116 protein-coding genes, 1 tRNA gene and 1 riboswitch (2 of these 118 running past the window's edge) are annotated in these 111,623 nt (G+C 60.9%); of the genes, 65 read left to right on the forward strand and 52 right to left on the reverse strand.

Annotation, left to right across the window (positions count from 1 at the left end; genetic code table 11):
* Positions 1-992: the 3' portion of an RgsD C-terminal domain-containing protein gene (locus RLCC275e_RS10375; RefSeq protein ID WP_033182719.1), read on the forward strand. Its footprint begins 109 nt before the window's first position; the window shows 992 of its 1,101 coding nt (coding positions 110-1,101); its start codon lies off the left edge, out of view; it ends in the stop codon at positions 990-992.
* Positions 993-1,228: 236 nt separating this feature from the next.
* On the opposite strand, the gene thrS is transcribed toward RLCC275e_RS10375, so the two are convergent.
* From thrS to RLCC275e_RS10395, 4 genes are all read right to left on the reverse strand, one after another.
* Positions 1,229-3,214 (reverse strand): threonine--tRNA ligase, encoded by a 1,986-nt coding sequence (gene thrS / locus RLCC275e_RS10380; protein ID WP_033182720.1) that lies wholly within the window; start codon positions 3,212-3,214, stop codon positions 1,229-1,231.
* A gap of 121 nt (positions 3,215-3,335) precedes the next feature.
* Complete coding sequence (locus RLCC275e_RS10385; protein WP_033182779.1) at positions 3,336-3,863, reverse strand: DUF1697 domain-containing protein; 528 nt, start codon at positions 3,861-3,863, stop codon at positions 3,336-3,338.
* A gap of 5 nt (positions 3,864-3,868) precedes the next feature.
* Complete coding sequence (gene yidD, locus RLCC275e_RS10390) at positions 3,869-4,273, reverse strand: membrane protein insertion efficiency factor YidD (RefSeq protein ID WP_033182721.1); 405 nt, start codon at positions 4,271-4,273, stop codon at positions 3,869-3,871.
* Positions 4,274-4,278: 5 nt separating this feature from the next.
* Positions 4,279-4,725, reverse strand: a complete 447-nt coding sequence (locus tag RLCC275e_RS10395; protein WP_033182722.1) for an iron-sulfur cluster assembly scaffold protein — start codon at positions 4,723-4,725, stop codon at positions 4,279-4,281.
* A 307-nt stretch (positions 4,726-5,032) separates the two neighbouring features.
* Here RLCC275e_RS10395 and folE point away from each other — a divergent pair, with 307 nt between their 5' ends.
* From folE to RLCC275e_RS10410, 3 genes are all read left to right on the forward strand, one after another.
* On the forward strand, positions 5,033-5,647 hold the full coding sequence (gene folE / locus RLCC275e_RS10400) for a GTP cyclohydrolase I FolE (protein ID WP_003559608.1): 615 nt from the start codon (positions 5,033-5,035) through the stop codon (positions 5,645-5,647).
* Positions 5,648-5,672: 25 nt separating this feature from the next.
* Positions 5,673-6,125 (forward strand): phosphoribosyl-AMP cyclohydrolase, encoded by a 453-nt coding sequence (hisI, locus tag RLCC275e_RS10405; RefSeq protein ID WP_003559610.1) that lies wholly within the window; start codon positions 5,673-5,675, stop codon positions 6,123-6,125.
* Between the two features lie 110 nt (positions 6,126-6,235).
* Complete coding sequence (locus tag RLCC275e_RS10410) at positions 6,236-7,198, forward strand: patatin-like phospholipase family protein (protein ID WP_003559613.1); 963 nt, start codon at positions 6,236-6,238, stop codon at positions 7,196-7,198.
* Between the two features lie 69 nt (positions 7,199-7,267).
* Here the strand turns inward: RLCC275e_RS10410 and RLCC275e_RS10415 are convergent, their stop codons facing one another.
* The gene (locus RLCC275e_RS10415; protein WP_033182723.1) at positions 7,268-7,702 is read right to left on the reverse strand and encodes a CBS domain-containing protein; all 435 of its coding nucleotides are present in this window, start codon (positions 7,700-7,702) and stop codon (positions 7,268-7,270) included.
* A 91-nt stretch (positions 7,703-7,793) separates the two neighbouring features.
* Complete coding sequence (locus RLCC275e_RS10420) at positions 7,794-8,585, reverse strand: rhomboid family intramembrane serine protease (protein ID WP_033182724.1); 792 nt, start codon at positions 8,583-8,585, stop codon at positions 7,794-7,796.
* A gap of 264 nt (positions 8,586-8,849) precedes the next feature.
* Here RLCC275e_RS10420 and RLCC275e_RS10425 point away from each other — a divergent pair, with 264 nt between their 5' ends.
* The 7 genes from RLCC275e_RS10425 (at position 8,850) to RLCC275e_RS10455 (ending at position 15,750) form a co-directional block, all read left to right on the forward strand.
* On the forward strand, positions 8,850-9,494 hold the full coding sequence (locus RLCC275e_RS10425) for a PAS domain-containing protein (RefSeq protein ID WP_082229816.1): 645 nt from the start codon (positions 8,850-8,852) through the stop codon (positions 9,492-9,494).
* A gap of 124 nt (positions 9,495-9,618) precedes the next feature.
* Positions 9,619-10,230, forward strand: a complete 612-nt coding sequence (locus RLCC275e_RS10430) for a PilZ domain-containing protein (RefSeq protein WP_003559621.1) — start codon at positions 9,619-9,621, stop codon at positions 10,228-10,230.
* Between the two features lie 377 nt (positions 10,231-10,607).
* Positions 10,608-11,573 (forward strand): prolyl aminopeptidase, encoded by a 966-nt coding sequence (gene pip, locus RLCC275e_RS10435; RefSeq protein WP_033182726.1) that lies wholly within the window; start codon positions 10,608-10,610, stop codon positions 11,571-11,573.
* A 383-nt stretch (positions 11,574-11,956) separates the two neighbouring features.
* On the forward strand, positions 11,957-12,562 hold the full coding sequence (locus tag RLCC275e_RS10440) for a transglutaminase-like cysteine peptidase (protein WP_003559625.1): 606 nt from the start codon (positions 11,957-11,959) through the stop codon (positions 12,560-12,562).
* 303 nt (positions 12,563-12,865) lie between these two features.
* Positions 12,866-13,651: a hypothetical protein gene (locus tag RLCC275e_RS10445; protein ID WP_033182728.1), complete on the forward strand. Its 786-nt coding sequence runs from the start codon at positions 12,866-12,868 to the stop codon at positions 13,649-13,651.
* Positions 13,652-13,785: 134 nt separating this feature from the next.
* Positions 13,786-15,360, forward strand: a complete 1,575-nt coding sequence (locus RLCC275e_RS10450) for a D-alanyl-D-alanine carboxypeptidase (RefSeq protein ID WP_033182729.1) — start codon at positions 13,786-13,788, stop codon at positions 15,358-15,360.
* Between the two features lie 114 nt (positions 15,361-15,474).
* Positions 15,475-15,750 (forward strand): hypothetical protein, encoded by a 276-nt coding sequence (locus RLCC275e_RS10455; RefSeq protein ID WP_033182730.1) that lies wholly within the window; start codon positions 15,475-15,477, stop codon positions 15,748-15,750.
* 86 nt (positions 15,751-15,836) lie between these two features.
* Here the strand turns inward: RLCC275e_RS10455 and RLCC275e_RS10460 are convergent, their stop codons facing one another.
* Positions 15,837-16,274 carry a DUF1489 family protein gene (locus tag RLCC275e_RS10460; protein WP_028733748.1) on the reverse strand — a complete coding sequence of 146 codons (438 nt, stop codon included), beginning with the start codon at positions 16,272-16,274 and terminating at the stop codon, positions 15,837-15,839.
* A 61-nt stretch (positions 16,275-16,335) separates the two neighbouring features.
* Entirely contained in the window at positions 16,336-17,739 is a 1,404-nt protein-coding gene (locus RLCC275e_RS10465; protein ID WP_033182780.1) for an L-serine ammonia-lyase, read from the reverse strand.
* A 341-nt stretch (positions 17,740-18,080) separates the two neighbouring features.
* Between RLCC275e_RS10465 and RLCC275e_RS10470 the strand changes: the two genes are divergently transcribed.
* Positions 18,081-18,518 (forward strand): VOC family protein, encoded by a 438-nt coding sequence (locus RLCC275e_RS10470; protein WP_033182731.1) that lies wholly within the window; start codon positions 18,081-18,083, stop codon positions 18,516-18,518.
* Between the two features lie 3 nt (positions 18,519-18,521).
* On the opposite strand, the gene RLCC275e_RS10475 is transcribed toward RLCC275e_RS10470, so the two are convergent.
* The gene (locus RLCC275e_RS10475) at positions 18,522-19,721 is read right to left on the reverse strand and encodes an acyltransferase family protein (protein ID WP_033182732.1); all 1,200 of its coding nucleotides are present in this window, start codon (positions 19,719-19,721) and stop codon (positions 18,522-18,524) included.
* Positions 19,722-19,950: 229 nt separating this feature from the next.
* On the opposite strand from RLCC275e_RS10475, the gene rpiB reads away from it, so the two are divergent.
* The 3 genes from rpiB (at position 19,951) to RLCC275e_RS10490 (ending at position 22,392) form a co-directional block, all read left to right on the forward strand.
* Complete coding sequence (gene rpiB / locus RLCC275e_RS10480) at positions 19,951-20,400, forward strand: ribose 5-phosphate isomerase B (RefSeq protein WP_033182733.1); 450 nt, start codon at positions 19,951-19,953, stop codon at positions 20,398-20,400.
* A 238-nt stretch (positions 20,401-20,638) separates the two neighbouring features.
* Entirely contained in the window at positions 20,639-21,406 is a 768-nt protein-coding gene (locus RLCC275e_RS10485) for a DUF599 domain-containing protein (protein WP_033182734.1), read from the forward strand.
* Positions 21,403-22,392 (forward strand): heparan-alpha-glucosaminide N-acetyltransferase, encoded by a 990-nt coding sequence (locus tag RLCC275e_RS10490; RefSeq protein ID WP_003559644.1) that lies wholly within the window; start codon positions 21,403-21,405, stop codon positions 22,390-22,392. Before RLCC275e_RS10485 ends, RLCC275e_RS10490 begins: the two co-directional genes overlap by 4 nt.
* Before the next feature lie 24 nt (positions 22,393-22,416).
* Here RLCC275e_RS10490 and RLCC275e_RS10495 read toward each other — a convergent pair whose 3' ends face one another.
* Positions 22,417-22,809: a MerR family transcriptional regulator gene (locus RLCC275e_RS10495; protein ID WP_011652104.1), complete on the reverse strand. Its 393-nt coding sequence runs from the start codon at positions 22,807-22,809 to the stop codon at positions 22,417-22,419.
* A gap of 64 nt (positions 22,810-22,873) precedes the next feature.
* Positions 22,874-24,289, reverse strand: a complete 1,416-nt coding sequence (gene mgtE, locus RLCC275e_RS10500; RefSeq protein WP_033182735.1) for a magnesium transporter — start codon at positions 24,287-24,289, stop codon at positions 22,874-22,876.
* A gap of 242 nt (positions 24,290-24,531) precedes the next feature.
* Here mgtE and RLCC275e_RS10505 point away from each other — a divergent pair, with 242 nt between their 5' ends.
* The 3 genes from RLCC275e_RS10505 (at position 24,532) to RLCC275e_RS10515 (ending at position 26,316) form a co-directional block, all read left to right on the forward strand.
* On the forward strand, positions 24,532-25,026 hold the full coding sequence (locus RLCC275e_RS10505; protein ID WP_033182736.1) for a peptide deformylase: 495 nt from the start codon (positions 24,532-24,534) through the stop codon (positions 25,024-25,026).
* 82 nt (positions 25,027-25,108) lie between these two features.
* Positions 25,109-25,627: a BON domain-containing protein gene (locus tag RLCC275e_RS10510; protein WP_033182737.1), complete on the forward strand. Its 519-nt coding sequence runs from the start codon at positions 25,109-25,111 to the stop codon at positions 25,625-25,627.
* A 323-nt stretch (positions 25,628-25,950) separates the two neighbouring features.
* Complete coding sequence (locus RLCC275e_RS10515; RefSeq protein WP_033182738.1) at positions 25,951-26,316, forward strand: hypothetical protein; 366 nt, start codon at positions 25,951-25,953, stop codon at positions 26,314-26,316.
* A gap of 77 nt (positions 26,317-26,393) precedes the next feature.
* On the opposite strand, the gene RLCC275e_RS10520 is transcribed toward RLCC275e_RS10515, so the two are convergent.
* Together RLCC275e_RS10520 and lipB are read right to left on the reverse strand one after the other, a co-directional pair.
* The gene (locus RLCC275e_RS10520) at positions 26,394-27,038 is read right to left on the reverse strand and encodes a methyltransferase family protein (protein ID WP_033182739.1); all 645 of its coding nucleotides are present in this window, start codon (positions 27,036-27,038) and stop codon (positions 26,394-26,396) included.
* A 172-nt stretch (positions 27,039-27,210) separates the two neighbouring features.
* The gene (gene lipB / locus RLCC275e_RS10525; RefSeq protein WP_033182740.1) at positions 27,211-27,924 is read right to left on the reverse strand and encodes a lipoyl(octanoyl) transferase LipB; all 714 of its coding nucleotides are present in this window, start codon (positions 27,922-27,924) and stop codon (positions 27,211-27,213) included.
* Between the two features lie 182 nt (positions 27,925-28,106).
* Here lipB and RLCC275e_RS10530 point away from each other — a divergent pair.
* The 7 genes from RLCC275e_RS10530 (at position 28,107) to sugE (ending at position 34,036) form a co-directional block, all read left to right on the forward strand.
* Positions 28,107-28,191: transfer RNA gene (locus tag RLCC275e_RS10530), tRNA-Leu, on the forward strand.
* Between the two features lie 97 nt (positions 28,192-28,288).
* Positions 28,289-29,239: a DMT family transporter gene (locus RLCC275e_RS10535; RefSeq protein ID WP_171816959.1), complete on the forward strand. Its 951-nt coding sequence runs from the start codon at positions 28,289-28,291 to the stop codon at positions 29,237-29,239.
* A gap of 97 nt (positions 29,240-29,336) precedes the next feature.
* Positions 29,337-30,041, forward strand: coding sequence for a hypothetical protein (locus RLCC275e_RS10540; RefSeq protein ID WP_017994157.1), 705 nt, complete (start codon positions 29,337-29,339; stop codon positions 30,039-30,041).
* Positions 30,042-30,116: 75 nt separating this feature from the next.
* Positions 30,117-32,126 carry an acetyl-CoA carboxylase biotin carboxylase subunit gene (locus RLCC275e_RS10545; protein ID WP_033182742.1) on the forward strand — a complete coding sequence of 670 codons (2,010 nt, stop codon included), beginning with the start codon at positions 30,117-30,119 and terminating at the stop codon, positions 32,124-32,126.
* 396 nt (positions 32,127-32,522) lie between these two features.
* On the forward strand, positions 32,523-32,885 hold the full coding sequence (locus RLCC275e_RS10550) for a hypothetical protein (protein WP_245485014.1): 363 nt from the start codon (positions 32,523-32,525) through the stop codon (positions 32,883-32,885).
* Positions 32,886-33,041: 156 nt separating this feature from the next.
* On the forward strand, positions 33,042-33,509 hold the full coding sequence (locus tag RLCC275e_RS10555; RefSeq protein ID WP_033182744.1) for a YaiI/YqxD family protein: 468 nt from the start codon (positions 33,042-33,044) through the stop codon (positions 33,507-33,509).
* 212 nt (positions 33,510-33,721) lie between these two features.
* Positions 33,722-34,036 carry a quaternary ammonium compound efflux SMR transporter SugE gene (gene sugE, locus RLCC275e_RS10560; RefSeq protein WP_003559670.1) on the forward strand — a complete coding sequence of 105 codons (315 nt, stop codon included), beginning with the start codon at positions 33,722-33,724 and terminating at the stop codon, positions 34,034-34,036.
* 42 nt (positions 34,037-34,078) lie between these two features.
* Here sugE and RLCC275e_RS10565 read toward each other — a convergent pair whose 3' ends face one another.
* The 7 genes from RLCC275e_RS10565 to crcB form a co-directional block, all read right to left on the reverse strand.
* Entirely contained in the window at positions 34,079-34,471 is a 393-nt protein-coding gene (locus tag RLCC275e_RS10565) for a DoxX family protein (RefSeq protein WP_003559672.1), read from the reverse strand.
* Positions 34,472-34,610: 139 nt separating this feature from the next.
* Positions 34,611-36,143 (reverse strand): acyl-CoA carboxylase subunit beta, encoded by a 1,533-nt coding sequence (locus RLCC275e_RS10570; protein WP_012757578.1) that lies wholly within the window; start codon positions 36,141-36,143, stop codon positions 34,611-34,613.
* 108 nt (positions 36,144-36,251) lie between these two features.
* Positions 36,252-36,710, reverse strand: coding sequence for a calponin homology domain-containing protein (locus RLCC275e_RS10575; protein ID WP_033182781.1), 459 nt, complete (start codon positions 36,708-36,710; stop codon positions 36,252-36,254).
* 67 nt (positions 36,711-36,777) lie between these two features.
* Positions 36,778-37,563, reverse strand: coding sequence for an ATP12 family chaperone protein (locus RLCC275e_RS10580; protein ID WP_033182745.1), 786 nt, complete (start codon positions 37,561-37,563; stop codon positions 36,778-36,780).
* Between the two features lie 9 nt (positions 37,564-37,572).
* Positions 37,573-38,226 carry an HAD-IA family hydrolase gene (locus tag RLCC275e_RS10585; RefSeq protein ID WP_033182746.1) on the reverse strand — a complete coding sequence of 218 codons (654 nt, stop codon included), beginning with the start codon at positions 38,224-38,226 and terminating at the stop codon, positions 37,573-37,575.
* Complete coding sequence (locus RLCC275e_RS10590; protein ID WP_033182747.1) at positions 38,223-39,215, reverse strand: RluA family pseudouridine synthase; 993 nt, start codon at positions 39,213-39,215, stop codon at positions 38,223-38,225. The genes RLCC275e_RS10585 and RLCC275e_RS10590 overlap by 4 nt, the downstream gene beginning before the upstream one ends.
* Before the next feature lie 94 nt (positions 39,216-39,309).
* Positions 39,310-39,687 (reverse strand): fluoride efflux transporter CrcB, encoded by a 378-nt coding sequence (gene crcB, locus RLCC275e_RS10595; RefSeq protein ID WP_033182748.1) that lies wholly within the window; start codon positions 39,685-39,687, stop codon positions 39,310-39,312.
* Between the two features lie 121 nt (positions 39,688-39,808).
* On the opposite strand from crcB, the gene RLCC275e_RS10600 reads away from it, so the two are divergent.
* The gene (locus tag RLCC275e_RS10600) at positions 39,809-40,075 is read left to right on the forward strand and encodes a hypothetical protein (RefSeq protein ID WP_003559684.1); all 267 of its coding nucleotides are present in this window, start codon (positions 39,809-39,811) and stop codon (positions 40,073-40,075) included.
* Positions 40,076-40,148: 73 nt separating this feature from the next.
* Here the strand turns inward: RLCC275e_RS10600 and RLCC275e_RS10605 are convergent, their stop codons facing one another.
* Complete coding sequence (locus tag RLCC275e_RS10605) at positions 40,149-41,150, reverse strand: DUF1775 domain-containing protein (protein WP_033182749.1); 1,002 nt, start codon at positions 41,148-41,150, stop codon at positions 40,149-40,151.
* A 73-nt stretch (positions 41,151-41,223) separates the two neighbouring features.
* The gene (locus tag RLCC275e_RS10610) at positions 41,224-41,604 is read right to left on the reverse strand and encodes a hypothetical protein (protein WP_033182750.1); all 381 of its coding nucleotides are present in this window, start codon (positions 41,602-41,604) and stop codon (positions 41,224-41,226) included.
* Positions 41,605-41,761: 157 nt separating this feature from the next.
* A riboswitch (glycine riboswitch) is annotated at positions 41,762-41,854 on the forward strand.
* Positions 41,855-42,010: 156 nt separating this feature from the next.
* On the opposite strand from RLCC275e_RS10610, the gene gcvT reads away from it, so the two are divergent.
* The 4 genes from gcvT to RLCC275e_RS10630 all read left to right on the forward strand — a co-directional run bounded on the left by gcvT (position 42,011) and on the right by RLCC275e_RS10630 (position 47,120).
* A complete protein-coding gene (gene gcvT / locus RLCC275e_RS10615; protein ID WP_033182752.1) occupies positions 42,011-43,147 on the forward strand; it encodes a glycine cleavage system aminomethyltransferase GcvT in 1,137 nt (378 codons plus the stop codon).
* Positions 43,148-43,170: 23 nt separating this feature from the next.
* Positions 43,171-43,533 carry a glycine cleavage system protein GcvH gene (gcvH, locus tag RLCC275e_RS10620; RefSeq protein ID WP_003539971.1) on the forward strand — a complete coding sequence of 121 codons (363 nt, stop codon included), beginning with the start codon at positions 43,171-43,173 and terminating at the stop codon, positions 43,531-43,533.
* Entirely contained in the window at positions 43,533-46,397 is a 2,865-nt protein-coding gene (gcvP, locus tag RLCC275e_RS10625; RefSeq protein WP_033182753.1) for an aminomethyl-transferring glycine dehydrogenase, read from the forward strand. The genes gcvH and gcvP overlap by 1 nt, the downstream gene beginning before the upstream one ends.
* Positions 46,398-46,724: 327 nt before the next feature.
* A complete protein-coding gene (locus RLCC275e_RS10630; protein ID WP_033184615.1) occupies positions 46,725-47,120 on the forward strand; it encodes a YybH family protein in 396 nt (131 codons plus the stop codon).
* A 58-nt stretch (positions 47,121-47,178) separates the two neighbouring features.
* On the opposite strand, the gene tnpC is transcribed toward RLCC275e_RS10630, so the two are convergent.
* The 4 genes from tnpC to RLCC275e_RS10650 form a co-directional block, all read right to left on the reverse strand.
* Positions 47,179-48,735 carry an IS66 family transposase gene (gene tnpC / locus RLCC275e_RS10635; protein WP_033184616.1) on the reverse strand — a complete coding sequence of 519 codons (1,557 nt, stop codon included), beginning with the start codon at positions 48,733-48,735 and terminating at the stop codon, positions 47,179-47,181.
* Between the two features lie 69 nt (positions 48,736-48,804).
* Positions 48,805-49,158 carry an IS66 family insertion sequence element accessory protein TnpB gene (gene tnpB / locus RLCC275e_RS10640; RefSeq protein WP_033184617.1) on the reverse strand — a complete coding sequence of 118 codons (354 nt, stop codon included), beginning with the start codon at positions 49,156-49,158 and terminating at the stop codon, positions 48,805-48,807.
* Positions 49,155-49,544, reverse strand: a complete 390-nt coding sequence (gene tnpA / locus RLCC275e_RS10645) for an IS66-like element accessory protein TnpA (RefSeq protein WP_033184618.1) — start codon at positions 49,542-49,544, stop codon at positions 49,155-49,157. The genes tnpB and tnpA overlap by 4 nt, the downstream gene beginning before the upstream one ends.
* A gap of 296 nt (positions 49,545-49,840) precedes the next feature.
* Positions 49,841-50,809, reverse strand: coding sequence for an SDR family NAD(P)-dependent oxidoreductase (locus tag RLCC275e_RS10650; RefSeq protein ID WP_033179499.1), 969 nt, complete (start codon positions 50,807-50,809; stop codon positions 49,841-49,843).
* Positions 50,810-50,904: 95 nt separating this feature from the next.
* Here RLCC275e_RS10650 and RLCC275e_RS10655 point away from each other — a divergent pair, with 95 nt between their 5' ends.
* Positions 50,905-51,528 (forward strand): TetR/AcrR family transcriptional regulator, encoded by a 624-nt coding sequence (locus RLCC275e_RS10655; RefSeq protein WP_050516783.1) that lies wholly within the window; start codon positions 50,905-50,907, stop codon positions 51,526-51,528.
* A gap of 186 nt (positions 51,529-51,714) precedes the next feature.
* Entirely contained in the window at positions 51,715-52,761 is a 1,047-nt protein-coding gene (locus RLCC275e_RS10660; protein WP_033179468.1) for a glycoside hydrolase family 25 protein, read from the forward strand.
* A 22-nt stretch (positions 52,762-52,783) separates the two neighbouring features.
* On the opposite strand, the gene RLCC275e_RS10665 is transcribed toward RLCC275e_RS10660, so the two are convergent.
* Positions 52,784-55,069 carry an FdhF/YdeP family oxidoreductase gene (locus RLCC275e_RS10665; RefSeq protein WP_130707629.1) on the reverse strand — a complete coding sequence of 762 codons (2,286 nt, stop codon included), beginning with the start codon at positions 55,067-55,069 and terminating at the stop codon, positions 52,784-52,786.
* A 517-nt stretch (positions 55,070-55,586) separates the two neighbouring features.
* Here RLCC275e_RS10665 and RLCC275e_RS10670 point away from each other — a divergent pair.
* Together RLCC275e_RS10670 and RLCC275e_RS10675 are read left to right on the forward strand one after the other, a co-directional pair.
* Complete coding sequence (locus RLCC275e_RS10670; RefSeq protein WP_033179469.1) at positions 55,587-55,892, forward strand: flagellar basal body rod protein FlgC; 306 nt, start codon at positions 55,587-55,589, stop codon at positions 55,890-55,892.
* Positions 55,893-55,983: 91 nt separating this feature from the next.
* Positions 55,984-56,610 (forward strand): alpha/beta hydrolase, encoded by a 627-nt coding sequence (locus tag RLCC275e_RS10675; protein WP_050516784.1) that lies wholly within the window; start codon positions 55,984-55,986, stop codon positions 56,608-56,610.
* Positions 56,611-56,616: 6 nt separating this feature from the next.
* Here RLCC275e_RS10675 and sufA read toward each other — a convergent pair whose 3' ends face one another.
* The 8 genes from sufA to RLCC275e_RS10715 form a co-directional block, all read right to left on the reverse strand.
* Entirely contained in the window at positions 56,617-57,009 is a 393-nt protein-coding gene (sufA, locus tag RLCC275e_RS10680; protein WP_033179470.1) for a Fe-S cluster assembly scaffold SufA, read from the reverse strand.
* Between the two features lie 93 nt (positions 57,010-57,102).
* Positions 57,103-57,483, reverse strand: coding sequence for an SUF system Fe-S cluster assembly protein (locus RLCC275e_RS10685; RefSeq protein ID WP_003559708.1), 381 nt, complete (start codon positions 57,481-57,483; stop codon positions 57,103-57,105).
* A 12-nt stretch (positions 57,484-57,495) separates the two neighbouring features.
* On the reverse strand, positions 57,496-58,737 hold the full coding sequence (locus tag RLCC275e_RS10690) for a cysteine desulfurase (RefSeq protein ID WP_033179471.1): 1,242 nt from the start codon (positions 58,735-58,737) through the stop codon (positions 57,496-57,498).
* A gap of 12 nt (positions 58,738-58,749) precedes the next feature.
* Positions 58,750-60,024, reverse strand: coding sequence for a Fe-S cluster assembly protein SufD (sufD, locus tag RLCC275e_RS10695; RefSeq protein WP_033179472.1), 1,275 nt, complete (start codon positions 60,022-60,024; stop codon positions 58,750-58,752).
* 24 nt (positions 60,025-60,048) lie between these two features.
* Positions 60,049-60,804 carry a Fe-S cluster assembly ATPase SufC gene (gene sufC, locus RLCC275e_RS10700; protein ID WP_003539985.1) on the reverse strand — a complete coding sequence of 252 codons (756 nt, stop codon included), beginning with the start codon at positions 60,802-60,804 and terminating at the stop codon, positions 60,049-60,051.
* 83 nt (positions 60,805-60,887) lie between these two features.
* Positions 60,888-61,133 (reverse strand): hypothetical protein, encoded by a 246-nt coding sequence (locus RLCC275e_RS10705; RefSeq protein ID WP_033179473.1) that lies wholly within the window; start codon positions 61,131-61,133, stop codon positions 60,888-60,890.
* 1 nt (position 61,134) lies between these two features.
* Positions 61,135-62,604, reverse strand: a complete 1,470-nt coding sequence (gene sufB / locus RLCC275e_RS10710; RefSeq protein ID WP_033179474.1) for a Fe-S cluster assembly protein SufB — start codon at positions 62,602-62,604, stop codon at positions 61,135-61,137.
* A 93-nt stretch (positions 62,605-62,697) separates the two neighbouring features.
* Positions 62,698-63,915 (reverse strand): cysteine desulfurase family protein, encoded by a 1,218-nt coding sequence (locus RLCC275e_RS10715; protein ID WP_033179475.1) that lies wholly within the window; start codon positions 63,913-63,915, stop codon positions 62,698-62,700.
* A gap of 217 nt (positions 63,916-64,132) precedes the next feature.
* Between RLCC275e_RS10715 and RLCC275e_RS10720 the strand changes: the two genes are divergently transcribed.
* Positions 64,133-64,810, forward strand: coding sequence for an alpha/beta hydrolase (locus RLCC275e_RS10720; RefSeq protein WP_003559715.1), 678 nt, complete (start codon positions 64,133-64,135; stop codon positions 64,808-64,810).
* Positions 64,811-64,953: 143 nt separating this feature from the next.
* Positions 64,954-66,129, forward strand: coding sequence for an acyltransferase family protein (locus tag RLCC275e_RS10725; protein ID WP_033179476.1), 1,176 nt, complete (start codon positions 64,954-64,956; stop codon positions 66,127-66,129).
* On the opposite strand, the gene RLCC275e_RS10730 is transcribed toward RLCC275e_RS10725, so the two are convergent.
* Both RLCC275e_RS10730 and RLCC275e_RS10735 read right to left on the reverse strand, forming a co-directional pair.
* A complete protein-coding gene (locus RLCC275e_RS10730) occupies positions 66,126-66,653 on the reverse strand; it encodes a GNAT family N-acetyltransferase (protein ID WP_033179477.1) in 528 nt (175 codons plus the stop codon). The two genes, RLCC275e_RS10725 and RLCC275e_RS10730, sit on opposite strands and share 4 nt — an antisense overlap.
* Entirely contained in the window at positions 66,650-67,768 is a 1,119-nt protein-coding gene (locus RLCC275e_RS10735) for an anhydro-N-acetylmuramic acid kinase (protein ID WP_033179478.1), read from the reverse strand. The genes RLCC275e_RS10730 and RLCC275e_RS10735 overlap by 4 nt, the downstream gene beginning before the upstream one ends.
* A gap of 134 nt (positions 67,769-67,902) precedes the next feature.
* On the opposite strand from RLCC275e_RS10735, the gene tyrS reads away from it, so the two are divergent.
* Entirely contained in the window at positions 67,903-69,159 is a 1,257-nt protein-coding gene (tyrS, locus tag RLCC275e_RS10740; RefSeq protein WP_033179479.1) for a tyrosine--tRNA ligase, read from the forward strand.
* Positions 69,160-69,221: 62 nt separating this feature from the next.
* Here the strand turns inward: tyrS and RLCC275e_RS10745 are convergent, their stop codons facing one another.
* Positions 69,222-69,533, reverse strand: a complete 312-nt coding sequence (locus RLCC275e_RS10745; protein WP_033179480.1) for a hypothetical protein — start codon at positions 69,531-69,533, stop codon at positions 69,222-69,224.
* A gap of 219 nt (positions 69,534-69,752) precedes the next feature.
* Here RLCC275e_RS10745 and RLCC275e_RS10750 point away from each other — a divergent pair, with 219 nt between their 5' ends.
* Positions 69,753-71,414, forward strand: a complete 1,662-nt coding sequence (locus RLCC275e_RS10750) for an alpha-amylase family protein (RefSeq protein WP_033179503.1) — start codon at positions 69,753-69,755, stop codon at positions 71,412-71,414.
* Between the two features lie 40 nt (positions 71,415-71,454).
* Here the strand turns inward: RLCC275e_RS10750 and RLCC275e_RS10755 are convergent, their stop codons facing one another.
* Positions 71,455-74,853, reverse strand: coding sequence for a YhdP family protein (locus RLCC275e_RS10755; RefSeq protein WP_033179481.1), 3,399 nt, complete (start codon positions 74,851-74,853; stop codon positions 71,455-71,457).
* Positions 74,854-74,978: 125 nt separating this feature from the next.
* Here RLCC275e_RS10755 and RLCC275e_RS10760 point away from each other — a divergent pair, with 125 nt between their 5' ends.
* The 5 genes from RLCC275e_RS10760 (at position 74,979) to RLCC275e_RS10780 (ending at position 79,839) form a co-directional block, all read left to right on the forward strand.
* Entirely contained in the window at positions 74,979-75,452 is a 474-nt protein-coding gene (locus tag RLCC275e_RS10760; protein WP_003559722.1) for a peroxiredoxin, read from the forward strand.
* Positions 75,449-76,276: a ferritin-like domain-containing protein gene (locus tag RLCC275e_RS10765; protein ID WP_033179482.1), complete on the forward strand. Its 828-nt coding sequence runs from the start codon at positions 75,449-75,451 to the stop codon at positions 76,274-76,276. The genes RLCC275e_RS10760 and RLCC275e_RS10765 overlap by 4 nt, the downstream gene beginning before the upstream one ends.
* Positions 76,277-76,381: 105 nt before the next feature.
* A complete protein-coding gene (locus RLCC275e_RS10770; protein WP_033179483.1) occupies positions 76,382-77,704 on the forward strand; it encodes a peptidoglycan DD-metalloendopeptidase family protein in 1,323 nt (440 codons plus the stop codon).
* Positions 77,705-77,842: 138 nt separating this feature from the next.
* Positions 77,843-79,408: a DEAD/DEAH box helicase gene (locus tag RLCC275e_RS10775; RefSeq protein WP_017960621.1), complete on the forward strand. Its 1,566-nt coding sequence runs from the start codon at positions 77,843-77,845 to the stop codon at positions 79,406-79,408.
* Positions 79,409-79,416: 8 nt separating this feature from the next.
* Positions 79,417-79,839, forward strand: coding sequence for an NUDIX domain-containing protein (locus RLCC275e_RS10780; RefSeq protein ID WP_033179484.1), 423 nt, complete (start codon positions 79,417-79,419; stop codon positions 79,837-79,839).
* Here the strand turns inward: RLCC275e_RS10780 and RLCC275e_RS10785 are convergent, their stop codons facing one another.
* Both RLCC275e_RS10785 and RLCC275e_RS10790 read right to left on the reverse strand, forming a co-directional pair.
* A complete protein-coding gene (locus RLCC275e_RS10785) occupies positions 79,840-80,157 on the reverse strand; it encodes a TfoX/Sxy family protein (RefSeq protein WP_003540033.1) in 318 nt (105 codons plus the stop codon).
* A 46-nt stretch (positions 80,158-80,203) separates the two neighbouring features.
* On the reverse strand, positions 80,204-80,698 hold the full coding sequence (locus tag RLCC275e_RS10790) for a flavin reductase (protein WP_003559728.1): 495 nt from the start codon (positions 80,696-80,698) through the stop codon (positions 80,204-80,206).
* Between the two features lie 182 nt (positions 80,699-80,880).
* On the opposite strand from RLCC275e_RS10790, the gene RLCC275e_RS10795 reads away from it, so the two are divergent.
* The 5 genes from RLCC275e_RS10795 (at position 80,881) to purB (ending at position 85,394) form a co-directional block, all read left to right on the forward strand.
* The gene (locus RLCC275e_RS10795) at positions 80,881-81,963 is read left to right on the forward strand and encodes a branched-chain amino acid ABC transporter substrate-binding protein (RefSeq protein WP_033179485.1); all 1,083 of its coding nucleotides are present in this window, start codon (positions 80,881-80,883) and stop codon (positions 81,961-81,963) included.
* Between the two features lie 64 nt (positions 81,964-82,027).
* Positions 82,028-82,705: a ribulose-phosphate 3-epimerase gene (gene rpe / locus RLCC275e_RS10800; protein WP_003559730.1), complete on the forward strand. Its 678-nt coding sequence runs from the start codon at positions 82,028-82,030 to the stop codon at positions 82,703-82,705.
* Positions 82,702-83,427, forward strand: a complete 726-nt coding sequence (locus RLCC275e_RS10805) for a DUF2259 domain-containing protein (RefSeq protein WP_033179486.1) — start codon at positions 82,702-82,704, stop codon at positions 83,425-83,427. The genes rpe and RLCC275e_RS10805 overlap by 4 nt, the downstream gene beginning before the upstream one ends.
* Positions 83,428-83,459: 32 nt before the next feature.
* A complete protein-coding gene (locus RLCC275e_RS10810) occupies positions 83,460-83,945 on the forward strand; it encodes a hypothetical protein (RefSeq protein ID WP_130712036.1) in 486 nt (161 codons plus the stop codon).
* Between the two features lie 141 nt (positions 83,946-84,086).
* Positions 84,087-85,394, forward strand: coding sequence for an adenylosuccinate lyase (purB, locus tag RLCC275e_RS10815; protein WP_033179488.1), 1,308 nt, complete (start codon positions 84,087-84,089; stop codon positions 85,392-85,394).
* A 75-nt stretch (positions 85,395-85,469) separates the two neighbouring features.
* On the opposite strand, the gene RLCC275e_RS10820 is transcribed toward purB, so the two are convergent.
* From RLCC275e_RS10820 to RLCC275e_RS10830, 3 genes are all read right to left on the reverse strand, one after another.
* Entirely contained in the window at positions 85,470-85,871 is a 402-nt protein-coding gene (locus RLCC275e_RS10820) for a hypothetical protein (RefSeq protein WP_033179489.1), read from the reverse strand.
* Between the two features lie 58 nt (positions 85,872-85,929).
* Positions 85,930-86,418 (reverse strand): low affinity iron permease family protein, encoded by a 489-nt coding sequence (locus tag RLCC275e_RS10825; RefSeq protein WP_033179490.1) that lies wholly within the window; start codon positions 86,416-86,418, stop codon positions 85,930-85,932.
* 148 nt (positions 86,419-86,566) lie between these two features.
* On the reverse strand, positions 86,567-87,373 hold the full coding sequence (locus tag RLCC275e_RS10830; protein ID WP_033179504.1) for a DUF2189 domain-containing protein: 807 nt from the start codon (positions 87,371-87,373) through the stop codon (positions 86,567-86,569).
* A gap of 175 nt (positions 87,374-87,548) precedes the next feature.
* Between RLCC275e_RS10830 and RLCC275e_RS10835 the strand changes: the two genes are divergently transcribed.
* From RLCC275e_RS10835 to RLCC275e_RS10865, 7 genes are all read left to right on the forward strand, one after another.
* On the forward strand, positions 87,549-88,106 hold the full coding sequence (locus tag RLCC275e_RS10835; protein ID WP_033179491.1) for an RBBP9/YdeN family alpha/beta hydrolase: 558 nt from the start codon (positions 87,549-87,551) through the stop codon (positions 88,104-88,106).
* A 92-nt stretch (positions 88,107-88,198) separates the two neighbouring features.
* The gene (locus tag RLCC275e_RS10840; RefSeq protein ID WP_033179492.1) at positions 88,199-90,490 is read left to right on the forward strand and encodes a putative bifunctional diguanylate cyclase/phosphodiesterase; all 2,292 of its coding nucleotides are present in this window, start codon (positions 88,199-88,201) and stop codon (positions 90,488-90,490) included.
* 249 nt (positions 90,491-90,739) lie between these two features.
* Positions 90,740-91,504, forward strand: a complete 765-nt coding sequence (gene purC / locus RLCC275e_RS10845; RefSeq protein WP_003540062.1) for a phosphoribosylaminoimidazolesuccinocarboxamide synthase — start codon at positions 90,740-90,742, stop codon at positions 91,502-91,504.
* Positions 91,505-91,519: 15 nt separating this feature from the next.
* Positions 91,520-91,762, forward strand: a complete 243-nt coding sequence (purS, locus tag RLCC275e_RS10850) for a phosphoribosylformylglycinamidine synthase subunit PurS (RefSeq protein ID WP_012757626.1) — start codon at positions 91,520-91,522, stop codon at positions 91,760-91,762.
* Positions 91,763-91,806: 44 nt separating this feature from the next.
* Positions 91,807-92,361: an RNA 2'-phosphotransferase gene (locus tag RLCC275e_RS10855; protein WP_033179493.1), complete on the forward strand. Its 555-nt coding sequence runs from the start codon at positions 91,807-91,809 to the stop codon at positions 92,359-92,361.
* Complete coding sequence (gene purQ / locus RLCC275e_RS10860; RefSeq protein WP_033179494.1) at positions 92,358-93,029, forward strand: phosphoribosylformylglycinamidine synthase subunit PurQ; 672 nt, start codon at positions 92,358-92,360, stop codon at positions 93,027-93,029. Before RLCC275e_RS10855 ends, purQ begins: the two co-directional genes overlap by 4 nt.
* Before the next feature lie 45 nt (positions 93,030-93,074).
* Complete coding sequence (locus RLCC275e_RS10865) at positions 93,075-93,467, forward strand: hypothetical protein (RefSeq protein WP_003559746.1); 393 nt, start codon at positions 93,075-93,077, stop codon at positions 93,465-93,467.
* 28 nt (positions 93,468-93,495) lie between these two features.
* Here the strand turns inward: RLCC275e_RS10865 and RLCC275e_RS10870 are convergent, their stop codons facing one another.
* A complete protein-coding gene (locus RLCC275e_RS10870) occupies positions 93,496-93,753 on the reverse strand; it encodes a DUF1127 domain-containing protein (protein WP_003559748.1) in 258 nt (85 codons plus the stop codon).
* Between the two features lie 81 nt (positions 93,754-93,834).
* Between RLCC275e_RS10870 and RLCC275e_RS10875 the strand changes: the two genes are divergently transcribed.
* Positions 93,835-95,253, forward strand: a complete 1,419-nt coding sequence (locus RLCC275e_RS10875) for an aminotransferase-like domain-containing protein (protein ID WP_033179495.1) — start codon at positions 93,835-93,837, stop codon at positions 95,251-95,253.
* Positions 95,254-95,375: 122 nt separating this feature from the next.
* Positions 95,376-95,954, forward strand: a complete 579-nt coding sequence (locus RLCC275e_RS10880; RefSeq protein WP_033179496.1) for an acyloxyacyl hydrolase — start codon at positions 95,376-95,378, stop codon at positions 95,952-95,954.
* 90 nt (positions 95,955-96,044) lie between these two features.
* On the opposite strand, the gene lhpI is transcribed toward RLCC275e_RS10880, so the two are convergent.
* Positions 96,045-97,787, reverse strand: a complete 1,743-nt coding sequence (lhpI, locus tag RLCC275e_RS10885) for a cis-3-hydroxy-L-proline dehydratase (protein WP_033179497.1) — start codon at positions 97,785-97,787, stop codon at positions 96,045-96,047.
* Positions 97,788-98,152: 365 nt separating this feature from the next.
* Here lhpI and purL point away from each other — a divergent pair, with 365 nt between their 5' ends.
* Positions 98,153-100,387: a phosphoribosylformylglycinamidine synthase subunit PurL gene (gene purL, locus RLCC275e_RS10890; protein ID WP_171891361.1), complete on the forward strand. Its 2,235-nt coding sequence runs from the start codon at positions 98,153-98,155 to the stop codon at positions 100,385-100,387.
* A gap of 19 nt (positions 100,388-100,406) precedes the next feature.
* Complete coding sequence (locus tag RLCC275e_RS10895; RefSeq protein ID WP_003540079.1) at positions 100,407-100,640, forward strand: BolA/IbaG family iron-sulfur metabolism protein; 234 nt, start codon at positions 100,407-100,409, stop codon at positions 100,638-100,640.
* A gap of 34 nt (positions 100,641-100,674) precedes the next feature.
* On the opposite strand, the gene RLCC275e_RS10900 is transcribed toward RLCC275e_RS10895, so the two are convergent.
* Positions 100,675-101,856, reverse strand: coding sequence for a hypothetical protein (locus RLCC275e_RS10900; protein WP_033182394.1), 1,182 nt, complete (start codon positions 101,854-101,856; stop codon positions 100,675-100,677).
* 165 nt (positions 101,857-102,021) lie between these two features.
* Between RLCC275e_RS10900 and RLCC275e_RS10905 the strand changes: the two genes are divergently transcribed.
* From RLCC275e_RS10905 to RLCC275e_RS10930, 6 genes are all read left to right on the forward strand, one after another.
* On the forward strand, positions 102,022-102,252 hold the full coding sequence (locus RLCC275e_RS10905; RefSeq protein ID WP_033182393.1) for a hypothetical protein: 231 nt from the start codon (positions 102,022-102,024) through the stop codon (positions 102,250-102,252).
* Positions 102,253-102,309: 57 nt separating this feature from the next.
* A complete protein-coding gene (locus tag RLCC275e_RS10910; protein ID WP_033182392.1) occupies positions 102,310-103,131 on the forward strand; it encodes a c-type cytochrome in 822 nt (273 codons plus the stop codon).
* A 144-nt stretch (positions 103,132-103,275) separates the two neighbouring features.
* Positions 103,276-103,611 carry a Grx4 family monothiol glutaredoxin gene (grxD, locus tag RLCC275e_RS10915; RefSeq protein WP_003559765.1) on the forward strand — a complete coding sequence of 112 codons (336 nt, stop codon included), beginning with the start codon at positions 103,276-103,278 and terminating at the stop codon, positions 103,609-103,611.
* Positions 103,612-103,748: 137 nt separating this feature from the next.
* Entirely contained in the window at positions 103,749-104,954 is a 1,206-nt protein-coding gene (locus tag RLCC275e_RS10920; RefSeq protein WP_033182391.1) for a multidrug effflux MFS transporter, read from the forward strand.
* A gap of 37 nt (positions 104,955-104,991) precedes the next feature.
* A complete protein-coding gene (locus RLCC275e_RS10925; protein ID WP_130748435.1) occupies positions 104,992-106,272 on the forward strand; it encodes a multidrug effflux MFS transporter in 1,281 nt (426 codons plus the stop codon).
* A 102-nt stretch (positions 106,273-106,374) separates the two neighbouring features.
* A complete protein-coding gene (locus RLCC275e_RS10930) occupies positions 106,375-107,214 on the forward strand; it encodes an acyl-CoA thioester hydrolase/BAAT C-terminal domain-containing protein (protein ID WP_033182389.1) in 840 nt (279 codons plus the stop codon).
* A 59-nt stretch (positions 107,215-107,273) separates the two neighbouring features.
* Here the strand turns inward: RLCC275e_RS10930 and RLCC275e_RS10935 are convergent, their stop codons facing one another.
* The 5 genes from RLCC275e_RS10935 to rpsD form a co-directional block, all read right to left on the reverse strand.
* On the reverse strand, positions 107,274-108,098 hold the full coding sequence (locus tag RLCC275e_RS10935; RefSeq protein ID WP_033182388.1) for an inositol monophosphatase family protein: 825 nt from the start codon (positions 108,096-108,098) through the stop codon (positions 107,274-107,276).
* 40 nt (positions 108,099-108,138) lie between these two features.
* Positions 108,139-108,966: an inositol monophosphatase family protein gene (locus RLCC275e_RS10940; RefSeq protein ID WP_033182387.1), complete on the reverse strand. Its 828-nt coding sequence runs from the start codon at positions 108,964-108,966 to the stop codon at positions 108,139-108,141.
* 147 nt (positions 108,967-109,113) lie between these two features.
* Positions 109,114-109,983: a tRNA 2-thiocytidine(32) synthetase TtcA gene (gene ttcA / locus RLCC275e_RS10945; RefSeq protein ID WP_033182462.1), complete on the reverse strand. Its 870-nt coding sequence runs from the start codon at positions 109,981-109,983 to the stop codon at positions 109,114-109,116.
* 60 nt (positions 109,984-110,043) lie between these two features.
* Positions 110,044-110,973 carry a glutaminase gene (locus RLCC275e_RS10950; RefSeq protein WP_033182386.1) on the reverse strand — a complete coding sequence of 310 codons (930 nt, stop codon included), beginning with the start codon at positions 110,971-110,973 and terminating at the stop codon, positions 110,044-110,046.
* A gap of 102 nt (positions 110,974-111,075) precedes the next feature.
* Positions 111,076-111,623: the 3' portion of a 30S ribosomal protein S4 gene (gene rpsD, locus RLCC275e_RS10955; protein WP_003540107.1), read on the reverse strand. The gene runs 70 nt beyond the window's last position; 548 of the gene's 618 nt are visible here — the last part of the coding sequence; its start codon lies beyond the right edge, outside the window; the stop codon is at positions 111,076-111,078.

A 111,623-nucleotide genomic window follows, 5' to 3' on the forward strand; every position in this document is an offset into this window, starting at 1 on the left:
AATCGACACCGAAGATGCCGAAGCTCGATGCCTTCATCGCGCCCGGTACGGCGCCCGAAGGGGTCAAGCTTCGCGACGTCCCGATGGAAGCCAAGCTGACGGCGGACGGCACGCCTGTTGAGGAGGGCCTGTCCTGGTACGTCTTCAGCCCGATCGCCGGAGCCGACGGCAAACTGCCGCTGATCGCCAGCGCCAAGGGCGGGCCTGCCGCCTTTCAGCTTGCCCCCGGCGATTATTTCGTCAACGTCTCCTTCGGCCGGGCCGGCGTCACCAAAAAACTGACTGTGCCCGCTGAAGGCGAGGTCGACAAGCAGGTGATGGTGCTCGATGCCGGCGGTCTGCTGCTCAATGCCGTCTCCGGCACCGACGCCCGCATCCGCCCCGACCAGTTGAGCTTCTCGATCTATTCTTCGGAAGTGCGCGACGATGGCGAGCGCGGCCTCGTCATGGCCGATGTCTCGCCGAATACCGTCGTCCGCCTCAATGCCGGCACGTACCACATCGTTTCCGAATATGGCAGCGTCAATGCCGTGATCCGCGCCGACATCCAGGTCGAGGCCGGCAAGCTGACCGAGGCGACGATCCAGCATCGCGCCGCGCAGATCACCTTCAAGCTGGTCTCCGATGCCGGCGGCGAGGCGATCGCCGATACCGCATGGTCGATCCTGACGGCGGCCGGCGACAGCGTCGGCGAAAGTGTCAGCGCCTTCCCGACCATGGTTCTCGCCGAAGGCGGATATTCCGCCGTCGCCCGCAACAAAGACAAGATCTACCAGCGCGATTTCACTGTCGTCGCCGGCAGGAACACCGATGTCGAGGTTCTGATGAAGGACCAGCAGCCGCAGCCGCCGGTGAGCGACGCGGCCCGCACGGTGCAGCAGGTGCCGGTCGGCACACCGACACCGCCGGGTGTCCAGCCAGCTCCGGTGCAGCCGCTGCCCTCCTACGAACAACTCGTGCCGCAGGGCGGCGACGACACCAGCCTCGATTGATTTTTCCGTGAGCGGTTTCGGCTCAAGACGACGTCGGCGCCACTGAGAAGACGGATCGCCGCCAGAAGCCCCCGACCGTGCAGCTCAGCAGTGCTCAGGCGCGGGCTCCATCATTGGCATAGAGTATTTTTTTGAACCGCACCCCCGGTCTCGGGATGACACGTTCCGATAACATTATGGCGATAGATCAGCTTCCGACAGCGCCGAAGCCCGGCGCTGTCGGTTCCCGGCCGTTTTCAGGCCGCTCTGGCTTTTTTTGCCTCGGCCTTGCGACGAATGTCGGGCGGTGTCGCTTCGAGGGCCAGGCTCTCGACGGCGGCGTCGAGCGCCATCGAAACCTGTTCCTGGCTGCCGAGGCGGCGGATGTTGACCGTGCGCTCCTCGGCTTCCTTCCTGCCGCAGACGATGATGACAGGAACCTTGGTGACCGAATGCTCGCGGACCTTGTAGTTGATCTTCTCGTTGCGGAAGTCGGTCTCGACGTTGAGACCGGCCTCGCGCAGCGCCTCGGCCACTTCAAGCCCGTAGGCATCGGCTTCCGAAGTGATCGTTGCGACCACCGCCTGAAGCGGCGATACCCAGAGCGGCATGTGGCCGGCGAAGTTCTCGATCAGGATGCCGAGGAAGCGCTCCATCGAGCCGCAGATGGCGCGATGGATCATCACCGGCTGCGTCTTTTCGGAGTTGCTGTCGATGTAGAAGGCGCCGAACCGTTCCGGCAGGTTGAAGTCGACCTGCGTCGTGCCGCACTGCCATTCGCGGCCGATGGCATCCTTCAGCGTATATTCGAACTTCGGACCGTAAAAGGCGCCCTCGCCCGGCAGGATGCCGGTCTTGATATTGTTGGACTGCTGCTGGATCGTCTCCAGCACGCCCATCATCACGCTTTCGGCGCGGTCCCAGAGCTCGTCCGAACCGACGCGCTTATCCGGCCGGGTCGACAGCTTGATCGTCACTTCGTCGAAGCCGAAATCCTTATAGACTGAAAGAATCAGGTCGTTGATCTTCAGGCATTCGGCGGCCATCTGCTCGTCGGTGCAGAAGATATGGGCATCGTCCTGCGTGAAGCCGCGCACGCGCATCAGCCCGTGCAGCGCACCCGACGGCTCATAGCGGTGGACATTGCCGAATTCGGCAAGCCGGATCGGCAGCTCGCGGTAGGATTTCAGCCCGTGCTTGAAGATCTGGATATGGCCGGGGCAGTTCATCGGCTTCAGCGCGAAGATGCGGTCGTCATCGGTGTCGTCGCCGGCAACCGTTACCTTGAACATGTTGTCGCGATACCAGCCCCAATGACCGGAAGTTTCCCACAGTGACTTGTCGAGCACTTGTGGTGCGTTGACTTCCTGATAGTCGCCGGCAAGCCGGCGGCGCATGTAGGCAACCAGCGTCTGGAATACGCGCCAGCCCTTGCCGTGCCAGAAGACGACGCCGGGACCCTCTTCCTGGAAATGGAAGAGATCCATCTCGCGGCCGAGGCGGCGATGATCGCGCTTTTCGGCTTCGGCAAGCATATGCAGGTAGTTGTCGAGCTCCGACTGCTCGGCGAAGGCCGTGCCGTAGATGCGGCTCAGCATCGGATTGTTGCTGTCGCCGCGCCAGTAGGCGCCGGCCACCTTCAAGAGCTTGAAGGCGTTGCCGATCTGGCCGGTCGAGGCCATGTGCGGGCCGCGGCAGAGGTCGAACCAGTCGCCCTGGTAATAGATCTTGAGATCCTGCCCTTCGGGGATCGCATCGACGAGCTCGACCTTGTACTGCTCCCCCTTGTCGGCGAAGACCTGTTTCGCCTTCTCGCGCGACCAGACCTGCTTGGTGAAGGCGGCGTTGCGGGCAATGATCTCCTTCATCTTCTTTTCGATCTTCGGCAGATCGTCGAGTGTGAAGGGCTCGTTCTTGGCGAAGTCGTAATAGAAACCGTTTTCGATGACCGGGCCGATCGTCACCTGGGTGCCGGGCCAGATTTCCTGCACCGCTTCGGCCATGACATGCGCCGCGTCGTGGCGGATGAGTTCCAGCGCACGGTCGTCATTGCGGGTGATGATCTCGATTCTGCCCGTCGTCACGGGATCGGAAAGGTCGCGCACGGTGCCGTCGATTGCAACGGCCACTGCCTTCTTGGCGAGCGACTTGGAAATGGATTCAGCGACATCCCGGCCGGTTGCGCCGGCATCGTAGCCGCGCACGGAACCATCGGGAAATGTCAGGGAAATAGCTTGGGACATCGAAATTCTCCTTGTCCAGTCCCGCCAACGAATGCGGGTGGTTGCAACGACAGCGCCTCCGTCCTTGGGTGCGCTGCCGCCTGATACTCAGATTTGCTGCGTGAGTAAAGACGAAGCCCGGCTACATGATCATTTCGGCAAGGCCGCACACCGTGTTCCAGTTGCGCATCGTACCGACGCCGATCCGCTTGGTCGATAGCGCCGAAAGCAGCTTGGATTGGCTCGGCTTGCCGGCGAAATCGATCCAGAGATCGCCGCCGACAACGGCGATGCGCTGTCCCTCCGTCATCAGCGGCTTCAGCGCCTCCACCTTCTTCGGGTCGACGGGCAGCCGCATCACCCGGACGATGACCTGGTCGCCATTGCCGTCCTTGAAGGGATTGGTGCTGCAAAGCGCCATCCAGGTGCAGTCGCTGCGCACGATGATGTCGACATGTTTGCCGAATTTTTCTTCAAAGCCCTCTTCCAGGGTTACTTCGAGTTCGTGCGGCCGCATATCATCGGCCTCGAAGACGAGATTGCCTGTGGAAACCAGCGTGCGCGGCTCGCGATAGCCGAGCTCTTCGGCAAGGGCGCGCAAATCCTGCATGATGACGCGGCGATCGGGCGTCAGGACAATGCTGTGCAGAAGGGCGATGAAGGTGCTCATGGCGCTCACCCTTTCTTGCGTCCAAGGGTGAAATAGCGCCACGGGGTCCACCAGCGGAAGCCGTCGCCGAGTATTTCCGGCACCTGGTCGAGGCCGCTGGTGCCGCCCGGACCGCAGCGACCGACGCGAAACAGCGTCATCCAGCCGCCGGCCCACAGGCCGTGGCGGGCGATCGACTCGTAGCCATATTCGGAGCAGGTCGGGATATGGCGGCAGGAATTGCCGACAAAGCCGGACAGCGTCAGCTGGTAGAGGCGGATCAGACCCATGCCGAGCAGGCGGTCGGGAGTCTTGCGGAAAGGACCGGTATAATTGCGGGAAGTGTGTGCGGCCTTTTCAAGCGGCTTGTCCGATCCGGCGGCGCCACCGTCGTCCTCATCGTCAGCCTGCTGGGCGCAGAACTCGCACATGTCAGTTACGCCTCGACAAATTCCGCCCGTTTCGCCTCGATCTGCCCGATCGCATCGACGACCGCATCGAAGGTCAGCATCGTCGAAGCATGGCGCGCCTTGTAGTCCCGCACCGGCAGCAGATAGCGCATGTCTTCGAAGCGTCCCTGAGGCCCCGCTCCATCCGCCTTCAACATGGCGAGCATGTCCTGGCGTGCCTGGCGCAATTCGCCCGACGTGGCGCCGACCACATGGCGGGCCATGATCGAGGACGAGGCCTGGCCGAGCGCGCAGGCCTTCACGTCATGGGCAAAGCCGGTCACGGTGTCGCCATCCATCTTCAGCCAGATCCGCACCTTCGAGCCGCAGAGCTTGGAATAGGCCTGGGCGCTGGCATCGGCATCGTCAAGCGCGCCGGTCAACGGAATATTGCCGGCGAACTCGAGGATTTTGCTGTTGTAGATATCGTCCATGCTGGATTTCCGCTCCAAAATCACTGCGGATCGGCCTTTATGGGGGCGTTATTGTCATCAAAACAAAAAACACACCGTGTCGTCTGAGGATACTTACATACGATGGCCGTCTTCCTATATGTATGTCGTTCGAAGGCCATTAAAATGCAATGGCCTCGTGTAAGTTTGATTGGGAAACCGTGCCGGACGGGCTGAACTTGCCCTGAAAGCCCCGGAGCCTGCCAAAGGTGCATGAATTCCCGCATGGGATTGACCAGTGGCGATTCCGACAGATCGGTCCGCGGTGCGGACCAGGAGACCATTGTTCATGGACGCCATCGTAAAGAATTTTCCGCAGACGAACCGCGACTCGGATCGCCCCTCCCAGCAGGAGGCGGAGGAAGCCGTTCGCGTCCTGTTACGCTGGGCCGGTGACGACCCGACGCGTGAAGGCCTGCTCGAAACGCCGGCCCGCGTCGTCAAATCGTACCGCGAGCTTTTTTCCGGTTACGACATGGCGGCGGAAGACGTGCTCGGCCGCACCTTCGAGGAAGTCGCCGGTTACGACGACATGGTCCTCGTCAAGGACATTCCGTTCTATTCGCATTGCGAACACCACATGGTGCCGATCATCGGCAAGGCCCACGTCGCCTACATGCCGGACGGGCGTGTGCTCGGCCTGTCGAAGATTGCCCGTGTCGTTGAGATCTATGGCCGCCGCCTGCAGACGCAGGAAACGATGACCGCGCAGATCGCCCGGGCAATCGACGATACGCTGCATCCGCGCGGTGTCGCGGTGTTGATCGAAGCCGAACACATGTGCATGGCGATGCGCGGCGTTCAGAAGCAGGGCTCGACCACGTTGACGACCACCTTTACGGGAACGTTCAAGACCGAGCCGGCCGATCAGGCCCGTTTCATGACTATGGTGCGGAGCCGCTGATACCGGCTCCCTCAGGAGGGCCGCGATGAGTCAACTGATCTTCAATCAACCATCCGAGGACAAGTCGGCGTTGGAAGACGCCGGCGATTTTACGCCGCGTTTCGACGACCGCGGTCTGATCACCGCGATCGTCACCGACGCCGGCGACGGCGAGTTGCTGATGGTGGCGCACATGAATGCCCAGGCGCTGGCGCTGACCATCCAGACTGGCACAGCGCATTATTTCAGCCGTTCGCGCGGCAAGCTTTGGAAGAAGGGCGAAACGTCAGGCAATCTCCAGACGGTGAAGGAAATCCGCACCGATTGCGATCAGGACGCCATCTGGCTGAAGGTCGAGGTCGCCGGCCACGACGCCACCTGTCACACCGGCCGCCGCTCCTGCTTCTACCGGACGATCACCCTTCAGGACGGGAAGCCGATGCTTGAGATCATCGATGACGAGCTTCAATTCGATCCCGCGGACGTCTACGGAAAATAGGGCGACTTCCCCGGCATTTGCCCCTTATTGCGCCAAGAACCGTCTCTATATACCATTTGGAAACTGATCGGGCAGACTATCAGGAACCAAGTGTTGGGAGGGGTATCGCCATGCTGAGCTGGAGTTTGCATCGTCAAAGCTCTGAAGGCGAAGGTGCCGGTTCCGGCATGTCGACCACACTCGAGACGATCCCGCCTCCCCCGCCCGTCAAGAAAATCAAGATCGCGCTGGCGCTCGGCGGCGGCGCTGCCCGCGGCTGGGCTCATATCGGCGTGCTGCGCGCCCTCGATGAGGCAAAGGTCGAGATCGGCATGATTGCCGGCACCTCGATCGGCGCGCTGGTCGGCGGCTGCTATCTCGCCGGCAAACTCGATGAACTCGAAAGCTTCGCGCGCTCGCTGACGATGCGCCGCATCGCAAGTCTCCTCGACCTCACCATCGGCGGCAGCGGCCTGTTTGGTGGCATGCGGCTGACCAAGCGCATGCAGGAACATCTCGAAGGTCTGAACGTCGAGGATCTCGACCGGCCGTTCGTCGCGGTCGCGGCCGAGGTTAATACCGGTCACGAGGTCTGGATCGCCAATGGTTCGCTGATTACGGCGCTGCGCGCCTCCTATGCCCTGCCCGGCATCTTCGAGCCAGTGCGCAGCAATCACCGCACGCTGGTCGACGGGGCGCTGGTCAATCCCGTCCCCGTCTCCGTCTGCCGCGCCTACGAGCAGCCGCTCGTCGTCGCCGTCAATCTCAATTACGATCTCTACGGCCGCTCGGCCGTCGTCCGGCACAATGCCAGCCTCTCTCCGCAGGAAGTGCAGAAGCAGGAAGAGGCGCCCTATGCGCGCCTCGGTATGACCGGCGTCATGGTGCAGGCCTTCAACATTATCCAGGATAGGATCGCCCGCGCCCGCCTTGCCGGCGACCCACCGGATATTTCACTGCAGCCGCGTCTCAGCTATATCGGCCTTTCCGAATTCCACCGGGCTGGCGAAGCGATCGAACGCGGCTACGAGGAAGCCAGAGCCCGGCTCCCCGAGATCAAGCGCATGCAGGAAGTCTACGCCAGCCACCCCTGATGCAGGCCTTCCAAAAGCCTGCAGCGGTTTTGCCGCAAGGACATCGGTCAAGCACGGCCGGCGAAAACCTCAGCCGGCGATATAGGCCTTGATTTCCTCGGCCTCACGCTCGACTTCGGCGATACGCGATTTCACCACGTCACCGATCGAGATGATGCCGGCAAGCTTGCCATTGCTTTCCACCGGAACGTGACGGAAACGGCGGCTGGTCATCAGCTCCATAAGCTCGTTGACGGTCGTATCCTCATTGCAGCGGTAGACCTTCGCGGTCATGACCTGGGCCAGCGACTGGTCGAGGCCTTCCTTGCCGTGTTTGGCGATCGCATGCACGAGATCGCGCTCGGTGAACATGCCCGAAATCCTGTTCTCCATGCCGACGACGACGATGGCGCCGATCTTCTTCTTGCTGAGGATGGTGGCCGCCTGGGCGACGGTGGTGCTCGGCCCGGCAGTGATGACGTCCCTGCCCTTCAGATCGAGAATTGCTTTGACTGAACTGGTCATTCGAACCTCCTATGTCCGTGAAACACTTGTCACAGGCATCCGCGGCGGTTTCTCCCCCCATCGCGGATAGGTAGATCGTGCACTGCCCGGCTCAGGATTGCAACACATCCTTCTCGGTTCCGTCAGGTTCCATCACCGGCGGGTGCGGCGCCCGATCAAACAGCGAAAACAGCAAGAAGCCGAAGACGAAGCCGCCGATATGCGCGTCCCAGGCAATCGCCTGGTCGCTGTCGCCGACGAGCGGGATGCCGACCGCAATCAGCGCGTTGCCGACCAGCCAGAGCAGCATGAAGATGACGACGGTGCGGCTCTTCAACGCCTCGACGATGGAAAGCCGGGGGTTGAGATGCGCAGGCAGCATCGGCCGCCGTTCGGCCGGAAAGGCGAATCGGCAAGCGGCGCCCATCAGCCCGGAGATGACGCCCGACGCACCGATCAGAAGCGTCACGTCCCCCCAGTTCAGGACCGCGTGCAGGGCGGCGGACGCGACAGCGGAAAAAACCCAGAAGAGCACGAAACGCAGCGTCCCGATGCGGCGCACGACTGGCGCGCCGAAGGCCATCAGCCAGAAGGCGTTGAAGAGGATATGCTGGACGCTGCCGTGCAGCAGAGAATAGGTGACGGGCGTCCAGAATAGCTCCGGCCCCTGCTGCGACAGCGGAATCACATAGCGGGCAGGAACGAAGCCGAAAGTGAAGAACAGCCAGTTCAGCGCATCGTCGGAGAGCAGGAGCTCCTGCACCGCATAGATGATGGCTAACAGGCAAAGGCTGAAGAACAGTGCCGGTGGAAGGTTGAAGACCGGTTCGCGCGGTGGCCGTGCCGGCGGCTGGACCTCGGGAGGTTCGGGCGCCTTGTGCGGCTCGGCCGACTGCTCATTCATCTGTGTTTCGCCTCGTTGAGGCCACAGCCATACAGGAGCGACTGTCAAAAAAAAAGCCGTCCGAAGGGTCGGACGGCATACCGGGAGCTCCAGGAAAAGACCTCGGCCCGAGCAGGTTGTGCTGAACTTCGAAAGTCGAAGTGATGGCAGGACAGTCTCACGACAGGCATCGCATCTCAACCGAAACCATCTCTTAACCTTAACCGCCGTGATTTGGCATGAAATCCGCAAGGTAGAGCCTGTAAGGGCAATGACTGCCCGAAAATGCTCCGGAATGGGACAGGTTGGTGTGAAATGCGTGTGCAAACGACCATCGAAATTTTTGATTATTGGAACCGTATCCGCGGCGCTGCCGATGCACCGCTGAAATCACAGGTCGAACCCTCCGCCGTCCCTCACCTGCTCCAGAGTCTGTTCATTCTTGAGAGGCGCGAGGGTGGAGACATCGGTTTCCGACTCGCCGGCACCCGCATCTGCGATCTCTTCGGGCGTGACCTGCGCGGCGAACGCTTTTCGTCTCTCTGGGCAAATGGTCAGCTCGCCGACATCGAACGCACGGCGATGGGCGTCATGGACCATGCCATGCCGGCCCTGTTCAACGCCACCGGCTACAGCACTGTCGGTCATCAGGCCTCCTTCGAGATTATCATGATGCCGCTGCGTTCGCCGGACGGCGCCTGCGACCGGCTGCTCGGCGCGATCGCGCCAGCAGCGGCCGCGAGCTGGCTGGAGATCGTACCGCTCGAATTCCTGGCGCTCGACCGCAGCCGCCTGCTGCCCGGAAAATTCGACAAGCCAGCACCGGCCGAACTGCGCCCCATCAACAGGATCGTCGCTGGCAAAAGCATCCATTTCGGGCAGATCATGCGCCGCATGGTGTCGCAGCTGCTGAGTGTCGAGGCTCGCTGACGGTCCCACTTTAGGACATCGGGCATACTCGTTTTCCGCTATGTCGGGATTGGGTGAAACAACCTTCTGTTAATGGATTGTGGGTAAAGATCGGTCTCTGCGATTTTCATGAAGAAGCCCTTTGATGCACTCGTTCCAGCCAGCTCAGACGCAACGACCTGCGCCGCGCCCTGAACAGGGCGTTTTTCAGCGTGTGCCCATCAATATGCAGGGCCGGCTGATGCTTGCGAACTACGAGGAATTCGAATGCATGGTGATCGACATGTCGCCTGGCGACATGTACGTCACCTGCCCCGGCCGGCCGCGCGCCAACGAACGTGTCGTCGCCTATATCGACCATCTCGGCCGCGTCGAAGGCTATGTCCAGACGATCGATGGCCGCGGTTTCACCATGTCGATCAATGCCACCGACCGGAAGCGCGAGAAACTCGCGGCCCAGCTCACCTGGCTTGCCAACAAGCACGAACTCGGCCTGCCCGAGGATCGCCGCCACGACCGTCTGACGCCACGCGACACGAAGACCGATCTGACGCTTGAGGACGGCACGCGTTATTCCTGCCGCATCATGGACCTTTCGCTGTCGGGCGCTGCCGTCGACGTCGAAATGCGCCCTTCGATCGGAACGGCGGTGCGGCTCGGCAACATGCGTGGTCGCGTCGTGCGCCACTTCGTCGAAGGCGTGGCAATCGAATTCCTGTCGATCCAGTCCCGCGAGACGCTGCGGGAATTCCTTTAACCGCTGCTGAAAATGTTGCTGGCCTGCCGGGGATTCCATGGCGGGTACAATTCTCGACGCACTTCCATCGAACGCGATCGCCAGGTCCTGTGCGCACCCGGTCAGGTCGTGTTGAAAAGCCGACACTTCACGGCAAGAGATTTGCAAGCGGCAACAAATCTGGCTTTGGAAAGCAAGCGCGAAACCCTGTCGCAAGTCGTTCCACCCAGTCGGTAAATAGCATTATGAGTGGAACAAGCTGCGACACCGATCGGCACCCAACCAGGTTGCGCAAAATTGTAGAGTGTTCTTGCGTCCGGGAATGCCTCGCCCTCGCCCGTCTTCCCTTCGTCAAGGATATAACGGATAAGGCCCGCCTCAACTCGAAAGACGCGCCCATGTCAGCTCTCTATCCGGAAATCGAACCTTATGATCATGGTCTGCTCGACACGGGCGACGGCAACCTGATCTACTGGGAGGCCTGCGGCAATCCGGCGGGCCGACCGGCGCTGGTGTTGCATGGCGGCCCTGGCTCCGGCTGTTCGACCGCGGCGCGCCGCTATTTCGATCCCGATGCCTATCGAATCATTCTGTTCGATCAGCGCAATTGCGGCCGCAGCCTGCCGAGTGCTGCCGATCCCGAAACTGATCTCTCCCTCAACACCACCTGGCATCTCGTTGCCGATATCGAACGGCTGCGGGCCTGTCTCGGCATCGACACCTGGCTCCTTTTCGGCAATTCATGGGGTTCGACGCTGGCGCTAGCCTATGCCGAAACCCATCCGGAGCGCATCGCCGCGATCGTCCTGTCAGGCGTGACCACCACTCGGCGCTCGGAAATCGACTGGCTCTATGGCGGCATGGCGCCGCTCTTTCCGGAAGAATGGCACCGTTTCCGCCAGGCGGTTCCTCCAGGCAGTCAGGGACGAGACGAGGACATGGTTGCCGCCTATCATCGTCTCCTCAACGATCCGGACCCGGAAACGCGCCTCAAGGCGGCGCGCGACTGGCATGACTGGGAGGCGGCCTCAATCCTGCTCGCCGATCCCCAAGGCCGGCCGCGCCGCTGGGCCGATCCGGCCTATTTGCTGACGCGGGCCCGCATCATCACCCACTACTGCAGCAAGGGCGCCTGGCTGGAGGACGGCCAGCTTTTGAAGAATGCCGCGCGGCTCACCGGCATTCCCGGTATCCTGCTGCAGGGAAGGTTCGACATCGAGGCGCCGCTCGTCACCGCCTGGGAACTCGCCCGCGCCTGGCCGCGAAGCGAGCTCAGCATCCTTCCGCATGCTGCCCATTCCACCGCAAATCCCGGTATGAGCGCGGCGATTGCCGCCGCGACCGATCGATTCCGCGATATCTAGCAAAAATAATTTTCCCGCCGGAATCGGCGATCTGAGCGATATTCTGCATTTGAGCCGGCCGAATCGGCCCATTCCGGCGGCATCGCCGGCCGGCTGCGCGCCGCTGCAGATCGCCGGCCGGCCGCTGAAATTTATCCGGCTCAACGAAAATTCTTAACATGCGGACGGCAACGCAGCGTTTTCGCGGGCGAAAGCCTTGTTGCGTGGATTACAATTTTAATCGAATTCGCGACAAATCCGCGTCAAATTTTATGCGTATTCGAATCTGTTTTTAGCCAAGCTTTATCGGTATTTGAATCAACTAAGCCTCTAATTCTATTACGTAATTTTGCGTGAGATAAAAACGTCTGTGCCATTGTCACCTCAACTTAGGGGAGACGGCAATGACAACTGCGAATATCCTGAAAGGCGGCCTTCTGGCCGGTGCGATCATGATGGCAATGGCGGGTTCGGGACAGGCGATGCCCGCCAGCATGGTACTGGCAGGCAATGCCAGCCCCCCGATCGGACATTACGAATTCTGCAAGGCGAATCCGACGGAATGTGTCGAAGTCGGCGGCGATGCCGGACCGGCCATCCTCACCGAGGATCGCTGGAAGGAAATTCTCAAGGTCAACTACACCGTCAACTCGACGATCCAGCCGATGACGGATGAGCAGATCTACGGTGTCGAAGAGCGCTGGGCCTATCCGCGCACCGTCGGCGACTGCGAGGATTACGCCCTGCTGAAGCGCAAGATGCTGATCGACGACGGTTTCTCGCCGTCCGACACGCTGATCACCGTCGTGCTGCAGCCGAATGGCGAAGGCCATGCCGTGCTGACGGTTCGTACCGATCACGGCGACTTCATTCTCGACAACATGCGCAACAAGGTGCTGCTGTGGTCGGATACCGAATACACCTATCTGAAGCGCCAGTCCGCCGACGATCCGGCCCGCTGGTCGAAGCTTCAGGACGGCCGCGCTGTCGCGGTCGGTAGCGTCAAGTAAAACAACTTGCCGGCCAATGCCGGCTGCAGCCTGCGGCCCGGTCAGTCCCCGCATCCCGTCCCCGACCGGTGCCCAAGAGCCGTTCCCGCTGTCCCGGGAACGGCTCGCCCCTTTCCTAGACTTCCCTTACGAAAGCGCTTCGCGATCTTAAGCTGCGCTCCTGCGCTTTAAGTCTTTGTTTTTACGCATGTCGTTATCGCAAACCGCTGCATACCTTTGCGCGACGGACTTTAGCATCTTAGTGAATTGTTAACCCTGTCGGTCCGATCATGTCGATGAGAATCATCATCGGACCGGCGGCTCATGTTCTTCCTGCGGCGGACCGAAACGCGAAGAACCGCCATGAGCCATGCCGCACACAGCGCACCCGACGAGCAGCCGCTTCTTTCCATGGGGTTTCTCCTCCGCACGATGGCGGTGATCGCCGTCCTGGCGGTCCTGACCGTTGCCATCAGCATTGGCGGCCGTTGGTTCGGCCGGCATATCTCGCTCGCCGGCAACACCGACAGCACGGTTGAAATCCAGCTGGCTATCGGCCGCGACGCCGTGAAATTCCCCGAGAATGCAATCCGTTTCCCAAGTCAAAGACACGAAGGCTCCGCCGAGCGCGTCGATCTCTACCTCGCGTGGCCGGAGATGCAGGGTTACAGCAAGGAAAATCACCTTCGATTCGACGACATCGCCCAATCCTCCGGGCTTATCTTCCTGCAGATCACCCAGAGCACCATGTCGCGCGACATGTCCGGGCGCCTGGAGCCGATCTATTCGCATCTGCTCGAAGGCCCGGCCGAGCCCTTCCGCGACGGGCTGACGCTGCATCGTCTTCGCGCCGATGCGGGTTACGGCGATGAGGTTCTGCTGACGGCGCCCGTCAAGGGCGGGCCGGATTACGTCGTGCGCTGCATATTGCCGTCAGTCCCGGATAAGGCGGCGGGCGGAGATTGTCAGCGCGATATCAAAGTCGGCAGGGATCTCAGTGTTCTCTATCGTTTTTCGAGCAGCCATCTCGACGACTGGGAACATATTGATGCCGCTATCCGCACCTTTGTAGACGCGCGTCTTGTGAACCGTTCTGCGACAGGTCCCTAAAATGCTCCGCGGACAGCGAAATAAACGATTCATCATAAACGGATTGGTAACGCCCAACCGGTAATTTTAGCAGACGTGCTGCGCGGCGGGAGGTGTGCGGTTCCTGCCAAATTCTGAAATGCCAAATATCTGAAATGCAAGCGAAGAGTGGAATAGTGTCAAGGTCAGTCTCCTCCGTATCATCGTCCCGATCCGGCAGCTTTTTCGCAAGGCTGCTGGCGATCCTTTCGGTGGCCGTCACGATCGTCATGGTCGACTCGGTGAATGCCGACGCGGAAGCGGCAAATCCGAAATATGCGGGCATCGTCGTCGACGCCAAGACCGGCAACGTTCTCTACAGCGAGAATGCCGACCGGCTGCAATACCCCGCCTCCCTGACCAAGATGATGACCCTCTATATGACCTTCGAGGCATTGGAGCAGGGTCGCATCCGTCTCGATACGCCGGTCCCCTTCTCCGCCCATGCGGCAGCCCAGGCGCCGACCAAGCTCGGTGTACGCGCCGGCGGTACGATCACCGTCGAGCAGGGCATTCTCGGTCTCGTCACCCTGTCGGCCAATGATGCGGCGACCGCGCTCGGCGAAATGCTGGGCGGCGGCAGCGAGGATCGCTTCGCCCAGCTGATGACCGCCAAGGCGCATGCGCTCGGCATGACGCGCACCACCTATCGCAATGCCAACGGCCTGCCGAATACGGCGCAGATGACGACGGCGCGCGACCAGGCCCGCCTCGGCATCGCCCTTCGCCAGCATTTCCCGCAATATTACGGCTATTTCTCCACGCGCGCCTTCAAGTTCGGCAGCCGCACGATCCGCAGCCACAACCGCCTGGTCGGTTCGGTGCGCGGCGTCGACGGCATCAAGACCGGCTACACGCGGGCTGCCGGTTTCAATCTGGTGAGCTCGGTGCAGGTCGACGGCAAGTCGATCGTCGGCGTCGTTCTCGGCGGCGCCTCGACGCCTGCTCGCGATGCCCAGATGCGCAATCTGATCGCCAGTTACCTGCCGAAGGCATCGAGCCGCGGCGGATCGTCGGCGCTGATCGCCCAGGCAGCCCCTGCCCCGGCGATGATCGAGACACCCGCTCCGGTTCAGCCGAAGAAGGCCCAGCAGCAGATCGCAAAGACGATCACCGCAGCGCAGCCGCCGGTTTCGGCCGCCGCTGCCGATCTCAGCCTGCCGCACAAAGGCCCGCTGCCGGATGCGCGTTATCAGGTCGCCGAGACCGAGGTCGCCTATGCCGAGACCGCTGCGCCGAAATCCGACAATCCGCTGGTGGCTCAGCCGATGCCGGCGCCGACCAAAGTCAAGACCATGGCCTTCAAGCAGCAGGCATCGGTCGCCGTGCCGACGCCGGCACCCGCCTATATGCCGCCGGAACAGGGCGACACGTCGGTCGATAACGTCACCACCGCCTCGACCACTCCCTCCCCGACTCGTGCCGCTTCAACCAGCAACGGTCCGACCGGCTGGGTGGTGCAGGTCGGCGTCTCGCCGAACCGGCAGATGGCCATGGATCTTCTGGAAAGCGCCAAGAGCAAGGGCGGCAAGGCGCTGGCCTCGGCGAAGCCCTTCGCGGTTGCCTATGCCGCTGGTGGTGACCAGCTTTACCGCGCCCGCTTCGGCGGCTTCGACGATCAGCGCGATGCCGTCAACGCCTGCAAGGCCCTGAAGAAGGCCGGCATCAAGTGCTGGGCGGCTGCCCAATGAGCTATTCGATGCTGCCTGCAAGATGGTTGGCGGCATCGGTGACGGCCGGAATCGGTGTTTGCGTTTCCGGCCACCGTTCTTGAACTCGATCAGTATTGCGTACGGGGAAAAACAATGGCGATCAATGAGAATGTTCCGGGAATGCCTTCAGACCGCCGCATGGCGGCCAAGGGGCGCTCATCTCTGCATCCGCTGCACGAGGCGGCTATGCGCCTCGCCGAGATCGGCCTGCAGCGGCCGAAGGCGAAGTCTCCGAAGACCCGCGATCTCATCAATCTGCTGCTGTGCCATGGTGCCCGCGCCTGGCGCTATTCCCAGCCCGAAGCCCGTGTCCATCTGCACGTGACCTCGCCGGACGGCAGTGCGCCGGTGCAACTGCGCCTGCGCTGAACGCAGAGTACCGCGTGCCCCAAGGGGCACGCTGTCACCTTCAATTCACGCATGAACCTTTCCGGAAATCGCTTCGATTTCGAGGGTTATAGCAGACCGAGGTCCGTAAGCTCGCGGCGAAGATCCGCGGGCATTTCGGCAATGCCGGCACCAAGGCTTGTCAGGTCGCGCGGCACATCGTCCTCAGTGTAATACCGCCAGCCCTGGAAGGGACGCTTCGGCTGCACAACTGTCTCGATGACCTCCGGGCCGAGCATCAGGCGGCAGCGCGAAATCCCCTCGCCGTCGGTGAAGGTCTCGATGTCGAGCAGCTTCTGCCTCGCCTGCACCTGCCCCTTGATCACCCAGTAGAGCGAGCCGCCGTCAAGCAGCTCCTCCATGCGTTTCGGCGCCATGCGCGTCGTATGCACCGAATGCGGCTCGAGGCCGGCGGCGATGGCGCGCAGCGAGCGTTCTGCCACCCATTCGCGCAGATCGTCTATCGAGTCGGCGCCGACACAGAGTTTGATGAGATGCAATGCCATGCTGCCGTTCAAATCCTTTTGGCAGCGAGCGTCAAGCTTCAAGCATCAAGCATCCACAAACTCAGCATTCGACGACGTTGACCGCAAGACCGCCGGTTGAGGTCTCCTTGTATTTTTCGCTCATATCGTGGCCGGTCTGGCGCATCGTCTCGATACAGGCGTCGAGCGGCACGAAATGTTGGCCGTCGCCCTTGATGGCGAGCGAAGCCGCCGTGACTGCCTTGACGGCGCCGAGCGCGTTGCGCTCGATGCAGGGAACCTGCACCAAGCCGGCGATCGGATCGCAGGTCATGCCGAGATGATGTTCGAGCGCGATTTCGGCAGCGTTTTCGATCTGCTCCGGCGTTCCGCCCATGACCGCAGCAAGGCCCGCGGCAGCCATCGCCGCCGCCGAGCCGACCTCGCCCTGACAGCCGACCTCGGCGCCCGAGATCGAGGCATTGTGCTTGATGATGCCGCCGATGGCAGCGGCCGTCAGCAGGTAGTCGCGGATGCCGTTCTGGTCCCAGTCCTCGTGGAAATGCTCGTAGTAGCGGATCGTGGCCGGGATGACGCCGGCAGCACCATTGGTCGGCGCCGTGACGACGCGCCCGCCGGCTGCATTCTCCTCGTTGACCGCCATCGCATAGACGCTCAGCCAGTCATTGGCGAGCAGCGGGTTAACGCGGTTGCTGCGCCACTCCTCCTCCAGCTTGTCGTGAATCCTGCGCGCGCGCCGCTTGACGTTGAGGCCGCCAGGCATGATGCCCTCGACCTTGAGACCACGCTCGATGCAGGAGCGCATTGCCTCCCAGATACGGTCGAGCCCCTGATCGAGCTCCTCTTGGCTGCGCTGGCTCTCCTCGTTCGCCCGCTTCATCTGGGCGATCGACAGCCCGGAGCGCTCAGCCATCTCGAGCATCTGCTTGGCGGTGGAGAAGGGATAGGGCACACGCGTGCCGCCGGCCGCGTTCTTCTTCGCCCGCATCTGCTCCAATTCGGTGTCGGTGACGACGAAGCCGCCGCCGACCGAATAATAGATGCGCTTGACGAGCAGCCGGCCGTCCCTGTCATAGGCGGAAAAGACCATGCCGTTGGCATGCCCCGGCAGCGGCTGTTTCTTGTCGAAGATCAGGTCGGTCTTCGGCTGGAACTGATAGCCGGGGTGGCCCTCCGGCGTGATGCGGCCTGTGCGCTCCACCGTGTCGACGATGCCGTCCATCTTGTCGGGATCGACGCCGTCGGGCGCCTCGCCCATCAGCCCGAGAATGACAGCCCTGCCCGTGCCGTGGCCGATACCGGTATGGGCGAGCGAGCCGTGCAGGCTGACCTTGATGGCTGTGACCTGCGCGCCTGATGACGGCCGCGGCCATTCGTTCGAGAGGATCAGCTCGAGAAACCGTTTGGCCGCCGACATCGGACCCATCGTGTGTGAGCTCGACGGCCCGACACCAATCTTGAAGACATCGAATACCGAGAGAAACATGGGTGCGCCTTCTGAAGATGAGGATGCAAGCTTAAGCGAGGCCGGTTTCGAATCCGTGCGGCGCACCGACATCGCATGGAGCCGGTGCGACATTCGGACTGCACGCTGGAGCGCCACCCGTCCAATAGGACACTCTAGCACTTTGAGCTTGTGCATAATCCTTTCCGAAAATCGAATCCGATTTTCGGGGTCGTGCGCTAAACCAAGCGGCCCGCCTTACCAATCATTGCTGCATTCAATGAAGGCTATTCGGAGGAAGAACTGGTTGCCTTATCTTGACAGCCTGCTCCGACTTCCAATGTCCTGCTAGACGACACCTTGTAGATTGGGAGATTGGACACATGCCGCTCAAACGAATGGACAACGTAGGAATCGTGGTCGATGACCTCGAAGAGACGATTGATTTCTTTCGCGAGCTCGGCCTCGAGCTCGAAGGGCGGGCTGCAATCGAAGGAGAATGGGCGGGGCGTGTCACTGGACTGGGCGATCAGCACGTCGAGATTGCCATGATGCGCACGCCGGACGGCCACAGCCGGCTCGAGCTCTCCCGCTTCCTCAGGCCGCCTGCCGTCGCAGATCACCGCAATGCCCCGGTGAACGCTTTAGGCTACCTCCGCGTCATGTTCACCCTTGATGACATCGACAAGACGCTTGAGAGGCTTCACAAGCGCGGCGCGCAGCTCGTCGGCGAAGTGGTGGACTATCAAGACACGTATCGGCTCTGCTACATCCGCGGGCCTGGAGGGCTTCTCATCGGACTCGCCCAAGAACTCAGCTGAGCGCTATGCGCGAAGCTTCTCGTCGCGATTATCTTGAATGACCGCGCCGTCGGCTCCATCCGAGGGTTCTGCCGTCGCTGAGATTTGCCGTTGATCGGCCATGGCTGACGTTGCGCCGCTCAGCAGGCGCTTTTCGATCTCCTGCAGATCGAGAATTGCGCGGTCCATTTGGTCGGCCGGAGTTTCGCGCGAAACCAGACGCCAGCGATTATCCTGCCATATCAGGACCAACAGCCGCCGGCCTGGAACCTCTATCGTCTCATGGATGAACCATGCCCCGACGACCGCGACGCAAAGCGTCACCACGATGAGCGCTGGTTCAGGCATCAAGGCATCAAAAGTCAGACGCGCCAGGAACATGATGGGGACATGGAAAAGGTAAAGTGAAAAACTGATCTTTCCGAAAAACCGTACTGGTGCAGCTGCCAGGACACGGGCTGCGATGGGAGGCTGTCGAGCGACGAGCCCGACAATGACGGCTGCGGCCACCGCACTTTGCAGGCCCCAAAATTCAGGGGAAAATCCGGGCAAGATATGCCTGTAAGCGAAAAACACAGCCAGAAGGAAAAGCGTTGAAATGCCTGTGAGGGCAGATGGAATCCAGCTGTTCCAGAAGGAATGCATCATTCCGGCAAGTGCGCCGAAAAGAAAATACGGGAGCTTCGAGACGAGCAGGATTCCCGGGCCTGGCAATTCAACCAGGCCATCCACGACGACGACCACGGTGAGGCCCACAATCATGCCGCTATAGCGGTGCGGCTGTGCCAAGCAAAGCCACAGGACGGGAAAGAGCAGATAGAACTGGATTTCGGGTGGTATCGACCAGAAAACACCACTTGAGCCGAGAAGAAAGATATGACGGACAAAATCCGTGCCACTAACGATCGGCTGAACAAAATCCAGACTTTGCATGCTCGACAGTATCGCCACGAGAACGACGGCCACCAGGTAAACCGGATAGATGCGGGCAAAGCGGCTCACAAGAAAATCCAGCACGTTTTCTCTCGTGACCGGCCGTGAGCCGTAGAGATGAGCCATCAGGAAGCCGCTGAGAGCAAAAAACAAACCGACGGCTTCGTCGCCCATCGTCACGAAATGCGGAGCTGTGATCGGAAAGATAAGGCCAATATGGGCTCCAACGACCAGAAGCGCAGCGACACCGCGCAGGCCATCAAGACTCGGGATGTAATCCGGCCGACTCATGGGTCACTTTTGAATTCGGAGTTGAGGTTCAGTCCTGAACAATTGGCCATCACGACTTTACAGGCGGTTAACGCGGCGCCGCCCTGCTCGTGCGCCTCTAGACTGGTGTGGCTCTACACTTTGAATCGACGCATCGTGCTTTCCGAAAATCGATTCCGATTTTCGGGCCGCTGGGCTAGCGTGCATCTTCAAGACGGCAAATTGCTTTGGAAAACGGGACCACTTCTCCATGACAGCCACCGATCGCATCGCCCTCTCCAGCGACCACGCCGCCATTCAGCTCCGACAGGCTATTGCCGGTCATATCGCGGCGCAGGGCTGGATAGCGGTCGATATCGGACCGACAACGCCGGAGAGCACACATTATCCCAAACACGGCGAAGCGGCGGCGCGTCTTGTCACCTCCGGCGATTGCCGGTTTGGCATCATCCTATGCGGCACCGGCCAGGGCATCATGATGGCGGCGAACAAGGTAAAGGGCATCCGTTGCGGCGTCTGCGTCGACACATTCTCAGCCCGCATGATCCGCCAGCACAACGATGCCAACATGCTTTCGATTGGCGTGCGCGTGGTCGGCGAAGGGCTGGCGCTCGATATCGTGGATGCGTTCCTGACCGCCCAGTTCGAGGGCGGCCGGCATGCGATGCGGGTGGGGATGATTGAGGCGCTGGAGGGCTAGCGTCGCCCTTTTCTTCTTCTTTGGGTTACCGTCCCAAATTCCCAAGCCGACGGATGACCGCTGCAGTTAGTTCCTTAAGATGCCGGTCGGCGACCCACCAAGCCTTGTCGTTTCCCGACGCCTCGATTATGCCGGACTGCCGCATGGCCAAAAGCCTGCGCCGAGCCGCCGAACTCGGCCATGCGGCATAATCCGGCTTGCGGCACGATGGCCGCGTTCATGCGGAGACTGAACACTGATGACGACGGCGGACTATATCGCTCTGGCCTTCTTTGCCTGCGTCTGGGTGGGCTATTCCTGGCTGCTACACGGCCGCACCTTCTTCGGACGCACCAGCCTGACCCACGCGATGACCGAACGGCGCCGGGAGTGGATCTACAATTCACTGCGCCGCGACCTGAAGATGATCGACACGCAGATCATGGCCGGCCTGCAGAACGGCACCGCCTTCTTCGCCTCGACCTCGATCTTCGCGCTCGGCAGTTGCTTCGCTTTGCTCGGCGCGACGGAAAAGGTCGACGCGGTCTTCGCCGATCTGCCCTTCGTCCTCCATGGCGGCCATGCCGTTTTCGAGATGAAAGTCGGCGGACTGGCAGTGCTTTTCGGCTACGCCTTCTTCAAATTCGGCTGGTCCTATCGGCTGTTCAACTACTGCACCATTCTCTTCGGCTCGATCCCGATGATGCGCGACACCGAGCGCGACATCATCGCCGCCGAGCGGGCCGCCGAACGCGTCATCCGCATGAACGTCATTGCCGGCAGCAATTTCAACGAAGGCCTCAGAGCGATCTTCCTGTCGATCGGCTATCTCGGCTGGTTCATCAACCCTTATGTCTTCATGCTGACGACGGCGATCGTCATCTTTGTGCTGACACGCCGCCAATTTTTCTCGCAAGCGCGACTGGCGATCATGGATACCGGCCCGCCATCAAATCTCCACCTTTCTGCTATTCGCCGCGATAGGCCGTCGAGCGACGGAAGTGATTTGCCGGAGGAACTTGGATGACATTGCCGGCAAGGGAAACCGACGCAGCGGCAAAACCGCCGCGCATCGGACTATTGGATACGGCGCGCGGCGTCGCGTTGATCGCCATGGCGAGCTACCATTTCAGCTGGGACATGGAGTTCATGGGCTATCTCGCGCCGGGCACGGCCGAGACAGGCTGGCTGAAGATCTATGCCCGGGCGATCGCCACCACCTTTCTCTTCATCGTCGGCGTCAGCCTGGTGCTGTCGAGCACGCCTGAGATTCGCTGGCCATCCTTCTGGAAGCGCTTCGGCATGATTGCCGCGGCAGCCGCGCTGATCTCGATCGCCACGCGCATCGCCATGCCGAACGAGTGGATCTATTTCGGCATCCTGCACTGCATCGCGGTGCTCACGCTCATCGGCGTCGTTTTTTTGAGATTGCCGCTCGCCTTCACGCTCATCGCCACGCTCGCGCTCCTTGCTGCCTGGATAACCGATAATTTCGGACCACCCGGCCTGCTTCGCTCATCCTTCTTCGATCCGCGATATCTCGCCTGGATTGGCCTTGCCGTGACGCCGGAACGGTCCAACGACTACGTGCCGCTTTTTCCCTGGGCAACGCCCTTCTTCGCTGGATTGAGTATCGCCTCGATCGCCATCAGAACCAGGCTGCTGCACCGGCTTGCCGCCGTCGGCACCGGCTCCTGTTGGCCGGCAAGGCTCGGCCGCCACAGCCTTGCTTTTTATCTCATCCACCAGCCGGTATTGATCGCCATCGCCTACGGAATTTCCCTCGTCTTCCCGCCGCAGGCGCCGGATCCGGTCGCGACTTACCTAAGGCAATGCAACGCCTCTTGCGTCATGCAGCAAGGCGAAGCGCTCTGCCATAGCTTCTGCCAATGCACGCTGGGAAAATTGCAGGCGCAAGCCCTGTTCACACCGCTGCAGGCGGGCGCGATCGATATACAAAACGACGAGCGAGTCCAGACGATTGCCGCCGAATGCAGCGCCGAGGCTGAATGAGTTCACCGACAATACGGCGCGTGATCAGGTGGTGACGCCGATTTCGGCGAGGCGGCCGAGGCAGGTCTCTTCGATAGCGTCGAGTTCCGCCAGCGTGTCGTCGATATCCTTGCGCTTCTGGCGCAGGTCGTCGCGCTTCTCGTCGACGCGCTTCATCAGCAGCTTCAGCTGGCCGAGTTCGCCCGGCGGCTCCTTGTAGACCTGGATGATCTCACGGATCTCCGCGATGGTGAAACCAATGCGCCGGCCGCGGAGGATTTCCCCGATGAGGCGACGGTCGGCTTGCCGGAACAGACGGGTACGCCCGCGCCGCTCCGGATGGATCAGTCCCTCGTCTTCGTAGAAGCGGAGCGTGCGCGTCGAGACCCCGAATTCGCGCGTCAGTTCCGTTATGCTATAATATTTGTTCACCGGCATGTGTTCCCCGTCGTCGGACAGACGATAATATTGACTTTTACGTAATAGTCAATTTTGGGGCGGTTCAGATGCCGAACCACCAGGTGGCGATACCAAGAAAGGCGAAGAAGCCGGTACAGTCCGTCACTGTCGTGACGAAGACCGAAGAGGCGATCGCCGGGTCGGCCCCCATCTTGTCGAGCAGCAGCGGCAGGAGGATGCCGGCAAGGGCTGCCGCTATCAGATTGATGATCATCGCCGCCGCAATCACCCCGCCCAGCTGGTAGTTGTGGAACCAGGTCCCGGCGATCGCGCCCATGATCGTCGCGAAGACGATGCCGTTCAGGATGCCGACGCCCGCCTCCCTGCGGATGATGCGGCCGGCATTGTAGATGTCGAGATCGCGGGTGGCGAGCGCGCGCACCGTCACCGTCATCGTCTGCGTGCCGGCATTGCCGCCCATCGAGGCGACGATCGGCATCAGCACCGCAAGCGCGATCATCTTCTCGATCGAGCCGTCAAACAGCCCGATGACGCTTGCCGACAGCATCGCCGTGCCGAGGTTGATCAAAAGCCAAAGGAAGCGCGAACGCACTGTCGAGAGCACATTGTCCGACAGCTCTTCGTCGCCGACGCCGCCGAGGCGCTTGATGTCCTCGTCCGCCTCCTCGTGGATGACGTCGACGACGTCGTCGATGGTCAACACGCCGACCAGCCGGCCGTTTTCGTCGACAACGGCGGCCGAGAGAAGGTCGTACTGCTCGAAGAGCTGAGCAGCCTCCTCCTGGTCCATCTCAGCCGGAACCGGATGGTTGGTCTCGCGCATGATCTGCTCGATCTTCGTCTGCCGCTTGGTGCGCAGGATCTGGTCGAGATCGACGGCGCCGAGCAGCTTGAAGGTCGGATCGATGACGAAGATCTGCGAGAAGGAATAGGGCAGATCCTCTTCGTCGCGCATGTAATCAATCGTCTGACCGACCGTCCAGAATGGCGGCACCGCGACGAATTCCGTCTGCATCCGGCGCCCGGCCGAACTTTCGGGATAGTCCAGCGCCCGGCGCAGCCGCACCCGCTCGGTGAACGGCAGCTGGGCGAGGATCTCTTCCCGGTCCTCCTTGTCGAGGTCTTCGAGAATATAGACGGCATCGTCCGAATCGAGCTCGCCGATCGCCGCGGCGATCTGCGCGTTCGGCATCTGGTCGACGATTTCGCGGCGGATCGCCTCGTCGACCTCGGTCAGCGCGGTCATGTCGAAATCATCGCCGAGCAGGCGCACCAGCGCCAGGCGCTGATCCGGCTGGATCGATTCCAGCAGGTCGCCTATTTCGGATTCATGCAGGCGGGCAACGTTCTGACGCAGGAACAGTGTGTCGCGGTCGGCGATCGCAGCACCCACGAGCGCCAGGAAATCGCTGCGGACATTGCCGTCCTCGTCGTAGATATCGGCTTCCTCGTCATCGGGACGCCTGCGAATGCGGTCTTCCCCGTCGGTCGTCGTCATCTGCCGCCCTCGCATCTGGTTCGAATTTCAACGACTGCCGCGCCGCATTCGCAAATCTCGGCCGAAAACACATTATCAACAAGCGGATAAGCAAATCCCGCGCGAGGCTCCCGCAGCCGGAATTCTTGGCCTCTGCTAGCCCAAAGCACCCGTGTCGTAAAGCGGCAAACCGCCCTTCGTGATGACAATGCCTGCGGCCGGCGATAGTTTCCTCCCCCGTCCATGCAGAGGAAGCCTGCCCCATGCCCATCCGTCCGATTCTGCGCTACCCGCATCCAGGCCTGAAGACTGTCTGCGCGCCTGTGACGGCGTTCGATTCCTCGCTCACAGCCCTTGCCGGCGACCTGCTGGCGACGATGCGCGCAGCCCCCGGCGTCGGCATCACCGCCGCCCATATCGGCGTCTTCAGCCGTGTCACGGTGCTGGAGCTCGACAAGGCCGACGGCGTGCGCCTCTACGTGAACCCTCATATCACCTGGTTTTCGCAGGAGACGATGAGCCATGCCGAAGGCAGCGTCTCGATGCCGGGCGCAACCGACGAAGTCACGCGCCCGCGGGCGATCCGCTTCCGCTATCAGGATGCCGAGGGCGCCGTGCACGAGGACGGTGCCGAAGATTTCCTCGCCATCTGCATCCAGCACGAAGTCGACCAGCTCGACGGCATATTCTGGCTGCAGCGCCTCTCGCGGCTGAAGCGCGACCGTCTCGTGAAAAAATGGGAGAAGACCCAGGACTAACAATCATGGCTGACAAATCGCCGTCCACACCGAACCATTCGCCGCTGCCGGCGTTTCCAGCAGAGAAACAAGGAGCAATGCAATGGCAAGGATCGGTGACAAAACCCAGTTTTCCCCGGAGAAGCCTGAGCTTTCCCGGGAAGAAGATTATCGCGATCTCGAAGAGCGCAATCTCGACGATGGCTGGCCCTATGCCGATGGCAGTGGCGCCGGCACCGGCGGCCCGGATAATCGTCCTTACGGTGAGACAGCAGCCAATTTCGACAGCGATCCCAACAAGGGCTTCCGGATCGACGGAACGGATGAGGACGGCAACGAAAACCGCCTGAGAGATTCGCTACGGGCAGATACGATCGACCGCGATGAAAGTGATGAGATCGAAGCGAGGGTAAACGACAATCTCGAAAACATTCCTGAGGTCGACATCGACAGTATCGAGGTTCATGCGGATGGTCACGTCGTCACCCTGGAAGGCTCGGTGGAGACGATCGGCATCGCCCGCAAGGTCGAACTCAGCGCGCTTTCGGTCGACGGCGTCCGTCACGTCCGCAACAAACTGCAGCTGACCGGTGTCGATGCGCATATCCCGAACGAGGACTGACTTCACGCACAAGGCGTAGATCATCAGCGGGGGGCGGGCTGCCGCCTTCCGCTGATGATCTTTCTCAACATTACTAAAAGTTAACAATTTACGATTGTAGCACCAGCTGTCTTATTCGTGACACCAATCACCCATTTTTTGTTAGGCGGCTTCTGTCACGCGAAGGTCAATTTCGTTGACAACACTGTGATTTCATTTGGACAAAAGGTCGCGGGTGCGTCGCCATATTATCACAAAATTGCCCGAATTGGGGCGCGAACTCGTGTCTGCCGAGGGTTAGTTTTATGTTGTGGAATTCAACAGAAGATTGAGGAGATAGACCCATGTGCATCAAATTTGCCCTTGCCGCGTCCCTGTTCGCCGTCAGCCTTGCAGGCGCTGCCTTCGCCCAGCCGACTTACTCCGACGATTACAACAACGACAGCGACGGCTTCGCCCCAAGCCCCATGTCGAAGCCGGCTCCGGTCCACTACAGCAACCGCAAGGCCCCGGCCTATTCGAGCGACTACACCAATGACAGCGACGGCTTCGCCCCGAGTGCCATGGCGTCTCCTGTCGTCGACAAGACCGCAACGGCCAGCATCAACTCCCTGCCCCCATGCCATAGCATGATTGGCCCGAAGGGCTCCCACACCAAGGGTGCCGACAGCGGCGCCTCTCGCACCGAAGCATGCCGCGCGACGCATTGATCCGATAAAAGACCGGGATCCGATACAAGAAGGGCCGGAAACGGCCCTTCTCTTTTTCAATCGACGTGCTTGTCGTCTCAGAACACGAACGGAGCGAGCCGGTAGCGGGTCGTGGTCATAAAGGCCTCGTAAGCGGGATCCTGCTTCAGCAGGCGCTCCTCCGCCAACAGGCGGAAACACTGTGCGGAAAGGGCCGCCGCATAGATGGCAAAATTCCAAAAGCTCGGATGGGTCAGGAAGAAGCCGATATGCGTCATTAGATAACCCGCATACATCGGATGGCGAATAAACTTGTAGGGTCCGCCGATTTTGACGCCGCGATTGGCCGGCACCAGGCCGAAGCTCCGCCGCAATGTCAGCTTTGCCGATATCTGCAGGACGAAACCAAGTGCCATCACCGTCCCGCAGAATGCGAGCGGCGCCAGCGGCTGTGTCGCGGAGGGTGCGGCGAGCAGCGGGAAGATCGTGCCGATGGCGGTGACCGTCCAGTCGAAGAGGCGCAGAGACGCGTTTTTCGTCGGCCGGCGCGTCAGGATGAGGAAGGCGGCTGCTCCCTCCGAAACGATCAGCAGGCAATCGATGATCGCCCGATTGTCCTGCATCTGCGGCAGGACACGCATGACGATCCCGACAAAAAAATAGCCGATGAGGACTTTCTCGATAAGATCGAGAACGAAATACATATCGAGGAATGACCAGCTTGCCGCTGCATTTTTTTTCATTGTCCTCAGACTTCCACATTCACAGATCTGTAGTGTCGTATATATTTATCATTGCTAATTATAGGTTAAGATGTTCGCTCGCATCTGACGGAGAAGCGATTGCTGAGCCTGACTGCACAATGCGTCAGGCAAGCAATGCATATTGCCCCGTCGCCGTCGGAATCAGTCAGATTTAGCCGGTCGTTTCGCCGAAAACTGCTTCGAAGGCGGTGCGCAGCCGGATGTCGACATCAGCCATCATCACCGGCAAACCAAGATCGACGAGGCTGGTCACGCCATAAGCCGATATCCCGCAAGGCACGATGCCGCCGAAATGATCGAGATCGGGGTCTACGTTGAGCGACAATCCGTGGAAGGTCACCCATTTTCGCAGCCTTATGCCGAGGGCGGCGATCTTGTCCTCGGCCATCGTCCCATCGGCCAGCAATGGCTTTTCCGGCCGGCGCACCCAAACGCCGACGCGATCTTCACGTCGCTCACCGCGCACATTCATCATGTCGAGCGTGCGGATGACGACATCTTCAAGGGCGGCGACAAAGGCGCGCACGTCCTGGCGCCGTCTTTTCAGGTCGAGCATGACATAGGCGACGCGCTGGCCCGGTCCGTGATAGGTGTATTCACCGCCACGCCCGGTCGCAAAGACCGGAAACCGGTTCGGCTGGACAAGGTCCCTCGCATTGGCGCTGGTGCCGGCGGTATAGAGCGGCGGATGTTCGACGAGCCAGACGAGCTCATCACCACCATCTGATATCGCCGCCACCTCGCGCTCCATCGTCTCCACCGCCTCCTCGTAGGGGACGAGGCCGTCGGCGATGCGCCAGCGGACCGGCGGGGTGCCGAGTTGGGGAAGCATGGAGAATTCGAGATCGGTGCGAAGCATGGCCATTCCTTGCCGCTCTCCCCGAAACGCCTGAGAAAAAGGGGCGGCAGGACAGCTATATGGACCCGTTTCGGGGCCAATTCAAATGCTGTGAGCGGTTTTCAAAAAAACTGTCATATCGCCCTTGTGCACCCCAGATGCTTTTGCTACATGCTGCCCCGCCGACGCAAATCGGCACCTACCACGATGCGGTCGTGGCGGAATTGGTAGACGCGCAGCGTTGAGGTCGCTGTGGGGCAACCCGTGGAAGTTCGAGTCTTCTCGACCGCACCATTTCCCTTCAGGGAAACGCTTTCTAAGCGACGATTTCGATTTCACCTCGAAGCTATTTGCGGTTGCTCGGCTTGATTGCCCGGCCTTCTCATGGTTGATGGCGTCATCCTCGCAAGAATCAGCAGCCATGTCAGAGCCCCATCAAAATTCCCTGCAGGGCATGGCCATCATGTCCGGCGCCATGCTCATCCTGCCGATCATGGATGCGATCGCCAAATACATGGCGACCTTCGAAGCGATGTCGCCGGGTCAGGTGACCTTCTACCGATTCTTTTTCCAGATCGCCTGCACCCTGCCGATTCTTTTCGCCCTTTTCGGGTTGAAGGCGCTTTCGGCGCAACGGCCGTGGATGAACCTGCTGCGCGGTGTGCTGCATGGTGCTGCAAGCCTGCTTTTCTTCGTCGCCGTCAAATACATGCCGCTCGCCGATGTCTTCGCCATCTATTTCGTCGAGCCCTTCATGCTGACCGCCCTGTCGGCGCTGTTTCTCGGTGACAAGGTCGGCTGGCGGCGATGGACGGCGATCGTCGTCGGTTTCGGCGGCGCGATGATCGTCATTCAGCCGAGTTACGAAATCTTCGGCCTGAAGGCGCTGCTGCCGGTCGCCTGCGCCTTTCTGTTCTCGCTCTATCTCTTCCTCAACCGCGCCATCGGCGAGGCCGATTCGCCGCTGACCATGCAGACGATGGCCGGCATCGGCGGAACGATCTTCATGGCCGCCGCCCTTCTCGTCGGCAGCAGCTCCGGCAATGCCGATTTTGCGGTCTCCCTGCCCTCCTCCGGTCTCGGCGTTGTCCTGCTTCTCGCCCTCGGCACGATCTCGGGTTATGCGCATATGCTCGTGGTCCGGGCTTTTCGTCTCGCGCCGCTGTCGCTGCTTGCGCCGTTCCAGTACTTCGAGATCATCTCGGCGACCGTTCTCGGCTATGCGTTGTTCAACGATTTCCCGAGCTTTTCCAAATGGATCGGCATCTTCATCATCGTTGCTTCAGGCCTCTTCATCATCTGGCGGGAGCGGCTGCAGGCGCGATCATTAAAATCTTCCTGACCTCGGGAATATCGGGTTAACTCCGCTTCTTGAGGGATCGTCAATTCGCAGGCGCTAAAACTGTCTCCGGTTTCATGATGAAGCCTGGAGTTAAAACATGAGCGAATTTCGTCTCGCTTTTCCGGCCTGTGTCGTGGCCGGCAAGCATCGGCTGACGGCCGAAGATATAGTGCTGTTGCGCAAACATGCTTTCCCGGAGGGCATCCGGACATCCGACGATGTCGTGGCGATGTTGGCGCTCAATAATTCCTGCCCTGAAAAATGTGCCGCGTGGAACGCTTTCTTCGTCGAGCAGCTCGCCGGCTTCATCGTCCATTATACTTATCCGCAGGGCTCGCTGGATGAAATCAACGTCGCCTGGATCATGCGCATGTTCACGACCGACGGTGTCGTCAACTCGGCGCTGGAACTCGAGCTCATTCTCCACGTCATGGAGATTTCGGCCGATGTTCCCGGTGAGTTGAGAGCGCTCGCCCTCGATCAGCTCCGCCTGGCGATCACCGACAATATCGGTGGCTACAAGCTGTCGCGTGCCGTTGATCGCCGAGGCGTCACCCGCCAGGACGTCGACTACGCGATGCGCATTTTCAGAAGCGTCGCCGAAGGTGGTGTCATCCCCGTCTCGTCGGTCGAATACGGCGTTCTCCAGCAGATCGAGCGGGCAACGCTGTCCGGCGCCAATCATCCGCACTGGACGGGGATCATGGCTGCCGTCGAGCTGCGCGATTATGCCGAGCCGCGGCGCAGCCGCTGGCTGCGCATCGTCGACGAGGAGCCCGTCGCAGAAGCTGCCGTCGCCTGACGCGCCGCAAGCCTGATTGTGCGTTCCGGTGTTTTGTGCGTAAAACTCCGGGATGCATTTCTGGGTGGAGTCTCGATGTTCAAGAAAATCCTGATCGCGAATCGCGGCGAAATCGCCTGCCGCGTGATCAAGACTGCGCGCCGCATGGGCATTTTGACCGTCGCGGTCTATTCGGATGCGGATCGGGACGCGCTGCATGTCGAGATGGCCGACGAGGCCGTGCATATCGGCCCGGCTGCGGCGTCCGAGAGTTATCTGGTTGCCGAAAAGATCATTGCCGCCTGCAAGGCAACCGGTGCCGAGGCGGTGCATCCGGGTTACGGCTTCCTGTCCGAACGCGCCTCCTTTTGCGCTGAACTGGAAAAGCAGGGCATCGTCTTCATCGGCCCGAAGCCGAAGGCCATCATGGCGATGGGCGACAAGATCGAATCGAAGAAATTCGCCAACGCCGCCGGTGTCTCCACCGTGCCCGGCCATCTCGGCATCATCGAGGATGCCGCCCATGCGGAAGTGATCGCTGGCGGGATCGGATATCCCGTCATGATCAAGGCGTCGGCCGGTGGCGGTGGCAAGGGCATGCGCATTGCGTGGAACGAGGCTGATGTGCGCGACGGCTTCGAACGCGCCCGCTCGGAGGCGAAAAGCTCCTTCGGCGACGACCGCGTCTTCATCGAGAAGTTCGTCGTCGAGCCGCGCCATATCGAGATCCAGGTGCTCGCCGATGCGCATGGCAACGTCGTCTATCTCGGCGAGCGCGAATGCTCGATCCAGCGGCGGAACCAGAAGGTCGCGGAAGAGGCGCCCTCGCCCTTCCTCGACGAAGCGACCCGCAAGGCCATGGGCGAACAATCGGTGGCGTTGGCGAAGGCCGTCGATTACCAGAGCGCCGGCACCGTCGAATTCATCGTCGACCGCGACCGCAATTTCTATTTCCTGGAAATGAACACCCGCTTGCAGGTCGAGCATCCCGTGACCGAACTCGTCACCGGCATTGATCTCGTCGAGCAGATGATCCGGGTCGCAGCCGGAGAGCCCCTTCCCTTTGTTCAGCAGGATATCAGGCTCGAAGGCTGGGCGATCGAGAGCCGGCTCTATGCCGAAGATCCCTACCGCAACTTCCTGCCCTCGATCGGCCGCCTGACGCGCTACCGCCCGCCGGCGGAAGGCAGGACCGGCAATGTCGTCGTCCGCAACGACACCGGCGTCTTCGAAGGCGCCGAGATCTCGATGTATTACGATCCGATGATCGCCAAGCTCTGCACCTGGGCGCCGACGCGGCTGGAAGCGATCGACGCCATGGGTCAGGCGCTCGACGGCTTCGTTGTCGATGGTATCGAGCACAATGTTCCTTTCCTGTCGGCGCTGATGAAACATCCGCGCTGGCGCGAGGGCCGGCTGTCGACAGGCTTCATCGCCGAGGAATATCCTGACGGCTTCGCACCGATGAAACCGGACCCGGCGGAAGAAGCCGTGCTTGCCGCGATCGCCCTCTCCGCCTCGCTGATCGAAACGAGCCGCCGCGAACGTTTCGCCGATCGTCTGCGCGCCACATCGGGCGCGCTACGCGAGCATTGGGTGGTCAAGATCGGCGACAACCATGTCGCGGCAAGATTGCTTGACGGCCTAGTCACCATCCCCTTCGATATGGACATCGCGATCGAGGGTGAGAACAAGAGCGTTGTCACCGATTGGAGACCGGGTGACCCGGTCTGGAGCGGCAAGGTCGGCGGTCTCGACATCACCGCGCAGATTCGCCCCGTTCTGAACGGGTTGCGTATCGACTGGCAGGGGCTTTCGGTGATTGCCAAGGTCTTTTCGCCGCGTCATGCCGAACTCGACAGGCTGATGCCGGTGAAGCTGCCGCCCGATACCTCCAAACTCCTGCTCTGCCCGATGCCCGGCCTCGTCGTCGCCATCGCCGTTACCGAGGGCCAGGAGGTCAAGGCGGGTGAGACGCTTGCGATCGTCGAAGCGATGAAGATGGAAAACGTGCTGCGCGCCGACCGCGATCTCGTCGTCTCGAAGATCAATGCCGCGGCCGGCGAAAGCCTGGCCGTCGATGCCGTCATCATGGAATTCGACTGAGAGATAAGCCATACGGCCGGCTTCACGTCAGCCCGGCTTGCCGACCATGCCAAGCTCAGCCCGAAGCAGGAAAACCGCTCGAAGTGACGACCGGGCAGCGGGCGTAGCCCGCCATTTCCTCGCTTGAAGTCCGCCGTTCCTTCGTAATATGCGGAGCCTCGAGCTGATGCATTCGGGCAAGGAGCATCCGCAGCGTCGTGTTGTACTAACGCATGATACAAAGACTGCGGGACCTGAAGTAAAGCCGCTCGATACCCCAAAAGTAACGCGCCGGATCTACAAAGAGCTTCACCAAGTATGAAGCCCTTTCATGTTACAGCTTCGGTGCTTGAGCAATCATGCTTCGCCAAGGGGGACCCTATGATTTTTCGGACTGTTATTTCAGCTTGCGCATTTGTGTTACTGCCCGCCGTCGCACATGCGGACCCCACAGGTTCCTACAAGGTTGCCGGCACCAGCGAGGACGGCAGCAAATATAGCGGTACCGTCAAAGTGCTTCGCAACGGCGAGACCTATATCGTCGACTGGATGATCGGTAAGAACGAGTCGATCGGCACCGGCCTCGGCGCAAAATTCAGCGGCGATCGTTTCGAAATGGGTCCGGCCAGCGACGAAGACACGGCGATCTCCGTGGGTTACGTCTCGAAGGAAAATTTCGGCATCGCCATGTATTTCGAGCAGCCGGACGGCAGCTGGCAGGGTGTCTGGACCTATGGCGGCTCGGAAAAGGTTGCGAGCGAAATCTGGACTCGCGAGTAATCCGCGCGTATCAGCCGTCGGCATTAGATCCGGAAGTTTTCAGGTCGGATCGACCTAAAAATTAAACCCGTATCTAAATCAAAGAATTAGAGCATGATGTCTTCCGAAAACCGCTCACACTTTTCGGCATCATGCTCTAGGTGAGGTGAACAGCCCTTGATCTATGTCGACGCAGATGCCTGCCCGGTGAAGCCGGAAATCCTGAAGGTGGCCGAACGCCACGGCCTCGAGGTCACCTTCGTTGCCAATTCCGGCCTGCGTCCCTCGCGCGATCCGATGATCCGCAACGTCATCGTCTCCAACGCCTTCGACGCCGCCGACAACTGGATCGCCGAACGCGCCGGCGCGGGCGATGTCGTCGTCACCGCCGATGTGCCGCTTGCCGTGCGCTGTGTCGCGACCGGCGCCTTCGTCAGCGGCCCCACAGGGCGCGTCTTCGACGAAACCAATATCGGCATGGCGAGCGCCATGCGCGATCTTGGCGCGCACTTGCGCGAAACCGGCGAGAGCAAGGGCTACAACGCCGCCTTCAGCCCGAAGGACCGTTCACGCTTCCTCGAAACCTTTGATCGCCTCTGCCGCCGCGCCAAGAGCCTTGCCTCGGAGGCTGGCGGGCAGCAGTGATGCAGCAACTAAAGCTGCTACAGCGTCCTTGCAGGTCTGAAAGACGCGCGGCGCTGTAGACCGCAAGAAACGGGTGGCATGGCAGCTATGCCGATTCCTATCTTGAAGTCGGCCGTTTCCTCACGCATATAAGCGCTATCGCAGACGACTGCGGCATCCTCTGGGATGCAACTGTCGCGGGGACGGCCTCGCTCTTGAACAAGGAGAGTCGCATGGCCTGGTTTCTGCTTTTTCTCGCCGGTCTTTTCGAATGTGGCTGGGCAATCGGCCTTAAATATACCGAGGGTTTCACACGGCCGCTGCCGACGGCGCTGACCGTCATATCCATGGTGGTGAGCATCGTTCTGCTCGGCCTGGCGGTGAAGCACCTGCCGATCGGCACCGCCTATGCGGTCTGGACCGGCATCGGCACGGTCGGCACCGTATTTCTCGGCATCTGGCTGCTTGGCGATGAGGCAAGTGTCTCCCGTCTTGCCTGCATCACGCTGATCGTCGCCGGCATCGCCGGTCTGAAGCTTACCGCCTGATGTGAAGGTTGAGGGGCGTCGCGACGCCCCTCAGTCTATCGTTCAGGCTGCCTTGCGGTTATCGACGGCAAAAGCGCCGGGACCGGAGAAGAACAGGTAGAGGAAGACGAAGCAGAACAGTATCGCCGCATCGCCCTGGTTGACGGCCGGAAAGAAGCTGTTCGGGGCATGCGCCATGAAATAGGCGACCGCCATTTCGCCGGCCAGCAGGAAGGCAACAGGGCGCGTCAGCAGGCCGACGAGAATGAGGATACCACCGATAAGCTCAAGAAGGGCGGCGAAAAGCATCAGCGGCGGCAACGGGCCAGCCATCTGCGCAGCCGGGAAAGCGAAAAGCTTCATCGTGCCGTGTTCGATGAACAGCAGCGCAGTGATGATTCTGAGAGCGGCCAGCCCATAGGGGCGATAGGCAGAAAGACGCTCGAAAGTTGACATTAAACCTCTCCATTAAAACAATAAGAGCCGAGCGTTAGCCTGTCCCTCGCAAGGATAGAACACACGGATCGCTGACGGCCGTTCACTTTTTCGACAGTGGCTAAACACCTGACCGGACAGTTTTATTCGCCGGCAGCCGTCAAAGCGGGATGTTGTCGTGTTTCTTCCAGGGATTGGCGAGATCCTTGTTGCGCAGCATCTTCAGACCGCGCGCCAGCCGCCTGCGGGTCGAGTGCGGCATGATCACCTCATCGACATAACCGCGCTCGGCGGCGACGAAGGGCGAGAGGAACCGGTCTTCATACATTTTCGTATGCGCGGCGATTTTCTCCGGATCGGCAATATCCTTGCGGAAGATGATCTCGACGGCGCCCCTGGCGCCCATCACGGCGATCTGCGCCGTCGGCCAGGCATAGTTGAGGTCGCCGCGCAGATGCTTCGACGCCATCACGTCATAGGCGCCGCCGAAGGCCTTGCGGGTGATGACGGTGAGCTTCGGCACCGTCGCCTCGGCATAGGCAAAGAGCAGTTTAGCGCCGTGCTTGATGAGGCCGCCATATTCCTGCGCCGTACCCGGCAGGAAGCCCGGCACGTCGACGAAGGTGACGATCGGAATATTGAAGCAGTCGCAGAAGCGCACGAAACGGGCGGCCTTGCGTGAGGCGTCGCTGTCGAGAACACCGGCCAGCACCATCGGCTGGTTGGCGACGAAACCGACGGTGGAGCCTTCGACGCGGCCGAAGCCGCAGACGATGTTTTTGGCAAAGCTCGTCTGGATCTCGAAGAAATCCCCCTCGTCCGCCACCTTCCGGATCAGTTCCTTGATGTCGTAAGGCTTGTTGGAGCTCGCCGGCACCAGCGTATCGAGCGACATGTCGATCTCTGTCACCGACTGGTAACATTCGATCTCCGGCAATGGCGCGGTGTTCGAAAGCGGAAGGAAATCGATCAGCCGTCGCACCTGCAGCAGCGTTTCGACATCGTTGTCATAGGCGCCGTCGGCAATCGACGAGCGCACTGTATGCACGATAGCGCCGCCGAGTTCTTCGGATGTCACCGTCTCGTTGGTCACGGTTTTCACCACATCGGGACCGGTGACGAACATGTAGGAGGTATCACGCACCATGAAGATGAAATCGGTCATCGCAGGCGAATAGACGTCGCCGCCGGCGCAAGGACCCATGATCACCGAGATCTGCGGAATGACACCGGAGGCCAGCACATTGCGCTGGAACACCTCGGCATAACCGCCGAGGGCCGCCACGCCCTCCTGGATGCGGGCGCCGCCCGCATCGTAGATACCGACGATCGGCGCGCGGTTCTTCAGCGCCATGTCCTGCACTTTCATGATCTTCTCGGCATGCGCCTCAGACAGCGAGCCGCCGAAGACGGTGAAGTCCTTGGCGAAGACGAACACGGTGCGGCCATTGACCGTGCCCCAACCGGTGACGACGCCGTCGCCGGCGATACGGCTCTTGTCCATGCCGAAATCGGTGGAGCGGTGTTCGACGAACATGTCGAACTCCTCGAAGGAACCTTCGTCGAGGAAGAGGTCGATGCGCTCGCGCGCCGTCAGCTTGCCGCGCTTGTGCTGGGCGTCGATACGCGCCTCGCCGCCGCCGAGGCGGGCAATGTCGCGGCGCCGTTCCAGTTCTTCGAGAATTTCCTTCATGCGATCTCCCTCACCGCTGCGGGCGGCAATCCGGCGGTTAAAACGTCGCGCTAGAGCATGATGCCGAAAAGTGTGCGCGGTTTTCGGACAACATCATGCTCTAACGATTTAGCGCCCGCGCCCGCTGAGTGAGAAAACCGAGCGTATCCTAGCAGCGGCGTCCTCAGCCAGGATCTCGTCGGCAAGCTTGGGATCGGCAGCGATGCTGGTGACGTCGAAGGCGCTGACGGCGATGACCGAGCCGTCCTCCACCGAGGCCGCGTCGATGCTGATCTTGACGACGTTGCGGTCCTTCTGGAAGCCGAGGCCTTTCTGGATGGAAACCACGCGGATAGTCAGCACCACCCGCGGCAGCACGGTGTCGCGCACGGTGGCATTGATCGCTGCGTTGACGCGGTCGTTGATACCGGAAAGCAGCTCGGCCGGCATGTTCGGACCGGAGAGAACGACGGCACTGCGCACATCATAGACCGGCGCCGCCGGCTTGGTGACCGAGAGGCTGCCGCAGGCTGTGAGCGCGACACAGACGAGTGTCGCCCGGCAAAAACACGACCTCAGCCAATTCATTGCAAAATCCCGCACCACCCCGTTGGAGTCGCAGACTTCGTCATAATGCATTGGAAGGCAATATGTTTCAGGCGCTTAGGGCGAAAAAAACATCCGCTGCGGCTTTGAACTCGGCAAAGCGCTTGGACCGCCGCTGCTCGGCTTCCTCGTCGCTGCCCCAATGCTCGATCGTCCAATCCTCATCGAGATGGGCAAGCGACCATGCCTCCTCAGTCGTTACCCGGCCCTCGGCGAAGGCGAGCGCCAGGATCGCCGAGCCGGTCAGCGTGGTGACTGTGTGGAGGGCGGCCAGCGCCATCGGGCTATCATATCTCGCGAGCGTGACGGCGAAGGCGGCAGTCGCCTCGCGCGGCTGCTCCTGCGGCATCACCCCTTCGACGAGGATGAAGCGGGCGCCGAGATCATTCGCTGCCCAGTCGATCACGGGATCCCAGTGCTCGGCCTGGCGCTCGACCAGCAGTTCCGGCTCCTCGGCGCGGTAGCAGATCAGGTCGCTGGAGGAAAAGCGCAATATATCCTCGAAGATAGCCTGCGCATTGGCGGCAACGCCGTCGAGTGCCGTGTTGACGAGCCGTGTCACCGGCATGCTCACCGGGTTGATCTCTTCGCCCTGCGCCTGCCATTCGGCGGCGACAAGCCGCGCCAGCGCCTCGGTCGGCACGGCGAGAACCAGGCGCGCCGGCGTGCGCACCATCTTTCCGTCGAGGGTGATCGCAAAACCGCCCTCGTGCTGGGCAACGGAAACGTCGGTATAGAAGCGCTTGGGCAGCGGCTTCTTCATCTGGATCTGCGCGCGGCGGATGGGATCGGGATGGCTCAAGCCTTCGGAAAGGTCGTTCAGCAGATCGCGCATGGGCTCACCTCAGGAAAAATGACGCAATATCTCGTTCGGATGGTAGGCGATCGCATCAGCGCCGTTGGCGATCAGTTCATCCACGCTGGCATAGCCCCAGGCAACGCCGATCGCCTTGGCGCCGGCAGCCTTTGCCATCTGCATATCGTAAACCGCATCGCCGATGACAATGGTGTCGGCAGCATTCATGCCGGTTTCATCGCAGCATTCCGTCACCATGGCCGGATGCGGTTTGGAAGGGCAATCGTCGGCGGTGCGTGCGACGATGAAATGCTTGTCGAAGCCATGCGTCTCCATCACGGCCTTGAGCCCGCGCCTGGATTTGCCCGTCACCGCGCCGATCAGCAGGTCATCGCGTCCGCTGATCGCGTCGATCATCTCGCGAATGCCGGGAAACAGAGGCTCCTTATAGTCAAGATCCTGACGCACGATCGAGAACAGCGATTTGTAATGCGCCGTCATGTCGATATCTTGCTGCTCCACATGCGGCCTGCCCTGCATGCGGGCAATCGCAATATCGAGGGACAGGCCGATAATGGCCTTGGTGTCTTCAAATCGCGGTTCCGGCTTGCCGAACTTGTCGAAGGTCCTGCGCATGGTTTCGTGGATCAGACTGGCGCTGTCGACCAGCGTGCCGTCGCAATCGAAAAGCGCCAGTTTCATTCGGCGTCCCTTTCGGCACCGGCAAGGTCGAGACCGAGAAGGTTCCAGGTCTGCACCATATGCGCTGGCAGCGGCGCACTGATGCGCAGGCGGCCGCCGGAGGGATGCGGGATGTCGATGTGACGCGCGTGCAGATGCAGCTTCTTCTGGACGCCGCCTGGAAAATCCCAATTCGGATCGTCGTCGAAATATTTCGGATCGCCGATGATCGGATGGCCGATATGCAGGGCATGGACGCGCAACTGATGCGTACGGCCGGTATAGGGCTCCATCTCCAGCCAGGCGAGGTTCTGTGCCGCCGTCTCCAGCACGCGGTAGAAGGAAATCGCATGGTCGGCGCCGTCCTCGCCGTGCTTGGCGATGCGCATGCGGTCGCCGTCGACCGTCGGTTCCTTCACCAGCCAGGTCGAGATCTTATCCTCGTGCTTGCGCGGCACGCCCTTGACCAGCGCCCAGTAGGTCTTCTTGGTATCGCGCTCGCGGAAGGCAGCCGTCAGCTTCTGCGCCGCACCGCGGGTGCGGGCAATGACGAGAACACCCGAGGTGTCGCGGTCGAGACGGTGAACGAGCCGCGGCTTCTCACCCTTCGGGCTGGTCCAGGCTTCGAGCATCTGGTCGATATGCCTGGCCACACCCGAGCCGCCCTGCACCGCAAGGCCAGGGGGCTTGTTGAGTACGATCACCTTTTCGTCCTCGTGCAGCACCATGCGCGACAAAAGTTGGAAATCCGTCGAATGTTTGAGATCCTTGCCGGCGATCGGTCCGGATTTCAGCTTCGCATCGACATCCATCGGCGGCACGCGCACCGTCTGGCCGGGCTGCACGCGCGCATCCGATTTGACACGCCCACCGTCGACGCGCACCTGGCCGGAGCGCAAGAGCTTCTGCAGCGGACCGAAGCCGAGCCCGGGAAAATGCACCTTGAACCAGCGATCGAGCCGCATGCCGGCTTCGTCGGGTTCAACCTTGATATGTTCTATGCCAGCCATAAACGATCTTTCGGAAATTGCAGCGCAGGCCGAGCCGGCGTTCTTGCCGCAGCCTTTAGAGCATTTTCAAGCAAAACGGAAACCGGAAAAGAAATCAGGCCAAAGCGCGCATGACGGCGAGCCCGGCGATGACGGCCGCCATCGAAAGTCCGACACTTGCAGCGATATAAATACCGCCGGCGACGGCCTCGCCGCGCTCGAACAGCGAGATCGCATCCAGCGAGAAGGCCGAGAAGGTTGTGAAGCCGCCGAGGAAGCCGGTGATCAGCAGCAGGCGCAGCTCCACCGAGGCGTTGAACTTCCGCGCGATCAGCTCGGCGAAGACGCCGATGACGAAGCAGCCGACAATATTGACGGCGAGCGTGCCCCACGGAAATGCCGGCCCCATGAGTCTCAGCGCCCACTGGCCGACATAATATCTGAGAAGAGAACCGATGGCGCCGCCGGCGGCGACGAGAAGAGCCTGGATCATCAGCCGGATTTATCGCAACTCCGCAACGATTCCAATCGAGAAGGTATGAATTCTTACCATCCGGTAAAATGCCGATGATTTTCTTATAATGGCGCCAAGATCGTGCCGATACCGTGACGGCATGACCCAGCTCCTGTCCATATCGGCCAGCACCGCCGCTATTGCGTTCGAGTCGCTCCGAATCCCCCAGCGTGTCGCGACGAGCACCGCCGCCCGCGATGCGCGCCGCGTTGCCGACCGGCAGTTGAAGGCCGAAGGCACCGAGGAAATAGACGAGCCCTCCAGCATCATCCAATCGACCGAAGTGGCCCTCGACCTGATGGCCAAGGGCAATCGCCAGCCGCAGGCCGGCCTGAAACAGGCGCTGCGATCCTACGAAGACTTCTGAGGCCATCGCCTTCCAAACGAAAGCCCGCGACTGCCGTCACAGTCGCGGGCTTTTCTGTTTAATGAGTCTACTTTCATTTGCCCTGGGCGGAGAGCACCTGCAGGACCAGATCGACCTTGCCGGCCTTTTCGAAGATCAGCGTCACCGGCACCGTATCGCCCTGCTTGAACGGCGTCTTCACCTTCTGGAACATCAGATGCAGGTTGCCGGGCTCAAGCTTGACCGTCTCGCCGGCGCCGATGGCGATGCCGTCCTTCAGCTGGCGCATCCGCATGACATTGTCCTTCGTCACCATCTCGTGGATCTGAACCTCGCCGGCTGCGGGCGAGCTAACGGACACCAGTCGATCGTCCGTCTGGCCGTTGTTCTTCACCGTGAAAAAGCCGCCGCCGACCGGCTGGCCGGGCAGCATTGCCTTGGCGAAGCCACCGGAGACTTCGAGATCGCCGGCCTTGACCGTTTCGCCGGCCGGCGCCGCAGCGCCCATGCCCGCCATAGCGGACATGTCCATGCCGGCCATATCGTCATGATCGTGACCATGATCTTCGCCGGCAACGACCTTCAAGAGCGGCGCCGGACTTTTCATCCCATGCGCATCGCCACCTTCTTTCGCCACCTGGTCCCAGGCCTCGACGGTGTCGCCACACATCTGCGTGACGGGAAAGGCGAGCGAGGTGCCGGCCGCGATGCCGGATACCTTACCCTGGATGACGAAAGTGTCGTAGAAATCGTCGGAGAGATTGCCGTTTTTCCAGCGTATCTCGATCGCGCCCTTGTTCACCTTGTCGCCGTGATTGTCGTAGGTCTTCTGGTAGTCGCCCTTGATCACCTCGAGGTCCCAGCCGGCCTTCGGCTGCGGCTTGGCGAAAACGAATCCCTCAGGCAGCTTGACCCGCACTTCCGTGGTCGCCTTGCCGTCGCAGCCATGCGGCACCTGCAGCGTGGCGAGAATGGTGCTGTCTTGCTTCGCCTCTCTGTCGAGGAAGGTCACATGCGCCTCGGCGCTGGCAAAGGCGGTTGCGGAAATTACGGCGGCAAGCCCGAATGTCTTGCCAAATGTCTTGATAGTTTTCATCGGATATCTCCTCGCCGGCCACGGACCTCTCTCGGGCGGACCGGCATGCTGCATCATGGGTTGCGGAAGCAGATCAGGCGAGGACGGGAGGTGCGCGGGAATTCGGCCGGCTGACAGCGCTTGCGCCTGTTATGGCTGATGTTTCGATCGGCGCGTTGATTAGCGCGGCGAGCTTGCGCTCAAGCCAGGAGTCCGTATTCGGAGCCGGCAGGATGACGGAGGCCGACAGCCGGCAGGCTTCGCAATTCGGCTTGAAGGCAACGGTCTTGCCGTCGGTGTCCTTCACGGTCACGCAGAGCGAGGCGAAGGTACCGTCGGGCAGCACATAGGCCGCGGCATCGTAGCCTTCGGAGGCGACAGCCTCTGGTGCCTGATGGGCAAGCCCAAGCAAAAGCAGGCTCAATGCGCAAAGCATGCGCAGGAAGAGCGTCGCTTTCAGTCCGGTCTGCCGCATGAGATCCCCTTCAACAGCATGTCGCGATAGCCGTTTTCCCCACGGAATGCAAAAACAGATTTGTCGCAGATCAGGGCTTGGCCGGGATATGGCGACAAAAAATTGTCCGGTCACGACATTTGGCCTTGCCAAGCGCTGCAGCCGCCGGATAATTGCGCCAACCTTGTTGGGAGAAGCCGGTGCTTTCGCCACCGGTGCCGAAGGAGCAACCGCCCCGGAAACTCTCAGGCAAAAGGACCAGCAAGGGGCAGACGGAACTCTGGAGAGAAGCGTTCTCGAAACGCTCGCCGAAGGGATAACAATCTCAGGCGCAAGGACAGAGGGGGCTCAGGAGAGAAGCGCGCAGCCGCGCCTTCAGATTTGAGCCCGCGCCTTCGCGAGAAGGCGCAAACCCCGGAGGCGTCTTTTGGACGATACTGCTGCCCTGAAGAAAACCCCGCTGCATGCCCTGCATCTTTCGCTCGGCGCCCGCATGGTACCTTTCGCCGGCTACGACATGCCGGTGCAATATCCCGCAGGTGTGATGAAGGAGCATCTTCATACCCGCGCCGAAGCCGGCCTCTTCGATGTCTCCCACATGGGCCAGGTCATCGTGAAAGCGAAGTCGGGCAGCTACGAGGATGCCGCTCTCGCGCTCGAAAGCCTGGTGCCCGTCGATATATTGGGTCTTGCCGAAGGCCGCCAGCGCTATGGCTTCTTCACCGACGATACCGGCTGCATTCTCGACGATCTGATGATCACCCATCTCGACGACCACCTTTTCATCGTCGTCAACGCTTCCTGCAAAGAGGCCGATCTCGCCCATCTGCAGGCTCATATCGGCGACCAATGCGACATCACCGTCCTCGACCGCGCATTGATCGCGCTGCAGGGACCGCGCGCAGTTTCGGTTCTCGCCGAGCTCTGGGCCGACGTCGCGGCGATGAAATTCATGGACGTCCGCCACTGCCGCCTGCACGATGTTTCCTGTCTGGTCTCGCGCTCCGGCTATAGCGGCGAGGACGGCTTCGAGATCTCGATTCCATCAGACAAGGCCGTGGATGTCACCATGCGGTTGCTCGAACATCCCGATGTCCAGGCGATCGGCCTTGGCGCTCGCGATTCGCTGCGCCTCGAAGCTGGCCTCTGCCTCTACGGCAACGATATCGACACGACCACCTCGCCGGTCGAAGCCGCACTCGAATGGGCCATGCAGAAGGCAAGGCGCGGCAACGGCGCGCGCGCCGGCGGCTTCCCGGGCTCTGGCCGCATCCTGTCCGAACTCGAAAACGGCGCTGCGCGCCGCCGCGTCGGCCTGAAGCCGGAAGGCAAGGCGCCGGTGCGCGGCCATGCGAAGCTCTATGCCGATGCCGAGGGCAAGGTCGAAATCGGCGAAGTCACCTCGGGCGGCTTCGGCCCCAGCGTCGAAGGCCCGGTCGCCATGGGGTACGTGCCGCTCTCCCATGCTGCGGCAGGCACGCTCGTCTATGCCGAGGTGCGCGGCAAATATCTGCCGACCACCGTCAGCGCCCTACCCTTCGTCACACCGACCTACAAACGCTAAACCTTTTCCAGAGAGGACGAACAATGCTGAAATTTACCGAAGAACACGAATGGCTGAAGATCGAAGGCGGCGTTGCGACGGTCGGCATCACCACCTATGCCGTCGAACAGCTCGGCGACCTGGTTTTCGTCGAATTGCCGGAAGTCGGCGCGACTTTCTCCAAGAACGGCAATGCCGCGACCGTTGAATCCGTCAAGGCTGCTTCCGACGTCTATTGTCCGCTGGATGGCGAGATCACCGAGGTCAATCCGGCCATCGTTGCAGATCCGTCGCTGGTCAATTCCGATCCTCAGGGCGCTGGCTGGTTCTTCAAGCTTAAGCTTGCAAATGCTGCCGACGCCGACGGCCTGCTCGACGAGGCGGCCTACAAGGAGCTCACTGCGTAATGACGACGCCGACAGAATTCCAGTTCACCGACTATCAGCCCTACGATTTCGCCAATCGCCGCCATATCGGCCCCTCGCCGGCCGAGATGACCGACATGCTGAAGGTGATCGGTTACAACAGCCTCGACGGCCTGATCGACGCGACGCTGCCGCCGTCGATCCGCCAGAAGGCGCCGCTCGTCTGGGGCGCGCCGATGACCGAGCGCGAGGCGCTCGACAAGCTGCGCGAGACCGCCAACAAGAACAAGGTGCTGGTCTCGCTGATCGGCCAGGGTTACTATGGCACGATCACGCCGCCGGTCATCCAGCGCAACATCCTGGAAAACCCGGCCTGGTACACCGCCTATACGCCTTACCAGCCGGAGATCAGCCAGGGCCGCCTGGAAGCGCTGCTGAACTACCAAACGATGATCTGCGACCTCACCGGACTCGACGTCGCCAACGCTTCGCTGCTCGACGAGGCGACTGCTGCCGCCGAAGGCATGGCGATCGCCGAGCGCGTCGCCAAGTCGAAGGCAAAGTCTTTCTTCGTCGATGCCGACTGCCATCCGCAGACCATCGCCCTCATCCGCACCCGCGCCGAGCCGCTCGGCTGGAGCGTCATCGTCGGCAATCCCTTCACCGATCTCGATCCTGTCGACGTCTTTGGCGCGATCTTCCAGTATCCCGGCACACACGGTCACGTGCATGATTATACCGGCCTGATCTCACGCCTGCATCAGACTGGCGCCATAGCGATCGCCGCCGCCGATATCCTGGCGCTGACGCTGCTGAAATCGCCCGGCGAAATGGGTGCCGATATCGCCGTCGGATCCTCGCAGCGCTTCGGCGTCCCGGTCGGCTATGGCGGCCCGCATGCAGCCTATATGTCGGTCAAGGATGCCATCAAGCGCTCCATGCCCGGCCGCCTCGTTGGCGTCTCCGTCGACGCCCGCGGCAACCGCGCCTATCGCCTGTCGCTGCAGACCCGCGAACAGCATATCCGCCGCGAAAAGGCGACGTCGAACATCTGCACCGCGCAGGTGCTGCTTGCCGTCATGGCCTCCATGTACGCCGTCTTCCACGGCCCGAAGGGCATCAAGGCGATCGCCCAGCAGGTGCACCAGAAGGCCGTGCTGATGGCCAAGGGCCTGGAAAAGCTCGGTTATAAGGTCGAGCCCGAGACCTTCTTCGACACGATCACCGTCGATGTCGGCCATATGCAGGGTCTCATCCTGCGTGCCGCCGTCGCCGAAGGCGTCAATCTGCGCAAGGTCGGCGAAACCAAAATCGGCATGAGCCTTGACGAACGCACCCGGCCGGCGACGCTCGAAGCCGTCTGGCGCGCCTTCGGCGGCAATTTCACCATTGCCGATTTCGAGCCTTCCTACCGCCTGCCGAAGGGCCTGCTCCGCACCAGCGATTACCTCACCCATCCGATCTTTCACATGAACCGCGCCGAAAGCGAGATGACGCGTTACATCCGCCGGCTCTCCGACCGGGATCTGGCGCTCGACCGCTCGATGATCCCGCTCGGTTCCTGCACGATGAAGCTCAATGCGACGGCGGAAATGCTGCCGATCACCTGGCCGGAATTTTCCGACATCCATCCCTTCGTGCCGGCCGACCAGGCGCTCGGCTACCGCGAGATGATCGACGACCTGATCGAAAAGCTCTGCGCCGTCACCGGCTACGACGCCTTCTCCATGCAGCCGAATTCCGGCGCGCAGGGCGAATATGCCGGCCTGCTGACGATCCGCAACTATCATATCGCCAATGGCGACGGCCATCGCGACGTCTGCCTGATCCCGACCTCTGCGCATGGCACCAACCCGGCCTCGGCTCAGATGGTCGGCATGAAGGTCGTCGTCGTCAAGGTGCGCGAAAATGGCGATATCGATCTCGACGATTTCCGCGCCAAAGCTGAGCAGCATGCGGCAAACCTTTCGTGCTGCATGATCACCTATCCCTCGACGCACGGCGTCTTTGAGGAGACCGTCAAGGAAATCTGCGATCTGGTGCACGAGCATGGCGGCCAGGTTTATCTCGACGGCGCCAACATGAACGCCATGGTCGGCCTGTCCCGCCCCGGTGACATCGGCTCCGACGTTTCGCATCTCAATCTGCACAAGACCTTCTGCATTCCGCATGGCGGCGGCGGACCCGGCATGGGCCCGATCGGCGTCAAGGCGCATCTGGCCCCCTACCTGCCCGGCCATCCCGAAACCGACGGCCGTCCGGGTGCGGTCTCGGCCGCCGCCTTCGGCTCCGCCTCGATCCTGCCGATCTCCTGGAGCTATTGCCTGATGATGGGCGGCGAAGGCCTGACGCAGGCGACCAAGGTGGCGATCCTGAACGCCAACTATATCGCCACCCGGCTGAAGGGCGCCTATGACGTGCTCTACAAGTCGGCTGCCGGCCGTGTCGCGCATGAATGCATCATCGACACCCGTCCGTTGGTCGACAGCTCAGGCGTCACCGTCGACGACGTCGCCAAGCGGCTGATCGACTGCGGCTTCCATGCGCCGACCATGAGCTGGCCGGTCGCCGGGACGCTGATGATCGAGCCGACGGAAAGCGAGACCAAGGCCGAGCTCGACCGTTTCTGCGAGGCAATGCTGGCGATCCGCGAGGAAGCCCGCGCCATCGAGGATGGCCGCATGGACCAGGTGAACAACCCGCTGAAGAACGCGCCGCACACGGTGGAAGATCTCGTCGGCGAGTGGGATCGCCCCTACTCGCGCGAACAAGCCTGCTTCCCGCCCGGCGCCTTCCGCGTCGACAAATACTGGTCCCCGGTCAACCGCGTCGACAATGTCTATGGCGACCGCAACCTGATCTGCACCTGCCCGCCGGTGGAAAGCTACGCCGAGGCAGCCGAATAGCGGTCAAGCCTGACGCTGTAGCGAAGGGCCGAGCAATCCAAGCCCCTTCCATCATGGGAGGGGCTTTCCTAATTCTGATAGAAATGTGCGTCTAACCGTAAACGGTGTGCCGCTGGCACCTTGACTAGCTTGCTCAAAATTGGACGTGATCATTTGCCAGTCGCTGACGCTGGTGATAAAGATGCACCATGGAATTTGTTCGCGCTTTCACTGTGATTATTATCACCATTCATCGAGTGGTGGGTTAAGCACGTCATATTTCCAGACAAAGCAACCCGCCGCGAGGCGGGTTTTGTTTTTCCGCTCGCGGCCATTTTGGAGTCCAGAATGTCCGACCATCCCTTGAAAGCCCTTATCGAATCTGCAGACCGTTCCATATCGGCCAAAGACTTCGACGGCTTGATGCGATTTTACACCGATGATGCCACCTTAGTGGTCAAGGCAGGCATGTACGCCAAAGGCAAAGACCAGATCAGGAAAGCGTTCGAAGCAATCTCTGCTCATTTCCAAGGTAAATTGAAAGTCCGCCAAGGGCGGATGGAGGTGATCGAGGGCGGAGACACAGCGTTGGTCATCATGGAAACGTGGTTGGATGCCGTCGACGAAAGCGGCATTGCGACGTCGACGGTACGACGTGCCACCTATGTGTTTCGTAGAGACTCGTCTGGCACCTGGTTATGCGCTGTAGACAATTCCTACGGCACGGCTCTCCTCGATAGTTGAGAATGCCCCCGGCCCGGTGCCCACGTTGGGTCGGGGACAGCGTTCCGGTTGGCGCAGATTACGTTGCCGCATACTGCCACGGCAGAAGCTCATCAATCCGGTTCTGCCTGTGGCCGTTGACAATGGCGGTGAGCGTGGCGGTCAGGTAGGCCTGCGGATCAACCGAATTGAGCTTACACGTCTCGATGAGCGAGGCGATGGTCGCCCAGTTCTCAGCACCAGTGTCGTGCCCGGCAAAGAGCGCATTCTTACGATTGAGGGCTATCGGCCGGATGGTCCGCTCGACACTGTTGTTGTCGATCTCGATGCGGCCATCGGTCAGGAAGAGCTTCAGACCATCCCAGTATTTGGCAATGTAGGCCAAGGCCTCGCCGAGTGGGGACTTGGTTGAGACACGGGCACGGTGATGGACAAGCCAGGTTTGCATGTCGGCGACGAGTGGCGCTGACCGCTCCTGCCGTCCAGCGAGACGAACCTGCGGATCACGGCCGCGCAGTTCGGCCTCGATGCGATACAGTTCACCGATCCGTTTGACGCCGTCTTCGGCAATCGGTGCTATTCCGTTGTGGGTGATCTCCACCAACTTGCGACGGGCGTGTGCCCAACAATAGGCAAGCCGAATGTCCGGGCCAACGCGCTCTGGTGCGATCAGCCTGTTGTATCCGGTATAGCCATCGACCTGCAGGATACCGGAGAAGCCCCGCAATATTCGTTCTGCATGAATGCCTCCTCGACCAGGCGCATAGGTGAAGGCCACGCCCGGTGGAGCGCCGCCGCCCCATGGGCGATCATCCCGCGCGAGCGCCCAGAAGTATCCGGTCTTGGTTTTGCGGGAGCCAGGATCAAGCACCGGAGCACGGGTTTCGTCCATGAACAGCTTGGTCGAGCGCTTCAGGTCGGCAATCAGTGCATCGAAGACGGGCCGCAATTCATAGGCTGCCCGACCGACCCAGTCTGCGAGCGTGGAGCGGTCGAGATCGACACCCTGGCGGCTCATGATCTGGGCCTGGCGGTAAAGCGGAAGGTGATCGGCATATTTGGAGACCAGAACATGCGCGACGGTCGCTTCGGTCGGTAGGCCTGCCTGGATCAGCCGTGCTGGAGCTGGGGCCTGAAGGACGCCGTCGGTGCAGGCACGGCACGCATATTTGGGACGACGCGTGACGATGACGCGCAATTGCGCCGGGACCACGTCCAAACGCTCCGAGACATCCTCGCCAATGCAATGCAGGCATCCACCGCAGGCGCAGATTAGGCTTTCCGGCTCGATCACCTCTTCGACACGGGGAAGGTGCTTTGGAAGGGAGCCGCGATTGATCGCGTGTGCCTTGGCAATCCTGTTTCCAGCAGGAACGTCCGCCTCATCCTCGGCATGGATCGCTGCAATGGCCGTTTCCAGGTCTTCCAGTGCCAGATCAAACTGGCAGGGATCGGTCTTCTCAGACTTGCGCCCGAAGGCTGCCTGCTTGAACGCTGCGACCAGCTTCTCAAGCCGTTCGATCCGCTCATCCTTGCGGGCTATCTGGGCGTCTTTGCCTGCCTCGCGTGCCTGGGCTGCGAGCAGCATCGCCTTCAGGGCGGCAACATCATCGGGAAGGTCGGCGGCGTCTAGCATGGCTAGAACCTACCAAAATCCAGCCCGTTTTGCCTTTGGAATTTATAGTCCTGAGTCATCGTGCCGCAGCTATTCGATGACCTCCGGGGTTCTCGTCTGTATGGCATGAACCCGCCGCCAATCGAGGCCCGCAAACAGAGCTTCGAACTGGGCGTGGGTGAGCGTCATCAATCCATCCTTGATGCCTGGCCAAGTGAACGTCTGCTCTTCCAGCCGTTTGTAGGCCATGACGATCCCGGAGCCATCCCAGTAGATCAGCTTCAACCGGTCCGCCTTGCGTGATCGGAACACGAAGACCGTTCCGGTAAACGGGTCCTTGTGCAGCTCATTCTTCACCAGCGCCGCCAAGCCGTCATGACCCTTGCGGAAGTCTACGGGTTTGGTGGCCACCATGATCCTGACGAGGTTTGACGGAAAGATCATGTCGCCGCCGCCAGGGCGCGAGCGATTGCAGCGATCCGGGTCGCAGATGCGCCTTCCTCCAGGCGGATCGTGACCGGACCAACGACGATCTCGGCACGGGAAACGGCTTTGACCTTCGACGGCACAGGCAACGGCGGCTCGACAACCATGGCCGCGAATTCGACGGCGTCTTCTGGCTCTGGCAACACCAGCTTGCCCTGCCGCGCCATCGTCCGCCAGGTGGAAAGGCTGTTGGCTCGCAATCCATAGCGCTGCGCAACTTCATTGACTGTCGTGTCAGGCCTCAAGCTTTCCGAAACAATCTTCGCCTTGACCTCGTCCGGCCAATGTCGGTGAACCTCACGTCCAGGCTTCCTGGTTGTGAGAAACTCCAATGTAGTCTCCATGGAGAAACTCCCGTTCTTCATCCATGGAAAGCCGATCACAGATTAGACGGCAGCGAGCAATGTGGGAGTGGAACAGCGGTTACGTCTAACCTGTGTGGTTAGCAGCCGATCCAGGCTCAATTCCTCGGCAAGGGCACCAGTTCCCCTGCTCTCCATCAGCGTCGAATCGTGCCGGTTTGCGGCCTAGAACAGGATGATTTTAGGCCCGGTCGGCCTAAAATCTGAGTCCTGTTCTACATTATATGATTAGAGCATGATGTCGTCCGAAAACCGCTTACACTTTTCGGCATCATGCTCTAGAAGCGCTCGCCGACCATATCCTCGCTTTTGGCCCACAACGCCCTGGCCGTCTCGGGATCGAGCGCGTAGGTGCGCACGCCTTCGGAAATCGGGCTGATCTCCGCATCCGTCACTTCGGAGACGTGGCAATTCTCGCAATATCTGCCGCCGACCGCGTCTGCCGGGGCGACGAAACCTGCCCAGACGGAGGTAGCCGCACCCTGGGGAATCGTCTTCCACTGGAAGGGCGGCTTGCCCTCGGCGGCGAGTGCTGCGTTGATCTGCGTTATCATGCCTTCAATCATGTCGGGGTCGAGATGACGGTCGAGCTCGGTCTGGATGCCGCCGGGATGCAGTGCCGTTGCACGGATGCCGCGCTCCTTGAGGCGCCGGTCGAGTTCCACGGCGAACAGGATATTGGCGGTTTTCGACTGGGCATAGGCCGCCCAGGGCTCATAGGTCTTGCTCTCGAAATTGAGGTCGTCGAGGCTGAAAGGTGCCATGCGATGGCCCGAGGACGCGACGATCACCACTCGGCCGCCCGATGTGACCAGCGGTGCGATGCGGTTGACCAGCACGAAATGACCGAGATGGTTGGTGCCGAATTGCGTTTCGAAGCCATCGGCGGTGCGGCCGAAGGGAGCGGCCATCACACCGGCATTGGCAATGACGACATCGAAGAGGCGGCCATCCGAAATGAGCGCATCGGCGCAGGCACGCACGCTCGCCAGAGAGGCAAGATCAAGCTCGACGATGTCTAGGCTGCCGCCATTGGCCGCACCGGCACGCACGATTTCCGTTGCCGCCCTCGCCTTTGCAAGGTCGCGTGCCGTACCCGTCACCTGCGCTCCATGGGCTGCCAGCACACGCGCGGTTTCCACGCCGAGGCCGGCAGAAACACCCGTCACCAGAACGCGCTTGCCCTTGAGATCGACGCCGGCGAGCACCTCATCGGTGGTTGATGTCGCGCCAAAAAGTCCACTCATGATTATCTCCTTGATCATGGACGCACCACTCCAGGCAGGTGGACCATTGCCCGCCGGCCCCAAATGAAATAAAAGGAGGGTGCCTCCAGATAAATATGGAGGGCGCCTCCGCTTATCAAGAGGACTGCTCGGAAATGGCCGAAAAAAGTGACGAGCCCACAGTCCGAAAGCCGCGTGCGGATGCCGAACGCAATCGTCTTCTGCTGATGGAAACGGCAAAGACCGTCTTTGCCGACAAGGGTTCCAGCGCCAGCCTGGAGGAAATCGCCCGCATCGCCGGCGTCGGCATCGGCACGCTCTATCGCCATTTCCCGACGCGCGATGCACTGGTTTCCGCCATCTACCGCAACGAGACGGCGCAGCTTGCCGCTGCCGCCAAAAGCCTTGCCGAGACGCATCCGCCTGTCGAAGCGCTTCGCCTGTGGCTGGTGCAGTTCGTGGATTATGTGGTGACGAAACACGGCATGTCCGAGGTGCTGGATTCTTTGGTCGGCGGCACTTCCGAGCTCTATGCCGATTCCGCCGATTTGATCATAGGTGCGGTCAATCTGCTGGTGGATCGCGCAGTCGCCACCGGTGAAATCCGTCTGGCGATGGACCCGGTCGATATCCTGCGCGCCCTGGCGGGCGGCGCTAGCATCAGCAGTGGGCCCGCCTGGCGGGATGCGGCAAGGCAACTCATCGATATTCTGATAGCGGGTATGAGAGCCAATCGCTGAGCTACGCTGAGGCAGCGGAATAGCAGCAGTGCGGCAAAGCTCCTTCCACAGGTTGGGAGGGGCTGCATGCTTTGGCGCTCAAGGATCAAATTTAACCTTTCTTAGCAAGTCTCTGTTAGCAATTCATAAAGGCGGCTTCCATCAACATGGATCACCGTCGATCCCTTGTTTTGCGTGCAGGTTCTTATGCGTCCATCGGCTGTGCCAGCAATCCTCCTCGCCGCCCTGATCCTCTCGGGATGCGCTGCCAGTTCTGGCGCCGAAGATGTGCTGGGCAACGTGCCGTCGCCGGAAACGACCAATGCCATCGCCCAGCCGAGCGGCCCGATTCCTGCCGCCGCCGTTGGCGATCCTGCGCCGCAGGCAAGCCCGCCGCAGCAGGCTTTGCGCTGGGCGGGAGAGGTTCCGGAGCCGCAGGCGCTCGTGCCCGCCGACAGGCCGGTCGGCATGCCGCTGCCGACAGATAAGCCGGTCGCGCTGCTGATGCCATCCAATCCCGCCGGCAATGCAATGCCCGATGTCAGCACGAGATCGCCGACCCGCGGGCAAATTTACGGCCACCGCTTCCGCGATGCCAAGCCGATCAACTTCGGTTCCACTTCACCGAGAAAGCTTGCCGTCCATGGCGTCGACGTGTCGCGCTGGCAGGGCGAGATCGACTGGGAGACGTTGCGGCGGCAAGGCGCGAACTTCGTCTACATCAAGGCGACCGACGGCGGCGATCACCTCGATCCGATGTTCAAGAAGAACTGGCGCCGGGCCAAGGAAGCCGGCCTGAAACACGGCGCCTATCACTTCTTCTATTGGTGCCGGACAGCCGGCGAGCAGGCCGACTGGTTCATCCGCAACGTGCCAAGGGAAGCCAACGCTCTTCCGCCCGTCATCGACGTCGAGTGGAACGGCGAATCGAGCTGCAAGAGGCGCATTTCTCCCGCACGTGTCCGGGAAAAGATGCAGGTCTTCATGGATAAGCTGGAGCGCCATTACGGCCAGCGCCCGATCATCTACACGGCGCCGGACTTCTACCGCGACAATTTGAAGGGCCAACTGCTCGACTACCCCTTCTGGCTGCGCTCCGTGGCCGCTCACCCCTCCAAGGTCTATCCGGGCCGCAAGTGGCTCTTCTGGCAATATTCCGGCTCCGGCCTTTCCGATGGCGTTGACGGCAAGATCGACCTCAACGTGTTCAACGGCAATGAAAGCGATTGGCACGACTGGGTGGCGTCGCGATAGCCGAAGCCTGCTTGCCCCGTCCTCACGCGGACTTCTGCACCTTCACCGGCACGCCTTTGTAGGCAGGCGTTCCCGATTTCCGGTCGTAATCGCCAAGCGCGATGACCCTGTTCATCTCGGGATAATATCCGGCGATGGAGCCAACCGGGATGTCGTAGGCCACTGCGGTAAAGCCTCTAACCGCCCTGCTGCTGGTTTCAGCGACCGACTCGATATCAATCTTATCGCCATCGGCGAGGCCGCGTGCGGAGAGATCCCCGCTGTTCATGAAGATCACGTCACGGCGGCCGAAGACACCTCGATAGCGGTCGTCAAGGCTGTAGATTGTCGTGTTGTACTGGTCGTGACTGCGCAGCGTTGTCAGAACCAGTGTGCCTGCATCTGCAAGCCGCGGATCTTCCTCCAGACCAGGCGCGATGAGGAACTGTGCTTTTCCTGAGGGCGTGCGCCATTGCCGGTCGGAGGCCGCCACCGTCAGCCGGAAACCACCCGGTTTCTTGACACGGCTGTTGAAATCTTGGAAATCGGGAAAGACCACTTCGATCTTTTCCCGAATACGATTGTAATCGCTGATCATCCCGTCCCAGTCGATATCGTATTTAGCGCCGAGCGTTGCCTTGGCGATGCCGGCGATGATCGCCGGTTCGGATCTCAGCTCTTCGCCTGGTGGTTTCAGGAAGCCGCGCGAGGCGTGCACCATCGACATGGAATCCTCGACGGTCACCGATTGTGGTCCCGTCGTCTGAATATCCTGGTCGGTGCGGCCGAGAACGGGAAGGATGATGGAGGTTCGGGCGATCAGCAGGTGCGAGCGGTTGGGTTTTGTCGCCAGATGGACCGCAAGGTCGAGCTTGCGCATGCCTTCGAACGTCACCTCCGGATCGGATATGGCGACGGCGAGATTGCCGCCGAGGCAGATCAGCGCCTTCGACCGGCCTTCGATGATTGCCTCGATGGCCTCGACGGCGTTATGGCCCTTCTCCTCCGGCGGGCGAAAGCCAAAGGCCTTCTCCATGCCGTCGAGAAGCGCCGTGTTGGGGATCTCGGTGATTCCGACGGTCCGGTCGCCCTGAACGTTCGAATGCCCCCGCAGCGGGCAGATACCGGCGCCCTGGCGGCCGATATTTCCCCGCAACATCAGAAAATTGGCAAGCTGCTGGACATTGGCAGTGCCGTGGCTGTGCTGGGTGATGCCCATGCCATAGCAGAGGATGACGTTGCGGGCGTTGAGATAGACATCAACGGCGCTGTCGAGCGCTTCGAGCGTCAATCCTGATCTCTTCAGGATCGACGCCCACTCCGTCTTTGCAATATCGGCCTTGAGAGCCTCCAGTCCGATCGTGTGGGCTTCGATGAATTCCCGGTCGAGAAAGCCTTTGCCGCCTGCCGCGATATCGGCATCGTCGCGCTCGAATATCCGCTTCATCAGGCCCTTAAGGGCAGCGAGATCCCCGCCGGTGCGCAGCTGATGATAAGCCGATGCGATCGGCGTCGAAGACATCGTCGCCATTTCCACCGGGTTCTGCGGTGCCGCAAATTTCTCGAGCGCACGTTCTTTCAGGGGATTGAAGACCACGATCGGGACGCCGCGCCTCGCGGCATCATGCAGAGTGGTCATCATCCGCGGGTGGTTGGTGCCGGGATTGTGGCCGAAGCTGAAGATCGCATCGGCATGATCGAAATCTTCAAGGGTCACCGTGCCCTTCCCGACCCCGATTGACTGTGGCAGGCCGACGCTGGTCGCCTCATGGCACATGTTCGAGCAGTCGGGAAAATTGTTGGTGCCGTAGGCCCTGACGAAAAGCTGGAACAGGAATGCCGCCTCGTTCGAGGCGCGTCCAGATGTGTAGAATTCGGCCATGTCGGGATCGGGCAATTTGCGCAGTTCGGCACCGATCAGCGCGAAGGCTTCCTCCCAGCCGATCGGCAGGTAACGGTCGCTGGCGTGATCATAGACCAGCGGGTGCGTCAGGCGACCCTGGTCTTCCAACTGATGGTCGTTCCATTGCCACAGTTCGGCGACCTTATGCGCCGCAAAAAAGTCGGGCCCGGCCCGTTTCGCCGTGGATTCCCAGGTGATTGCCTTGGCGCCGTTTTCACAGAACTCGAACGAACTCGTATGTTTGGGATCGGGCCAAGCGCAGCCCGGACAATCGAAGCCCTCGGGCTGATTGGCTTTCAACAGCGTCGCAGCCCCCTGCGCAATGACCTGCTGTCTCGCAAGGGTTTCGGCAACGGCTTTGAGTGCACCCCAGCCGCCGGCGGGGGCCGTGTATTTCTCTATGCCTTCCGGACGTTTATTGGTCATCATCTGCTCCATGAATCCGCGCGAGGGCAAGAGCCTGTCGTTCGCCAATCTAAGCGAATGCCATACTCCAGGATAGGTGGCGCAGCGCCCTCTTAAAAAAAGGGCAGGACCGCTCCGGGGGCGGCGGAGCGGTCCTTGGCGGATCGTTGGATCCACGAGACTTCGGCGCGGGAGGGGACATGCCGAAATCTATTGGCACATTCACGGTGCCAGTCTCTGCGCTTCCGAGAGACACTCAGACGCTACGCCCCGGAAGCAGAGCGCGAAACTATAAATAGGTATGGGACATCGAGGGATCGATCCCGGCGGCCGCGGCGTCTATGTCGCCGCTGGAGGCCGCGTCACTCGTCGTTGCCGCCAGCTCCGCCGCCACCCACCCCGGATATCATCCCGTGCCAATCCGGAGCAGATACGCTCGAACGACGTCCGTCCTGTAGCCCTTTGCTAAGGCAACCCCTTTAGCACTCCCTAAATCCTTGCCGGTACAAGGCTACTATCCATTCTGGGGAAACGGCTGATGAGCATATCGGGCATTACCAACACCGCTCTTTCGGGCATGATGGCGCAGACGACGCGGGTCGGCGCGATCGCCAGCAACGTCGCAAACATCAGTACATCAGGCTATAGCAGGCTGAACACCAGCCTCACATCTGTTGAAACACGCAGCGTTCAGGCCACCGTTAAACAGACAGATCAGCCGGTCGATCCCGCCACCGAACTGACCGATCTGATCGAAGCCGAGAAGAGCTACAAGGCGAACGCCGCGGTCTTCGAGACCGGCGCCGACATGTGGGAAATGCTCACGAGCATCAAGCGCGACTGACTGCGAACCGCAATCACCTTCGACGGCATTGTTATCAGATTGCCTCGAATCAGGCTTATGCCGGTCCACATCATTGATGCGGATCGACCCCATGCCGGAATCTCAGGATTTCCTTATCATCACAGGAAGAGCCGAGCTCGATACGGCACCGCTGGTGCTGCTGCATGGCAGCGGTATGCACGAGCGCAATCTCATCGGGCTTGCGGACCGGGTCGGGCCGGCTCGTCCCTATCTGACGCTGAGGGGTGCGGTGGAATGGGAGGAAGGCTTTGCCTTCTTTCGGCGAAAGCCTGATCGGACGCTTGATTATATCGACCTCTTCAACGAGACCCACCATCTCGCCGATTTCCTCGCGAGGGCCTTGGAGAACGGCCTATTGAAACGACCGCCCGTACTTCTCGGTTTTTCGAATGGCGCGATCATGGCCGCGTCGCTCCTGCTGCATCGCCCGGAAATCTCAGCCGGCGCCATCCTGTTGCGGCCGCTGTCACCGGCGCCGGCCGCGGATTTCCCCGATCTCAAAGGTCATCGCATCCTGATTCTCGCCGGTGAACGCGACGAACGGCGCGCGCCCGAGGACGTCGTTCTCATGAGCAGACAGATCGAAAAGAGCGGTGCCGGCGTCACGACGCGACTGTTCCCCACAGGCCACGACCTGGATGAGGACGAACCGGATTTCATCAGGAATTGGCTGGCGGAGAACTTTCCACCAGCCTGAACGGCGTCAGGAGTGCGCCGGTTCGCTCTGGCGCTGTGCGGCAAGGGCTGCGAGATCGGCGGGCTTCAACTCGACGGATTCGCCGCAGCCGCAGGCCGATGTCTGGTTCGGATTGGTGAAGGTAAAGCCGGAGCGGAGCGTCGTCGTCTCGAAGCCCATTTCGGTGCCGAGCAGATAGAGGGCTGCCGACGGCTCGACCCAGACTTTTGCACCGTCGCGCTCGATCAGGTCGTCCTTGGCATTGGGCTCGGTCACCAAGTCGATGGTATATTCCATCCCGGCGCAGCCGCCCTTCTTGATGCCGACGCGGACACCCTTGGCCTCCGGCCCCGAGTTCTCGACGATCGCCTTGACGCGGGCCGCAGCCTCGTCCGTCATGCTCATGATTGCAAAGCCCATCGGCTCATTCTCCTTCCGCAACCGGGGTCAAGATCCGGCGCATCGTGATTCAAATGTAGTACCCTGAAGTAAACGGATCAATAGCGCGGGATGTCAGTACCAGCCGACGGCGACTTGCGCCTCCTCCGACATGCGGTCCGGCGTCCACGGCGGATCGAAAGTCATCGCCACCTCGACACCCGAAACGCCTTCGACGGCGCCGACGGCGTTTTCGACCCAGCCGGGCATCTCGCCGGCAACCGGGCAGCCGGGTGCGGTCAGCGTCATCATGATCTTCACCATCCGGTCGTCTTCGATGTCGATCTTGTAGATCAAACCGAGCTCGAAGATGTCGGCGGGAATTTCCGGATCGTAGACCGTCTTCAGCGCGCTGATGACGTCGTCGCTCAGCCGCGCCAACTCATCGGCCGGAATGCTGGAATGCACGATGCCTTCGCGCACGTCGATCTTCTGTTCGCTTTCGTCCAGGCTCATCACGGACACTCCTCAAGCAAAGAACTTGCGCGCATATTCAAGCGCATCGGCCAGGGCATCGACCTCGGCGCGGGTATTGTACATGCCGAAGGATGCACGGCATGTGGAGGTGACGCCGAAGCGTTTCAAGAGCGGCATGGCGCAATGCGTGCCGGCCCTGACCGCAACACCCTGCCGGTCGATCACCATCGAGACGTCATGGGCATGGATACCGGCAAGCTCGAAGGAGAAGATGCTGCCCTTGTCGGGCGCCGTCCCGAAGACCCGCAACGAATTGACCGATTTCAGCCGCTCGACCGCATAGGCAGAAAGATCGGCCTCGTGACGCGAAATCGCCTCGCGCCCGACCTTCTCCATATAGTCGAGCGCATAACCGAGCCCGATCGCCTGCACGATCGGCGGTGTGCCGGCCTCGAAGCGATGCGGCGGATCATTATATGTAACGACGTCCTCGGCGACTTCGAAGATCATCTCGCCGCCGCCCTGGAACGGACGCATCTCGAAAAGCCGCTCCTTCTTGCCGTAGAGTACGCCGATGCCGGACGGGCCGTAGAGCTTGTGACCGGTCATGACGTACCAGTCGCAATCGATATCCTGCACGTCGACAGGCAGATGCACGGCGCCCTGGCTGCCGTCGATCAGCACCGGGATGCCGCGTTCGTGCGCGATCCGGCAGACTTCCTTGACGGGAACGATCGTGCCGAGCGCATTCGACATATGGGTGATGGCGACGAGCTTGGTGCGCTCCGTCAGGCTTTTCTCGAAATCTTCGATATGGAAAGCGCCCTCGTCGTCGACGGGCACCCAGACAAGTTTGGCCCCTTGCCGCTCGCGGATGAAGTGCCAGGGCACGATATTGGAATGGTGCTCCATGATCGTCAGGACGATCTCGTCGCCTTCGCCAATCCTAGGCATGCCCCAGCCATAGGCGACGGTGTTGATCGCTTCCGTCGAATTCTTGGTGAAGACGATGTCGTTGACCGAAGGCGCATTGAGGAAGCGCCGAACCTTCTCCCGCGCGGCCTCATAGGCATCCGTCGCCGCATTCGAGAGATAGTGCAGGCCGCGATGCACATTGGCATATTCGTGGCTATAGGCATGCGAGATGGCGTCGATCACCACCTGCGGCTTTTGCGCCGACGCGCCATTATCGAGATAGACCAGCGGCTTGCCGTGCACCTTCTCCGCCAGAATCGGAAAATCCCGGCGGATGGCTTCGACGTCGTATGGCTTGGCCGGCACGATCTTGTCCATTGATATATCCGATCAGGCGTGCTTTTCGAGCCAGGCCGAAATCACGCCTTCCAGCGCCTCGACCAGGGCATCGTCTTCCAGTTCTTCGACGATCTCGGCGACGAAGGCGTTCACGAGCATCGCCCGCGCCTTGTTCTCCGGAATGCCGCGCGCCATCATGTAATAGAGATGGTTGGCGTCGATGTCGGTCACCGTGGCGCCGTGGCCGCACTGCACGTCGTCAGCGAAGATTTCGAGCTCGGGCTTGACCGAGAATTCGGCATCGTCGGACATCAACAGCGTGTTGCAGGCCATCTTGGCATCGGTCTTCTGCGCATCCGGTGCCACCCGGATCATGCCCTGGAAGACACCCTTGGCGCGGTCGAAGACGACGTTACGGATCACTTCAGTCGAGCCGGTATTCGGCACGTCGTGGCCGAGCACCATCGTCACGTCGGTATGGGTATCGCCGCCAAGCAGGTTGATGCCGCGCAGCGTCAGATCGGCACCCTCGCCGGTCACCTTGATATGCAGCTCCTGGCGCACCAGCCTGCCGCCGGCATTGATGACAAAAAGCCGGAGCTTGGCGTCTGCGCCGAGATCGATGCGGATCTGGCCGAGATGCGTATCGTCGGCTCCCTGCTGCTGCAGGATGATCCAGGTCAGTTCGGCGCCTTCGCCGACCGTGATGTCGGTGACATGGGACACCAGCGCAGCATCACCGGTCACCGTGCGGTGACGCTCGATGACGGTCGCCTTGACACCGGCGCCGAAGGACACAGGAAGGCGCGTATGTGCCTGCCCACCGGCATGGATGAACTGGACTTCAAGGGGGTTTTCAAGCTCGGTCTCGGCAGGCACGTCGATGACATAGCCGTCGCGCACGAAGCTGCCATTGATCCTGCCGACCGCATCGTCATTATCAAGCGCATCGAGCCCGCCGGCGGCAGAGCCGTCAAGCAGATGTTCGGAATAGGCCGAAACGCCAAGACCGTCGGCCGTAGCCTTCTGGTTGGAATGGCCCTGGATCACCGCCAGCACCGTGGCATCGGCAACGAGCGGCTCCAAAGCCTCCGAGCCGGCATCACCCGCCTGCGGAGGAACGGTGCGCAGCAGGTTCTTGAGGTCGGTATAATGCCAGGCTTCGATGCGGCGCGTCGGCAGGCCGGCCTTCTTCAGGTCGTCGAGAAGCCGGTCGCGCAGGGCCGTCACCGCACCATTGCCCGGCAGCTCGCCGATCTGCTGGTTGAAGGCCTCGATCAGCGCCGTCTCGGCCGCAGTCAGGCGGCTCGTCGTCTGCATGTTCATGGACGTCGTCCTTTCCACCCGAACTCAGGCCGCCGTGCCGATGATATCGGCATAGCCGTTGGCTTCCAGCTCATGTGCCAGCGTCTTGTCGCCCGACTTGATCACCTGGCCCTTATAGAGCACGTGGACGGTATCGGGCACGATATAGTCAAGCAGGCGCTGGTAATGGGTGATGACCACGACGGCGCGGTCCGGCGAACGCAGCGCGTTGACGCCGTCGGCGACGATCTTCAGCGCGTCGATGTCGAGGCCGGAATCGGTTTCATCAAGCACGCAGAGCTTCGGTTCGAGCAGCGCCATCTGCAGGATTTCGGCACGCTTCTTCTCGCCGCCGGAGAAGCCGACATTCAGCGGGCGCTTCAGCATCTCGGTATTGATCTGCAGCTTGCCTGCGGCATCCTTGACCCGGCGCATGAAATCCGGCGTCGTCAGCTCGTCCTCGCCGCGCGCTTTGCGCTGCTCGTTCATCGCCACCTTCAGGAACTGCATGGTGGCAACACCCGGAATTTCGACCGGGTACTGGAAAGCGAGGAAGATACCCTTGGCCGCACGCTCGGCCGGATCCAGCTCGAGAATGCTCTCGCCATTATAGAGAATGTCGCCCTCGGTGACTTCGTAGTCGCTGCGGCCGGAAAGGACGTAGGAGAGCGTCGACTTGCCGGAACCGTTCGGCCCCATGATGGCAGCAACTTCGCCGGCCTTCACCGTCAGGTTCAGGCCACGGATGATCTCGGTGCCGTCTTCGGCGATACGGGCATGAAGGTTCTTAATTTCAAGCATCTTTGGTTCCTGCGTTTTTCTCTGCGCAGCTCACTAAGAGCCTCGCGTAATTTCTAAGGGACATCGACATGTTGCGCTCGGCGCTATCGAGCAAAAAAACGGACGACGCGGAAAACCGCGACCGTTACGAGCCCAACCCATTCGAGAAAATCCGAAACCCCCTGAATGATCTTTCCCGGTTTTTCCATGCGCTGCCGGAGAAACACATAAGGCTGCTCCGGCGGCGTTTCGGTCTCGTTTCTTAGCTCGCGGGGGCGAATTTTCGCCAATATCTCCCCGCGCATATTCGTCAGACGTTCAAGAATGCGCTTCTTGTCCGCTTCGCTCATGTCAGCCCACAGAGCCTTCCAGCGAAATGCTGATCAGCTTCTGCGCCTCGACAGCGAATTCCATCGGCAGTTCCTGCAGCACTTCCTTGACGAAACCGTTGACGATCAGGGCGATCGCCGCTTCGGTCGGGATGCCGCGCTGCAGGCAGTAGAACAGCTGGTCCTCGGAGATCTTAGAGGTTGTCGCCTCATGCTCGAACTGCGCCGTCGAATTCTTCGCCTCGATGTAGGGCACGGTATGGGCGCCGCACTTGTCGCCGATCAGCAGCGAATCGCACTGGGTGAAGTTGCGCGCATTCGACGCCTTGCGGTGAGCTGAGACCTGACCGCGATAGGTGTTGTTGGACACGCCGGCCGCAATGCCCTTGGAGACGATGCGGCTCGACGTGTTCTTGCCGAGATGGATCATCTTGGTACCGCTGTCGATCTGCTGGTGACCGTTGGAGACCGCGATCGAGTAGAACTCGCCGCGGCTGTCGTCGCCGCGCAGGATGCAGGACGGATATTTCCAGGTGATCGCCGAACCGGTTTCGACCTGCGTCCAGGAAATCTTCGACCGGTCACCACGGCAATCGCCACGCTTGGTGACGAAGTTGTAGATGCCGCCCTTGCCGTTCTTGTCGCCCGGATACCAGTTCTGCACCGTCGAATATTTGATCTCGGCATCGTCGAGCGCAACCAGCTCGACCACGGCGGCATGCAATTGGTTTTCATCGCGCTGCGGCGCCGTGCAGCCTTCGAGATAGGAGACGTAGGCGCCCTCTTCCGCAATGATCAACGTGCGCTCGAACTGGCCGGTGCCCTTCTCATTGATGCGGAAATAGGTGGACAGCTCCATCGGGCAACGAACGCCCTTCGGCACGAAGACGAAGGAACCGTCGGTGAAGACAGCCGTATTCAGCGTCGCATAATAATTGTCCGAGGTCGGCACGACCGAGCCGAGATATTTCCGGACGAGATCGGGATATTCGCGGATGGCTTCCGAGATCGACATGAAGATCACGCCGGCCTTCTTCAGCTCCGCCTTGAAGGTGGTGACGACCGAGACGCTGTCGAAAACAGCGTCGACGGCGATCTTCGGCCTCTCGACGCCGGCAAGAATCTCCTGCTCACGCAGCGGAATGCCGAGCTTCTCATAGACCTTCAACAGCTCCGGATCGACCTCATCGAGCGACTTTGGACCCGGCGTGCTTTTCGGCGCGGCGTAATAATAGATGTCGTTGAAATCGATCTTGGGATAGTCAACGCGCGCCCAGGTCGGCTCTTCCAGCGTCAGCCAGCGACGATAGGCCTCGAGACGCCAATCCAGCATCCACTCAGGCTCCTGCTTCTTCGCCGAAATGAAACGAATGATGTCCTCGGACAGGCCTTTCGGCGCCTTGTCCATCTCGATGACGGTCTCGAAACCGTATTTGTACTGGTCCACATCGATCAGGCGGACCTGGTCGATTGTTTCCTGCACGGCAGCCATCTCATTCTCCAATCTCGCCGGATACAAGGTCCGGCAGCTTGTAGTGTTTGGGCAATTGTCTTGCCCTTTATGTAAGAGGCCAAAAGGGACTTTTCAGCCCGATTGGCAAGCAGAAATTTGCGTTTCCGCAAGTTTTGACACAGGGCAAGCCGCCTCCCCAGCCGACCTGCGCCGGTTGGCGATCTTTGCGAAAGCCGCAATCGCCCTGTCGATATCCTCTTCCGTCGTCGAAAAGCCGAGCGAGATGCGCAGCGCTCCGAGCTTGGCGTCACGGCCCATCGCCGTCAGCACATGGCTTTCGCCGAGCCGGCCGGATGAGCAGGCAGAGCCTGCAGAAAGCGCAACGCCCTCGAGATCGAAGGCGATCTGCCCGGTCTCAGCCTTCAGCCCCGGCAGGGTGAAGAAGATCGTATTGGCGACGCGCTCACCGCCCTCGCCGTGGATCATCACATCGGCAGCCGCCTCACGCATGCCGGCTTCCAGCCGCTCGCGCAGCGCGCCGATCGTCGCATTGCGCGCCTCGAGTTCGTCGGACGCGGCTTCTGCCGCCGCGCCGAAGCCGATCAGCGCCAGAGAATTCTGTGTCCCCGAGCGGTGACCTCGCTCCTGCCCACCACCCTGGATCAGCGGCCTGGGCATCAGCGCCTCGCCGCGTGAGATGAGTGCACCGGCCCCCTTCGGTCCGCCGATCTTGTGCGAGGAGACGATCATGAAATCGGCGTCGATCTTTTCGATATCGAGGGCGATGCGACCGGCAGCCTGCACGGCGTCGACGACGAAGAGGCCGCCATGGGCGTGGACGATCTTTGCCGCCGCCGCGACCGGCTGCACGATGCCCGTCTCATTGTTGACGAGCATGATGGCGACCATCGGCAGGCCGGCGGCCTTGTCATGGGCATCGAGCAGCTTGGAGAGTGCGTCGAGATCGACGATACCGGCTTCCGTCACCGGGATCTCGGTCATACTCTCCCTGGCGAAGCGGCCGCCTTCGCGCACAGCCGGATGCTCGATCGCCGAGAAATAAAGATGGCCGAGCCGAAGCTGCGTGCGACCCATACGGAAATCCGGTGTCAGCACCAGGTTGGCGGCTTCAGTCGCACCGCTGGTAAACACCACATTGCCAGGACCGGTGCCGGCAAGTGCCGCCACCTTGCGTCGTGCGCCCTCGATGGCGGCGCGCGCGGCGCGGCCTTCTCCATGCACGCTGTTCGGATTGCCAAACACATCGATGGCGCGCATGATCGCCGCGCGCGCTGCGGGGTGCAGCGGCGCTGTGGCATTCCAGTCGAGATAAAGGCGTGGCGGCGCCATGATCTTCAGTCCTGCGCTTGACGAGCTTGCTTCAGCGGCCGCGGTTCATTTTTCTTGAAATTTCCGCCGGGCTTGCCTTATGACACGTTCCACGATGCGTGGATCGCCATGCAAGTTTCGAATTGTTCTAAACTGCGTTTTAGAAAAGCTGACAACACTAGTCAAGTCATGTTGTCATCCAGCGCAGCGCGAACGCGAAATAAAACCCGGAGTACCAATGCCCGAAGTTATTTTCAACGGCCCAGCCGGCCGTCTTGAAGGCCGCTACCAGCCCTCCAAGGAAAAAAGCGCGCCCATCGCCCTGATTCTGCATCCGCATCCGCAGTTCGGCGGCACGATGAACAATCAGATCGTCTATCAGCTCTTCTACATGTTCCAGAAGCGCGGGTTCACGACGCTGCGCTTCAATTTCCGGGGCATCGGCCGCAGCCAGGGTGAATTCGACCACGGCGCCGGCGAACTCTCGGATGCCGCCTCGGCGCTCGACTGGGTGCAGAGCCTGCATCCCGATTCCAAGACCTGTTGGGTCGCCGGTTATTCCTTCGGCTCCTGGATCGGCATGCAGCTCCTGATGCGCCGGCCGGAGATCGAAGGCTTCATGTCGATCGCGCCGCAGCCGAACACCTACGACTTTTCCTTCCTGGCGCCCTGCCCCTCTTCCGGCCTGATCATCAACGGCGAAGCCGACAAGGTGGCGCCGGAAAAGGATGTCAACGGCCTAGTCGAGAAGCTGAAGACCCAGAAGGGCATCCTCATCACCCACCGCACCGTTGCCAATGCTAACCACTTCTTCAACGGCCAGGTGGAAACGCTGATGGGCGAATGCGAGGATTACCTCGACCGTCGCCTCAACGGCGAACTGGTGCCGGAACCGGCCGCCAAGCGGATTCGCTGACACCACAAATCTCGGCCTCATCAATGCCATGACGGTCCGGAACACAACCGGGCGGGCTGTCCCGGAACAGATCACCTACCGTGTTGCAATCCATGTTGCAGTGCGGTAGGGTCCTCGCGATCCTAACAAAAGCGAGGTCCGCAATGACCAAGTCGTTCGGGGAAGTCCTGGATAAGTATAGGGGAATTGGTCCGGGGTTCGATTTTCTTCGAATAGGGCTCGCCTTTTCCATCGTATTGACCCATTCCTTTTTGTTAACCGACAACAATGACTTCATCAGGGGGTCAGTATTCTGGTTCACCGAATACGCTCTTGTTCCGATGTTCTTCGCTTTGAGCGGATTTCTGATCGCCGGTAGCGCCCAGCGCCTGAGCCTTCGGAATTTTCTGATCAACCGAGGCTTGCGCATCGTCCCGGCCCTTGCCGTCGATATCGTCGTTTGCTCGCTGATCATCGGGCCGATCATTACGGTCGTTTACCACTCAGACTATTTTACCGATCAGCGGTTTTTCAAATACTTCCTGAATATCGTCGGCTGGATTCATTACGAGCTTCCGGGCGTCTTCCAGGATAATCCGAGCCAGCGTGTCAACGGCGCTCTGTGGACGGTTCCCTGGGAAATCTTCTGCTACATCATCATGTCGTTCCTGATGATCACCGCCATCGTCAAGACGCGCTACAAGCTGCTCGCGGTGACGATCGCCTACATCGCCATCGGCCTTATCGTGCAGAAGATGCCCTATCTGCTGCCAGGCTCGATCAAGCCGATCGCTCGCTTCCTGTTCATGAGCCGCGGCTCCCAGTTGATAACGGCCTTCATGATGGGCATCGTCGTCTTTCAGTTCAAAGCGGTCATTCCGCATTCCCGCTGGCTGTTCGCCGCCGCCAGCCTGGTTTGCATCGTCGCCATTCTCACCCTCGACAGCAGTGCGACGGAATCGGTGATGAACCGGCCCTTGGTCATCACCTCTCTTGTTTACATCACCGTCTTCATCGGTCTGTCCGAGGTACCCATCCCGGCCTTTTTCAGGAAAGGTGACTATTCCTACGGCGTCTATCTCTATCACGACCCGTTTTTGCAGATCTGGATCAGCTCGTTCCCGTCGGTTTTCCTCTATCCGAAATATGGTGCACTGGCGCTCTATCTTGTCGGCCTGCCATCGGCTCTCGCCGTTGCGGTGTTGTCCTGGCATTTCATCGAGAAGCCGATCCTCGGCCTTCGCAAGAAATTTTCGTTCATCGCCCAGGTTAGGGGCGTCGAGGATGGCCATCAGGCTGGGCGCGAATCCCATGTCCGGCCGGTCGCCGTAAAGAGTTAGGGCTTTACCGGCCGTTTATCAGCGGTGAGCTCGAAAGCCGTGTCGAGCACTCCATCGATCAGGATCGGCGCGCGTTCGCGCATGCCGATTTTTCTCAGCACACGCTGCGAAGCGATGTTGTCGCGATGTGTGAAGGCGATGAAGCCCGATGCAAACTTCCTTTCGAAGAACCAGTCGGCAATCGCGCTCGCCGCTTCCGTTGCGAGACCCTTGGCCCACGCCTCCTCTCGCAGGGAATAGCCGAGTTCGAATTGCTCCTTCCTGAACTTCGAAATCCCCGCACGGCCGACAAATCGACCGTCCTCAGCGAGGAGCTTGTATTTGGTCGTGCCGTCGCGCGTCTGCTCCTCAAACCAGCCGCGCAGCCGCTCCTCAGCCTTCTCCAAACTCCACGGCGTGTTGCCGGACAGATATCGGGTTGTCGCCATCGTCGAATGCAGCTGCTGCACCAGGGCAGCATCGCCTTCGTCCCACATGACGAAGCTGAGCCGTGGCGTCTTCAGCATGACCCTCTGCTCTCTCATGCCGTTGCCAGCACCCCACCGCTGACAGGAGCGTCGACGCCTGTCGTGCCCGGAAATGTCAGCGGCAGCCCATCCAGCGACCGGACGGCGAGATAGGCCCAGGCCTCCGCTTCCATCGCATCGCCGTCGAAGCCTGCCTCCTCGGCAGCCAACACCTTCGATCCCAGCCGTTCGGCCATGGCCGAGAACTCCGCCATCACGGTGGCGTTCAGCCGCCCGCCGCCGCAGACGATATAGATCGCTGGGGTCTCGGGAAGGAAGTTGGCAGATTTGATAATCGACGCGGCGGCGACATGGGCCAGCGTCCGGGCGCCGTCTTCAAGGCTCGCCTCCTCGGGCCGAAGCGTCGCGAAATCGCCGCGGTCGAGCGAACGGCGAACATTGCCGCGAAAGAACGGGTTGTCCAGGTAGCGCTCCGCGAGGCTGGCAACGACCTTGCCGCGCCCACCGATCTGGCCGCCGGGGTCATAGGTTCTGCCGGTCTGCATCTCCACCCACTGGTCGATCAGCGTATTGCCCGGACCGCTGTCGAAGGCGGATATCCGACCGTCCGTTCCGATAAAGGTGAGATTGGAGATGCCGCCGATATTGACGAAGCACACCGCCTGTCCCTGCTGTTGGAATTTTCCTGCCAGTGCGGCGTGATAGGCCGGCACCAGTGGCGCTCCCTGCCCGCCATGAACCATGTCGTTGGCACGCATGTCGTAGACCACCGATATGCCGGTCCGGCGCGCAAGCTCCGGGCCGTCACCAATCTGGATCGTCAATCCCTCATCAGGGCGATGAAGCACCGTCTGGCCATGGAAGCCGAGAACATCGACGCCATCGGTAGAAAGCTCGAAACGCCCCATGAATGCCGTAACGGCAATTGCATGCCGTAAGGTAAGTTCAAGCTCGATATCGCGAAGCTCAGCGGGTCGTTCGCTCCTGTCGCTAAGTGGAAGCGACAGTTCCAGCGCCCGTTTGAGCTGCCCGCGAAAATCCGCGTCATAGGGCACGCCCATGAACGGCCCGCGCTCGATGAAGCCGCGGCCGTCTGTCCTGATCAACGCGACGTCGATGCCGTCCATCGACGTGCCGCTCATCAAACCGATTGCGGTCCTGATGACATCCATGAGGCTTGCCTCCCATGCGATTCCCGGATGCACTTTTATAAAAACAGTGCTAAACGCGCCGCGACAGATCAACAACAACGAACTTGCGCCAGGCCCCCATTGGGGTGCGGAGCAGACACCAAGAGACGAAACCTATGTCCGAGTTCAAGTCCGATTTCCTCCGCACGCTGAAAGAGCGCGGCTTCATTCATCAGATTTCCGATGAAAGCGGCCTCGACGACCTGTTCGCCAAGGAAACCGTGACGGCCTATATCGGCTACGACCCGACGGCATCCAGTCTTCACGTCGGCCATCTGACACAGATCATGATGCTGCATTGGTTGCAGGCAACGGGCCACCGCCCGATTTCGCTGATGGGCGGCGGCACCGGTATGGTCGGCGATCCCTCTTTCAAGGAGGAAGCGCGTAAGCTGATGACGATCGAGACGATCGAGCAGAATATCGCCTCGATCAAAAACTGCTTCTCGAACTACCTCGATTATGACAGGCCTGCCACCGCCGCGCTGATGATCAACAACGCCGAGTGGCTGCGCTCATTGAATTATCTGGAGTTCCTGCGCGATGTCGGCCGCCACTTCTCGGTCAACCGCATGCTGTCCTTTGACAGTGTGAAGACGCGCCTTGACCGCGAACAGTCGTTGTCCTTCCTGGAATTCAACTACATGATCCTCCAGGCCTACGATTTCGTCGAGCTTGCCAAGCGCTACGATTGCCGCCTGCAGATGGGCGGTTCGGACCAGTGGGGCAATATCGTCAACGGTATCGATCTTGGTCACCGCATGGGGACACAGCAACTCTATGCGCTGACATCGCCGTTGTTGACGACGTCGTCTGGTGCGAAGATGGGGAAATCGGCTTCCGGTGCGGTCTGGCTGAATGCCGATCTGCTGCCTGTCTATGACTTCTGGCAATATTGGCGCAATACCGAGGATGCTGATGTGCCGCGCTTCCTCAAGCTCTTCACCACGTTGCCCATGGATGAAATTGCAAGACTGTCGGCGATCGGTGGTTCGGAGCTGAACGAGGTCAAGAAGCTCCTGGCAACTGAGGTTACCGCGATCCTGCACGGTCGCCCGGCCGCCGAGCAGGCCGCTGAAACCGCGCGCAAGACATTCGAGGAAGGCAGCCTCTCGGAGAACCTGCCTTCGGTCGATATCCCCGCCACCGAACTCGACGGCGGCATCGGCTTGCTCTCGCTGATCGTTCGTGCCGGCCTTGCCTCGTCGAACGGTGAAGCTCGTCGTCACGTCCAGGGCGGCGCGGTCCGCATCAACGACGAGGCGATCAGCGACGAACGCAAGATGATCGGCAGCGGCGAAATCACCGCCGACGGCGTCATCAAGCTCTCGCTCGGCAAGAAGAAACACATCCTGATCCGCCGCGCGGCGTAAGCGGCTTTACATCAGAACAGATGCCAAAGCCGGCGCCCGCGCCGGCTTTTTTCTTTGCCTCACTATTCGGGCCCGCGAGCAAGATCATTCAGCTCCCCGCCGGTATTCCGCGTCACCTCGTTTGATCTCTCGGAGAAGATAGCCGGCGGATCGACGCTTGAAGCGGGCGTCACCCGCGACCACCAGCTGATCGAGAAGATCGGCGGCGTCAACATCGCGTCCAGGGGAACCATGAGGACGTGGATGACCGCCTCTTGCGACTTCAGCCGCACGCTCTTTTCCGCGGAAAGCGAAGGGTCAGCAATTGTGACAGCTATCATGGCCGCCGATGCAAAAGAAACTGTCCGGGCGCACTGCATCGCATCCTCCGACATTGCACCGGCCGTTGCTTGTCGACCGGGACAGTATATTACATCAGATTTCCCTAAAATAGGCAAAGCGTCACGGCCGAATTTGTCAGGCTGGGCTTCAAATCGATTTTGTCGAGGAGGAGCACTCACTTCTTTGCTGCGAAGCGACCCACATAGCAAATGCTTTATCGGAACCTTTTCCGCCTGCCGGGATTTGCGACCAGATTGGATTGGAGTGCCGGCATGATCAACGACCTCTGGTATAAGAACGCTGTCATCTACTGCCTGTCCGTCGAGACTTTCATGGATGCTAACGGTGACGGCGTCGGTGATTTTCAGGGTCTGATGAGGCGCCTCGATTATCTCTCCGGCCTCGGCGTGACGGCGATCTGGCTCATGCCGTTTCAGGCATCGCCCGGTCGCGACGACGGATATGACGTCTCCGATTATTACAATGTCGATCCGCGTTATGGCTCGCTCGGCGATTTCGTCGAATTCACCCACGGCGCTAAGCAGCGCGGTATCCGGGTGTTGATCGATCTGGTAATCAATCATACGTCCAAGGACCATCCCTGGTTCCAAGCCGCCAGGAGCGATCCGCACTCGCCCTATCGCGACTGGTATGTCTGGTCGGAGAAAAAGCCTGATAATGCAGACCAGGGCATGGTCTTCCCAGGTGTCCAGAAGACGACCTGGACCTATGACGACAAGGCCAAAGCCTATTATTTTCACCGTTTTTACGATCACCAGCCCGATCTCAATACGTCGAACCCCGAGGTGCAGGCGGAGATCCTCAAGATCATGGGCTTCTGGATCCAGCTCGGCGTCTCGGGATTCAGGATGGATGCCGCCCCCTTCATCATCGCAACGAAAGGCGCCGACGTTACCAAGCCTGTCGAACAGTTCGATATGCTGAGGAAGTTTCGCGAATTCCTGCAGTGGCGCCTGGGCGATTCCATCATCCTGGCAGAAGCCAATATCCTGCCGAAGGACAATTTCGAATATTTCGGCGATGATGGCGACCGCATGCAGATGATGTTCAATTTCCAGGTCAATCAGGCGCTGTTTTATGCTTTCGCCAGCGCCGATACGCGGCCGCTCAAGAAGGCCATGGAGGCCACCAAACCGCGCCCGGCGACCGCGCAATGGGGCCTCTTCCTCCGCAACCATGATGAACTGGACCTCGGCCGGCTGACGGAAAAACAACGCGGCGCGGTATTTGCCGCCTTCGGGCCTGAAAAGGACATGCAGCTTTATGACAGGGGCATTCGCCGTCGCCTCGCGCCTATCCTCGGCGGCGACCACCGCAGGATCGAAATGGCCTACAGCCTGCTGTTCTCCCTGCCTGGAACGCCCGTCATCCGATACGGCGACGAAATCGGCATGGGCGACGATCTGGGCCTGCCCGAACGCAATTGCGCACGCACGCCGATGCAGTGGTCGACCGAACCGGAAGGCGGGTTTACCAAAAGTGAAAAGCCCATCTCGCCCGTTATCAAGGACGGTCCCTACGGTTTCCAGCATGTCAATGTCGCCGAACAGCGGCGCGATCCCAATTCTTTGCTGAACTGGACCGAGCGGATGATCCGGATGCGCAAGGAAGCCCCTGAGATCGGCTGGGGCGACTTTTCTGTGATCGACACCGGGAATGACGGCGTGCTGGCGCTTCGTTATGACTGGCGCGGCAATTCCGTGTTGATCCTGCACAATCTGCATGCGCGGCCCACGGAAGTATCTTTCGATCCTGACATCGGTGAAGACGGGCGACTATTGATCGATATCGCCGATGGCGCGAGCAGCAAAGCGGACGAGAATGGATTTCATACCGTCGTGCTCGATGCCTACGGCTATCGCTGGTACCGCGTCGGCGGTCTCGACTATCTCCTCAGGCGGACGGAGATTTAGGTACGTCTCGCCACGACCTCTGCCATGACCGCTTCCCGCCTCACTGGAATTCGAAGATCTGCCGGAAAACCCCGGGCGCGATGATAGAAAGCGGGTTGATCTGCAGGTTCGGCTGGTCGAACTTGCCTGTCAGCTTGAAGGTAATGCCGATCAGGCCGCGGTCGCTGCCATTGCCGAGAATGACGCCGATCAGCGGCAGTTCGGCAAAGAGGCGGTTGAGGCCGTAGGCCGGCATGAAGGTGCCGGTCATGTCCATGTTGCCCTTGCGGTCGCGCACGATGCCTTGGAAGGTTGCGCCGATCTGGTCACCGCGCAGCACGCCGTTCTCGATACCGACCATGCCATTGCGCGAGACGACACGGGCAAAGCCGCGCTGGAAGCGCTGCGACGAAGTATCGATGTCGCGCTTGACGGCTTCGTTGAGGCTGCGTTGCTCATTTCCGACCGGTGTCGAAACGATCGAGCGCAGGCGTTGTTCGTTGACGATCGCGAAGCGGCGCACGTCGAGCGAGCCGTCCCAGCCGCCCTCCGCCCCCAGCCGGATCGCCAGATTGAGCAGGCCACCCTGCATGTGCTGGTAGAGATCGGCGAAACGCGATACCGCGCCGGCGTCGCCGCTGGTGATGTTGATGACGCCGCCGTCCTTCATCTGGCTGACCACGGCCTCGCCGCTGTCGGTAACGGCGGAAAAATTGAGCGCCTGCAGCTTGTCGCCGTGCAGTGATATTTGCGCCTGGAAATTGCCGACCTTCTCGTCGTTGAAGCCGATGACGTTTTTCAGCCTCGCGCGCACCGATACGCCGGTGTCGCCGGAATCCCCATCACCATCGCCGTCCGAGCCCGATTTCAACCGCTGGATGACCGGCCGCGCATCGGCGCTGTCGCCGGAGACCGAGACGTCGAAATTGCCCTTGCTACGTTTCACCGACAGGGCGAAATCGTCGAGCGAGGAGAGCTTGACGCTGTCGAAATCAGCCGAGATCAGCCCGCCCTTGCCGATGTTCAGCGATCCGTTGGCGCCGAATCCGTCGCCCTTCAGTCGGAAGTTCTTGATCTGGGTATTGTCGGCCGGGCCTGATGTTTCGAATTCGGCCGTGGCGGCAATGCCGCTGCCCTTCGCCCAGCCGATCCAGGGCAGTTCGAGCAGCGACTTGGTGAGGTCGAGCTGGACGTCCTGCCGATCGTCGTCGATCCGCGTCAGCACCATCTTCACGCTGCCGCCGACGATACCGGAAAGGCCGGGTATCAGCTTGTTGCGCTGGTCCTCGGAAAGGGTCGCGGTGATCACCCGTTGTTTGGACGCCGCGTCGGATGCCTCGACCGGTTCGGTAAGATCGATATCGGCAGGGACACCGTCGATCTGGGCTTTGGCATCAAGTGTGATTCTCTTCGGATTGCCGTTCAGCGTGCCGTCGAGATTGCTGATCATCCTGCCGGAAAACGGCTTGGCAAGATCGATATCGGTGAGCTTCATTGTCGCCGTCCATTCGGCAGGCGGCGGGTTTTGCGAGGAGAGCAGGCCGAAATGGGCCTTCACATTCGCCTCGATCCTGCCCTTGAGATCGTCGGGCGTAAAGCCGGCGCGTTGCAGCACCCGGATCGGCCGGTAGGTCAGAAGCTCGCCGACGGCGTCCGCGGCCCCGGAGACCGCAAGATCGATATCGGCCATCAGCGGTTTATCGTAGGTGGCAGGCAAGATGAACGTCCCCTGCCCGAGACCCACGGACCGGCCGGAGGGGAAATAGGAGGTGCCGCTCTTGATCGCGATCGTCGCAACCGGGCCGGTCAGGTCGAAATGCGCTGACGTGTCGCGGATCGGCGGAATGTCGCCGGCGACGTTCATCCGCGCACCCGTGATGTCGAAGTCGATGCGGATCTGGTTGGCGTCGAGCTTCAATCCCTTGCCGCCGGCTGCCTCGTCCAGCCTGCCGAAGGGAATAAAGACGGAAATGGCGGCGTCGGTGACGGTGCCGCCGAAGAGATTGCCGTGCACCCAGGTGCGCACCTTGGGCGCCATCCAGAACGGCCAGAGCTGCTTGATCGCTATCGTCTGCAGCTGCGCCGATTGGCCGGCAAAGCTGATCTCCGGCGATTTGTCGCCGAGCTTGACATCAAGTGATCCGTAGAGCGCGCCGAGCGGGCTGGAAGCAGTTATGTTGGGAAACCGGAATTCACGGCCGGCAACCATGTAGCGCCCGGTCGCCTGGATGTCGAAGGAGAGCGGCTGCTCGCCGGAACCGCCGGGCGCTGCCGTGCCGCCGCTGACGAGCAGGTCGATGCCGAAGCCTTTGCCCGCCTGCGGGTCGAGCTTATCGAGATCGATCAGCGCGCCGTTGATGGGAAGCGTAGTTGCGCCAAACTGGGCGTTCGATCGGGCGATCTCGATCGTCTGCTTGGCGAAATCATAGACGAGATTGATTTGCCCGCCCGACAGCTGCTGCGGATCGCCATCCGCATAGATCAGGCCGGGATCGATTGAGATCGTCGCCGCAAGCGCCGGCTGCACACCGTCGCGCGCTCTGGTGGCCGACACTGTCAGATCGGCAAAGGCGCTGAGCCCCTGTCGGATCACGCCCTGATCGTTGCGTTTCAGCGCGAAGGGGGTGAGGTCGGCATGTCTGAGCGTCGCCACGACTTTGGACACGTGGCCGTCTTCCTTCTCGGCCAGCACGTCGAGCTCCGCCACTTCGCCATTGAGCGCGACTTCGCCGGTCAATTGCAGCGAGGACGGGCCGGCATGGGCAAAGACGAGATTGTCGATGACGAGCGACATCGGACCGTTGGCGGTATCGGCAAGCTTGATGTCGAGGCCGGAGATGCGCACCGAATTGGTCGAGCCGCGCGTCACGATGCTGTCGAACATGTCGAACTGCGAAAAGATCTTCTCCATCGCCGCCGGCATGGCGTCGATGCGCAGATCGTCGAGCTTGACGGCATTGCCGGAGGGCAGAAGCGCGGTATCGAGCGCAATATCCTCCGCTTCGATGTCCGCGACGGCGATGCGGCCGCGGAAAAGCTGCAGCGGATCGAGCCCCAGGCGCACCGAACCCGTCGTCGACAGGTGCTGGCCGCTCTCCTGGTCGATCATGTTGACGTTGCGTGCTTCAAGCGCCAGCCGAAAATCCGAAGTGAAGCGGATGACAGTGGAGCCGACCTCGGCGCGGTAGCGCGGTCCGGCCAGGCCATTCAGCGCCGCCTGGGCCTGTTGCGACAGCGGCTTGTCGAACATGCCGCTCTCGACGGTGAAGACGATGGCGGCGAGAAGGAGGAGAATCAGCCCGAGGAATCCACAAGCCAGCTTCGCCGTACCGCGCATCGGCGAGCGCGGCGGCGGGCAATGAACGATGATCGGATCCTCTGTCTGAGCCGACGGCAAGCGGTCCAGCGCAACGATGTCCTTCTTGCGAAACGTGACCTTTTCGCCGCGGATGGCTGACATGCGCCCTCGGGCTCTCCCTTTAACTGAAGAATTGAACCCGGCCATGCTGGACGGGTATCCGTCCACTATATAATTCGGGGAGAGAAAGTGTCATCCACAAACCCGGCAAAAGAAAGGTTTTCCTAATGGCGGTTCCTGGCATCGGCGTCTCGGCCCCTGATTTCAACCTTCCCCGCGACGGCGGCGGCCGCGTTTCGCTGGCCGAATTCCACGGCAAGCCGCTCGTATTGTTCTTTTATCCCAAGGACGACACCACGGGCTGCACCGCCGAATCATTGGCTTTCACCGCGTTAGCAAGCGAGTTCGAAGCGGCGGGTGCTGCCGTCATCGGCATGTCGCCCGATTCGGCCGCCTGCCATGACAGGTTCATCAAGAAGCACCGTCTTTCGGTGGCGCTTGCCTCGGACGAGGAAAAGACGACGCTGCAGGCCTATGGCGTCTGGAAGGAAAAGAGTATGTACGGCCGCAATTTCATGGGTGTCGAGCGCACCACCTTCCTGATCCGCCAGGACGGCACGATCGCCACCATCTGGCAGAAGGTGAAGGTGCAAGGCCATGCCGAAACCGTGCTGGAGGCCGTCAGGAACCTGGCAGCGTGATAGGGGATCTGGCGATAACCTCGCTGCGCGGCGGCGCCATCGATGCGATCTCTTCCGCCGATCTCGACCGCAAGACGGCACTTGCGCAGGAAAGCGCCACCCGCTGGTTCGCCCGCCGGGTGTCGCTGCGCTCGCCGCTCGATGCAACCCTGCCCGACAGGCCCGGCCGTCCTGAGAAACCGGTGCTGACGCCGCCGACCCAGGTGGAGAAGCGCTCGCTGCATACGCTCAAAGGGCGGATCGCCCTGCTCCACGCCATCGCTCATATCGAGCTCAACGCCGTCGATCTGGCGCTCGATATCGTCGCGCGATTCGCAACCGAGCAGGTGCCGAATTCCTTTTTCGACGGCTGGATGTTGGTCGCCTTCGAGGAGGCGAAGCATTTCCGCATGGTGCGCGCCAGGCTCAACGATCTCGGTGCTGATTACGGTGATCTACCCGCGCATGACGGGCTCTGGCAGGCCGCCCATTCGACGCGCAACGATCTGACGGCAAGGCTCGCCGTCGTGCCGCTGATTCTGGAAGCCCGTGGCCTCGACGTCACGCCGTCGCTGCAGGCGAAGATGCGCCAGACCGGCGATCTTGAAAGTGCAGCGGTGCTCGACGTCATCTACAATGACGAGAAAGGCCATGTCGCCGTCGGCGCCAAATGGTTCCGCTTCCTCTGCGCCCGGGAGAAGCGCGATCCGGCAAAGGCCTTCCAGGAACTGGTACGCGCCAATTTCCGCGGACCGCTGAAGCCGCCCTTCAACGACCTTGCCCGCGCCGAGGCCGGACTGACGCCGTCCTTTTACCGCGCGCTCGCATCGATCAGCCACGCTTGAAGTCACTGAATTTCATGATGCGACGGCGACAATGAAAGCATTCATTAACCATAACAGTGTCTAATTTTCCGAAAGAGGCGTAGAGCATCAATCGGGAGAGCCTGCGTGAACAGCGGACATCAGCACCGGGTATTCGGCAGGCGGGCACAGGAACATATCCTCATCCTGGCAAGCGGTGACAAGGTCCGCCATATGACGGTCCGACCCTGGATGGCTGCCCTGGCCTTCTGCTTCGTCGGCGTCTTCTCGATCGGCTACCTCTTGGGCACGTCCTATCTCGTGCTGCGCGACGACCTGATCGGCGCCACCATGGCCCGCCAGGCCCGCATGCAGCACGACTATGAAGACCGCATAGCCGCCCTCCGCGCTCAGGTCGACCGCATCACCTCCCGCCAGCTTCTCGACCAGCAGGTAGTCGAAGACAAGGTCGACAAGCTGATGGAGCAGCAGATGGCGTTGACCTCGCGCCATGGCAAGCTCGACAATCTGCTCGACCGGGCCGAAAGCTCCGGCCTGACGGAAAAGGACGGCGCCCCGCCTACGGCGTCTTCGCCCGTTCAGTCCTATGCGCCCGATGTCAAGGACAAGCGCGCTTCGCTCTCCGGTAGCGGCATCGAGGCGATTGAGAAACAGCTGGCGAGCGGCGCCCCCGCCGATGCGACGCCCGACAATTCGACGCTTGCCTATGTGCCGGCCACCGACACGGTCGGTGATCGTGCCGACCGCATCTTCTCTAAGGTGACGCTGTCGCTGAAAGATGTCGAACAGGATCAGCGCAGCCGTGTCGAACAGCTGACGAGCGATGCCGGCAATGCCGCCAACGCCATCGAGACCGTGCTGACCCGCTTCAAGATTCCAGTACCGCAAGAGACCGCAGCAAAGAAAGACGATGACGATGCCGTCGGCGGCCCCTATGTCGAGCCCGAAAGCAACGACGACTTCAACAATTCTCTGGTGGCGCTCGACGGCGCGCTGACCCGTCTTGAGGAGGTTCGCAGCACCGCCGAATCCCTGCCCTTCCGCAATCCCGCTATCGGCAAGGACGTGACCAGCCCCTTCGGCAATCGCCGTGATCCCTTTCTCGGCCGCCTCGCGCTCCATTCGGGCATCGATTTCCGCTTTTCGCCGGGCGAACGAATCCGCCCGACAGCTCCCGGCAAGGTGATTTCGGCCGGCTGGACCGGCGGCTACGGCAACATGGTCGAGGTCGACCACGGCAACGGCATTTCGACGCGCTACGGGCATATGTCGGAGGTTCTGGTCAAGGTCGGCGACACGGTCGAACGTAACGACGTCATCGGCCTTGCCGGCAGCACCGGCCGCTCGACGGGCACGCACCTGCATTATGAAGTGCGCCAGGACGGCCATGCCGTCGATCCAGTATATTTCATGAATGCCGGCCTTAAACTCGCCACCTATATCAAGTAACTCCTGCCCGGTAACCAACGCTTCACTCTGCAATGGGTGCGGCGTCTCTATTTCTTGACTTGCCGGCCATTCGGGGCTATGTCGCGCTGCATTGCGGCATGCAATCCCGCCGACTCGTTCAGAGCTCGGCCGAACGGAATGGAAACAGTTTTCCCTTTGACGACATTTGCTGACCTTGGCTTAAGCCAAAAAGTGCTATCCGCTGTTACGGATGCAGGCTACACGATCCCAACGCCTATTCAGGCGGGCGCCATCCCGTTTGCGCTCGAGCGCCGCGATATTTGCGGTATCGCGCAGACCGGCACTGGCAAGACGGCATCCTTCGTTCTGCCGATGCTATCGCTTCTTGAGAAGGGCCGTGCGCGTGCGCGCATGCCCCGCACGCTGATCCTCGAGCCGACACGCGAACTCGCCGCCCAGGTCGCCGAGAATTTCGAGAAATACGGCAAGAACCACCGCCTGAACGTCGCCCTTCTGATCGGCGGCGTTTCCTTCGAGGACCAGGACCGCAAGCTCGAGCGCGGCGCCGATGTGCTGATCTGCACCCCCGGCCGCCTGCTCGACCATTTCGAGCGCGGCAAGCTGCTGATGAGCGGCGTCGAGATCCTCGTCATCGACGAGGCCGACCGCATGCTCGACATGGGTTTCATCCCCGATATCGAACGCATCGCCAAGATGATCCCGTTCACCCGCCAGACGCTGTTCTTTTCTGCAACCATGCCGTCGGAGATCCAGAAGCTCGCGGACCGTTTCCTGCAGAATCCCGAGCGCATCGAGGTCGCAAAGCCGGCTTCCGCCGCCGCGACCGTGACGCAGCGTTTCGTCGCCTCGCACGGCAAGGATTACGAAAAGCGCGCTGTCCTGCGCGAACTCGTCCGCGCCCAGACCGAACTCAAGAACGCCATCGTCTTCTGCAACCGCAAGAAGGATGTCGCCGATCTTTTCAGGTCGCTCGAGCGTCACGGCTTTTCGGTCGGCGCCCTGCATGGCGACATGGACCAGCGATCCCGCACGATGACGCTGCAGAGCTTCCGTGACGGCAATCTCCAGCTTCTGGTCGCTTCCGACGTCGCCGCCCGCGGCCTCGATATCCCCGATGTCAGCCACGTCTTCAATTTCGACGTACCGATCCATTCCGAGGATTACGTCCACCGCATCGGCCGCACCGGCCGTGCCGGCCGCTCGGGTGCCGCCTTCACGCTCGTCACCAAGCGCGACACGAAGTTCGTCGATGCCATCGAGAAGCTGATCGGCGAAAAGGTCGAATGGCTGAGCGGTGACCTGACGTCGCTGCCGCCGCCGGCAGAAGACAGCCGGGACAGCGAACGCCCGCGCCGCAACAGCCGCGAGCGTGGCGCCAGAGATGGCGCAGGCCGAGATCGTGCGCCGAGAGAGAATGGCGATAAGGATCGTGGCCGCGGACGCGGCAATCGCGCTGCCGCGAGTCATAAATCTGATAACGACATACAGGATAATGGCGTCGACGTGATTGAAGCAGCACCAGTAAAGGCCGACATCGTGAAGAACGAGCGCAAAGCAGAGCAGAAGCCGCAGAACAACGCGCGCAACAGTCGGCCTTACCCGGCAAACGACGACAGCCGCGACCGCCGCCGTCATCGCGACCACGACGATGGCCCGACCCCGGTCGGCTTCGGCGATGATATCCCCGCCTTCATGCTGATCGCCGGCAGCGCCAAGGTCTAAGCATTATCATGGGCAGGCCCGGCATTGATTTTCCGGGTCTCGGCGTCGGCATGGTGATTATGCGCGACGCCAGGATCCTTCTCTACAAACGCATGCGACCACCTGAAGCCGGCTATTGGAACATCGTCGGCGGCAAGGTCGATCATATGGAGCCGGCTGAAGAAGCTGCGCGCCGCGAGGCCGAAGAGGAAACCGGCCTGACGATCGGCCGCATCGAACGCCTCTGCATGAGCGAGCAGATCATCGAGGCCGATCGCCAACACTGGATCTCGATTCTCTATCTCGCCCGCGACGTCGACGGCGAGCCTCAACTGACCGAACCGGACAAGCTGTCGGATTTCGGTTGGTTTCCCCTGACCGATCTGCCCGAGCCGCTGTCGGCCTTCACCAAGGCGGCCATAGCAGCCTTGCCGACTGCCGAACGCGGCTAATCATTCGGCGCGAAGCGACGCCTCATAGGCAAGCCTCACCCATTTCGCCATCAGATCAGGATCGTCGTAGGCTTCGTCGGGGATCGACCAATAGGGCATTTTTACCGGCTTGCCCTTCTTGCCCTCATAAGTCCACTGCGTGGCGCCGGCAGCGGCAAATTCCGGAGCGCTCGTCTCGTCGGCCTTCAGCAGCATCTCGTCGCGCACTTCGAGCGCGATGATGCGCCCGAGATGATAAATACCCTTGCCGCCGAACATGCGCTTGACCGTGACGGGGCCGAGCCCCTGAAACATTTCCTCGATCCCGGCATTGTCCATTCTCTACTACCTCGAAATGCTTCCGAAAGGATGCACGGCGCTCTCATCACAGCGCGTGATAATCCCGGTTCATATAGATGAGCGCCGGGTGTTTTTCGCTGAAGCGGACGGCCGCGACTTCGCCGAAGATGACATTGTGCGTCGGCATTTCCTTGATATCGATCACCCGGCAATCGAAGGCGGCAAGCGCGTCGGCCAGCACCGGCGCACCGGTGGCAAGCATCTCGAAACGGGCGCTGGCGAAACGGTCGTCATTGGCAAGCGACGTGCGTCCGGAAAAGGCATCGGCGACGCCCTGATGATGGGCGCCGAGCGTGTTCAGCGCGAAAATGCCGCTGCGGAAGAAAATCTCGTTCTTCGGATTGGTGTTGTTGAGGCAGATCAGCACCGAGGCTGGATTGTCCGAGACCGAGCAGGCGGCGGTGATGGTGACGCCGCGGCGCAGCTCGCCCATCGCCGTCGTCACGAGCTGCACGTGGCCGGCATAACGGCTCATGGCATCGCGATAAAGGCCGGGGTCGATATGCTGCCTGTTCAACACCTGCTTCTCCGTGCGCGAGCTTTATGCCTGGATTGTCTTGCCATCGCGCCAATATGGCGAGCATCGGTTACCTTTTCTACAATAGGACCGGTGAAAAGCGCTGTGTTGCGCTTGTTTTTCTTTGACGATCGCGGCCTTGCGGATAAAAGGGCATGGACGATGGCTAGGGATCTCCGCCTTTCATGATCAACCTGCGTGGCATAGCAGCTTTTCTGGCGCTGCTGGGAGCGGCGGCTGAAAGCCATGCGGCCGGCGTGACGATCGGTATCGTCGCCCCTCAGAACGGACCGCTCGCCCTCCTCGGCGCCCAGATTGCCGCCGGCGCCGGTTTCGAGATCCAGCAGTCCGGAAATACCCTCGTCGCCATCAACGAGACCTGCGAGGACAATAGCGGTGCCGCGGTCGCCGACGCGCTTGTCAATGCCAAAGTGCAGGTCGCGGTCGGCTTTCTCTGCAGCGAGACGCTGGAAGGCGCGCTGCCGAAGCTGAAGGACGCCAATATTCCGGCAATCACCGTCTCCGTGCGCTCCCGCATACTGATGGAGGATGCGCTGAAAAACGGCTGGCCTCTTTTCCGGGCAGCGCCCGCCGACGGCGCCGAGGCGGCAAAGATTATCGAGGTAATCCTGAAAGACTGGGCCGCCGATCCGATCGCCCTGATCGAGGATGGCACCATCCACGGCCGCGAACTGACGGAAGCGGTACGCAATGCGCTGGAGCAGAGCGGCCTGAAGCCGGTCTTTACCGATACCTACCGGCCGGGACAGGAACAGCAGATTGCCCTCGTCCGCCGCCTGAAACGGGCCGGCGCCACCAGGGTCTTCATTGGCGGCGACCGCAACGATATCGCCGTCATCGCCCGCGACGCCACCGCGGAGAATATCCCGCTGTCCATCCTCGGCGGCGATGCCATGCGCGCTGCCGACCAGCCGCTGCCGCTTGATGCCGGCGTGCGTGCCGTCGCCCTGCCCGAATCCGCCATCCTGCCGGAAGGCACGGCTGCTGCCGACGCGCTACGCGCCAAAGGCATCGAGCCGGAAGGTTATGTCCTGCCCTCGCTGGCCGCCGCCCTCATTGCCGGCCAGGCGGGACAAGCCGCCGCTGCGACGGGCAAGCCACTCCAGGAGGCACTTCTCGGCACGACATTCCAGACGCCGGTCGGCACTATTGCTTTCACCGGTGCGCATGAACTTTCGCAAAACCCCTACCGGCTACTCGAATGGCGGGGCAACGGCTTTTTTCCACCTGCCGCACCGACGCAATGAGCGGTGCGCCTGCCTTGAATTCGGGCGCCGCGGTCAAATGGCGGCCCATACGGAGTAAGATTTGATGACGCTGCCCATTCGCATTGCCCCCTCGATCCTCGCGGCGGATTTCGCCAGGCTCGGCGAGGAGGTGCGCGATGTGACGGCCGCCGGCGCCGACTGGATCCATCTCGACGTCATGGACGGACATTTCGTGCCGAACATCTCCTTCGGCCCCGATGTCATCAAGTCGCTGCGCTCCTATACATCAGCCACCTTCGACTGCCACCTGATGATCTCGCCGGTCGACGACTATCTCGAAGCCTTCGCCAAGGCCGGCTGCGACCGTATCACCGTCCATGCCGAAGCCGGACCGCATCTGCACCGCTCGCTGCAGACCATCCGCAATCTCGGCAAGAAGGTCGGCGTGACGATCAATCCGGCGACGCCGCTCAGCGCCATCGAAAACGTGCTCGACGATGTCGATCTCATCCTGATCATGTCGGTCAATCCCGGTTTCGGCGGGCAGAAATTCATTCCGGCGATGGCGAAGAAGATCGCGGCGGCGAAGTCACTGATCGGTGATCGGCCGATCGAACTCGAGGTCGACGGCGGCGTCACGGTGGAAACGGCGCCTGATATCGCCCGGGCGGGCGGCAACGTTCTCGTCGCCGGCTCGGCAATTTTCAAGGGCGATACGGTCGAGGATTATCGCCGGACCGTCGCCGATCTGCGTCAGGCAGCCGAAGGGGCACGAGCATGAAGAAACGTCTGATCATCGGTGGCATGCTTGCTGTCGCATTTGCCGGATTGCCTAGTCTGTCACTTGCCGGCGACATCGCAAACATCCAGCCGATCGGCTTTTCCGCCGACGGTAAGGTCTTCGGATTTCAGGAGTTCGGCATCGAGGAGAGCGGCAACCTTCCCTACTCCAACACCTATTTTGTCGATACCGAAGACGGCCACTATCTCGAGGGCACGCCCTTCCATACCGAGCTGACCGACAAGGACGCCAATCTCTCCAAGGCGCGGCGGCAGAACCTGACGGCGGCCCGCAGCCAGATGGACAAATATGATCTGCTGACCAATCCCGGCTTGATCGCTGCCTTCAATCCGCCGACCGAACTCGGCTCGCCGTCGAAGACGATCCGCTACACGACGCTTGCGACCGACGGCCCGCCGAAAGCGCCGTATACGCTCTCACTCGGCGAGATGCCGGTGCCGACGCCGAAGGATTGCACTGCGGTCGACAAGCGCGTCATCGGCTTCAGCCTGCAGATGATCGAAAAGGAAGGCGCTCCGAACCGGCAGGCAGCGCGCCAGGCCACCACAGTTCCGGCCGAGCGCGCATGTTCCGTTGAATACCGGATCGGCGGCGCCGTGGTCTACCAGCCGGAAGCCGGAAACCAGGTCCATATCGCACTCGTCCTGGCGTTCGATGCAGACAGGAACGGACGCTGGATCGCCGTTCCGGTTCATCCCTGAGCATGGATCGCCCGAGGACGGATCGCCCCCGGATGGATCGTCTAAGAGCTGCACGGCCGCCCTACCCCGATCTGATTGCCGGCGCGTTGCTTTGGGGCATGCAGATGCTCGCCGCCGCCATGCTCGGCCTTTACCTGCGCAACGGCCTTCAGACGAGCCGACTGGCCGAGATCGCCGCTCTCTATTTCTCCGGCGGCCTGTTTGCCTGGCCGTTCGCCCTGCCGGTCGCCCGCTTCCTCGCCTTTGACAGGCCGCTGGAAACGCGTTTTGCCGCGTTTTTCGTGACGCTGACGGCGGCCACTATCCTGATGACCGCCTTCCTTTTCGCCATGGAATACCGGATGTTCTATTCGCGTTGGCATGCACCCTTCGGCAGTATCGTCTGGGCTTTCCAGTTCGTCTTCACCAGTATCAGCGCAGTCTATCAGTTCCTGGTGATCGGCCTGCGTCTCTTCCTGCCGCTTGGCCTCGTCTGTCTTGTCGCAAGCAGCTATCATCTTGCCAAACGCATGCGTTGAGATTGCCGCCCTTCTTTGCTACAGGGGCGCTAAAGCAATTCCAGCAAAAGTGTGCAGCGGTTTTGCCAGGCAAAGCGCGAAGCGATTTTGCCGGGAATTGCGTCTTAAACGCTCAACCTCTTGAAGTGAAGGCAGCCGCCCATGATCCCGCGTTATTCCCGGCCTGAAATGGTCGCCATCTGGTCTCCCGAAACCAAGTTCCGCATCTGGTTCGAGATCGAGGCGCATGCCTGCGACGCGCTGGCCGAACTCGGCGTCATCCCGAAATCGGCGGCAAAGACGATCTGGGAAAAAGGCGGCGCCGCCACCTTCGACGTCGACCGCATCGACGAGATCGAGGCCGTCACCAAGCATGACGTCATCGCGTTCCTCACCCATCTCGCCGAGATCGTCGGCCCGGATGCGCGCTTCGTCCACCAGGGCATGACTTCGTCCGACGTGCTCGACACCTGCTTCAACGTCCAGTTGGTCCGCGCCACCGACCTCATGCTTGCCGATATCGACCGGCTGCTCGAGGCGCTGAAAACCCGCGCCTTCGAACACAAGGACACCGTTACCATCGGCCGTTCGCATGGCATCCATGCCGAGCCCACCACCTTCGGCATCAAGCTGGCGCTCGCCTATGCCGAATTCGAGCGCTGCCGCCAGCGCCTCGTCGCCGCCCGCGAGGAAGTCGCGACCTGCGCCATATCGGGCGCCGTCGGCACCTTCGCCAATATCGATCCGCGCGTCGAGGAACATGTCGCCGAGGCGCTTGGCCTGAAGGCCGAGCCGGTCTCGACACAGGTCATCCCACGTGACCGCCACGCCATGTATTTCGCCACGCTCGGTGTCGTCGCCTCGTCGATCGAGCGGCTGGCGACCGAAATCCGCCACCTGCAGCGCACCGAGGTGCTCGAAGCCGAGGAGTATTTCTCGCCCGGCCAGAAGGGCTCGTCGGCCATGCCGCACAAGCGCAACCCGGTTCTGACCGAAAACCTGACCGGTCTCGCCCGCATGGTCCGCTCCTACGCCATGCCGGCGATGGAAAACGTCGCCCTCTGGCACGAGCGCGATATCTCGCATTCCTCGGTCGAGCGCATGATCGGCCCCGATGCCACCGTGACGCTCGATTTCGCCCTCTCCCGTCTCGCCGGCGTCATCGAAAAGCTGCTGGTCTATCCCGAGAATATGGAAAAGAACCTCAACAAGTTCCGGGGCTTGGTCCATTCGCAGCGTGTCCTGCTGGCACTGACCCAGGCCGGCACTTCCCGCGAAGATGCTTATCGCCTGGTGCAGCGCAATGCGATGAAGGTCTGGGAACAGGGCAAGGATTTCTTGGAAGAGCTGCTCGCCGACACCGAAGTCCGTGCCGCGCTTTCCGAAGAGGATATTCGGGAGAAGTTCGACCTTGGCTATCATACCAAACACGTCGACACGATCTTCCGGCGCGTCTTTGGCAACGCCTGAGCGATCTGCAATCAACGATATAGCGGCGCCCGTGCGGGCGCCGTTTTTCTGCCGGCACACCTCCCCGTCGAAAATCTATCGAATGGCTTTTCCCCTCAGTCGCAGCCTGATCATAACTGTGAAGTAGATGCATGCGACAAGGACAGAAGGCAGAGAAATAATTAGGAAAAAAGCTAACAAGGTCAGCCTCTGAATACTTCCACCCGACAGCAACAAGAAAGCTGCCACAATCAGCAACAAAATTACTATAAAAATGATAGACGACCAAAGAAATGGCCGCGAATTTATTTCAATGTAATTCACACGATAAAAAACAAACAAAACAAACACGATTGGTAGCGAAACAATAAACTTTGGCATAAACGCGATAAAGCCGATACCGTCGAAGAAAAATGGCAAATGACCTAACGTCAATCCTATGAAATAAGCCTGAAAGAACAGCTCAACCTGCGGCTCCCGAAGAAAGGAGTCGTTCATTTTTCCCTGCGGAGGTGGATTTAATGAACTGAATATGGTGCCGATTGTATTTCATAGTCTAGCTTTTCTCAAGCGGCCGCTGTTTTTGCTTCGGTGCTTTGGCAACCACAGAGCGTTTGCGCGCTTCCGCCTTTTTCGACGACGCCGCATTCGCTGCTTCGGTTGGTTCCGACGTCCTGCAAGCCTCGCTCTCGCCCCTGCCCTTTGCGGCCTTGGCGACCAGCTCGTCGAGACGTTTCAGTTCTTCCTCGTCGAGATTCTCGATGCCGATGAAACGGTTTTCGGCATGGCTGGTCAGGATGATTTCGTTGAGCTTGGCCTGGATCGCCCGCGTGTCGCGCGTCTGGGCGTTCTGCAGCACGAAGACCATCAGGAAAGTGACGATCGTCGTGCCGGTATTGATGACCAGCTGCCAGGTTTCCGAATAGTCGAAGAAGGGTCCGAGTGCCGCCCAGATGACGACGGCGATCAGTGCCAGGATGAAGATGACAGGCCTGCCCGCCCATTCCGATACCTTGGTTGCGAAGTGGGCAAACAGATGCTTCATCGTCACCTCAAAGATCCTCCCTCGAAGTCTCCAGAGCACGATGTCGACGACATCATGCTCTCGGTTAGACAAACTCCGAGGCAGGTTCGAGGTTCCCGGGGTATCCCAGATTCCCCCCGGTCCGGGATTCCCGCAGAAAGCGCCGTGGTTACGCTGTGGCTTCCCGCGCAATCAGCTTGCGATAGAGATGCCAGGTCGCATGGCCGAGGATCGGGATAACCAGCGCAAGCCCGGCAAAGACCGGGATCGTGCCGATGACGAGCAGCGCAGCGACGATCAGGCCCCAAAGCAGCACCGGCACCGGATTGAGAATCGTCGCGCGGATCGACGCCGTGACGGCGGCGACGGCCCCGACATCGCGGTCGAGCAGCAGCGGAAAGGTGATGACGGTCATCGCCAGCACGACGAGCGCAAAGACGAAGCCGATGAGATTGCCCCAGATGATCAACTGCATACCCTCTGACGTGCCGAAGACCTGGCGGAAGAAATCCCCCATGCTGCGCGGAAAGACCTCGCCGAGTAGGTTGCTATAGAGCGTCTGCGCCGTCACCAGCCAGACGACGAAGAGGCCGCAGAGCATCAAGCCGACCGCCACAATCGACGGCAGCGCCGGTGAATGGCGTACGTCCAGCGCATGCGTCCAGGACGCGTCGAGGCCGGCTTCGCGCCGGCGGCTGATCTCATAGAGGCCAATCGCTGCGATCGGGCCGATCAGCACGAAACCCGCCATCAGCGGGAAGACCATCGGCAAAAGGTTGGCGCCCGAGGTCCACAGCGTCAGGAAGACGCCGGCGATCGGATACATCAGGCACAGGAACACATAGTGGGACGGTTTCTCCATAAAATCTTCGTATCCGCGCTTCAGCGCGTCGAAGACGTCAGCGATACCGATGCGATTGACAACGGGCCGCGCGAAGCTTTCGCTTGCACCCGTCATGACATGAAATGCCGCCATGGTTTTCTCCTCCTCAGCCGAGACCTGATCGGCGGCGGACAGCATCGGCGGGCAAGCCGATACGAATTCCGCAACCGGCACTGGGGCAATATAGCAACTTTCAACGCCTGTGTCGCTCTCTCCCTTGACACTCCCTCTTGACATCTTGGACCAGCTTTCTCACATCGGCGGCACTATGAAAGCCTCAGACGCAGATATCCTCATCATCCCCGGTTACACCAATTCCGGCCCGAGCCACTGGCAAAGCCGCTGGGAGGCAAAGCTCAGCACGGCGCGGCGCGTCGAACAGGCCGAATGGACGAAGCCGGTTCGCGAGGATTGGATCGCCCGCATCGCCGAGGAGGTGAACGCTTCGACCCGCCCGGTCGTTCTCGTCGCCCATTCGCTGGGCGTGCCCTCGGTGATCCACGCCATCCCGCATTTCCGCAATCGCGTGGCGGGCGCTTTCCTCGTCGCCCCGCCCGACGTAGCCAATCCCGACATCCGCCCGAAGCACCTGATGACCTTCGGCCCCTATCCGCGCGATCCGCTGCCCTTCCCGTCGATCACGGTGGCCAGCCGCAACGATCCGTTCGGCAGCTACGAGCATGCCGACGAGATTGCCAGCAGCTGGGGCTCCTTCCTCGTCGATGCCGGCGAGTCCGGTCATATCAATGCCGATTCCGGTCACGGCCCGTGGCCCGAAGGCACCATGGTCTTTGCCCAGTTCCTCGGCCGGCTCTCTGCTGATTGAGGAAAAGGCGCCATGCCGCTTGTTGAGCAAGTGCTTTCTAAGTCTTTCTTAATGGAATGACAGCAGACTGCGCCGAGGTGAGATAAGCGAGAATGCCCGTGAAGAAAGCCCATCCAGAGGCCGGTGATCCGCATGGCGATGCGGCTGAGGCAGGTATCGGCAATGGGGCGACCGACGATTCCGACCTGGCAGAGCGGGAAAGCCGCTGGAACCATGCGCTCGTCGGCTCGGGCCTTGGCGTATGGGATCACAACTACCGTCTCGACCGGAAATATTACTCGCAGACGTGGAAAACCATCCGCGGCATGGCGCCCGACGAGGAAGCCGCCGGCGAATACGATGCCTGGCTGCAGTTGGTCCATCCCGATGATCGCGATTTCGTCGTCCATGCGATCGACCGGCAGAATGCCGGCGATCCGAATTACCAAATCTTCGAATATCGCGAGCGTCACAAGGATGGCCACTGGGTCTGGATCGAGTGTCGCGGCGCCTGCGTCGAATGGGACGAGAATGGCGTGCCGACGCGCATCGTCGGCACGGATACGGATATCACCGCCCGCAAGCAGGCCGAGGAGACGCTGTCGCGTTTGTCGCGTCGGCTCGATCTGGCGCTGGAGATTTCCCGCATCGGCGTCTTCGAGGCCGATATCGAGCATGATAGCGTCGAATGGGACGACCGCCTCATTGCCATTTACGGGCTGCAGGGCGCCTTACGCCAGATCGCCAGCGACACCTGGGCGAAAAGCCTGCATCCCGACGACCGCGAGCGTGTGCTTGGCTTATCCGACCGGAGCGTCGAAAGCGGCAGTGACTTCCAGCAGGAATACCGCATCATCCGCGGCGACGGCGCCGAACGCGTCATCCGCGCCCGCTCGGCCTTCTTCGTCGACGGCAACGGCCACCGCAAGCTGATCGGCGCCAACTGGGACGTCACCGAGGAAGTCGCGCTGCGCAACGAGCTGCGCCGCGCCAAGGATCTCGCCGAGGCGCGCAACCGCGAGCTCGAAGCCGCCAAGGAGAGCATCGAGCACTTGGCGCTGCACGATTACCTTACCGGCCTGCCGAACCGCCGCTATCTCGACAAGATGCTGGACGAGCGTGCGGCCGAATGCCGGGCCAAGGGCATGGCGATGGCGATCTTGCATATCGATCTCGACCGCTTCAAGCAGATCAACGACACGCTCGGCCACCGGGCCGGCGACGCCATGCTGCAGCATGCCGCAAGCGTGCTGAGAACGTCCGTCCGCGCCGTCGATTTCGTGGCCCGCATCGGCGGCGACGAATTCGTCATCCTCTGCATTGTCGATCCCGCATCGAAGAAGATCGCCAGCCTTGCCGAACGTGTCATCCGCGAATTACGCAAACCCGTCAGATATGAGGGGCACGATTGCCGTTTCGGCGCCAGCATCGGCATCGCCATCGACAGCGGACCAAAGCTCGACGCCAAGCAGATGCTGCTCGACGCCGATATCGCCCTCTACCGTGCCAAGGGCCTGGGCCGCAACCGTTTCGAATTCTTCTCGGCCGCTGCCCGCCGCGACATCATCTCCGCCAAGCACCTCGCCGACGAGATCCTGATCGGCCTCGAACGCAATGAATTCGTGCCCTTCTACCAGCTGCAGTTCGATGCCCGCACGCTCGATGTCGCAGGCGTCGAAACGCTTGCACGCTGGCAGCATCCGGTGCACGGGCTGCTGACGCCCGATCGCTTCCTCGACATTGCGGAGGATCTCGACGTCGTCTCGACCATCGATGCCCTGATCCTGGAGCGCGCCATTGCCGACAGGAAGGCGTGGCTGAAGGACGGGCTGCCGATCCCGAAGGTATCGGTCAACGTCTCCGCCAGGCGGCTCGCCGATCCCGATCTCGGCAAGAAGCTCCGCGCGTTGAAGATCGAGCCCGGCACCTTCTCCTTCGAGCTGCTGGAATCGATCTCGCTCGACGATTGCGACGAGGCGGTGGTCGCCAACCTGAAAAAGCTGCGCAAGCTCGGCATCGACATCCAGATCGACGATTTCGGCACGGGCCATGCCTCGATCGTCAGCCTGCTGCGCCTGAGCCCGAAGACGCTGAAGATCGACCGCGAGCTGATCCGCATGCTGCCGCAATCGGCAGAGCAGCGCAAACTGGTCGGCTCGATCATCGATATCGGTCGCTCGCTGAACATTCTGGTCATCGCCGAAGGCGTCGAGACGGCGGAGCATATCCGCATTCTCGAAGAACTCGACTGTGACACGCTGCAGGGCTACGCGCTCGCCCGGCCGATGCCGGCCATTCAGATCCCCTCCTTCATCCGCGCCGGAAGCTGGCGCCACGGGCAAATCGCCGCTCGCGCCCTGCAGGCGCAGCTTCGCCGCGCGCTGCGAAGCAGAGCCGCCAAATAAAAACCTGCATAAGCGGCTCGCCATTTCGCCTTCATTCCACCGTAGAGGAAAAGGCGCTAAACTCGTCTTGCGAATTCATTCGATTCTCTTGGCGGTATTCCGTAAAATCGGAAACCGGGCCGCGAAATCCGGAAACCAGGGAAGGAGCGACAGGCGGATTGTGAAACCATCTCTTTTCCTTTAAGGGGACGCCACGAGATCGATCCACTCGCGCTATCCCAAGAGCGCCAACAACAGAGAATGAACACGATGAACCGTCGCCGCCGTATCTACGAGGGCAAGGCAAAGATTCTGTATGAGGGCCCGGAACCGGGTACTTTGATCCAGTTCTTCAAGGACGATGCCACTGCCTTCAACAAGAAGAAACACGAAGTCATCGATGGCAAGGGCGTCCTCAACAACCGCATCTGCGAATATATCTTCAGCCATCTGAACAAGATCGGCATCCCTACTCATTTCATCCGCCGGCTCAACATGCGCGAGCAGTTGATCAAGGAAGTGGAGATGATCCCGCTGGAGATCGTCGTGCGCAATGTCGCGGCCGGTTCTCTCGCCAAGCGGCTCGGCATCGACGAAGGCGTCGTGCTGCCGCGCTCGATCATCGAATTCTATTACAAGTCCGACGCGCTCGACGATCCGATGGTCTCCGAAGAGCACATCACCGCCTTCGGCTGGGCAAATCCCGCCGAGCTCGATGACATCATGGCGCTTGCCATCCGCGTCAACGACTTCATGACCGGCCTGTTCCTCGGCGTCGGCATCCAGCTCGTCGATTTCAAGATCGAATGCGGCCGCCTCTTCGAAGGCGATATGATGCGCATCATCCTTGCCGACGAAATCTCGCCGGACAGCTGCCGGCTCTGGGATATCGAAACCCACGAGAAGATGGACAAGGACCGCTTCCGCCGCGATCTCGGCGGGCTGCTCGAAGCCTATTCCGAAGTCGCGCGCCGTCTCGGCATCATCAATGAAAACGAGCCTGTGCGTGGCACCGGCCCGGTTCTCGTCAAGTAAGGCAGGAAAGACAAAGTGATCAAGGCTCGTGTCACCGTCACGCTGAAAAACGGCGTTCTCGATCCGCAGGGCAAGGCTATCGAGGGTGCGCTTGGCGCCCTCGGCTTCTCGGGCGTCGGCCATGTAAGACAGGGCAAGGTCTTCGACCTGGAGCTGGAAGGCGCCGACAAGGGCAAGGCCGAGGCCGACCTCAAGGCCATGTGCGAAAAACTGCTCGCCAACACGGTGATCGAGAATTACGCAATCGCGATCGACTGATGATCACAGACCCGTCGTCTGGCGGACCTTGAGGATTTGGCGTCATGATGAAAGCAAAGCTGGAGACGGAAGTCTCGAAATATATGAGCTATGTTTTGCGTCATGCGCCTGATGCTGCGGGCTTGACGCTTGATAGCGAGGGTTGGGTGTCGTTCGATGAGTTCGAAAAAGCGTTGGCGTCGAAATACGATGTTTCCCGCGCCGATATTGTCGAGATTGTCGAAAACAATCCAAAGAAGCGCTTCACGCTTACCGATAACAGAATTCGCGCAAACCAAGGTCATAGCGTCGACGTCGATCTCGCATTGAACCAGGTTGAACCGCCCGCCGCTCTTTTTCACGGCACGTCTCTGACGAACTGGCAGTTGATCGAGCGCGAAGGCTTGAAGAAGATGCAGCGGCACCACGTTCATCTGTCGGCCGATGTCGAAACGGCGAAAGTCGTCGCAATGCGCCGCAAGGGTGAACATCTCATCCTGCGCGTGGACGCGGCCCGCATGTTTTCAGAGGGTCATTCTTTCTTTGTCTCCGACAATGGAGTATGGCTCGCCGAAAGCGTTCCAGTTCAATATCTTTCGCGAAACGCAGGGACCCCATGAAATCAGCCGTCGTTCAACTTCCGGGCCTCAACCGCGACCGCGACATGATCGCCGCCTTGACCAAGATCTCCGGCCAGTCACCGGTGACGATCTGGCAGACGGAAACCGAGATCCCCGATGTCGATCTCATCGTCATTCCGGGCGGCTTTTCCTATGGTGATTATCTGCGCTGCGGCGCGATTGCCGCCCGCATGCCGGTCATGCAGGCGATCATCGACAAGGCCGCAAAAGGTGTGAAGGTTCTCGGCGTCTGCAACGGCTTCCAGATCCTCGTCGAGGCCGGCCTTCTGCCCGGCGCGCTGATGCGCAATTCCTCGCTGAAATTCGTCTGCCGCGAGATCAAGCTCGAAGTCGTCAATGCCGAGACGGATTTCACCCGCGCCTATGCGCAGGGCCAGGTCATACGCTGCCCGGTCGCCCATCATGACGGCAATTATTTCGCCGACGATGCGACGCTGGCTGCGATCGAAGGCAATGGCCAGGTGGTGTTCCGTTATGCCGAGGGCACCAACCCGAACGGCTCGATCAACGATATCGCCGCCGTCATGAATGAAAAGGGCAACGTGCTCGGCATGATGCCGCATCCCGAGAACCTGATCGAGGCTGCCCATGGCGGCTCGGACGGCCGCGGCCTGTTTGCCTCGGCGCTCGACGTCATCGCCGCCTGAACCCCGGCACTCAAAATCCTCTCATCCGGATCTGGAGCAAGATCGATGCGCCCTCGCCTCGCAAACGCCGCCCTGTTGACCGCTCTCGCAGCCATGGTCGCCGCCTGCCAGACGCCGGCGCCGGCGACAGGCCCAAACCGCGCCGCACTGCCGACGATGGAACGCGTGGCGCTCGGCGCCAATGCCTGCTGGTTCAAATCGGGCGATCCGGTCTTTGCAGCCTACAAGCTCGCGCCGGAGCTCAATTCCTTCTCCGGCCGTCCGCGCATCCTGCTCGTCCATAAGGGCAGCCCGGAAAGCCGTCCGCTGCTCGTCGTACAGGCTGAGGGAAGCCCGTCGCGTCTGCAGGCCTTCGGTCCGATGATGCAGGAACCGGTCGCCGGCCGCATCACCACCGACGTCAATCGCTGGTCTGGCGGCAACAAGGCCTGCAGCTGATCGTCCCGGTCAGTTCGGAAGGCACGTTTCAGTCCCAAAAGAACGACTTGCTGACTTCGCGCGCCGCGTCGGACTGTGACACTCCGATATCCTTGAGCTCGGTCGCCGTCAGGCCCCTCAGCGCACGCCGGCCTTCCCGCTTCTGATGCCAAAGAAGAATAGCGGCCCAGATTCGGCCTAGGCGCGTCGTCTCCTCGGCGGGCGCGGCGGGAAGGATGATCTGCCTCCTGTCCTCGTAAGAGACAATCGGTACAATCGGCATTTTGATCTCAGGTAAGGCAGACATTCCAGGAATCCTCTCGGCTTGCCATTGGAATTGACTCATACGCTTGACCGATACAATGTGCCAATATATACAATTGTCACCATGACAAATTGGCTTCCTGATATTTCCCGCGGCTCCGGGCCGGTCTATCTCCGGCTTGCCGACAGCATCGAATCCGCCATATCAAGCGGCGCCCTGCCCGCCGGCAGCAAACTGCCGCCGCAACGCAACCTCGCCTATGATATCGGCGTGACGATCGGCACGATCGGCCGCGCTTATGCACTGGTACACGAGCGCGGCTTGGTCGCCGGCGAAGTGGGGCGCGGCACCTACGTGCTGAACCGCTCGGAGACGCCGCCCGGCGAACAGATCGATCCGCTCACCGTCTCGCTCGGCGGCACCCGCGTCCAGGATGCGCCTGCGGACAAGATCCGCTTCGACACGACAGCCGCGCCCGATCTCGGCCAGGGCAAGATCATCGCTGGCATCCTCGCCGAGATCGGTGAGCAGCACCTTTCCGAAATCTCCTCCTATTCCCGGAGTTTCCCGCGCAACTGGTTCGAGGCCGGCCGCCTGTGGCTTGCCCGCAGCGGCTGGACGCCGGAGGTCGAAAATATCGTGCCTACGCTCGGCGCCCATGCGGCAGCGATCGCTGTCATCGCCGCCGTCTCAGCGCCGGGCGACAAGATCGTCTTCGAGGATCTCACCTATACCCAGGTCAGCCGCAGCGCCCGCCTTCTCGGACGCCGCACGCTGACGGTCGATTCCGATGAGCTCGGCGTGATCCCCGAGGATTTCGAGCGGCTCTGCCAACAGCAGCATCCAAAGATCGCCTTCCTGATGCCGACCGTTCACAATCCGACGCTGGCGATCATGCCCTATGAGCGGCGCGTGGCCATCGCCGCGATCGCCAGGAAACACAGTGTCTGGCTGATCGAGGACGACCTCTACGGCGGCATGGCCGACGACGACACGCCGCTGCTCGCCTCGATTGCGCCCGATCGCACCTTCCTCGTCAACGGCCTGTCGAAATCGGTCGCCGCCGGCGTGCGCGGCGGCTGGGTCGCCTGCCCGCCGCATTTTGCCCAGCGCATCAAGGTGACGCACAGGATGATCACCGGCGGCCTGCCCTTCATCCTGGCGGAGACCTGTGCACGTCTCGTCGAAAGTGGCGCCGCGCACGAGATCCGCAAGGCAAGTGTTGAGGAACTCTCCCGGCGCGTCCGTCTCGCCCGCGAGCAGCTGCAGGGCTTCGATTTCCAATCGCACGTACACGCGCCCTTCCTCTGGCTGAAACTGCCGGATCCCTGGATGTCCGGCACCTTCAAGAATGCCGCCTTTCGCGACGGTGTGCTCGTCGACGACGAGGACGAGTTCAAGGCGGCGCGCGGGGAAAGACCCTATCATCGCGTTCGCATCGGTTTTTCCTCGCCGAAGACAGGGCAGGAGCTGGTCTCTGGCCTGATGATCCTGCGCCGGCTGCTGGAAAACGGCGGCTCTGCCTATGACGGCGAAATATGACGTGTTGCAAATACGCGTCATAATTCGGAAAAAACGCCGGAGCCTATTCGGAGCGCTTCACCGACTCAACCTCCATGTTACCTCTTTGTTGTTCCCGTCTGACGCGAATCAAAGGACAGCAAATGAGGGCCGACGTCGGAAAGATCGCGTTGCGTTTTTTGGGTATGGCATCATTAGCAGCGGCAGCCGCCATCTCGGTTGTGAGCTCGGCGACTGCCGGCGAGCAGATATTTGATGAACTGCGGTTCGGCGTCTCGACTTCGGTACAATCGGGCCATTCCAGGGAAGACGGCGTCTTTCCGGAGATTACCGTTCTCTTCGATCCCTTCGGCTACGATACGGCGGTCGGCTGGCAACAACAGCTGCTGCATCCTCGTGTGCATCTCGGCACCTCGATCGGCACGTCAGGCGAGGCCACCCAGTTCTTCACCGGTTTCACCTGGACGGTCGATTTCAATGAGAAGCTCTTTGCCGAAGCCGGCTTCGGCGGCGTCATTCATACCGGCGATATCGAGGGCGATGGTGACGGCCCGGAACTCGGCTGCCGCGTCCTCTTCCACGAATATCTGGGCGCCGGCTACCGTTTCAACGCGCACTGGAATGTCATGGCCCAGATTGCCCATTCCTCGCATGCCAATCTCTGCGACGGGCCGAACGATGGCATGACGCGCGCCGGCTTGCAGGTCGGCTACAAGTTCTGAGAGTCCGTTCGACATTTCAGCGGGTTGGCCGACGGATAATTGAACTGCTCATTACGGCCGTCTGATCGCCCATCGGCAGGCGGGAACCGTTCAGTCCCATGTCGGACGAACAGGCTTCAACTCGCCCTGACAAGCCGCCGCGACGCAGTCCGCCAGGCTGCCAAACCGAAGCGCCTTACCCGTCAATCCAGGACCGTAGTGAGCGAACTTCGCGGAATTGGTGATAATTGTATCGACCGATTTTGGGATGACAGGCTCGGCAAGTGTGCACCAGCAAGCATCGGTTACGAATTCTACGCCGAAGTCCGACAATTTGCCGACCAGATTCGCAGCGGAAGCCCTTTCGAACGTCGCACGGTTGCAGGTAACCAGAACCTTGACGTCAGGATGTTTCGCCAGGCCTTCGCAGAGCGCGGCCAGCCGCTCGCATTCGTCGAAAGAGAAATGGGGATTGCCCAGCGCGACGAACTCGATGGCATCCACAGACCTGCCGTTGAGTTTCCTCCAGTCCGCAACGACGTCCTTGGGACAGATTTCGTAGCTCGCCTTGATCTTGCTTCCGACAATGCTCTCAAGGCTGTCGGCCTCCGGCGTGACACCGACGATATGGAACATCGGAGAGCCTGATGTCGTCGCAAAACCCGCCCCGAACGCCTTTAGGTCGTCCAGATTCGGCTTCCACGTCTCGAGGCCGATCACGACCGGAATTTCATCTCCGACAAGCTTGCCGATGTGGTAGCCGAGAATGGGGTAGACCAAGTCATCCCGCGACACGAAGCCCGACACATTGACCACGAGGCTGGCGCGCCTGTTGTCGGCGATATGCGGCCCGGTCAGCGGCGCGCGCCCGGTGAGAGCGATGCACAGATCCAGGTAGTCAGGATACTTGGCGGTGCGAGCACCCAAAACGCTGTTCGCGAATACGACGGCGTTCGACTCTGCCCAGGCCACCTGCTCACCCTGCCTGGGTGCGGACGACAGCTGATAGGGCGCGCAGGTAAACGTCTTTCGTGCTCCCATGGAGACGTAGGCCTCACCCAATTCGGATGCGGGTCCGGCGACGTCGGGAGACACGCCCTGCTCCCGCCAACGCATCTGGTCCACCGATATCGAGTTCAGGGTCGTTGGAACGGCAACCCTACCCTCCCAGTCCCGCATGCGTTTCGCGAATTCCAGGCTGGTCGGCCCTGTGTAGATGCAGCCATCGATATGGACCTGGGAGATATCGATGAGTTCCGTCGCTCCCTGAATTTCAGCCATGCGCGTCGTGGCCCTCATTGCCACCTGCACGGCCTTGCCCATTTCCCCGTTCAAAGCGGACCGATCCCTCGATGTCAGCGCTATCGAATTTCCATAGGTGCGATCGGCGGCATCGAAACCCGGGGCGGTTTCGATCCGGCTCGCGATGACCTGGTCGCCGATGAGGGTGACTTCAGGGATGGAGTGCAGCTCGGCGAAGTCGTCTTCGGAAAGCTGGACAACGGGGATCGATCGGCCGAATACTTCGTCAGCGACGATCACTCCAAGCGACAGTATTTCCTCCTGGCGCGAGACCACGATGCCGGCGGGAGCGTGCCCGTTCATGATCAGCTCCATGAGCACGCTGCTGCCCGTACACGAACCGCGTCCGCCGGGGATGGCGAGAATCTTTCCTGTCAGGACCTGTGTCGACAGGGGATGGTGGCGGTCGATGACTTCTCCGGTCCGGGAGTCGACGCCGCCCCAGAAGCTGAGCGCCGTGTCGCTGAAGACGATCGACCCCGTAGCGAAGCCAGCCACAAGCGCGCGCCCGGCAAACACCTTTTCGTCTGCCTGTTGTTGTATGTCCGGCATTGTATCTCGATACCATCAACCAAGAAGAAAAGTTTCCTATAGGAAACATCAGCGGCACACAAAAGCGGAGGCCGAGCCTTGCCCCATTGCTATCGATCGACAAATCAAAAGCAAGTTGTCAAACATACTCTGAGAAGCGGCCGCCCGTACCGGGCCGAAGAAGTCGCCTGCCCGCTGTTGACGGCGGGCATTTTCCTGTCGCGCGCCGTCCTTACATAGGCTAAAGAGCGGAAAACGCGCTAGAGCATCTCCGTTTTTCTTCGAATCATGGAGATGCTCTATCTCTTTCTTTTCACGCAATTCCGGACGCAAAACCGCTGCGCACTTTTGCTGGATTGCTCTAAGGTAGGGACTTTCGAGAGCTCATGACCATTCCAAACACCATCCCGATCACGCCGGAACTCATCGCGGGCCATGGCCTGAAGCCGGACGAGTACCAGCGCATTCTGGATCTGATCGGCCGCGAACCGAGCTTCACCGAGCTCGGCATCTTCTCGGCCATGTGGAACGAGCACTGCTCCTACAAATCCTCGAAGAAATGGTTGCGCACGCTGCCGACCAAGGGACCGCGCGTCATCCAGGGCCCGGGTGAGAATGCCGGCGTGGTCGACATCGATGACGGTGATTGCGTCGTCTTCAAGATGGAGAGCCACAACCACCCCTCCTATATCGAACCTTATCAGGGTGCTGCGACCGGCGTCGGCGGCATCCTGCGCGACGTCTTCACCATGGGCGCGCGCCCGATCGCCGCGATGAACGCGCTGCGCTTCGGCGAGCCGGATCATCCGAAGACCCGCCATCTCGTTTCCGGCGTCGTTTCCGGCGTCGGCGGCTACGGCAATTCTTTCGGCGTACCGACGGTCGGCGGAGAGGTCGAGTTCGACGCACGCTACAACGGCAATATCCTGGTCAATGCCTTTGCTGCCGGTATTGCGAAGTCCAACGCCATCTTCCTGTCCGAAGCCAAGGGCGTCGGTCTTCCGGTCGTCTATCTCGGCGCCAAGACCGGCCGCGACGGCGTCGGCGGCGCGACGATGGCATCGGCCGAATTCGACGAATCGATCGAAGAGAAGCGCCCGACCGTTCAGGTCGGCGACCCCTTCACCGAGAAGTGCCTGCTGGAAGCCTGCCTCGAGCTGATGCAGACCGGCGCCGTTATCGCCATCCAGGATATGGGTGCCGCCGGCCTCACCTGCTCCGCCGTCGAAATGGGCGCCAAGGGTGATCTCGGCATCTTGCTCGAACTCGACAAGGTGCCGGTGCGCGAAGAGAGGATGACGGCCTACGAAATGATGTTGTCGGAAAGCCAGGAGCGCATGCTCATGGTGCTGCAGCCGGAGAAGGAACAGGAAGCCAAGGCGATCTTCGTCAAGTGGGGTCTCGATTTCGCCATCGTCGGCAAAACGACCGACGATCTGCGCTTCCGCGTCATGCATCAGGGCGAGGAAGTCGCCAACCTGCCGATCAAGGATCTCGGCGACCAGGCGCCGGAATATGACCGCCCCTGGCGCGAATCCGGCAAGCATGGCCCCCTGCCCGCAAATCTCGTCGCCGCACCCGAGAATTACGGTCAGGCGCTACTGCAGCTCGTCGGCTCCGCCAACCAATCGAGCCGCCGCTGGGTCTATGAGCAATATGACACGCTGATCCAGGGCAATTCACTGCAGCTTCCGGGCGGCGATGCCGGCGTCGTGCGTGTCGACGGCCATCCCTCCAAGGCGCTCGCCTTCTCCTCCGACGTCACACCGCGTTATGTCGAGGCGGATCCCTTCGAAGGCGGCAAGCAGGCGGTCGCCGAATGCTGGCGCAACATCACCGCGACAGGCGCCGAGCCACTCGCCGCCACCGACAATTTGAACTTCGGCAATCCCGAAAAGCCCGAAATCATGGGCCAGTTCGTACAGGCGGTGAAGGGTATCGGCGAGGCCTGCCGCGCGCTCGATTTCCCGATCGTGTCAGGCAACGTCTCGCTCTACAACGAGACCAACGGCGTCGCCATCCTGCCGACCCCGACGATCGCGGGCGTCGGCCTGCTGCCGGATTGGCGCAAGATGGCCCGCATCGGCGCTGCCAACGATGGTGACAAGGTGATCATGATCGGCGTCGATGGTAGCCATCTCGGCCAGTCCGTCTATCTGCGTGACGTGCTTTCCAGCCGCGAAGGTCCGGCGCCGGAAGTGGATCTGTTCGCCGAGCGCCGCAACGGCGATTTCGTTCGCTCCGTCATCCGCAACGGCCAGGCGACCGCCTGCCACGACATCTCCTCGGGCGGCCTTGCCGTGGCGCTCGCCGAAATGGCGATGGCCTCGGGCAAAGGCCTGACGATCGATCTGAGCGAAGGCAAGGGCGAACCGCATGCGCTGCTCTTCGGCGAGGATCAGGCGCGCTATGTGTTGACGTTGCCTGCCGATGTCGCCGATTTCGTGTGCGTCAATGCAGAAGGTGGCGGCGTTCCCTTCCGCCGTCTCGGCACGGTCGGGGGAACGGCGCTCGTCGTCGGCGATCTCATCTCGCTGCCGATTCAGCAATTGCGCGATGCCCATGAATCATGGTTCCCTGATTTCATGGAAGGCCGCGGCGAACTTGCCGCTGCGGAATGATGCGCAAGGAGTAACGATCATGGCCATGAAACCCGGCGATATCGAAGACATGATCAAGGCTGGGATTCCCGGTGCCAAAGTGACGATCCGCGATCTGGCGGGCGACGGCGATCATTATGCCGCCGAAGTCGTCGCCGAAGCCTTTCGCGGCAAGAGCCGCGTGCAACAGCACCAGATGGTCTACGAGGCGCTGAAGGGCAATATGGGCGGCGTGCTGCACGCTCTGGCCCTCCAGACCTCCGCGCCGGAATAGAGCCCGACGCAATCCGGATGACGATGCCCGGCCCTCAGCCGGGCATTCTCTTTTCATCGGGGTCGGCAAAGACCGAGGCCGGCATCGGTCCGGCGGTCATCAGCGTGAAATCAAACGACGCCTGCTGATCAGGCCCAAGCACATATTGCCGGTGGACGCGCAGTTGGTCCTTGCGGATCTTGCGGTAATGCTCGCGCGTCAGCATCTGCTTGACGCGGATCAGGATCATCTTCGCCTGAGGCGCATCCGGATGGCCGGAGACGGCAACGACCGGCACCTTGTAGAAATTGATCGAATCCGTCAGGCACTGCACATCAAGCCAGGAAATCTCCGGGCAGCGGGCGATCAGCCCGACGCGGGCGCGAAGCAGCGTGGCCGATGACATGAGCGCGCATTGCAGGATGGCGCTGCCGAGTGTAGCAAACACCACGCGCTTGCCCTTGAAGATCTCCGGCTCTCTTTCCAGCAAAATGCCAATGACATGGGCGGCGACGCTTGATCCCATGCTGTGCGAGGAGATCACATATTCGTCCGCCTCTTCGTCAATCGCCTTGCGCACGGCAGTGGCCTGGTCTTCCAGCCACGTTGTGAAATCGGCCTGGTCCATGCGGCCGAGCGCCACGGCCATTTTCCAATCGGCAAAGAGATGCAGCGTATGGAAGCGTTCGGAAAACGGCAGGAAGGCGAAGATGAAGAAACAGAGCGCCAGCGGCCCGCTCCAGAGCATGTGCCACGGAGAAAAGCTGAGAGCATAGGGCAAGATGGCGATCTGCGCCGTCAGCGCGATCGCCAGAGCCGTCAGCAGGAACGGGAAGAGGAAGAACAGGCCGAAGCGCCAGGCGTGACGGAAATATCCCCGCATCCCGCCTTCCAGCATGATCTCGGCGCAGCTTCGGAAGCCTGCAATGATCTGGCTCAGCGTGTTGCCGGCACGCAGCTTGCGCACCAGTGTATCGTGATCGACCATATAGATCCGACTCTTCGTCTGCCAGCGGGAGGAACCAGTTTCTGGTTCGGGCGCCGCCAACGCCCCAGTCGTCGTCACCTCGAAACTGACCGGATCGCTCCCCTCGTCAGCTGCCCTCGTCTCGACCGAATAGCCCCAGACGGCGGCACTCTGCCTGGCCGAACGCTCGTAGCGCGCCCTGTGGGCAACGCCGTCGAGCGGCTCGAAGCCCGTGAAATGCAGCACGACCCGCTTCTCGATCAGTTTCATTCCACTCTTCCGTCCGGGCGAATGGCCGGCATGTTGCTGCGATCCGGTTGCTGCGCCACTGATATCAGCAAAAAAGCAGCTATGGTCTCGAAGCCGTCTTGCTAACCGAACTCTTCCGGAATTCAATAGCAGCCATGTCGTTTCCATCACGAACGGAGGGGTTTTGTGGCCGACCTAGTCAAAGAATTGATATCAGGCGTCGTCGACAGCGTGCTGAAGGAAATCCTGAAGAAAACCACCGGCCGCGTCACGACGAAACGCAAAAGGCGTAAGACACGCCCCGCCGCGACAACGAAGGTTGCGCGCAAGACGACCTCGGCCAAGCCTAAGCCAGCCCGCAAACAGGTCAGCAAGCGCCGCACCGCCGCTGGCCGCAGCCGCCAGCGACGCAGCTAACGATCAAAAGTGAGCGGTTTCGGACGAATTCTGCGGCGCTATTGAGGGCCTGAACCGATGATGCGCATTGTGAAAATCATTCTCGCGGCGGTCGTCGCGATCTGTCTCATCGCCGTTGCCGGCGTCTATGTCCTGTCGGAGATGCGTCTCTCCAGGACCTATGACGTCGCAGCGGCCGATTTCACTGTCAAGACGACGCTGTCTGCCGAAGAAGCCGAACGCCGCGCCCGCACGCTGATGTGCGGCGGCTGTCATCACGACGCCGGCTATGTGCTACTCGATGAGCCGGGCGTCGGCCGGATCGTCGCGCCGAACCTGACCCGCTTCGTGCCGATGTACAGCGACGCCGAACTCGTTCGCCTCATCCGCCATGGCGTCAAGAAGGACGGCACCGGTGCCGTCATCATGCCGGCGAGCAACTTCGCCAATATCAGCGACGACGACATGGCGGCAATCATCACCTGGCTGCGCAGTCTGAAGCCGCTGCCCGACGCCGTCGAGGGAACGACACAGTGGGGGCCGCTCGGACGCATCGGCCTGGCGCTCGACAAGATCCCTTTCGAAGCCGATCTGGTGCCGGCTGTCATCACCCCTGCCGCCACTCGCCCGGCCGATATCGGCGAATATGCCTTCAAGACGGGTTGCGGCCATTGCCACAATCTCGATACGGCAAAACAGTCGGAAGCCTTCCTGGCGCCGGCGCTTAAGCCGCTGGCGCAATCCTATTCGGCTGTCGATTTCAAGACGCTGCTGCGCACCGGCAAGGGTGTCGGCGGCCGCGATCTCGGCGTGATGACGGAGGTTTCCCAATGGGACTTCAGCCATTTCACCGATGTTGAAATCGAACAGATTCAGACCTATCTCGCCCGTCGACCGTAACGCGACGGCAACAACCCGGCAGCGGCCTGCCCGAACTGGTCTTTTTTTGGTTGGGGCGGCTGGAATTCCTGCTGTCGCATGCTATCTAAAGGCAACGATTGAAACGGTGGGCCTTTAACCCGCCTGTTGAAAGGATTAGGTCCCATGAGCGGCATTCACGAATTCATCGACAACGAAATCAAGAGCAACGACGTCGTCCTCTTCATGAAGGGCACGCCGCAGTTTCCGCAGTGCGGTTTCTCCGGGCAGGTCGTGCAGATTCTCGATTACATCGGCGTCGACTACAAGGGCGTCAACGTGCTCGCCGATTCGGAAATCCGCCAGGGCATCAAGGAATACTCCAGCTGGCCGACAATCCCTCAGCTTTACATAAAGGGTGAATTCGTCGGCGGTTGCGACATCGTCCGGGAAATGTTCCAGGCTGGTGAACTGCAGCAGCATCTCCAGGAAAATGGCATCGCGGTACGCGCCGCCTCCTGACCGGTCACCGGACGTCCGCCCGGTTTCCAAATCTGTTTCTTGAGTTCGAGGCGCTGCGGCCAGCAGCGCCTTGACCTGTTTCTGGGAATTTCATTGTGACAGATTCTTCACAAGCCGTGTCCGCGGGCCGCCTGCCCATGGGCAAGCGAGAATTCATCGCGCTCGCCGCCTTCCTGATGGCCATCAATTCGCTGGCGATCGACATCATGCTCCCGGCCTTGCAGCAGATCGGCGCGAGCCTCGGCGTCGAGAGCGAGAACCACCGACAATTCGTCGTCTCCTCCTATCTGCTCGGCTTCGGCTGCGCCCAGCTTTTCTACGGACCGCTTTCCGACCGCTTCGGCCGCCGCACGCCGCTGTTGTTCGGCCTCGTCGTCTATATCGTTTCGGCGATCGGCATCGTCTTCGTGCCCTCCTTCGCCGGCCTGCTGGTGCTGCGTTTCGTCCAGGGCATCGGCTCGGCCGCCACCCGCGTCATCACCATCTCCATCGTCCGCGATATCTATGGTGGACGGCAGATGGCCGAGGTCATGTCGCTGATCATGATGGTCTTCATGATCGTGCCGGTGATTGCGCCCGGCACCGGCCAGATCGTCATGTTCTTCGGCAACTGGCACCTGATCTTCCTGTTCATCGCCACCATGGCGACTGCTATCGCCGTCTGGGCCTATTTACGCCTGCCGGAAACCCTGCATCCCGCCAATGTCAGGCCCTTCACCGCCCGCTCGATCTTCGGCGCCTTCAAGCTGGTGCTGACCAATCGCGTCGCGCTTTGCTACACCATTGCCAGCACCTTCATCTTCGGCGCGCTGTTCGGCTTCATCAATTCGGCCCAGCAGGTCTATGTCGGCATCTACGATCTCGGCGTCTATTTCCCCTTCGCCTTCGCCGGCGTGGCGATCTTCATGTCGCTGTCGTCCTTTTTCAATTCGCGCTTCGTCGGCAAGCTCGGCATGCGCCGGCTGTCGCACGGCTCGCTCATCGGCTTCATCGCCATCAACACCATCTGGCTGATCGTCCAGATGGCCAGTACCGAACCGATGCCCTTCGCTCTGTTCATCTCCTTCTTCGGCCTTTCCATGTTCCAGTTCGGTTGGATCGGCTCAAACTTTAATTCGCTCGCCATGGAGCCGCTCGGCCACGTCGCCGGCACCGCCTCCTCCGTCCTCGGCTTCATGAGCACGGTCGGCGGCGCCATCATCGGTGCCGGCATCGGCCAGGCCTTCGATGGCACCGCGCTGCCGATGGTCGCCGGTTATTTCACCGTGTCGATCATCGGGCTCGTCTTCGTGCTGATCGCCGAGAAAGGCCGCCTCTTCCAATCGCAGAACCCGGCCGTCTGAACGGCTGGCCTCCTTCGCATCCGGGATTTCCAATCACATGACTCCGCCGCATAAACCGCACCAGGAAAACCAGGGCTCCCGCCGCATCGGCATGGGCTTTGGCGAATTCATCGTCACCATCGCCATCATGACCGCCAGCATCGCCATGGCGATCGACAGCATGCTGCCGGCATTGCCCAATATCGGCCATTCCCTCGGCGTTACCAATACCAACGACGCCCAGCTCATCATCGGCGTGTTCTTCTTGGGCTTCGGTGTCTCGCAGATCTTCTTCGGCAGCCTTTCGGATACGTTCGGCCGCCGCAACATCCTGCTCGGTGGCCTGGCCTGCTATATTGTCGGAATGTTTGCCGCTGCAGCGACCGGCAGCTTCGAAATGCTGCTTGTCATGCGTTTCGTTCAGGGTGTGGGCGGTGCAGCCGTGCGCATCACCACCATGGCCATCGTCCGCGACTGCTTCGGCGGCCGCGAAATGGCCCGTGTGATGTCCTATGTGATGATCGTCTTCATGATCGTGCCGATCGTTGCCCCCTCCGTCGGCCAGCTCATCATCCTCTATGCCAACTGGCACTGGATCTTCATCCTGCTCGGGATCATCGCTACCATCCTGTTCGTCTGGGCTTTCCTCCGGCTGAAGGAATCGCTGCCGCCGGAAGAACGGCTGCCGCTGTCGGTCGGCTCTGTCGTCGATGGTTTCAAGACCGTGCTCACCAACCGCATCACCTGCGGCTACATGATCGGCCTCACCATGTTCACCGGCGTCATCAGTGCCTATGTGATCTCGGTGCAGCAGGTCTTCGGCGAGGTCTATGGCCTTGGCGACTGGCTGCCGATCGCCTTTGCGGCCACCGCTGGCGGCATCGCCGTCGCCAATTTCGCCAACGGCTTCTTCGTCCGCAAATTCGGAATGCGCCGCATCTCGCACGCCGCCCTGCTGATCTTCACGGCCCTGTCGGCCGCCGGCTTTTTCTATTCGCTGACCGGCAAACCCGATTTCGCCGTCGCCTACGGCATCTTCACTATCGTGCTGATGATGTTTGCCGTGATCGCCACCAATTTCACCGCCATCAGCCTCGAACCGATGGGCCATCTCGCCGGCACGGCGACCGCCATCACCGGCTTCGTCTCGACGACGGCCGGCGCCATCCTTGGCGGCCTAGTCGGCCAGATGTTCAACGGCACGGTGCAGCCGCTCTTCGGCGGCTTCGCGCTCTTCGGCGCGGTGACGATCGCAACCACCCTCTGGGCGGAAAACGGCAAGCTGTTCACCCATCCCGGCGACAGCCCGCAACTCGATCCGGGTGCAGCCCATTTCTGAAATGGGAAATCTGCTTGACCGGCTGGTCTCCGGCGGCATTGCATTAAGTGGTAAACTCTGCCGTTTCTGAATCTGGAAGCCCCTGGACGAAGGAGCCTGATTTTGAATGCAGAATATCAACGTCTCCCTCCGCCATTGCAGGGCGAGATAATTCAAGTCAAACCGGATGCCAGCACCGGCGTAGTGGTGCTCGGCGGCTCCAGTGGCCGGGTCGATGTGGCCCGCGCCAGGTTGTTTGCGAGCCAGGGGGCAACAGTCATAGCGCTTCGCTGGTTCGGCGGAGAAGGCCAGGTGCCAGGCATTTGCGAGGTGCCGCTGGAAACGTTTTTCTCTGCCACGGACCACCTGGTGGGACTCGGCTGTAAACGCATCGTCCTGGTGGGAACATCGAAAGGCGCCGAAGCTGCCCTGCTCACGGCGGTATACGATCCGCGCATCAGCGCGGTCGTCGCCATGAGCCCTTCGTCCGTCGTCTGGGGAAATATCGGTCCAGGGCTTGATGGCATCAGCTGGCCGGAGCGCTCGTCGTGGACATTGCGAGGCACGCCGCTTCCCTTTGTTTCGTCGGACCCAGAATGGGTGCGAGAATACCGAGACGAGCTGGTCGCCTATCGGGGCCTGTTCGAACGATGCCTTCAGGTGCACGAGTCTGAGATCGACGCGGCGGCTATCCCTTTGGAGAGAACGAATGCCGAAATTCTGCTCGTAGCAGGATGCGATGACGCGCTCTGGCCATCAGACAAATTTGCCGCATCACTTGTTCGGAGGCGCGCAGGTTTTGGTTTGTACACCCAGATTGTCTTGGGAGAAGATGCGGGCCATCGCATTCTGCTGCCGGGCGAAACGACTTCCCGATCATCGCTGCGCGCTCATGGTGGAAGTGACGAGGCCGACGCCAAATTGGGACGACTTGCGTGGGGACATATTGTCGACATGCTATAGCGTGAACGCTGCAGTGATTTGATCGCTCACGGAAAAGCTCTACGCTTAAAGGCGAGTGTTCAAACCGTAAAAACCTCGCGCCGCAGCAAGTCCCATGAGGCCTTGTCGGGGGTAATCAGCAGCCCGCCATCGAGATGATGCGGCAGGTAGGGCGAGCCGTCGAAGCGCGCTGCATAGGCGCCTGCCTCCTGCGAGATCAGCGTGCCGGCCAGGTGATCCCAGGGCATCAGCTTGTTGTACATGAGGTAATGCACATGGCCGCCGGCAAAGGTGCGGTATTCGTGGGCCGCACAGCGGTAATTGGTGAGGAAGCGCACCTTGGCAAGATTGCCGAGCACTTCGGCGCGCTTCTCCTTCGGCAGGTAGCCGGTCGAGGCCATGCCGACCATATGCTCCAGGCCCACGGGCGCTGCGACCGAGAGCCGCTCTGCGCCGCCTTCCGGCCGCCGCAGCCAGGCGCCGCCGCCCTTTTCCGCCATCACCCAGTCGTCGCCCATAGGATCGTAAATGATACCGGCAACCGTCTCGCCGCCGGAGATAACGGACGCCATGACGCCGAAGGCCGGGATGCCGGCGGCAAAATTGAACGTGCCGTCAACAGGATCGACGACGATCGCAAGATCGGCATGTTCGAGGCTGCCAAGCAAATCAGGATCGGCCGCGACCGATTCTTCGCCAAGGAACAGCGCGCCCGGCCAGAGTTGCGCAGCTTCCGCCTTGATCATCCGCTCGGCCTGCTCATCGGCCTCGGTGACGAGATCGGTCGCCTCGCTCTTGGCGCGCACGTCGTCCTGACCAAGCCGGCGGAAGCGCGGCAGGATCTCTGCCTTCGCCGCGCGGCGCAGCAGATCGGCAAGAACGGTCACGTCGACAGTCGAAGTCATGTCAAATCCTCACGCTTAGGTCTCTCAGGAGAACTTTGAATCAGATGCCGACGATCTCGCGTCGGATGAGCTGCCAGCTCTCCCGGTCGGGCGCAGAGATGATGCCACCCGTCGTCTCGCCGGGGCGATAGGGCGTGCCGTCGAATTTCGCCGTATGGCCGCCAGCCTCCTGATGCGCGAGCACGCCGGCCAGGTGATCCCAGGGCATCAGCTTCGCATGGCCGATGAAATGCATCTTGCCGGAGGCGACCATCCAATATTCGTAGGCCGAGCAGTTGAAGGCAAAGGTCATCCGGATCTTTGCCATGTTGGCGCAAATGCGCGCACGATCCGGGTCATCCATATGGCCCCATGAGAAGCCGCCGACCATCTGTTTCAATGTCGTGGCTTCGGCGACCTTCAGCTTTGTCGACTGCCCGTCCCGGCGTGTCAGCATAGTGCCCGCGCCTTTGATCGCCGTCACCGTGTCACCGAGAACGGGATCGTGAATGATGCCGGCGACCGTCTCGCCGTTGATCGTCACCGCTAGCATCGTCCCGAAGACGGGCAGCCCGGAGGCAAAATTGAACGTCCCGTCGACAGGGTCAATGACGAAGGCGAGCTCGGCATCGGCAAGTGCCGGCACCACGGACCGGTCGGCGTCATAAGCCTCCTCGCCGACGACGAGCGCTGTAGGAAAGCGCTCTCTCAGCGCCGCGGTGACCCGGTGTTCGGCAAGCAGGTCCGCCTGGGTCACCAGATCGATTTCTGAAGTCTTTTCCGAAACATCGGCAGCGCCGAGATTGCGGAAACGCGGCATAATTTCGGCTTGCGCCGCCTCCCTGACGCAATCGCCGAGAAAGAGAATATCCTGGTCTGAAATAATCATGCGAAATCCTGCCTTCATTCAATAGCCAGCCTGCATACAGCGCCGCGCGTCTTTTTAGACGCAAAGGACGCTGTAACACTATAAATTGCTGCATAATTCTATCCTTCAATCGATTCCGATTTAAGGAATTATGCAGTAGCCGGCCTTTCATGAAGGATCGGTGACACCAAGGGTGGAAAAGTCGAAGAGTTTCGGGTCGAGCAGATGCGACGGGTTCACATGCGAAAGCGCCCGCAGCATCGTATCCTTGCGGCCCGGCATCCGCCGCTCAATATCGGCGAGCATGTCCTTCATCGCATTGCGCTGCAGCCCGTCCTGCGAGCCGCAGAGATCACAGGGAATGATCGGAAACTGCATGGCGACGGCAAACTTCGCGAGGTCGTCCTCAGCGGCATAGGCAAGCGGCCGGAGCACCATCAGATCGCCCTCATCGTTCAGAAGCTTCGCCGGCATCGAGGCGAGCCGGCCGCCATGGAAGAAATTCATGAAGAAGGTTTCGAGAATGTCCTCGCGGTGGTGGCCGAGCACCAGCGCATCGCAACCCTCTTCACGCGCGACGCGGTAGAGATTGCCGCGACGCAGCCGTGAACAGAGCGAACAATAGGTGGCGCCTTCGGGCACCTTCTCCTTCACGATCGAATAGGTATCCCGATACTCGATCCGGTGCTGGACACCAATCCTGGTGAGATAATCCGGCAGCACGTGCTTGGGGAAGTTCGGCTGCCCTTGGTCGAGATTGCAGGCGATCAGTTCGACCGGCAGCAAACCGCGCCATTTGAGATCGAGCAGCAGCGCCAGCAGCCCGTAGGAATCCTTGCCGCCGGAAAGGCCGACCAGCCAGCGCTTCTGGCCCTTCAGCATGTCGAAATCATCGAAGGCCTGACGCACCTGCCGCAGCAGGCGTTTGCGCAGCTTGTTGAAGGAGACGGAACGCGGCGCATCGGCAAACAGGGCATGGCCGCTGCTGTCGGCCTCGCCACTCTCCAACTCGTCGGCGATATTGGCTGCGATATTCATGATGTCGTCCAATCAAAAGTCCCGACCTGCCTTAGCAGAAAGCCGCCTGGCAACACAGCGTCAATCGCCGAAAACCGACCAGCCCGTGCGCGCCGCAAGCATCTCCAGCGCTGCAGCGCCGAGCTGCGAATTGCCGACCTTGTTCAGCCCCGGCGACCACACCGCGATCGAGGCAATGCCCGGCGCCACCGCGAAGATGCCGCCGCCGACGCCGCTCTTGCCAGGCAGGCCGACATGATAGGCAAAGTCGCCCGAGCCGTCGTAATGGCCGCAGGTCAGCATCAGCGCATTGATGCGCCGCGCCCGCTTCGGCGAGACCACCGAATGGCCGGTCGTCGGATTGCTGCCGCGCGCCGCCAGGAACAGCCCGGCGCGGGCGAGTTGCTCGCAGCTCATCGACAGCGCGCATTGATGGAAATAAACGCCGAGCACGTGGTCGACGGGATGGTCAAGATTGCGGTAGGCGCGCATGAAGTTGGCAAGCGCGAAATTGCGGTATCCGGTCTGCGTTTCTGAGCGCGCCACCTTGTCGTCGATGGTGATCGACTCGTCATCGGCGAGATAACGCACGAAACGCAGCAGCTCGCCGATTGCCTCGCGCGGCGCATGGCCGGCCATGACGACGTCGCTGACGGCGATCGCGCCGGCATTGATGAAGGGATTTCGGGGGATGCCGCTCTCGTGCTCGAGCTGGACGATCGAGTTGAAAGCCGATCCGGAGGGTTCGCGTCCGACGCGCTTCCACAGCCCCTCGCCGACCTTGCCGAGCGCCAGCGTCAGCATGAAGACCTTCGATATACTCTGGATCGAGAAGGCGGTATCGGCATTGCCGACGCGATAGACTTTGCCGTCGACGGTGACGATCGCCATGCCGAACTGCTTCGGGTCGACCTTCGCCAACTCCGGAATATAGTCCGCGACCTTGCCCTCGCCGATCCGCGGCTGGATATCGGCGTATATGCTATCGAGGGTCGCCTGCAAATCCGTCATCGCTTCTCTCCAGATCGCAAAAAAGCCGCTCGAAAGAGCGGCTTTCCGTATATCCACGCATGCTGTTGTCCCGCAATCGGTTTCGACTGCGAGACGAATGCATTAACGCGAATAGAATTCGACGACCAGATGCGGTTCCATGACGACCGGGAACGGAACGTCGCTGAGCGTCGGAACGCGGCCGAAGGTTGCGACCATCTTGTTGTGATCGACTTCAATGTAATCGGGAACGTCGCGCTCAGCGAGGCTGACGGCTTCCAGAACGATCACCAGCTGCTTCGACTTTTCGCGAACTTCGATGACGTCGCCGGCCTTGCAGCGGTAAGAACCGATGTTGACGCGCACGCCGTTGACCGAGACGTGGCCATGGTTGACGAACTGACGGGCAGCAAAGACCGTCGGAACGAACTTGGCGCGATAGACGATTGCGTCCAGGCGCGACTCCAGCAGGCCGATCAGGTTTTCAGAGGTGTCGCCCTTGCGGCGGTCGGCTTCGGCGAAGATCGCGCGGAACTGCTTCTCGCGCAGGTCACCGTAGTAACCCTTGAGCTTCTGCTTGGCGCGCAGCTGCACACCGAAGTCCGAAAGCTTGCCCTTGCGGCGCTGGCCGTGCTGACCCGGGCCGTATTCGCGGCGGTTCACCGGGGACT

The sequence above is a fragment of the Rhizobium brockwellii genome (genome assembly GCF_000769405.2).
In the GTDB taxonomy this organism is placed as follows: Bacteria; Pseudomonadota; Alphaproteobacteria; order Rhizobiales; family Rhizobiaceae; genus Rhizobium; species Rhizobium brockwellii.

Coding starts and splice junctions, on each gene's coding strand:
- thrS (WP_033182720.1), bottom strand. CDS start 3,214: ATGTCCCAAGCTATTTCCCTGACATTTCCCGATGGTTCCGTGCGCGGC.
- RLCC275e_RS10385 (WP_033182779.1), bottom strand. CDS start 3,863: ATGAGCACCTTCATCGCCCTTCTGCACAGCATTGTCCTGACGCCCGAT.
- yidD (WP_033182721.1), bottom strand. CDS start 4,273: ATGTGCGAGTTCTGCGCCCAGCAGGCTGACGATGAGGACGACGGTGGC.
- RLCC275e_RS10395 (WP_033182722.1), bottom strand. CDS start 4,725: ATGGACGATATCTACAACAGCAAAATCCTCGAGTTCGCCGGCAATATT.
- folE (WP_003559608.1), top strand. CDS start 5,033: ATGGACGCCATCGTAAAGAATTTTCCGCAGACGAACCGCGACTCGGAT.
- hisI (WP_003559610.1), top strand. CDS start 5,673: ATGAGTCAACTGATCTTCAATCAACCATCCGAGGACAAGTCGGCGTTG.
- RLCC275e_RS10410 (WP_003559613.1), top strand. CDS start 6,236: ATGCTGAGCTGGAGTTTGCATCGTCAAAGCTCTGAAGGCGAAGGTGCC.
- RLCC275e_RS10415 (WP_033182723.1), bottom strand. CDS start 7,702: ATGACCAGTTCAGTCAAAGCAATTCTCGATCTGAAGGGCAGGGACGTC.
- RLCC275e_RS10420 (WP_033182724.1), bottom strand. CDS start 8,585: ATGAATGAGCAGTCGGCCGAGCCGCACAAGGCGCCCGAACCTCCCGAG.
- RLCC275e_RS10425 (WP_082229816.1), top strand. CDS start 8,850: ATGCTCCGGAATGGGACAGGTTGGTGTGAAATGCGTGTGCAAACGACC.
- RLCC275e_RS10430 (WP_003559621.1), top strand. CDS start 9,619: ATGCACTCGTTCCAGCCAGCTCAGACGCAACGACCTGCGCCGCGCCCT.
- pip (WP_033182726.1), top strand. CDS start 10,608: ATGTCAGCTCTCTATCCGGAAATCGAACCTTATGATCATGGTCTGCTC.
- RLCC275e_RS10440 (WP_003559625.1), top strand. CDS start 11,957: ATGACAACTGCGAATATCCTGAAAGGCGGCCTTCTGGCCGGTGCGATC.
- RLCC275e_RS10445 (WP_033182728.1), top strand. CDS start 12,866: ATGTTCTTCCTGCGGCGGACCGAAACGCGAAGAACCGCCATGAGCCAT.
- RLCC275e_RS10450 (WP_033182729.1), top strand. CDS start 13,786: ATGCAAGCGAAGAGTGGAATAGTGTCAAGGTCAGTCTCCTCCGTATCA.
- RLCC275e_RS10455 (WP_033182730.1), top strand. CDS start 15,475: ATGGCGATCAATGAGAATGTTCCGGGAATGCCTTCAGACCGCCGCATG.
- RLCC275e_RS10460 (WP_028733748.1), bottom strand. CDS start 16,274: ATGGCATTGCATCTCATCAAACTCTGTGTCGGCGCCGACTCGATAGAC.
- RLCC275e_RS10465 (WP_033182780.1), bottom strand. CDS start 17,739: ATGTTTCTCTCGGTATTCGATGTCTTCAAGATTGGTGTCGGGCCGTCG.
- RLCC275e_RS10470 (WP_033182731.1), top strand. CDS start 18,081: ATGCCGCTCAAACGAATGGACAACGTAGGAATCGTGGTCGATGACCTC.
- RLCC275e_RS10475 (WP_033182732.1), bottom strand. CDS start 19,721: ATGAGTCGGCCGGATTACATCCCGAGTCTTGATGGCCTGCGCGGTGTC.
- rpiB (WP_033182733.1), top strand. CDS start 19,951: ATGACAGCCACCGATCGCATCGCCCTCTCCAGCGACCACGCCGCCATT.
- RLCC275e_RS10485 (WP_033182734.1), top strand. CDS start 20,639: ATGACGACGGCGGACTATATCGCTCTGGCCTTCTTTGCCTGCGTCTGG.
- RLCC275e_RS10490 (WP_003559644.1), top strand. CDS start 21,403: ATGACATTGCCGGCAAGGGAAACCGACGCAGCGGCAAAACCGCCGCGC.
- RLCC275e_RS10495 (WP_011652104.1), bottom strand. CDS start 22,809: ATGCCGGTGAACAAATATTATAGCATAACGGAACTGACGCGCGAATTC.
- mgtE (WP_033182735.1), bottom strand. CDS start 24,289: ATGACGACGACCGACGGGGAAGACCGCATTCGCAGGCGTCCCGATGAC.
- RLCC275e_RS10505 (WP_033182736.1), top strand. CDS start 24,532: ATGCCCATCCGTCCGATTCTGCGCTACCCGCATCCAGGCCTGAAGACT.
- RLCC275e_RS10510 (WP_033182737.1), top strand. CDS start 25,109: ATGGCAAGGATCGGTGACAAAACCCAGTTTTCCCCGGAGAAGCCTGAG.
- RLCC275e_RS10515 (WP_033182738.1), top strand. CDS start 25,951: ATGTGCATCAAATTTGCCCTTGCCGCGTCCCTGTTCGCCGTCAGCCTT.
- RLCC275e_RS10520 (WP_033182739.1), bottom strand. CDS start 27,038: ATGAAAAAAAATGCAGCGGCAAGCTGGTCATTCCTCGATATGTATTTC.
- lipB (WP_033182740.1), bottom strand. CDS start 27,924: ATGGCCATGCTTCGCACCGATCTCGAATTCTCCATGCTTCCCCAACTC.
- RLCC275e_RS10535 (WP_171816959.1), top strand. CDS start 28,289: ATGGCGTCATCCTCGCAAGAATCAGCAGCCATGTCAGAGCCCCATCAA.
- RLCC275e_RS10540 (WP_017994157.1), top strand. CDS start 29,337: ATGAGCGAATTTCGTCTCGCTTTTCCGGCCTGTGTCGTGGCCGGCAAG.
- RLCC275e_RS10545 (WP_033182742.1), top strand. CDS start 30,117: ATGTTCAAGAAAATCCTGATCGCGAATCGCGGCGAAATCGCCTGCCGC.
- sugE (WP_003559670.1), top strand. CDS start 33,722: ATGGCCTGGTTTCTGCTTTTTCTCGCCGGTCTTTTCGAATGTGGCTGG.
- RLCC275e_RS10565 (WP_003559672.1), bottom strand. CDS start 34,471: ATGTCAACTTTCGAGCGTCTTTCTGCCTATCGCCCCTATGGGCTGGCC.
- RLCC275e_RS10570 (WP_012757578.1), bottom strand. CDS start 36,143: ATGAAGGAAATTCTCGAAGAACTGGAACGGCGCCGCGACATTGCCCGC.
- RLCC275e_RS10575 (WP_033182781.1), bottom strand. CDS start 36,710: ATGAATTGGCTGAGGTCGTGTTTTTGCCGGGCGACACTCGTCTGTGTC.
- RLCC275e_RS10580 (WP_033182745.1), bottom strand. CDS start 37,563: ATGCGCGATCTGCTGAACGACCTTTCCGAAGGCTTGAGCCATCCCGAT.
- RLCC275e_RS10585 (WP_033182746.1), bottom strand. CDS start 38,226: ATGAAACTGGCGCTTTTCGATTGCGACGGCACGCTGGTCGACAGCGCC.
- RLCC275e_RS10590 (WP_033182747.1), bottom strand. CDS start 39,215: ATGGCTGGCATAGAACATATCAAGGTTGAACCCGACGAAGCCGGCATG.
- crcB (WP_033182748.1), bottom strand. CDS start 39,687: ATGATCCAGGCTCTTCTCGTCGCCGCCGGCGGCGCCATCGGTTCTCTT.
- RLCC275e_RS10600 (WP_003559684.1), top strand. CDS start 39,809: ATGACCCAGCTCCTGTCCATATCGGCCAGCACCGCCGCTATTGCGTTC.
- RLCC275e_RS10605 (WP_033182749.1), bottom strand. CDS start 41,150: ATGAAAACTATCAAGACATTTGGCAAGACATTCGGGCTTGCCGCCGTA.
- RLCC275e_RS10610 (WP_033182750.1), bottom strand. CDS start 41,604: ATGCGGCAGACCGGACTGAAAGCGACGCTCTTCCTGCGCATGCTTTGC.
- gcvH (WP_003539971.1), top strand. CDS start 43,171: ATGCTGAAATTTACCGAAGAACACGAATGGCTGAAGATCGAAGGCGGC.
- gcvP (WP_033182753.1), top strand. CDS start 43,533: ATGACGACGCCGACAGAATTCCAGTTCACCGACTATCAGCCCTACGAT.
- RLCC275e_RS10630 (WP_033184615.1), top strand. CDS start 46,725: ATGTCCGACCATCCCTTGAAAGCCCTTATCGAATCTGCAGACCGTTCC.
- tnpC (WP_033184616.1), bottom strand. CDS start 48,735: ATGCTAGACGCCGCCGACCTTCCCGATGATGTTGCCGCCCTGAAGGCG.
- tnpB (WP_033184617.1), bottom strand. CDS start 49,158: ATGATCTTTCCGTCAAACCTCGTCAGGATCATGGTGGCCACCAAACCC.
- tnpA (WP_033184618.1), bottom strand. CDS start 49,544: ATGGAGACTACATTGGAGTTTCTCACAACCAGGAAGCCTGGACGTGAG.
- RLCC275e_RS10650 (WP_033179499.1), bottom strand. CDS start 50,809: ATGAGTGGACTTTTTGGCGCGACATCAACCACCGATGAGGTGCTCGCC.
- RLCC275e_RS10655 (WP_050516783.1), top strand. CDS start 50,905: ATGGAGGGCGCCTCCGCTTATCAAGAGGACTGCTCGGAAATGGCCGAA.
- RLCC275e_RS10660 (WP_033179468.1), top strand. CDS start 51,715: ATGCGTCCATCGGCTGTGCCAGCAATCCTCCTCGCCGCCCTGATCCTC.
- RLCC275e_RS10665 (WP_130707629.1), bottom strand. CDS start 55,069: ATGACCAATAAACGTCCGGAAGGCATAGAGAAATACACGGCCCCCGCC.
- RLCC275e_RS10670 (WP_033179469.1), top strand. CDS start 55,587: ATGAGCATATCGGGCATTACCAACACCGCTCTTTCGGGCATGATGGCG.
- RLCC275e_RS10675 (WP_050516784.1), top strand. CDS start 55,984: ATGCCGGAATCTCAGGATTTCCTTATCATCACAGGAAGAGCCGAGCTC.
- sufA (WP_033179470.1), bottom strand. CDS start 57,009: ATGGGCTTTGCAATCATGAGCATGACGGACGAGGCTGCGGCCCGCGTC.
- RLCC275e_RS10685 (WP_003559708.1), bottom strand. CDS start 57,483: ATGAGCCTGGACGAAAGCGAACAGAAGATCGACGTGCGCGAAGGCATC.
- RLCC275e_RS10690 (WP_033179471.1), bottom strand. CDS start 58,737: ATGGACAAGATCGTGCCGGCCAAGCCATACGACGTCGAAGCCATCCGC.
- sufD (WP_033179472.1), bottom strand. CDS start 60,024: ATGAACATGCAGACGACGAGCCGCCTGACTGCGGCCGAGACGGCGCTG.
- sufC (WP_003539985.1), bottom strand. CDS start 60,804: ATGCTTGAAATTAAGAACCTTCATGCCCGTATCGCCGAAGACGGCACC.
- RLCC275e_RS10705 (WP_033179473.1), bottom strand. CDS start 61,133: ATGAGCGAAGCGGACAAGAAGCGCATTCTTGAACGTCTGACGAATATG.
- sufB (WP_033179474.1), bottom strand. CDS start 62,604: ATGGCTGCCGTGCAGGAAACAATCGACCAGGTCCGCCTGATCGATGTG.
- RLCC275e_RS10715 (WP_033179475.1), bottom strand. CDS start 63,915: ATGGCGCCGCCACGCCTTTATCTCGACTGGAATGCCACAGCGCCGCTG.
- RLCC275e_RS10720 (WP_003559715.1), top strand. CDS start 64,133: ATGCCCGAAGTTATTTTCAACGGCCCAGCCGGCCGTCTTGAAGGCCGC.
- RLCC275e_RS10725 (WP_033179476.1), top strand. CDS start 64,954: ATGACCAAGTCGTTCGGGGAAGTCCTGGATAAGTATAGGGGAATTGGT.
- RLCC275e_RS10730 (WP_033179477.1), bottom strand. CDS start 66,653: ATGAGAGAGCAGAGGGTCATGCTGAAGACGCCACGGCTCAGCTTCGTC.
- RLCC275e_RS10735 (WP_033179478.1), bottom strand. CDS start 67,768: ATGGATGTCATCAGGACCGCAATCGGTTTGATGAGCGGCACGTCGATG.
- tyrS (WP_033179479.1), top strand. CDS start 67,903: ATGTCCGAGTTCAAGTCCGATTTCCTCCGCACGCTGAAAGAGCGCGGC.
- RLCC275e_RS10745 (WP_033179480.1), bottom strand. CDS start 69,533: ATGTCGGAGGATGCGATGCAGTGCGCCCGGACAGTTTCTTTTGCATCG.
- RLCC275e_RS10750 (WP_033179503.1), top strand. CDS start 69,753: ATGATCAACGACCTCTGGTATAAGAACGCTGTCATCTACTGCCTGTCC.
- RLCC275e_RS10755 (WP_033179481.1), bottom strand. CDS start 74,853: ATGTCAGCCATCCGCGGCGAAAAGGTCACGTTTCGCAAGAAGGACATC.
- RLCC275e_RS10760 (WP_003559722.1), top strand. CDS start 74,979: ATGGCGGTTCCTGGCATCGGCGTCTCGGCCCCTGATTTCAACCTTCCC.
- RLCC275e_RS10775 (WP_017960621.1), top strand. CDS start 77,843: ATGGAAACAGTTTTCCCTTTGACGACATTTGCTGACCTTGGCTTAAGC.
- RLCC275e_RS10780 (WP_033179484.1), top strand. CDS start 79,417: ATGGGCAGGCCCGGCATTGATTTTCCGGGTCTCGGCGTCGGCATGGTG.
- RLCC275e_RS10785 (WP_003540033.1), bottom strand. CDS start 80,157: ATGGACAATGCCGGGATCGAGGAAATGTTTCAGGGGCTCGGCCCCGTC.
- RLCC275e_RS10795 (WP_033179485.1), top strand. CDS start 80,881: ATGATCAACCTGCGTGGCATAGCAGCTTTTCTGGCGCTGCTGGGAGCG.
- rpe (WP_003559730.1), top strand. CDS start 82,028: ATGACGCTGCCCATTCGCATTGCCCCCTCGATCCTCGCGGCGGATTTC.
- RLCC275e_RS10805 (WP_033179486.1), top strand. CDS start 82,702: ATGAAGAAACGTCTGATCATCGGTGGCATGCTTGCTGTCGCATTTGCC.
- RLCC275e_RS10810 (WP_130712036.1), top strand. CDS start 83,460: ATGGATCGTCTAAGAGCTGCACGGCCGCCCTACCCCGATCTGATTGCC.
- purB (WP_033179488.1), top strand. CDS start 84,087: ATGATCCCGCGTTATTCCCGGCCTGAAATGGTCGCCATCTGGTCTCCC.
- RLCC275e_RS10820 (WP_033179489.1), bottom strand. CDS start 85,871: ATGAACGACTCCTTTCTTCGGGAGCCGCAGGTTGAGCTGTTCTTTCAG.
- RLCC275e_RS10825 (WP_033179490.1), bottom strand. CDS start 86,418: ATGAAGCATCTGTTTGCCCACTTCGCAACCAAGGTATCGGAATGGGCG.
- RLCC275e_RS10830 (WP_033179504.1), bottom strand. CDS start 87,373: ATGGCGGCATTTCATGTCATGACGGGTGCAAGCGAAAGCTTCGCGCGG.
- RLCC275e_RS10835 (WP_033179491.1), top strand. CDS start 87,549: ATGAAAGCCTCAGACGCAGATATCCTCATCATCCCCGGTTACACCAAT.
- RLCC275e_RS10840 (WP_033179492.1), top strand. CDS start 88,199: ATGCCCGTGAAGAAAGCCCATCCAGAGGCCGGTGATCCGCATGGCGAT.
- purC (WP_003540062.1), top strand. CDS start 90,740: ATGAACCGTCGCCGCCGTATCTACGAGGGCAAGGCAAAGATTCTGTAT.
- RLCC275e_RS10855 (WP_033179493.1), top strand. CDS start 91,807: ATGATGAAAGCAAAGCTGGAGACGGAAGTCTCGAAATATATGAGCTAT.
- purQ (WP_033179494.1), top strand. CDS start 92,358: ATGAAATCAGCCGTCGTTCAACTTCCGGGCCTCAACCGCGACCGCGAC.
- RLCC275e_RS10865 (WP_003559746.1), top strand. CDS start 93,075: ATGCGCCCTCGCCTCGCAAACGCCGCCCTGTTGACCGCTCTCGCAGCC.
- RLCC275e_RS10870 (WP_003559748.1), bottom strand. CDS start 93,753: ATGTCTGCCTTACCTGAGATCAAAATGCCGATTGTACCGATTGTCTCT.
- RLCC275e_RS10875 (WP_033179495.1), top strand. CDS start 93,835: ATGACAAATTGGCTTCCTGATATTTCCCGCGGCTCCGGGCCGGTCTAT.
- RLCC275e_RS10880 (WP_033179496.1), top strand. CDS start 95,376: ATGAGGGCCGACGTCGGAAAGATCGCGTTGCGTTTTTTGGGTATGGCA.
- lhpI (WP_033179497.1), bottom strand. CDS start 97,787: ATGCCGGACATACAACAACAGGCAGACGAAAAGGTGTTTGCCGGGCGC.
- purL (WP_171891361.1), top strand. CDS start 98,153: ATGACCATTCCAAACACCATCCCGATCACGCCGGAACTCATCGCGGGC.
- RLCC275e_RS10895 (WP_003540079.1), top strand. CDS start 100,407: ATGGCCATGAAACCCGGCGATATCGAAGACATGATCAAGGCTGGGATT.
- RLCC275e_RS10900 (WP_033182394.1), bottom strand. CDS start 101,856: ATGAAACTGATCGAGAAGCGGGTCGTGCTGCATTTCACGGGCTTCGAG.
- RLCC275e_RS10910 (WP_033182392.1), top strand. CDS start 102,310: ATGATGCGCATTGTGAAAATCATTCTCGCGGCGGTCGTCGCGATCTGT.
- grxD (WP_003559765.1), top strand. CDS start 103,276: ATGAGCGGCATTCACGAATTCATCGACAACGAAATCAAGAGCAACGAC.
- RLCC275e_RS10920 (WP_033182391.1), top strand. CDS start 103,749: ATGGGCAAGCGAGAATTCATCGCGCTCGCCGCCTTCCTGATGGCCATC.
- RLCC275e_RS10925 (WP_130748435.1), top strand. CDS start 104,992: ATGACTCCGCCGCATAAACCGCACCAGGAAAACCAGGGCTCCCGCCGC.
- RLCC275e_RS10935 (WP_033182388.1), bottom strand. CDS start 108,098: ATGACTTCGACTGTCGACGTGACCGTTCTTGCCGATCTGCTGCGCCGC.
- RLCC275e_RS10940 (WP_033182387.1), bottom strand. CDS start 108,966: ATGATTATTTCAGACCAGGATATTCTCTTTCTCGGCGATTGCGTCAGG.
- ttcA (WP_033182462.1), bottom strand. CDS start 109,983: ATGAATATCGCAGCCAATATCGCCGACGAGTTGGAGAGTGGCGAGGCC.
- RLCC275e_RS10950 (WP_033182386.1), bottom strand. CDS start 110,973: ATGACGGATTTGCAGGCGACCCTCGATAGCATATACGCCGATATCCAG.